Source organism: Halomonas salipaludis, assembly GCF_002286975.1.
GTDB classification, from domain to species: domain Bacteria; phylum Pseudomonadota; class Gammaproteobacteria; order Pseudomonadales; family Halomonadaceae; genus Franzmannia; species Franzmannia salipaludis.
Window position 1 is genome coordinate 111,933 of sequence record NZ_NSKB01000004.1, and the last position, 113,906, is coordinate 225,838.

105 protein-coding genes, 1 tRNA gene and 1 pseudogene (1 of these 107 only partly in view) are annotated in these 113,906 nt (G+C 65.4%); 42 read left to right on the forward strand and 65 right to left on the reverse strand.

The genetic code is table 11. From position 1 onward, the window contains the following. On the reverse strand, positions 1 to 666 hold the 5' portion of the coding sequence (locus CK498_RS11050; protein WP_095620928.1) for a carboxylate/amino acid/amine transporter. Its footprint begins 216 nt before the window's first position; the window shows 666 of its 882 coding nt (coding positions 1-666); the start codon lies at positions 664 to 666; its stop codon lies beyond the left edge, outside the window. A gap of 25 nt (positions 667 to 691) precedes the next feature. Between CK498_RS11050 and CK498_RS11055 the strand changes: the two genes are divergently transcribed. Continuing rightward, positions 692 to 1,150, forward strand: a complete 459-nt coding sequence (locus CK498_RS11055; RefSeq protein ID WP_095620929.1) for a DUF6314 family protein — start codon at positions 692 to 694, stop codon at positions 1,148 to 1,150. Between the two features lie 272 nt (positions 1,151 to 1,422). Here the strand turns inward: CK498_RS11055 and CK498_RS11065 are convergent, their stop codons facing one another. Continuing rightward, positions 1,423 to 2,628, reverse strand: a complete 1,206-nt coding sequence (locus CK498_RS11065; RefSeq protein ID WP_095620930.1) for an MFS transporter — start codon at positions 2,626 to 2,628, stop codon at positions 1,423 to 1,425. Between the two features lie 153 nt (positions 2,629 to 2,781). On the opposite strand from CK498_RS11065, the gene CK498_RS11070 reads away from it, so the two are divergent. Then, positions 2,782 to 3,669, forward strand: coding sequence for a LysR substrate-binding domain-containing protein (locus tag CK498_RS11070; protein ID WP_095620931.1), 888 nt, complete (start codon positions 2,782 to 2,784; stop codon positions 3,667 to 3,669). A 72-nt stretch (positions 3,670 to 3,741) separates the two neighbouring features. Here CK498_RS11070 and CK498_RS11075 read toward each other — a convergent pair whose 3' ends face one another. The 6 genes from CK498_RS11075 to CK498_RS11100 form a co-directional block, all read right to left on the reverse strand. Continuing rightward, a complete protein-coding gene (locus CK498_RS11075) occupies positions 3,742 to 5,481 on the reverse strand; it encodes an ABC transporter substrate-binding protein (RefSeq protein WP_095620932.1) in 1,740 nt (579 codons plus the stop codon). A 62-nt stretch (positions 5,482 to 5,543) separates the two neighbouring features. Further along, complete coding sequence (locus CK498_RS11080; RefSeq protein ID WP_076747192.1) at positions 5,544 to 5,816, reverse strand: DUF2160 domain-containing protein; 273 nt, start codon at positions 5,814 to 5,816, stop codon at positions 5,544 to 5,546. 12 nt (positions 5,817 to 5,828) lie between these two features. Next, complete coding sequence (locus CK498_RS11085; RefSeq protein WP_229359047.1) at positions 5,829 to 6,728, reverse strand: carbohydrate ABC transporter permease; 900 nt, start codon at positions 6,726 to 6,728, stop codon at positions 5,829 to 5,831. A gap of 1 nt (position 6,729) precedes the next feature. Beyond that, positions 6,730 to 7,617 (reverse strand): carbohydrate ABC transporter permease, encoded by an 888-nt coding sequence (locus CK498_RS11090; protein WP_095620933.1) that lies wholly within the window; start codon positions 7,615 to 7,617, stop codon positions 6,730 to 6,732. Beyond that, the gene (locus tag CK498_RS11095) at positions 7,610 to 8,710 is read right to left on the reverse strand and encodes an ABC transporter ATP-binding protein (RefSeq protein WP_095620934.1); all 1,101 of its coding nucleotides are present in this window, start codon (positions 8,708 to 8,710) and stop codon (positions 7,610 to 7,612) included. Before CK498_RS11095 ends, CK498_RS11090 begins: the two co-directional genes overlap by 8 nt. A 1-nt stretch (position 8,711) precedes the next feature. Further along, positions 8,712 to 9,800, reverse strand: coding sequence for an ABC transporter ATP-binding protein (locus CK498_RS11100; RefSeq protein ID WP_095620935.1), 1,089 nt, complete (start codon positions 9,798 to 9,800; stop codon positions 8,712 to 8,714). A gap of 503 nt (positions 9,801 to 10,303) precedes the next feature. Here CK498_RS11100 and glpD point away from each other — a divergent pair. Then, entirely contained in the window at positions 10,304 to 11,782 is a 1,479-nt protein-coding gene (glpD, locus tag CK498_RS11105; RefSeq protein ID WP_217987753.1) for a glycerol-3-phosphate dehydrogenase, read from the forward strand. 7 nt (positions 11,783 to 11,789) lie between these two features. Here the strand turns inward: glpD and CK498_RS11110 are convergent, their stop codons facing one another. Then, complete coding sequence (locus CK498_RS11110) at positions 11,790 to 12,095, reverse strand: hypothetical protein (protein WP_324615521.1); 306 nt, start codon at positions 12,093 to 12,095, stop codon at positions 11,790 to 11,792. 213 nt (positions 12,096 to 12,308) lie between these two features. Here CK498_RS11110 and CK498_RS11115 point away from each other — a divergent pair, with 213 nt between their 5' ends. The 5 genes from CK498_RS11115 (at position 12,309) to CK498_RS25765 (ending at position 15,979) form a co-directional block, all read left to right on the forward strand. Beyond that, positions 12,309 to 12,725 carry a CBS domain-containing protein gene (locus tag CK498_RS11115; RefSeq protein WP_095620937.1) on the forward strand — a complete coding sequence of 139 codons (417 nt, stop codon included), beginning with the start codon at positions 12,309 to 12,311 and terminating at the stop codon, positions 12,723 to 12,725. A 268-nt stretch (positions 12,726 to 12,993) separates the two neighbouring features. Further along, a tRNA-Gly gene (locus tag CK498_RS11120) sits at positions 12,994 to 13,067 on the forward strand. Positions 13,068 to 13,272: 205 nt separating this feature from the next. Beyond that, the gene (locus CK498_RS11125; protein ID WP_229359062.1) at positions 13,273 to 14,463 is read left to right on the forward strand and encodes a tyrosine-type recombinase/integrase; all 1,191 of its coding nucleotides are present in this window, start codon (positions 13,273 to 13,275) and stop codon (positions 14,461 to 14,463) included. An 85-nt stretch (positions 14,464 to 14,548) separates the two neighbouring features. After that, on the forward strand, positions 14,549 to 14,971 hold the full coding sequence (locus tag CK498_RS11130; protein WP_095620939.1) for a hypothetical protein: 423 nt from the start codon (positions 14,549 to 14,551) through the stop codon (positions 14,969 to 14,971). A gap of 570 nt (positions 14,972 to 15,541) precedes the next feature. Next, entirely contained in the window at positions 15,542 to 15,979 is a 438-nt protein-coding gene (locus CK498_RS25765) for a hypothetical protein (protein WP_141246941.1), read from the forward strand. Between the two features lie 180 nt (positions 15,980 to 16,159). Here the strand turns inward: CK498_RS25765 and CK498_RS11135 are convergent, their stop codons facing one another. After that, positions 16,160 to 16,495, reverse strand: coding sequence for a hypothetical protein (locus CK498_RS11135; protein WP_095620940.1), 336 nt, complete (start codon positions 16,493 to 16,495; stop codon positions 16,160 to 16,162). A 3-nt stretch (positions 16,496 to 16,498) separates the two neighbouring features. Further along, complete coding sequence (locus CK498_RS11140; protein WP_095620941.1) at positions 16,499 to 16,834, reverse strand: zinc ribbon domain-containing protein; 336 nt, start codon at positions 16,832 to 16,834, stop codon at positions 16,499 to 16,501. Positions 16,835 to 17,240: 406 nt separating this feature from the next. Between CK498_RS11140 and CK498_RS11145 the strand changes: the two genes are divergently transcribed. Then, positions 17,241 to 17,906 (forward strand): NYN domain-containing protein, encoded by a 666-nt coding sequence (locus CK498_RS11145; protein WP_095620942.1) that lies wholly within the window; start codon positions 17,241 to 17,243, stop codon positions 17,904 to 17,906. Positions 17,907 to 17,922: 16 nt separating this feature from the next. Here CK498_RS11145 and CK498_RS11150 read toward each other — a convergent pair whose 3' ends face one another. Then, positions 17,923 to 18,285, reverse strand: coding sequence for a hypothetical protein (locus CK498_RS11150; protein ID WP_176475776.1), 363 nt, complete (start codon positions 18,283 to 18,285; stop codon positions 17,923 to 17,925). A 375-nt stretch (positions 18,286 to 18,660) separates the two neighbouring features. On the opposite strand from CK498_RS11150, the gene katG reads away from it, so the two are divergent. From katG to putP, 6 genes are all read left to right on the forward strand, one after another. Continuing rightward, complete coding sequence (gene katG / locus CK498_RS11155) at positions 18,661 to 20,841, forward strand: catalase/peroxidase HPI (RefSeq protein WP_095620944.1); 2,181 nt, start codon at positions 18,661 to 18,663, stop codon at positions 20,839 to 20,841. Positions 20,842 to 20,979: 138 nt separating this feature from the next. Then, complete coding sequence (locus CK498_RS11160; RefSeq protein WP_095620945.1) at positions 20,980 to 21,354, forward strand: hypothetical protein; 375 nt, start codon at positions 20,980 to 20,982, stop codon at positions 21,352 to 21,354. A 75-nt stretch (positions 21,355 to 21,429) separates the two neighbouring features. Then, positions 21,430 to 22,248, forward strand: coding sequence for an AraC family transcriptional regulator (locus tag CK498_RS11165; RefSeq protein WP_095620946.1), 819 nt, complete (start codon positions 21,430 to 21,432; stop codon positions 22,246 to 22,248). Positions 22,249 to 22,448: 200 nt separating this feature from the next. Beyond that, complete coding sequence (gene putA, locus CK498_RS11170; protein ID WP_095620947.1) at positions 22,449 to 25,640, forward strand: bifunctional proline dehydrogenase/L-glutamate gamma-semialdehyde dehydrogenase PutA; 3,192 nt, start codon at positions 22,449 to 22,451, stop codon at positions 25,638 to 25,640. Between the two features lie 45 nt (positions 25,641 to 25,685). Continuing rightward, positions 25,686 to 26,507 (forward strand): pyrroline-5-carboxylate reductase, encoded by an 822-nt coding sequence (gene proC / locus CK498_RS11175; protein ID WP_095620948.1) that lies wholly within the window; start codon positions 25,686 to 25,688, stop codon positions 26,505 to 26,507. Between the two features lie 50 nt (positions 26,508 to 26,557). Next, the gene (putP, locus tag CK498_RS11180) at positions 26,558 to 28,036 is read left to right on the forward strand and encodes a sodium/proline symporter PutP (protein WP_095620949.1); all 1,479 of its coding nucleotides are present in this window, start codon (positions 26,558 to 26,560) and stop codon (positions 28,034 to 28,036) included. 68 nt (positions 28,037 to 28,104) lie between these two features. On the opposite strand, the gene CK498_RS11185 is transcribed toward putP, so the two are convergent. After that, a complete protein-coding gene (locus tag CK498_RS11185) occupies positions 28,105 to 28,407 on the reverse strand; it encodes a cyd operon YbgE family protein (protein WP_176475777.1) in 303 nt (100 codons plus the stop codon). A gap of 333 nt (positions 28,408 to 28,740) precedes the next feature. On the opposite strand from CK498_RS11185, the gene CK498_RS11190 reads away from it, so the two are divergent. Further along, complete coding sequence (locus CK498_RS11190) at positions 28,741 to 29,352, forward strand: OmpW/AlkL family protein (RefSeq protein ID WP_095620951.1); 612 nt, start codon at positions 28,741 to 28,743, stop codon at positions 29,350 to 29,352. Positions 29,353 to 29,478: 126 nt separating this feature from the next. Here CK498_RS11190 and CK498_RS11195 read toward each other — a convergent pair whose 3' ends face one another. Both CK498_RS11195 and CK498_RS11200 read right to left on the reverse strand, forming a co-directional pair. Next, positions 29,479 to 29,979: a gamma-glutamylcyclotransferase family protein gene (locus tag CK498_RS11195; protein ID WP_095620952.1), complete on the reverse strand. Its 501-nt coding sequence runs from the start codon at positions 29,977 to 29,979 to the stop codon at positions 29,479 to 29,481. A gap of 1 nt (position 29,980) precedes the next feature. After that, the gene (locus CK498_RS11200) at positions 29,981 to 30,313 is read right to left on the reverse strand and encodes a YqcC family protein (RefSeq protein WP_095620953.1); all 333 of its coding nucleotides are present in this window, start codon (positions 30,311 to 30,313) and stop codon (positions 29,981 to 29,983) included. 268 nt (positions 30,314 to 30,581) lie between these two features. Here CK498_RS11200 and CK498_RS11205 point away from each other — a divergent pair, with 268 nt between their 5' ends. From CK498_RS11205 to CK498_RS11220, 4 genes are all read left to right on the forward strand, one after another. Next, positions 30,582 to 31,613: a DUF3549 family protein gene (locus CK498_RS11205; RefSeq protein ID WP_095620954.1), complete on the forward strand. Its 1,032-nt coding sequence runs from the start codon at positions 30,582 to 30,584 to the stop codon at positions 31,611 to 31,613. 14 nt (positions 31,614 to 31,627) lie between these two features. Next, positions 31,628 to 32,065, forward strand: coding sequence for an ATP-dependent zinc protease family protein (locus tag CK498_RS11210; protein ID WP_095620955.1), 438 nt, complete (start codon positions 31,628 to 31,630; stop codon positions 32,063 to 32,065). A gap of 52 nt (positions 32,066 to 32,117) precedes the next feature. Then, on the forward strand, positions 32,118 to 33,026 hold the full coding sequence (rimK, locus tag CK498_RS11215; protein ID WP_095620956.1) for a 30S ribosomal protein S6--L-glutamate ligase: 909 nt from the start codon (positions 32,118 to 32,120) through the stop codon (positions 33,024 to 33,026). 124 nt (positions 33,027 to 33,150) lie between these two features. Continuing rightward, positions 33,151 to 33,591, forward strand: a complete 441-nt coding sequence (locus tag CK498_RS11220) for a hypothetical protein (protein WP_095620957.1) — start codon at positions 33,151 to 33,153, stop codon at positions 33,589 to 33,591. Here CK498_RS11220 and CK498_RS11225 read toward each other — a convergent pair. From CK498_RS11225 to CK498_RS11255, 7 genes are all read right to left on the reverse strand, one after another. Continuing rightward, complete coding sequence (locus tag CK498_RS11225; protein WP_229359063.1) at positions 33,588 to 34,259, reverse strand: SanA/YdcF family protein; 672 nt, start codon at positions 34,257 to 34,259, stop codon at positions 33,588 to 33,590. The two genes, CK498_RS11220 and CK498_RS11225, sit on opposite strands and share 4 nt — an antisense overlap. A gap of 72 nt (positions 34,260 to 34,331) precedes the next feature. Beyond that, complete coding sequence (sufT, locus tag CK498_RS11230) at positions 34,332 to 34,904, reverse strand: putative Fe-S cluster assembly protein SufT (RefSeq protein WP_095620958.1); 573 nt, start codon at positions 34,902 to 34,904, stop codon at positions 34,332 to 34,334. Positions 34,905 to 34,912: 8 nt separating this feature from the next. Then, positions 34,913 to 36,166, reverse strand: a complete 1,254-nt coding sequence (locus tag CK498_RS11235) for a cysteine desulfurase (protein ID WP_095620959.1) — start codon at positions 36,164 to 36,166, stop codon at positions 34,913 to 34,915. A 25-nt stretch (positions 36,167 to 36,191) separates the two neighbouring features. Then, positions 36,192 to 37,544: a Fe-S cluster assembly protein SufD gene (sufD, locus tag CK498_RS11240; protein WP_095620960.1), complete on the reverse strand. Its 1,353-nt coding sequence runs from the start codon at positions 37,542 to 37,544 to the stop codon at positions 36,192 to 36,194. After that, positions 37,541 to 38,293 (reverse strand): Fe-S cluster assembly ATPase SufC, encoded by a 753-nt coding sequence (sufC, locus tag CK498_RS11245; protein WP_095620961.1) that lies wholly within the window; start codon positions 38,291 to 38,293, stop codon positions 37,541 to 37,543. The genes sufD and sufC overlap by 4 nt, the downstream gene beginning before the upstream one ends. A 231-nt stretch (positions 38,294 to 38,524) precedes the next feature. Further along, positions 38,525 to 39,967, reverse strand: a complete 1,443-nt coding sequence (gene sufB / locus CK498_RS11250; protein ID WP_095620962.1) for a Fe-S cluster assembly protein SufB — start codon at positions 39,965 to 39,967, stop codon at positions 38,525 to 38,527. Positions 39,968 to 40,027: 60 nt separating this feature from the next. Next, on the reverse strand, positions 40,028 to 40,495 hold the full coding sequence (locus CK498_RS11255) for an SUF system Fe-S cluster assembly regulator (protein ID WP_095620963.1): 468 nt from the start codon (positions 40,493 to 40,495) through the stop codon (positions 40,028 to 40,030). Between the two features lie 546 nt (positions 40,496 to 41,041). Here CK498_RS11255 and CK498_RS11260 point away from each other — a divergent pair. Genes CK498_RS11260 through CK498_RS11285 form a run of 6 tightly spaced genes read left to right on the forward strand, consistent with a single transcriptional unit; the run spans position 41,042 to position 50,314 of the window. Further along, positions 41,042 to 42,388 (forward strand): UDP-glucose dehydrogenase family protein, encoded by a 1,347-nt coding sequence (locus CK498_RS11260; RefSeq protein ID WP_095620964.1) that lies wholly within the window; start codon positions 41,042 to 41,044, stop codon positions 42,386 to 42,388. Positions 42,389 to 42,396: 8 nt separating this feature from the next. Next, on the forward strand, positions 42,397 to 43,968 hold the full coding sequence (locus CK498_RS11265) for a glycosyltransferase (protein WP_229359048.1): 1,572 nt from the start codon (positions 42,397 to 42,399) through the stop codon (positions 43,966 to 43,968). A 37-nt stretch (positions 43,969 to 44,005) separates the two neighbouring features. Further along, entirely contained in the window at positions 44,006 to 45,607 is a 1,602-nt protein-coding gene (locus tag CK498_RS11270) for an HlyD family efflux transporter periplasmic adaptor subunit (RefSeq protein ID WP_095620965.1), read from the forward strand. Further along, positions 45,607 to 46,503: a polysaccharide lyase gene (locus tag CK498_RS11275; protein WP_229359049.1), complete on the forward strand. Its 897-nt coding sequence runs from the start codon at positions 45,607 to 45,609 to the stop codon at positions 46,501 to 46,503. Before CK498_RS11270 ends, CK498_RS11275 begins: the two co-directional genes overlap by 1 nt. Positions 46,504 to 46,508: 5 nt before the next feature. Further along, positions 46,509 to 47,756 (forward strand): alginate lyase family protein, encoded by a 1,248-nt coding sequence (locus CK498_RS11280; RefSeq protein WP_095621307.1) that lies wholly within the window; start codon positions 46,509 to 46,511, stop codon positions 47,754 to 47,756. Between the two features lie 32 nt (positions 47,757 to 47,788). Further along, complete coding sequence (locus CK498_RS11285; protein ID WP_095620966.1) at positions 47,789 to 50,314, forward strand: tetratricopeptide repeat protein; 2,526 nt, start codon at positions 47,789 to 47,791, stop codon at positions 50,312 to 50,314. An 85-nt stretch (positions 50,315 to 50,399) separates the two neighbouring features. Here CK498_RS11285 and CK498_RS11290 read toward each other — a convergent pair whose 3' ends face one another. The 11 genes from CK498_RS11290 to CK498_RS11340 all read right to left on the reverse strand — a co-directional run bounded on the left by CK498_RS11290 (position 50,400) and on the right by CK498_RS11340 (position 63,584). Continuing rightward, positions 50,400 to 51,695, reverse strand: a complete 1,296-nt coding sequence (locus CK498_RS11290) for an adenylosuccinate synthase (protein WP_095620967.1) — start codon at positions 51,693 to 51,695, stop codon at positions 50,400 to 50,402. Positions 51,696 to 51,742: 47 nt separating this feature from the next. After that, positions 51,743 to 52,924, reverse strand: coding sequence for an ATP phosphoribosyltransferase regulatory subunit (locus CK498_RS11295; protein ID WP_095620968.1), 1,182 nt, complete (start codon positions 52,922 to 52,924; stop codon positions 51,743 to 51,745). Between the two features lie 99 nt (positions 52,925 to 53,023). Beyond that, complete coding sequence (hflC, locus tag CK498_RS11300) at positions 53,024 to 53,914, reverse strand: protease modulator HflC (protein ID WP_095620969.1); 891 nt, start codon at positions 53,912 to 53,914, stop codon at positions 53,024 to 53,026. Then, positions 53,911 to 55,140 (reverse strand): FtsH protease activity modulator HflK, encoded by a 1,230-nt coding sequence (gene hflK, locus CK498_RS11305; protein ID WP_095620970.1) that lies wholly within the window; start codon positions 55,138 to 55,140, stop codon positions 53,911 to 53,913. The genes hflC and hflK overlap by 4 nt, the downstream gene beginning before the upstream one ends. Before the next feature lie 130 nt (positions 55,141 to 55,270). Continuing rightward, the gene (hflX, locus tag CK498_RS11310; protein ID WP_095620971.1) at positions 55,271 to 56,587 is read right to left on the reverse strand and encodes a ribosome rescue GTPase HflX; all 1,317 of its coding nucleotides are present in this window, start codon (positions 56,585 to 56,587) and stop codon (positions 55,271 to 55,273) included. A 14-nt stretch (positions 56,588 to 56,601) separates the two neighbouring features. Next, positions 56,602 to 56,850 carry an RNA chaperone Hfq gene (gene hfq, locus CK498_RS11315; RefSeq protein WP_095620972.1) on the reverse strand — a complete coding sequence of 83 codons (249 nt, stop codon included), beginning with the start codon at positions 56,848 to 56,850 and terminating at the stop codon, positions 56,602 to 56,604. A 123-nt stretch (positions 56,851 to 56,973) separates the two neighbouring features. Beyond that, a complete protein-coding gene (gene miaA / locus CK498_RS11320) occupies positions 56,974 to 57,912 on the reverse strand; it encodes a tRNA (adenosine(37)-N6)-dimethylallyltransferase MiaA (RefSeq protein WP_095620973.1) in 939 nt (312 codons plus the stop codon). A 174-nt stretch (positions 57,913 to 58,086) separates the two neighbouring features. After that, positions 58,087 to 60,030: a DNA mismatch repair endonuclease MutL gene (mutL, locus tag CK498_RS11325; RefSeq protein WP_095620974.1), complete on the reverse strand. Its 1,944-nt coding sequence runs from the start codon at positions 60,028 to 60,030 to the stop codon at positions 58,087 to 58,089. A 17-nt stretch (positions 60,031 to 60,047) separates the two neighbouring features. Then, positions 60,048 to 61,562 carry an N-acetylmuramoyl-L-alanine amidase gene (locus CK498_RS11330; protein ID WP_095620975.1) on the reverse strand — a complete coding sequence of 505 codons (1,515 nt, stop codon included), beginning with the start codon at positions 61,560 to 61,562 and terminating at the stop codon, positions 60,048 to 60,050. Positions 61,563 to 61,603: 41 nt separating this feature from the next. Continuing rightward, a complete protein-coding gene (gene tsaE / locus CK498_RS11335; RefSeq protein WP_095620976.1) occupies positions 61,604 to 62,086 on the reverse strand; it encodes a tRNA (adenosine(37)-N6)-threonylcarbamoyltransferase complex ATPase subunit type 1 TsaE in 483 nt (160 codons plus the stop codon). Then, on the reverse strand, positions 62,064 to 63,584 hold the full coding sequence (locus CK498_RS11340) for an NAD(P)H-hydrate dehydratase (RefSeq protein WP_095620977.1): 1,521 nt from the start codon (positions 63,582 to 63,584) through the stop codon (positions 62,064 to 62,066). Before CK498_RS11340 ends, tsaE begins: the two co-directional genes overlap by 23 nt. Positions 63,585 to 63,842: 258 nt before the next feature. Here CK498_RS11340 and queG point away from each other — a divergent pair, with 258 nt between their 5' ends. Further along, a complete protein-coding gene (gene queG / locus CK498_RS11345) occupies positions 63,843 to 64,946 on the forward strand; it encodes a tRNA epoxyqueuosine(34) reductase QueG (protein WP_095620978.1) in 1,104 nt (367 codons plus the stop codon). Between the two features lie 25 nt (positions 64,947 to 64,971). Here the strand turns inward: queG and orn are convergent, their stop codons facing one another. After that, positions 64,972 to 65,541, reverse strand: a complete 570-nt coding sequence (gene orn, locus CK498_RS11350) for an oligoribonuclease (RefSeq protein ID WP_176475779.1) — start codon at positions 65,539 to 65,541, stop codon at positions 64,972 to 64,974. A 53-nt stretch (positions 65,542 to 65,594) separates the two neighbouring features. Between orn and rsgA the strand changes: the two genes are divergently transcribed. From rsgA to asd, 3 genes are all read left to right on the forward strand, one after another. Further along, entirely contained in the window at positions 65,595 to 66,623 is a 1,029-nt protein-coding gene (gene rsgA / locus CK498_RS11355; protein WP_095621310.1) for a small ribosomal subunit biogenesis GTPase RsgA, read from the forward strand. Positions 66,624 to 66,695: 72 nt separating this feature from the next. Further along, complete coding sequence (locus tag CK498_RS11360) at positions 66,696 to 67,526, forward strand: sulfurtransferase (RefSeq protein ID WP_095620979.1); 831 nt, start codon at positions 66,696 to 66,698, stop codon at positions 67,524 to 67,526. A gap of 93 nt (positions 67,527 to 67,619) precedes the next feature. Then, a complete protein-coding gene (gene asd / locus CK498_RS11365; protein ID WP_095620980.1) occupies positions 67,620 to 68,465 on the forward strand; it encodes an archaetidylserine decarboxylase in 846 nt (281 codons plus the stop codon). Between the two features lie 102 nt (positions 68,466 to 68,567). Here asd and epmA read toward each other — a convergent pair whose 3' ends face one another. Together epmA and efp are read right to left on the reverse strand one after the other, a co-directional pair. After that, positions 68,568 to 69,542 carry an EF-P lysine aminoacylase EpmA gene (epmA, locus tag CK498_RS11370; RefSeq protein ID WP_095620981.1) on the reverse strand — a complete coding sequence of 325 codons (975 nt, stop codon included), beginning with the start codon at positions 69,540 to 69,542 and terminating at the stop codon, positions 68,568 to 68,570. Positions 69,543 to 69,808: 266 nt separating this feature from the next. Continuing rightward, positions 69,809 to 70,375, reverse strand: coding sequence for an elongation factor P (gene efp / locus CK498_RS11375; protein WP_076747105.1), 567 nt, complete (start codon positions 70,373 to 70,375; stop codon positions 69,809 to 69,811). 106 nt (positions 70,376 to 70,481) lie between these two features. On the opposite strand from efp, the gene epmB reads away from it, so the two are divergent. Further along, positions 70,482 to 71,510, forward strand: a complete 1,029-nt coding sequence (epmB, locus tag CK498_RS11380; RefSeq protein WP_095620982.1) for an EF-P beta-lysylation protein EpmB — start codon at positions 70,482 to 70,484, stop codon at positions 71,508 to 71,510. A 12-nt stretch (positions 71,511 to 71,522) separates the two neighbouring features. Here epmB and CK498_RS11385 read toward each other — a convergent pair whose 3' ends face one another. The 13 genes from CK498_RS11385 to pgi form a co-directional block, all read right to left on the reverse strand. Further along, complete coding sequence (locus CK498_RS11385; RefSeq protein ID WP_095620983.1) at positions 71,523 to 72,638, reverse strand: hypothetical protein; 1,116 nt, start codon at positions 72,636 to 72,638, stop codon at positions 71,523 to 71,525. Between the two features lie 30 nt (positions 72,639 to 72,668). Next, positions 72,669 to 74,375, reverse strand: coding sequence for a 2-isopropylmalate synthase (gene leuA, locus CK498_RS11390; protein ID WP_095620984.1), 1,707 nt, complete (start codon positions 74,373 to 74,375; stop codon positions 72,669 to 72,671). Continuing rightward, positions 74,372 to 74,566, reverse strand: coding sequence for a hypothetical protein (locus tag CK498_RS25770; protein ID WP_141246943.1), 195 nt, complete (start codon positions 74,564 to 74,566; stop codon positions 74,372 to 74,374). Before CK498_RS25770 ends, leuA begins: the two co-directional genes overlap by 4 nt. Before the next feature lie 173 nt (positions 74,567 to 74,739). Further along, positions 74,740 to 75,087, reverse strand: a complete 348-nt coding sequence (locus tag CK498_RS11395) for a protealysin inhibitor emfourin (protein ID WP_095620985.1) — start codon at positions 75,085 to 75,087, stop codon at positions 74,740 to 74,742. Between the two features lie 25 nt (positions 75,088 to 75,112). Then, positions 75,113 to 76,159 carry a M4 family metallopeptidase gene (locus tag CK498_RS11400; protein ID WP_095620986.1) on the reverse strand — a complete coding sequence of 349 codons (1,047 nt, stop codon included), beginning with the start codon at positions 76,157 to 76,159 and terminating at the stop codon, positions 75,113 to 75,115. A 96-nt stretch (positions 76,160 to 76,255) separates the two neighbouring features. Continuing rightward, on the reverse strand, positions 76,256 to 77,086 hold the full coding sequence (locus CK498_RS11405; RefSeq protein WP_095620987.1) for an ion transporter: 831 nt from the start codon (positions 77,084 to 77,086) through the stop codon (positions 76,256 to 76,258). A gap of 90 nt (positions 77,087 to 77,176) precedes the next feature. Continuing rightward, positions 77,177 to 78,898: an HD domain-containing phosphohydrolase gene (locus CK498_RS11410; RefSeq protein WP_095620988.1), complete on the reverse strand. Its 1,722-nt coding sequence runs from the start codon at positions 78,896 to 78,898 to the stop codon at positions 77,177 to 77,179. A gap of 110 nt (positions 78,899 to 79,008) precedes the next feature. Beyond that, complete coding sequence (locus tag CK498_RS11415; protein WP_095620989.1) at positions 79,009 to 79,257, reverse strand: TIGR02647 family protein; 249 nt, start codon at positions 79,255 to 79,257, stop codon at positions 79,009 to 79,011. A gap of 50 nt (positions 79,258 to 79,307) precedes the next feature. Beyond that, a complete protein-coding gene (gene serB, locus CK498_RS11420) occupies positions 79,308 to 80,537 on the reverse strand; it encodes a phosphoserine phosphatase SerB (protein ID WP_095620990.1) in 1,230 nt (409 codons plus the stop codon). Further along, positions 80,534 to 82,786 (reverse strand): DNA topoisomerase IV subunit A, encoded by a 2,253-nt coding sequence (gene parC / locus CK498_RS11425; protein WP_095620991.1) that lies wholly within the window; start codon positions 82,784 to 82,786, stop codon positions 80,534 to 80,536. The genes serB and parC overlap by 4 nt, the downstream gene beginning before the upstream one ends. Before the next feature lie 244 nt (positions 82,787 to 83,030). Continuing rightward, positions 83,031 to 84,911, reverse strand: coding sequence for a DNA topoisomerase IV subunit B (parE, locus tag CK498_RS11430; protein WP_095620992.1), 1,881 nt, complete (start codon positions 84,909 to 84,911; stop codon positions 83,031 to 83,033). Positions 84,912 to 84,923: 12 nt separating this feature from the next. Continuing rightward, positions 84,924 to 85,580, reverse strand: coding sequence for a YqiA/YcfP family alpha/beta fold hydrolase (locus CK498_RS11435; RefSeq protein ID WP_095620993.1), 657 nt, complete (start codon positions 85,578 to 85,580; stop codon positions 84,924 to 84,926). A 28-nt stretch (positions 85,581 to 85,608) separates the two neighbouring features. Continuing rightward, on the reverse strand, positions 85,609 to 87,312 hold the full coding sequence (gene pgi, locus CK498_RS11440) for a glucose-6-phosphate isomerase (protein ID WP_095620994.1): 1,704 nt from the start codon (positions 87,310 to 87,312) through the stop codon (positions 85,609 to 85,611). 105 nt (positions 87,313 to 87,417) lie between these two features. Here pgi and cmoA point away from each other — a divergent pair, with 105 nt between their 5' ends. Genes cmoA through cmoB form a run of 3 tightly spaced genes read left to right on the forward strand, consistent with a single transcriptional unit; the run spans position 87,418 to position 90,598 of the window. Beyond that, positions 87,418 to 88,158, forward strand: coding sequence for a carboxy-S-adenosyl-L-methionine synthase CmoA (gene cmoA / locus CK498_RS11445; protein ID WP_095620995.1), 741 nt, complete (start codon positions 87,418 to 87,420; stop codon positions 88,156 to 88,158). 24 nt (positions 88,159 to 88,182) lie between these two features. Further along, complete coding sequence (locus tag CK498_RS11450) at positions 88,183 to 89,586, forward strand: phospholipase D-like domain-containing protein (protein WP_095620996.1); 1,404 nt, start codon at positions 88,183 to 88,185, stop codon at positions 89,584 to 89,586. 25 nt (positions 89,587 to 89,611) lie between these two features. Further along, the gene (cmoB, locus tag CK498_RS11455) at positions 89,612 to 90,598 is read left to right on the forward strand and encodes a tRNA 5-methoxyuridine(34)/uridine 5-oxyacetic acid(34) synthase CmoB (RefSeq protein WP_095620997.1); all 987 of its coding nucleotides are present in this window, start codon (positions 89,612 to 89,614) and stop codon (positions 90,596 to 90,598) included. A gap of 35 nt (positions 90,599 to 90,633) precedes the next feature. Here cmoB and CK498_RS11460 read toward each other — a convergent pair whose 3' ends face one another. From CK498_RS11460 to CK498_RS11475, 4 genes are all read right to left on the reverse strand, one after another. Beyond that, complete coding sequence (locus tag CK498_RS11460) at positions 90,634 to 91,395, reverse strand: ABC transporter ATP-binding protein (RefSeq protein WP_095620998.1); 762 nt, start codon at positions 91,393 to 91,395, stop codon at positions 90,634 to 90,636. Beyond that, a complete protein-coding gene (locus CK498_RS11465; RefSeq protein WP_217987754.1) occupies positions 91,392 to 92,450 on the reverse strand; it encodes a FecCD family ABC transporter permease in 1,059 nt (352 codons plus the stop codon). Before CK498_RS11465 ends, CK498_RS11460 begins: the two co-directional genes overlap by 4 nt. Then, complete coding sequence (locus CK498_RS11470) at positions 92,447 to 93,466, reverse strand: ABC transporter substrate-binding protein (RefSeq protein ID WP_095620999.1); 1,020 nt, start codon at positions 93,464 to 93,466, stop codon at positions 92,447 to 92,449. Before CK498_RS11470 ends, CK498_RS11465 begins: the two co-directional genes overlap by 4 nt. Positions 93,467 to 93,734: 268 nt before the next feature. Then, positions 93,735 to 94,409: a zinc metallopeptidase gene (locus CK498_RS11475; RefSeq protein ID WP_095621000.1), complete on the reverse strand. Its 675-nt coding sequence runs from the start codon at positions 94,407 to 94,409 to the stop codon at positions 93,735 to 93,737. A 180-nt stretch (positions 94,410 to 94,589) separates the two neighbouring features. Here CK498_RS11475 and hemP point away from each other — a divergent pair, with 180 nt between their 5' ends. The 7 genes and pseudogenes from hemP to CK498_RS11505 all read left to right on the forward strand — a co-directional run bounded on the left by hemP (position 94,590) and on the right by CK498_RS11505 (position 100,340). Then, positions 94,590 to 94,715 carry a hemin uptake protein HemP gene (gene hemP, locus CK498_RS11480; protein WP_217987755.1) on the forward strand — a complete coding sequence of 42 codons (126 nt, stop codon included), beginning with the start codon at positions 94,590 to 94,592 and terminating at the stop codon, positions 94,713 to 94,715. A 90-nt stretch (positions 94,716 to 94,805) separates the two neighbouring features. Beyond that, on the forward strand, positions 94,806 to 96,785 hold the full coding sequence (locus CK498_RS11485) for a TonB-dependent receptor domain-containing protein (RefSeq protein ID WP_095621002.1): 1,980 nt from the start codon (positions 94,806 to 94,808) through the stop codon (positions 96,783 to 96,785). A 16-nt stretch (positions 96,786 to 96,801) separates the two neighbouring features. Next, positions 96,802 to 97,842 (forward strand): ChuX/HutX family heme-like substrate-binding protein, encoded by a 1,041-nt coding sequence (locus tag CK498_RS11490; protein WP_324615524.1) that lies wholly within the window; start codon positions 96,802 to 96,804, stop codon positions 97,840 to 97,842. Continuing rightward, positions 97,839 to 98,705: a heme/hemin ABC transporter substrate-binding protein gene (locus tag CK498_RS11495; protein WP_095621004.1), complete on the forward strand. Its 867-nt coding sequence runs from the start codon at positions 97,839 to 97,841 to the stop codon at positions 98,703 to 98,705. Before CK498_RS11490 ends, CK498_RS11495 begins: the two co-directional genes overlap by 4 nt. 110 nt (positions 98,706 to 98,815) lie before the next feature. Further along, a pseudogene (locus CK498_RS26535) lies at positions 98,816 to 99,347 on the forward strand (FecCD family ABC transporter permease); the annotation flags it as partial. 84 nt (positions 99,348 to 99,431) lie between these two features. Beyond that, entirely contained in the window at positions 99,432 to 99,572 is a 141-nt protein-coding gene (locus CK498_RS26540) for an iron chelate uptake ABC transporter family permease subunit (protein ID WP_229359064.1), read from the forward strand. 9 nt (positions 99,573 to 99,581) lie between these two features. Continuing rightward, entirely contained in the window at positions 99,582 to 100,340 is a 759-nt protein-coding gene (locus CK498_RS11505) for an ATP-binding cassette domain-containing protein (protein WP_095621005.1), read from the forward strand. Here the strand turns inward: CK498_RS11505 and CK498_RS11510 are convergent. The 7 genes from CK498_RS11510 to CK498_RS11540 form a co-directional block, all read right to left on the reverse strand. Continuing rightward, complete coding sequence (locus tag CK498_RS11510) at positions 100,335 to 101,378, reverse strand: App1 family protein (protein WP_095621312.1); 1,044 nt, start codon at positions 101,376 to 101,378, stop codon at positions 100,335 to 100,337. The genes CK498_RS11505 and CK498_RS11510 overlap by 6 nt on opposite strands. A gap of 165 nt (positions 101,379 to 101,543) precedes the next feature. Next, entirely contained in the window at positions 101,544 to 102,989 is a 1,446-nt protein-coding gene (cysN, locus tag CK498_RS11515; RefSeq protein WP_095621006.1) for a sulfate adenylyltransferase subunit CysN, read from the reverse strand. Between the two features lie 125 nt (positions 102,990 to 103,114). Next, positions 103,115 to 104,026, reverse strand: a complete 912-nt coding sequence (gene cysD / locus CK498_RS11520) for a sulfate adenylyltransferase subunit CysD (protein WP_095621007.1) — start codon at positions 104,024 to 104,026, stop codon at positions 103,115 to 103,117. A 170-nt stretch (positions 104,027 to 104,196) separates the two neighbouring features. Next, entirely contained in the window at positions 104,197 to 104,946 is a 750-nt protein-coding gene (locus CK498_RS11525; RefSeq protein ID WP_324615525.1) for a phosphodiesterase, read from the reverse strand. 23 nt (positions 104,947 to 104,969) lie between these two features. Beyond that, positions 104,970 to 105,416, reverse strand: a complete 447-nt coding sequence (locus CK498_RS11530; RefSeq protein WP_095621008.1) for a DUF1249 domain-containing protein — start codon at positions 105,414 to 105,416, stop codon at positions 104,970 to 104,972. Between the two features lie 4 nt (positions 105,417 to 105,420). Beyond that, entirely contained in the window at positions 105,421 to 106,083 is a 663-nt protein-coding gene (locus CK498_RS11535; protein WP_095621009.1) for an NUDIX domain-containing protein, read from the reverse strand. A gap of 78 nt (positions 106,084 to 106,161) precedes the next feature. Further along, on the reverse strand, positions 106,162 to 106,803 hold the full coding sequence (locus CK498_RS11540) for a TRAP transporter TatT component family protein (RefSeq protein ID WP_095621010.1): 642 nt from the start codon (positions 106,801 to 106,803) through the stop codon (positions 106,162 to 106,164). 186 nt (positions 106,804 to 106,989) lie between these two features. Here CK498_RS11540 and greB point away from each other — a divergent pair, with 186 nt between their 5' ends. Then, on the forward strand, positions 106,990 to 107,532 hold the full coding sequence (gene greB, locus CK498_RS11545; protein WP_095621011.1) for a transcription elongation factor GreB: 543 nt from the start codon (positions 106,990 to 106,992) through the stop codon (positions 107,530 to 107,532). Between the two features lie 187 nt (positions 107,533 to 107,719). On the opposite strand, the gene CK498_RS11550 is transcribed toward greB, so the two are convergent. The 5 genes from CK498_RS11550 to CK498_RS11570 are packed head-to-tail and all read right to left on the reverse strand — an operon-like array spanning position 107,720 to position 113,799. Continuing rightward, positions 107,720 to 108,112: a hypothetical protein gene (locus CK498_RS11550; RefSeq protein WP_095621012.1), complete on the reverse strand. Its 393-nt coding sequence runs from the start codon at positions 108,110 to 108,112 to the stop codon at positions 107,720 to 107,722. 23 nt (positions 108,113 to 108,135) lie between these two features. Beyond that, positions 108,136 to 109,686 carry a c-type cytochrome gene (locus tag CK498_RS26175; RefSeq protein WP_095621013.1) on the reverse strand — a complete coding sequence of 517 codons (1,551 nt, stop codon included), beginning with the start codon at positions 109,684 to 109,686 and terminating at the stop codon, positions 108,136 to 108,138. 7 nt (positions 109,687 to 109,693) lie between these two features. Further along, positions 109,694 to 111,049, reverse strand: coding sequence for an NADH:flavin oxidoreductase (locus tag CK498_RS11560; RefSeq protein ID WP_095621014.1), 1,356 nt, complete (start codon positions 111,047 to 111,049; stop codon positions 109,694 to 109,696). Beyond that, the gene (locus tag CK498_RS11565; protein WP_141246944.1) at positions 111,046 to 111,954 is read right to left on the reverse strand and encodes a hypothetical protein; all 909 of its coding nucleotides are present in this window, start codon (positions 111,952 to 111,954) and stop codon (positions 111,046 to 111,048) included. Before CK498_RS11565 ends, CK498_RS11560 begins: the two co-directional genes overlap by 4 nt. 36 nt (positions 111,955 to 111,990) lie before the next feature. After that, positions 111,991 to 113,799: a peroxidase family protein gene (locus CK498_RS11570; protein ID WP_217987756.1), complete on the reverse strand. Its 1,809-nt coding sequence runs from the start codon at positions 113,797 to 113,799 to the stop codon at positions 111,991 to 111,993. Between the last annotated feature and the right edge of the window lie 107 nt (positions 113,800 to 113,906).

Genomic DNA, 113,906 nt, shown 5'->3' on the forward strand with positions numbered 1-113,906 from the left:
CAGGAAGTACCCCACTCCCGAGGCCGCCAGGCCCAACCACAGCAGCACGCCCCACTGCAGCCCCGTGGTGGGCAGCATACTGCGGTTGCCAAGCAGCAGATAGGCCACCGCCGCCAGGCACAGCGCGCCCAGGTAGAACCAGCCGAACACGCCCAGCTGCGGCAACTCCGCCGGCAGTCGCGCGGCCAGATGCCGGTAGGCGACCTGGCCGAAGGCGAAGCACAGGTTGGCGCCCTGCACGACCAGGAAACCCTGCCAGAAGCCGCTGTCGATGCCATCGTAGCGAATCACCGCCGCGCCGAGCACGGCAAGCAGCGCGGTCAGCAGGTAGAATGGCGAGAAGCGCCGCGCCATGGCGTCGTCGAGCAGGGTCACGTAGAGCGGTGTGAAGATGGTGAACAGCAGCACCTCGGGTACCGACAGCAACAGAAAGGACTGGTAGAAGAACACGTACATCAGCCCCAGCTGTATCGCCCCGATGCCCATCAGCGCCAGCTTGTGGCCATGTGCCAGCAGCCGCGGCTTGAGAAACGGCACGAACAGCAGCGCCGCCAGGGCGATCCGGGTCAATACCGCAAAGTAGCTGTCGACCTGGCCCGACAGGTAGACGCCGATCAGTGAGAACGAGAAGGCCCACAGCGCCGTGATGCCGATCAGATAACCCATTAGTGAACCCTTGAGAATTGAAAAGTTGACGGACATTATACGCATCACTCAGCGACTGGCCAGCATCGCACGGATCAGCTTCACTTCCTGTTCCGGCGAGCGCTCGCAGTGCGCCTGGAGCGGCAGCGGCCAGGGTAGCGTGGAGGTCGGCCGCGACCCCGACGGCCTGCGTTTCCACGAACAGGGCCACTTCAGGCTCGACCGCGGCGACGCCGAGGTAGCCTTTCGCAACGTCTATCGCTGGGCGCTTCACGACGAGCATATCGGGCTCTATCACGAGCGCCGCGGCAAGGCGCATGCGGTATGGCTGTTCGACCTGGTGACCAGCGCCGAGGAGGGCGTCCTGGTCGCCCGCGACGCCCACCTGTGCGGCGACGATCGGTACAGCGCGCGGCTGAGCCTGCGCGACGATGGCGTCGACCTCGACTGGCGGATCAGTGGCCCACGCAAGGACGAGCGGCTCTACTACCGCTATCGGCAGTAACATTACCTACCCTCTGCAACTCAAGCATCACATAGCGGATCAGCAGCGATGGCGTCTTGGTGAACTCCTGCGCAAGCTGGATGTGCCGCGCCATCACTTCAGTGATGCCAATCAGCGGACGCGGCGATGCGGGCACTTTGCCACCACCATCGGTGCAGGCCGCCACGTCATCTCTCAGCAGTGACCGCAGGCTTCCCATGTCGCCATTACGAGAAGCGGAGAAGAAGGCCGCAGCAATTCAAGTGAGACATGACAACAAGGGCACCGGCCAATTACCCTTCCGCATCCGGAAACCCATGCTGCCTGGCGGCCCACACGACGATTAGCGTTCCCGCTAGCAGCACCAGCAGAACGGGCGAGAATGCGGTGACGCCGATGCGATCCAGCAGGATACCGCCGACAATTCCGCCACCTGCTATCGCCATGTTCCAGGCCGTGACCAGCATCGACTGCGCAACATCAGCCGCATTACCGGCCGTCTTGGCGACGGCGGTCTGGAACAGCGTCGCCGCGCCGCCAAAGGCCAGCCCCCAGGCAGCCACTGCGGCATACACCACGCCAGGAGCATCGCCCGCCACACCGAGCGCCAGCGCAGAAAGGCCGAACAAGAGCGTGCTGGCAAGCGTCAGCGCACGCAGATGGCGGTCGATCAGCACACCGATGATCCAGATACCCAACAATGCCGTGATACCAAACACCAGTAACACCAGATCGGTACGCTCGGCCATTCCCGCCATCGCCAGAAACGGCGCGATGTAGGTATAGAGGATGTTGTGCGCGAGGACGAAGGCCAATACCACGAACAGTACCGGGCGGATACCCGGCAGGGTGAACACCTGACCGAGTGACAACCGCTTGCCCATGGCCTGACCCGCGAAGTCCGGCAGCTTGACGTGCACCCAAGCCATCAGTATCAGCGCCAGTAGGCTCATGAGGCCAAAGCACATCCGCCAGCCCACCAGATTGCCCAGAAATGTGCCCGCCGGCACCCCGAGTGACAGCGCCAATGGCGTACCCACCATCGCAATGGCGATGGCCCGACCCTTTTGGTGATCGGGCACCATGCGTGCGGCATAGCCTGCCAGTAGTGCCCAAAGTAGCCCTGCCGACACACCCGCCAGGAAGCGCGCCACCATCGTTAGGAGATAGCTGCTGGAAAACGTCGTGACAGTATTGGCGACGACAAAGCCCGTCAGGGCTGCCAGCAGCAACGGGCGACGGCGCATGCCTTGCGTGGCGGCAGTCAGAGGTATCGCGGCGACCAGCGAGCCGATGGCGTAGAGGGTGACGAACTGTCCGGCCAGCGCTTCGGAAATCCCCAGGCCAGCGCTAATGTGCGGCAGCAAGCCCGCCGGTAAGGCTTCCGTGAGGATAGTGACGAAACCCGCTAACGCCAGGGCCAGCAGCGATGCGATAGGAAGGCGTGCGACACCTTGATCTGTGCCACCACCAAGAGCCGTTGTGGTTGAACTTGCCATAACGTTGCCTTTTCGAGTGCCGATCTCCCGCGCAAATGCCACGGAATCGGCATGAATGGAATGTAGGCAGCGATATTGAGAGAACCCTCAACGCAAGACAATAATGCTAATATTCCGAATATACCGGACAAATATTCTCAAATGGATGTAACGATGGAGTCGCTCAACGGCATCGCATTCTTCGTACAAGCGGCGGAAGCCCGTAGCTTTTCCGAGGCCGGGCGCATCCTCGGCGTGTCCTCATCAGCGGTGGGCAAAAGCGTGTCCAGGATGGAAGAGCGCTTGGGAGTGCGCCTGCTCCATCGCAGCACGCGCAGCATCACCTTGACCAATGAAGGCGCGCTGTTTCTGGAACGCTGTCGGCGCATCCTGTGCGAAATCGAAGCGGCCGAACTGGAGCTGTCCGAGACCCGGCAGGCGCCACGGGGTCGGCTGCGTATCAGTCTCCCCCTGGTCGGCATGCTGGTCATGCCCGCCCTGACCGCGTTCATGCGACGTTATCCAGACATCGAACTGGACGTGGATTTCTCGGATCGCTTGGTGAACGTGATCGAGGAGGGCTTCGATGTGGTGATGCGCACCGGCGAACCCAACGACTCGCGTTTGATGGCCCGTCAAGTCGGTAGCTACCGGCTGCAACTGGTCGCCTCCCCCGGCTATCTGGCCGACCACGGAACACCTAAGATTCCTGAAGATCTCGCCGATCACGCTTGCCTGCAGCACAAGTTTCCTTCCACGGGAAAGTTTGAGCCATGGCCGTTGAAGCGCATCGAAGGGGCGCCGGAATGGGAGGTCCCGGCCAGTATGGCGTGTAACACGTCTGCCGCCTTAATGGACGTGGCCGTGGCAGGTCTTGGCATTGCGTGCCTGCCAGACTTCATGGTGCGGCAGGCCATCGAGCGGGGAGAGTTGGTGTCGGTGCTGGATGCGCATGTCGAGCACCAGGGCACCTTCCGGCTGCTGTGGCCATCGAGCAAACACCTGGCGCCGAAGCTGCGCGTCTTCATCGACTTCATGGTCGAGACACTGTTCAAGCACTAACTGCATGCATAGTGACGTTAAAAAAGCCCCGCCGGTGCTGAGCCGTGCGGGGCAATGGAGGCTAGTTGCCGATCAACGGGTACCGGCGGCCATCCACTCTTCCATCATCTGGTCGTAGGGGATCGTGGTGCCCTGCGGCATCTCGTCGTCGAGCTTGGGCTTGGGTGCGCCGGGCTGCTCGAACCAGTACTCCGCGTCCTGCTCGTCGTTGAGCACCGGCGCATAGGTCTCGAAGACGTTGGCCCGCGCCAGGCGCGCCATGATGTCGTCCATCGCCCCCGCCAGGTTGTCGAGGCCTTCCTGGGGCGTGACTTCACCGCTCATCACCGGCGCCAGGTTCTGCCACCACAGCGGTGCCATGCGCGGATAGTCGGGCACGTTAGTGCCGGTCGGCGTCCAGTTGGACTCGTTGGGGCTGCGATAGAACTCCACCAGGCCGCCCAGCTTGGGCGCCAGCTCGGTCATCTGATCGGAGAAGATGTCCGACTCGCGGATCGGGGTCAGGCCGTGCATCAGCTTCTCAAGCGACACCGACTTGGCGGTGGTGAACTGGCCGAACAGCCAGGCCGCGGTACGCCGGTCCTCCGGGGTGGAGTCGAAGAAGGTCCAGGAGCCCACGTCCTGATAGCCGACCTTCATGCCCTCTTCCCAGTACGGCCCCACCGGTGACGGCGCCATGCGCCACTTGGGATTCCCCTCGTCGTCGGTGACCGGCACGCTGGGATCGGTCATGTCGGCGGTGAAGGCGGTGTACCAGAAGATCTGCTGGGCGATCTGGCCCTGGGCCGGCACCGGGCCGGCTTCACCGAAGGTCATGCCCTGGGCCTCTTCCGGGGCGTAGGCGTTGAGCCAGTCCACGGCTTTCTGCATGGCGAACACCGAGGCTGGGGCATTGGTGCCGCCGCCGCGGGTCACGCTGGCGCCCACCGGGCGACTCTCTTCGTCGACGCGAATGCCCCAGTCATCCACCGGGTTGCCGAACGGAACCCCGGGGCTGCCCATGCCGGCCATGGAGAGCCAGGAGTCGTGGAAACGCCAGCCCAGCGACGGGTCGCGGCGACCGTAGTCCATGTGGCCGTAGACGCGCTGACCGTCGATCTCACCGACGTGCTCGGTGAAGAACTCGGCGATCTCCTCGTAGGCCGTCCAGTTGGTGGGCACGCCCAGGTCGTAGCCGTAGATGTCGCGGAACTGCTCCTGCAGGTCTTCGCGTTCGAACCAGTCGTAGCGGAACCAGTAGAGATTGGCGAACTGCTGGGTGGGGAGCTGGTAGATACTGCCATCCGGGCCGGTGGTGTACTGGATGCCGATGAAGTCGTCGAGATCCAGGCTTGGCAGTGTAAAGTCGGCCCACTCGTTCTCCATGGCCTCGGAAAGGTTGATGGTGGTGCCGTAGCGGATATGCGTGCCGATGGCGTCGGAATCATTGACGTAGCCGTCGTAGATGCTGTTGCCGGACTGCATCTGAGTCTGCATGTTATCAACCACATCACCTTCACCGATGATGTTGTGGGTGACCTCGATACCGGTCAGCTCTTCAAAGGCCGGGGCTAGTACATCACGTTCCCACACATGCGTGGTCAAGCCTTCCGCTACCGTGCTGATCTGCATGCCGCGGAACGGCTCCGCCGCTTCGGCGAACCACAGCAGCTCCTCGATCTGCTCCTCACGGGACAGCGTCGAGTTCTGGAAGTGTTCATCCACCAGCCTTTCGGCGATGGCCCTGGCATCGTGGTTGTCAGCGTGGAGCGCCGCCGAGGCGAGCATCAGGCTGCTGGCGAGCACCGTCAGTTTCATCCTGGTATGTTTCATGATGACCTCGTTATTGCTTATTGTTGTCTTCCGTGACGCGAAATCCATCCGTGTACTTCGTCTCACCCCCAGCGCATCAGTATCAGAAGCCAAACCACTGACACAGCCAGGGCGAACCAGATCGTGATATCGGTAAAACCCACCACGATCAGGTGAATGTAGGCCGCGCTGAGCAGCCCGATGAACAGGCGATCACCGCGGGTGGTAGCGATAGGCAAGAATCCCTTGCGCTCCACCGTGGGTGAGATCACCTCCCAGGCGGTCATGCCGGCGAGAATCGCGGCAATCGTCGAGAAGAACACCGCCGTGGGTAGGGTCCAGACCATCCAAGCCATCTGTGTATCCCCTCAGGTACGGCCCAGGGCAAAGCCCTTGGCGATATGATTGCGAACGAAATAGACCACCACGATACCGGGCAGAATGGTCAGCACCCCTGCCGCGGCCAGCGTGCCCCAGTCGATCCCCGAGGCAGTTGAGGTACGCGTCATTATCGATGCGATGGGCTGTGCACTAGTGGCCGTTAGCGTCCGAGACAGCAGCAGCTCGACCCACGAGAACATGAACAGGAAGAACAGCGTCACGCCGATCCCCGAGCGGATCATTGGAATGAAGATCTTGACGAAGAAACGCGGGAAGCTGTAGCCGTCGATATAGGCGGTCTCATCCACTTCTTTGGGCACGCTGCTCATGAAACCCTCGAGAATCCAGATCGCCAGCGGGATGTTGAACAGGCAGTGCGCCAGGGCCACGGCGATATGGGTATCGAAGAGTCCCACCGAGTAGTAGAGCTGGAAGTAGGGCAGCAGGAATACCGCCGGCGGCGCCATCAGGTTGGTCAGCAGCCAGAAGAACAGGTGCTTGTCGCCGATGAAGCGAAAGCGACTGAAAGCGTAGGCCGCCGGCAAGGCCACCGAGATACTGATCAGCATGTTCATCAGCACGTAGCCGATGGAGTTGACGTAGCCCATATACCAGGAGGAGTCAGTGAAAATCCCCATATAGTTAGCCGCAGTAAAGTTCTGCGGCCACAGCGAGAAGGAGCCGAGAATCTCGCTGTTGGTCTGGAAGGACATATTCAGCAGCCAATAGATCGGCAGCAGAATGAATATCAAGTAGAGCGCCAGCAGGGTCCGCGGGCGCAGCCGTGAGCGGCCACGCTTTTTCGCCTCGGCGCGCTGGAATGTTTCACTTTCCGTCCCTTGCGAGGCGCTCGCCTGCTCGACGTGGGTGTCGATTCGCTGGTTCATATCAGACGCCTCCCCGCTCGGCCTTGTCTTTCTGCATGTTCATGATCGCGGTATAGAACACCCAGCAGACCAGCAGGATGATCAGGAAATAGATCAGCGAGAATGCCGCCGATGGACCCAGGTCCTGCTGGCCGATGGCCATGGTGGTCAGCGACTGGCTGAGGAAGGTGGTACTGCTGCCCGGCCCGCCGCCGGTCAACACGAAGGGCTCGGCGTAGATCATGAAGGAGTGCATGAAGCGCAGCAGCACGCCGATGACCAGCACGTTGGTCAGCTTGGGTAGCTGAATGTAGCGGAACACCGCCCACTTGGAGGCCCGATCGATGCGCGCCGCCTGATAGTAGGCCTCGGGGATCGAGCGCAGGCCGCTGTAGCAGAGCAGCGCAATCAGCGGCGTCCAGTGCCAGACGTCCATCAAGATGATCGTCGCCCAGGCATCCACCGGATTGCCGGTGATGTTGTAGCCGTAGCCCAGCCCGCGCAGCCCGGCCCCCATCAGGCCGATATCGCCGCGAGTGAATATCTGCCAGATACTACCCACCACATTCCATGGAATCAGCAGCGGTAGGGTGATCAGGATCAACACCGCCGAGGCCTGCCAGCCGCGCTTGGGCATCAGCAACGCGATACCGATGCCCAGTGGTACCTGTATCGCCAGCACAGTGAACGAGAAGGCGAACTGACGCAGCAGCGCCGCCTGCAGTCCGGCATCGTTGAGGGTGCGCTCGAACCACTCTACGCCGGTGAAGAAGCGGGTGTTGGCGTCGAACACGTCCTGCACCGAGTAGTTGACCACCGTCATCAGCGGAATGATCGCCGAGAATGCCACCAGCACCAGCATCGGCAGCACCAGCAGCCAGGCTCTGTTGTTATATACCTTATTAACCATGCTCCATCTCCACTCGGTATTCGTCGGCGTAGAGCCCCAGCCAGCGCTCGGGGAAACGCAGGTGGGCCGTCCCGTGCGGCACCGCCTGATCTTCGTTCAAGCGCACCTTGAACAGCTCGTCTCCCAGGTAGCAGGACATGATGCGGTAGGTGCCCAGGTCCTGGACGTCCTTGACGCTGACCGCGAGCGTCTGATCACCGGGCGCATCGGCCAGCTCGATGAACTCGGGGCGAATCCCCAGCTTGAGGTTGTCGGTGCGACAGCCCCGCGCGCAGTCGGCCAGACGCTGGCTCACCGGGATCGCGAGATCGCCGTACATTAGCGAGCCTGAGGTGATGCTGACGGGAATGAAGTTCATGCCGGGGCTACCGATGAAGTAGCCGACGAAGGTATGCGCGGGCGCTTCGAACAGCTCGGTAGGTGTACCGAACTGCACCACCTGCCCTGCGTACATCACCGCGATCTTGTCAGCGAAGGTCGAGGCCTCGAGCTGATCGTGGGTGACATAGATCATGGTGATATTGAACTGCTCGTGGATCTCCTTGAGCTTGCGGCGCAATTTCCACTTGAGCTGGGGGTCGATCACCGTCAGCGGCTCATCGAACAGGATCGCCGAGACATCGTCGCGCACCAGGCCGCGCCCCATGGAAACCTTCTGCTTCTCATCGGCGGTAAGATTCTTGGCCTTGCGGGTGAGCTGGGCCGTTAGGTCGAGGATATCGGCGATCTCCCTGACCCGCGGCTCCACCTTGCTCTCCGGCGTACCGATATTGCGCAGCGGAAATGCCAGATTGTCGAACACCGTCATGGTGTCGTAGACCACCGGAAACTGGAACACCTGGGCGATGTTGCGCTCCTCTGGAGGGAGGTCGTTGACGATCTGCTTGTCGAAGACCACTTCGCCTTCGGATGGGGTGAGGAGTCCGGAGATGATATTGAGCAGCGTCGACTTGCCGCAGCCGGACGGCCCCAGCAGCGCATAGGCGCCGCCCTGGTGCCAGGTATGGCTCATCTCGCGGATGGCATAGTCCTCGGGCGTGCTTGGGCTCGCCGAGTAACTGTGGGCCAGCGACTTGAGGATGATCTCGGCCATGTCAGCGCTCTCCCCGGTGGCTTGGCACATGCACGATGGCGCCATGCTGGTCGAAGGCGTACATCTTGTGAGTAGGCAGGTAAACCTTGATGCGCTGGTCGGTGTCGAAGCGATGTACACCGCCCAGGTGCAACACCAGGGAGAAGATGTCGTTGCGCACGTGCAGGAAGGTTTCCGACCCGCTGATCTCGGCCAGTTCGACGCTCACCTCGACTTCCAGGTCGCTAGGATGGTGGCGCGACAGGCTGATATGCGAGGCGCGCACGCCGAAGTGGTAGCTACCCGGGTCCAGCCGCGAGAACACCTCATCGGCGGAGAAATAGAGCGTCTCGTCGAACGACACCTCGCTACCGGAGACCAGCCCGGGCACCACGTTGATGGGCGGTTCGGAAAACATTTCGGCGGTGAGAATATCGCGCGGACGATGGTAGACGTCCTCGGTACGCCCATACTGCAGCAACCGCCCCTCATGCAGTACCGCGGTGTGGCCACCGAGCGCCAGCGCTTCGTTGGGTTCGGTGGTGGCATAGACGGCAATGCAGTTCTTGGCCTTGAACAGCTCGCGCAGCTCATCGCGAAACTCTTCACGCAGCTTGTAATCGAGGTTGACCAGCGGCTCGTCGAACAGGATCAGGTCGGCATCCTTGACCAGGGCCCGCCCCATCGCCGTACGCTGCTGCTGCCCCCCGGAGAGCTCGAGCGGATAGCGGTCGAGGAGATGCTCGATGTGCAGCATCTCGGCGGTCTCGTAAACCCGGCGATGAATCTCCTGCTTGTCGACCCGCGCCAGTTGCAGCGGCGAGGCGATATTGTCGAAGACATTGAGGGTGGGATAGTTGATGAACTGCTGGTAGACCATCGATACGTTGCGCTTACGCACCGGCACCCCGGTGACATCGCGACCATGCATCTTGACCTTGCCCCGGGTTGGCGCTTCGAGCCCCGCCATCAAGCGCATCAACGTCGTCTTGCCGGCCAAGGTGCGCCCCAGCAGTACGTTGAACGAACCGGGCGCCAGCTCCAGGCTGACGTCCTCGATGTGGGTGCTGGCGCCGACTACATGATCGATATTTTCTAATATCAAAGACATGCCGAACTCATCATGTTTGTTGTATGGGTGACGACGTCACTCGTGTTCTCGAACCCTAGTGCACTTTCGTTCGAACATACAATCATGAAATTCCGAACACCCTGCAAAGCGCCTCCCCTGCGCTGAATTTTACGATTAACCCACTGTTATTAATGATTATTTCATCGCGTTATACTTTTGACTAAGCCGCTATCGCTTGTGGCGACCGCTTCCGTGATGCCTTGCAGCGACCTCAAAACCATTTAATGCCTTGATAAGTATTATTTTTTCCGAAACCACAAGCCCAGCAGAATACCTTCCAATCTCGCCAAAAATGCAATTTTTTACTTCAATATCAATATATTGGCGCCATTACATGGATGATTCACGACCGCGCTTGATGTTCGTTAGAATTTATTCTATGTTCGTTTTCAAACACACATCTCCTGACCCGTCACCATGTGGCAACCCAGCGACGACACAGATGGAATAGCGCCATGCCCTCACCTTCAGCGACACCGTGTATGGACCTCTTCGTGATTGGCGGGGGGATCAATGGCACCGGCATCGCCAACGATGCCGCAGGACGCGGCCTTACGGTCGGCCTGTGCGAACAGGCCGACCTGGCCAGCGCCACTTCATCGGCCAGCAGCAAACTGATACATGGCGGGCTGCGCTATCTGGAGCACCGCGAATTTCGTCTGGTGCGAGAGGCGCTCAAGGAGCGTGAAGTACTGTTGCGAAAAGCGCCTCACATCGTCTGGCCGCTGCGGTTCATCCTCCCTCACCAGCCCCACCTGCGGCCGGCCTGGATGATCCGCGCTGGGCTGTTCCTGTATGACCACCTCGGCAAGCGCGACAGCCTGCCCGGCTCGCGGCGGGTACGCTTCGATGCCGAGAGTCCACTGCACCCCGACATCGTGCAGGGCTTCGAATATTCCGATTGCTGGGTCGATGATGCGCGACTGGTGGTGCTCAATGCACTCCAGGCTCAGCACAACGGCGCCGAGATCATGGTGCGCACGCGCTGTATCGATGCGCGAGAGGAGCAGGGGCGTTGGGTCATCAGCCTGGAGAACACCCTGACCGGTGAGCGGTTGACGCGACACGCCAAGGTGCTGGTCAACGCCGCGGGGCCCTGGGTCGAGAGCTTCATTCGCCACAGCGCTCACCGCCAGTCGCGCTACGGCATTCGCATGATCCAAGGGAGCCACCTGGTGGTACCGCGCCTCAACCATGATGACCGCGCCTATATCCTGCAGAACAAGGATGGTCGCATCGTCTTCGTGCTGCCCTATCACCAGGACTTCAGCCTGATCGGCACCACCGACCGCCGCTATGAAGGGGATCCAGCGCGCGTTTCGGTCAGCGACGAGGAGACCGACTATATCCTCGAGGTGGTCAACGCCCACTTCAAGCAGCAGTTGGGGCGCGACGACGTGCTGAGCAGTTTCTCTGGGGTACGGCCGCTATGCGACGACGAGTCTACCGATCCTTCGGCGATGACCCGCGACTACACCCTCGATCTGGACAGTCACGGCGCGCCAATGTTGTCGATCTTCGGCGGTAAGATCACCACCTACCGCAAGCTGTCCGAGGCGGCATTGCGTGAGGTCGAAGAGCTATTGCCGCAGATGGGTCGCAGCTGGACGGCCGACGCGCTGCTGCCGGGTGGCGATATTCGCTCGCAGAGCGAGTTCAGCGCGCGCTTGATGCGTGACTACCCATTCCTCGGCGAGGCCAGGGCAAGGCGCTTTGCCTCGAGCTACGGCAGCCTGTGCCTGGGATTTCTCGCCGAGTGTAGCCGCGAGGAAGATCTTGGCGAGCATTTTGGCGCTGGCCTCAGCCAGCGCGAGGTGGATTACTTGATAGATCACGAATGGGCGCACTGCGTGGACGACATTCTATGGCGGCGTACCAAGCTCGGCTTGTTGATCGACGCCGAGCAGCGACGCAGTCTCGAGGCCTATCTTGCCTCCCGACTGATGGTGAACTCGGCCTGAGGCACCCTCAGTCGTCTTGCGGAGCGGGCCTGGGCTGTAACAGCGGCGAGCGCTGACGCTCCTCTGCCTGTTCTTTTTTTACAAAGTGAAGATGCGCCTGGGGATTGATCTTCTGCCCCAACTCATCGGCGCCTTCCGCCAGCGTATCGTGATAGCGCTCCCAATCCTCCCAATCATGCGGCGTGCCACTTTTCGGGCGATGCTGGCCAGCCTCACGCGCCCGTGACCAGGCCAGTTCCTCAAGGGTATTGGGCTTGTCGTCGTCCTTGTCGAGTATCACGCCCTTCTTGGCCAGGTACTGACGTGCATCCATGATACTTCCCCTGCAACGATACATGTGGGGGCAGCCCATAATGGGCCTGCCGCTAACTGTTCGAGTCGTGAGTCCCGCCCCGGGTTCCTCCCGACAGCGTTGGCAAGGCGTGTTAATACCCGCCACGCGGCACCCTGGCGGACTCGGCTATGCTGATAGCGCGAGACACGCTTGCCCTCGAGGCAGCTCGTACCGGCACAAGGAGGATCGCTCATGCCCAACAAGGCCCCTACTACCGTTCGCGAGATCATGTCACGTGATTGCTATCGGGTCAGCGCCACCACCTCGGTGAACACCCTGGTCGAAGGCTTGGCCCTGCACCGCTTGCCCGGGGTGCCGGTGGTCGATCAGCGCGATCATCTGATCGGCTTCATTTCCGAGCAGGACGTGCTCGGCAAGGTACTCGAGAGTGCCTACCTCGATGACGAGCCGCCGCTGGTCAGAGAGCTGATGCGCCACGAGGTGCTCTCGGTCACGCCCAACAAGAGCATCACGGACCTCGCCCAGGAGATGCTCGGCACCAAGCCCAAGGTGTTTCCGGTGGTTGAGCAGGAGCGGCTGGTGGGCATCGTCACTCGTCGCGACGTGCTGATGGCGATCCTGCGCATGCGCGGCAAGAACAAGCACTGACCGTGCATTTCGGCTGGCAGACGCCGCCCGCGGGCGGCGCTTTTCTTCTGCCCCTGCAGTGGCACACAAAGAAAAGCCGCCACGCGTGAACGTGGCGGCAAGATCGAAAGTAAGCATAAGCACGAGGTTCGCGACTGCTATCAACGAATTGTGCTCATACTACTGCGACCACCGCCCAGCGAAATGATTCACCTCGAAGAGAATTTTTTTGCAACCCGCCCCACGCCTTGCATGGCTAAGCACTTGGATTTACTATCCGAAGCGCCCTGCGGGTGTAGCTCAATGGTAGAGCAGAAGCTTCCCAAGCTTAAGACGAGGGTTCGATTCCCTTCACCCGCTCCAATATACTGTACGAATATCCACGATCATACTTCACCACCCCGCTAGAACCCGCTATCTGCCTGACTTCCTTGTCCATACTTGCCCGGACATTACCAGGCATAGCACAAGGCACCGTGTATGGCCTATTGTATGGTGACCTTCCCAGCCATACACGAGCACCATAAAGCGATCCGCCATAAAACGCCGCCCGCTTGCCGATACCGTCCTGCAGACCCTTGAAGCCGAGGCCAAGGAATACCGCGAGAGCTACGGGGCAGACCGCCTGTATTTCATTGTCGCATCGTCAGGCCGCAAGCGCTGGGAGGTACGCTACAAGAAACCCAGCACCGGCAAGTGGGCGTGGATGGGCATTGGCGGCTACCCCGACAGGTCGGCCAAGTTCGCGCGCCAGGAGGCCCAGCGCATCGCTCAGCTGGTAGCCGATGGCATCGACCCGGTGCAGCAGCGGCGTGGCGACGAGGCGCATCCTTTCTCCGAGGCTGCCGAGGCGTGGTACCGCGACAAGCAGGACCGGGGCCGTGCAGAGAAGACCCTCCGGGGCATTCGCTACTGGCTCGACAACGATGCTCTACCCGCCCTGGGGGCCCAGCCAGTCGACAAGATCAGCCGCGGCGACTGTGCACGGCTGCAGGAGGCAATCGAGAAACGCGGCGCCTTCAACACCGCCGAGAAGTCGCGCACCTGGCTTAACCAGGTCTTCGGCCGCGCGATCGCCATGGGCCACACAGAGAACAACCCAGCCAGTAACCTGGCCGACATCGCCGCCCAGCCGCCCCAGGAGCAGCGCTACCCGCACCTGATGGAGCCAGAGCTACCCGACTTCCTGCGAGCCCTAGAGCAGTCCCCTAGCAAGCTGGTGGTGCGCACCGCCGCCTGGATGGTGGTACGCACGGCATCCCGGCCTGGCATGGTGCGCTGGGCAGAGTGGAGCGAGATCGACGGCAACGTCTGGCGCGTGCCGGCGGCCAAGATGAAGATGCGCCGGGACCACGTGGTGCCACTACCCGACCAGGTGGTGGCAGATCTCGAGGCGCTCAGGCCGATGACTGGCCGCTCACGCTACCTGTTCCCGGGTGAAGGTGCTGTCACGCCGGTGATCTCCGACATGGCCATCAACACCGCCTTCGCAAGGATCGGCTACCGGCGACGGATGACCGGCCATGGCTCGCGCCACACGGCCAGCACGCTGCTACGTGAGCACGGCTGGCCCAAGGACCACGTCGAGGCGCAGCTCGCTCACAAGGAGGCGGGGGTGGCCGGCGTCTACAACCAGGCGAACTACCTGGAGCACCGCCGGCGGATGATGCAATGGTACAGCGACTACCTCGACGCCCTGGCTCGCGGTATCTCAGACGAAGACAAGGCGGTGTTCAAACAGCGTATTGAGCAGGGCTAACCCGTAATACACCACACCGCTGACGTGACGTGCCATGATACTGCTTTTATGATGCACCCCTTATAGTCTCACTGGAGATATGCCCATGCTCGACACCGCTTACCTTAAACAGCTCTTGGAGTTGGTTGGCGATAAAGGCTACCTGGGAATCGATAACGGTGATTTGATGAATCACTTGGCTCCCGATGAAGGGCAGCCGGTCGAGTTCACAGAAATGGGTCAGCAGTTTAAATACCACATGGATGAGGCCTGGATGGCTGGACTCATCCGTGATCGCGATGATGTGACTGCCAAGGATTGGGGCCTGGTGGTCGGAGTGAGCGGGCACTGGGCTTATCGAGGGAAGCAATTGGTGCTGAGCCCGATAGGCGGAGAGCTACTTGAGGAGCTTGGCAAACCGAAAGGCCTGGAGCGCTTGAAGCAGGCTGTGAGGAGTGCCGGTGCAGCTGCTGGCACCGAAGCCCTACGTGCAGGTGTGGCAGAGCTTCTGAAGGGTGCGATCTTCTAGGGCCGACACCCAACATTCATGCCGCTGGCCTCAACACTGCCAGTGTTGCATAGCCGTTCGTCTAAGGGATTGCTACCAAAGTTTCTACTGGAAACATGCACAGAAGATACGCTCCGCGTGGTTGCTAGCGCCCTGGCGGGGTTTTACGGCTACAGTTACCACTCAACGATCAGATCGAGTACGCTAGACATGCTGGGCAGCGTAACGCTGAGGTCTCGTTATGCAGTCGGGTGCTGCCGCCAACATCGACTGCATTTAAACTGCAACAGGCAGCAAGTCTGGCCCCCCGTTCCCGGCTCAATATGAGACTGGGGGATTGTTGAAGAGGGCTTTGCATGGTCAAACCTGAATCAACGTGCTCAGCAGGCCTTATTGCCAAAGCATGTTCGTACGCGACCGTATACACCGCTCTGGCCGCATCTTTCCCTGCTTGGGGCACGGTGTTAGTCAGTGGTGTGGTTGTGTATTTCTTGCTGAGGCTTTAATGCCATCGCCCTGGGTCAGCTATGCTGACCTAGGGCAACCTTACACTCGCGACCAAAACCTCTTTCCTTTACTTAGGTTACATAGATGGCTTACAAGCAATGCGCATGGCTTGTTCGATGGCAATGGATTGGTGAACATGCATCCGTAAAGCGTCCCGTGGTAGCTCTTCTCCAGCCAAGGCTGGGGCAGAAAAAAGTCGCTGAGATCGTTAGAACGCTGTACTCGGCTGCGGGCAATTATTCACTCGCCGAGCAAGCCGAGTATACAAAGCATCCTGATGCTGCGCCGTATCAGGCTGAAATCTCAACACGAGGCATCACCTACGGCCACCACCCTTGGCTTGAAGCGATATACGTGCGCGATCTCACCATCACGACGGACCCAAGCACGGGCGGAGAAAGTCTTAGTTTCCTACACCCCGACCGATTCGAGTTCGACCAAGGCACAGGCGTACGGACCGTGGCACGGAAAAGCTTCTCGGAGACCATCTGTCAGCCTTTACCCGGTCACAGCCAATACTGAATGAATAGTTACAACTCAATGGTAGAGCCGCACCCTGCCAGATTCCCCCGCTAGATCAATGCACTGCCCTGCCTGCCGTCTCAGCTTTCGCGATCTGTCTCACGCTAGGCAGAGGCGACCTTCTGTTGCTGTCACAAAAAAGGCGCCACGCGGGCGCCCTGTCCTACCCACCTTCGAGCTTCAGTCGAAGCTGAACGAATCGCGGTTCTCGCCTGCTGACACTTCCATCTGCACGCAGCCCTGCAGCGTGCTGTAGCTGCCGGCACCGCCGAAAGAAGCTACGTCATTACAGTGCTGGCGGATCGATGCAGGGAGCTGCTGCCACTGGTCTCGCAGGCCGTTATAGGCCGACTGCTCCATCTGAATGCAGCCATTGTAGGTGCTGTTGCTGAATGATCCGCCAAAGCCTGCGACCTGCTCGCAGTGGTCCTCGACGTCATATCGCGGGATGTCCTGGGCATGAGCCATAGCAGGCAATGCCAGCGCCGCTGCTACCGCCAAAATCAGTCGCTTCATGGGTCAGGCTCCTTTGGGGCGAGTGAATAGCACGAACATGCCGAGGATGATGTCGACCAGGACCCAGAAGACCAGCAGCATGCCCACCCCCAGGGTGCCGCCTATCGCCGTGCCGGCCTGCTCGTACTCATTCTGCGAGGTATTCATCGACTCGCCGATCACCCCAATGTAGGAGAACAGCCAGAAGACCATCGCGGCGTTGAAGAGGATGAAGGACCACTTGAACAGCTTGCCGAAGAAGCCTCGCTTGGGCTTGCGCAGCTGGTGGCCACATTGATTGCACTTGAAAGCGGAGTCGCTGACCTGATGCGTACACTCCGGGCATGCTACGAGTGCCATTGTTCCCTACTCTCTGCTGAATTTTTCTTAGTTGCCCGGTAAGCATATTCGCTGGCTTGGCCAGCTACCACCCTCGGCGCCGCACCCCAGCGATCTCTTACAAGGTGATAGCCGATCTCTTACAAAATACTGGCTATTCATACACACATATCTCTAGACCACCTTTCAGGCAAGCCTATCGACTAGGCAACTGGCCAGTTCGCTTGCTGAATACACGAAACCTAAAGCCTAAACTGTATGGCGCGAGCCTACGCTGCAGCGTACTCGCTAGATTTGCGTTAGAGGGATTGACAGTCTAACGTTTAGGCGTTAGATTTTGAGGCATCTTCGCCCCTGGCAGTACGCCGTCCCCCACATCTCGGGACGTGCCGAGCCCAGGGGCGTTCTACGTTCTAGGGAGAGACAGTTGTCTACCGCGATACTCGTAGATGGTGGCTACTTCATTAAGCGTTACCGCAGGATCGAACCCGACAACGCCTACAACGGAAAGAGAGCTGCCGAATGCCTACACCGCTGGGCGGTCAGCCACCTGAATGAAAGGCATGGTAAACGTCGAGAACTCTACCGGATTTTCGTCTACGACTGCCCACCCCTCCAGAAGAAAGCGCATAACCCCATCTCGGGGCGCTCCATCGACTTTTCCAAAACCGACGAAGCCAGCTTCCGAGACGACTTCCATGAAGCGCTACGCGGCAAAAGGAAGCTCGCATTGCGCCTCGGGCACCTCTCTGATGATACGCAATGGACTATAAAGCCTTACCTGATCAAGAAGCTCCTCAAGAAGGAGATCAGCATCGATGACCTGGGGCCGGACGACGTCAAAATGGACACCCGCCAGAAAGGTGTCGACATGAGAGTTGGTGTAGACGTCACCTCGCTGACACTCAAGAAGCAGGTTGACCAGATCGTGCTCATTGCCGGCGACGCCGACTTCGTTCCTGTTGCCAAAATCGCCCGGCGCGAGGGCATTGACTTCGTTCTCGACCCCATGCGCAGAGATATTCCAGCGGGGCTACACGAGCATATCGATGGCTTGCGTTCCACGTGTCCTAAGCCCCAGCCAAGGCCTTGACTGGCACCAGAAGTAATCATTCCCCCGGTAACTCGGCCTTCACCCGGCAGCGGTACCCGGCCTCGCTGAGGGTGTGCTCGACCTGCTCGATCAGCCACTCGCCGTCGGCGTCTTCGCGGAAGCCCTCGAGCTGCAGGCGGCCCTCGGCCATCAGTTGAGGGTCGCCGGGCAGGGTAAGGTCGAGCCGCTGTTCTCCGCGCTGGCCGCGGCGTAGCTCGGCGCTGGCGGCGGCGCGGGCGCTCTGTGCATCCGGGTAGGTGGTCAAGAGCCGGTTGACCGGCTCGCCCTCGCCCACCTCCGCGTCTACCGTTTCGCCGCTATCCACGTCTCGCCAGTGGGCTACCACGGTGCCAGATGCCTGGTGCTTGGTGAGCTGCATGCGGCCGCTGGTGACCATGCCGGGGGTGATGGTGAGGGGCTGCAGATTCTGCCAGCACCGGTACCGCCATCCTCAACATCCTGCGTTCACGCAACGGCCAGCCGTGACCGGCTATTGAGCTGCGCTATCGAAGTGGTGCAAAAAATCAAATCCATACTATCAGTGTGTCTGTTATACCTTACTTATGAAACGCAGCGGACGAAAAATCCCACGCGTACAGCCCTACGACCTTGGTCTCGCCACCGGTGACACAGCACCTTGGTTCAGGCGTACAGTGAGAATGGCGAGCATGACACCTTGTGACGGGTGTCTACCCTGCTGAGTGGCCGATCGATTTCAGCAACGCAGTACCATCAAAACGATGTGGAGAGTGATATGGGCGGAAACGACAGCAACACCGCGGGCAAGTGCCCGGTCATGCACGGTGGCAACACCAGTGCCACCACCGGCACCACCAATACGGATTGGTGGCCGGAAGCCCTGAACCTGGACATCCTCCATCAACACGACAGCAAGTCCGACCCGATGGGTGAGGATTTCGATTACCGGGAAGAGGTCAAGAAGCTCGACCATGAGGCACTCGAGGCCGACATGCGCGCGCTGATGACCGACAGCCAGGATTGGTGGCCGGCGGACTGGGGGCACTACGGTGGCCTGATGATCCGCATGGCGTGGCACGCCGCGGGCACCTATCGCCTCGCCGACGGCCGTGGCGGTGGCGGCACCGGCAACCAGCGCTTCGCACCGCTGAACTCCTGGCCGGATAATGGCAACCTGGACAAGGCACGCCGCCTGCTTTGGCCGATCAAGAAGAAGTATGGCAACAAGATCAGCTGGGCTGACCTGTTCATCCTGGCCGGTAACGTTGCTTACGAAACCATGGGCTTGAAGACCTTCGGTTTCTCCTATGGCCGGGCGGACATCTGGCACCCCGAGAAGGATATCTACTGGGGCGCTGAGAAGGAGTGGCTGGAGCCGTCCGATAGCCGCTACGAGGACGTCGAGACCCCCAGCACCATGGAGAACCCGCTGGCCGCGGTACAAATGGGCCTGATCTACGTGAATCCGGAAGGCGTCAACGGCCAGCCCGATCCTCTGAAAACCGCCGAGCAGGTACGCGAGACCTTCGCTCGCATGGCGATGAATGACGAAGAAACCGCTGCCTTGACCGCCGGTGGCCACACCGTAGGCAAGACCCACGGCAATGGCGATGCCGAGGCGCTTGGGCCGGAACCTGAAGCAGCCGACGTCGAGTCGCAGGGCTTTGGCTGGATCAACCCCAACCTGCAGGGCAAGGCCGCCAACGCGGTGACGTCTGGCCTGGAAGGGGCCTGGACCACCAACCCCACCCAGTTCGATATGGGATACTTCGAGCTGCTGTTCGGCTACGAATGGGAGCTGAAGAAGAGCCCGGCCGGCGCCAATCAGTGGGAGCCCGTCGACATCAAGGAAGAGCACAAGCCGGTCGATGCCAGCGACCCGTCCGTGCGCCGCAACCCGATGATGACCGATGCCGACATGGCCATGAAGATGGATCCGACATACCGGGCGATCTGCGAAAAGTTCATGGCAGACCCCGAGTACTTCAAGGACTGCTTCGCGCGCGCCTGGTTCAAGCTGACCCACCGTGATATGGGCCCCAAGTCACGCTATATCGGCCCGGAAGTACCGGACGAAGATCTGATCTGGCAGGACCCGGTACCGCAGGGTGAGACCAACTACATCGAAGAGGTGGTCAAGGAGAAGATCGCCGCGAGTGGTTTGAGCCTCAACGAGCTGGTCTGCACCGCCTGGGATAGCGCCCGCACCTACCGCAGCTCCGACATGCGCGGCGGTGCCAACGGTGCGCGTATCCGCCTGGCGCCGCAGAAGGATTGGGAAGGCAACGAGCCGGAGCGTCTGGCCAAGGTGCTGAAGGTCTATGAGCAGATCTCCGCCGAGACCGGTGCCAGCATCGCCGACGTGATCGTGCTGGGCGGCAACCTGGGCATCGAGAAAGCCGCCAAGGCAGCCGGTTACGAGGTCCACGTGCCATTCCACAAGGGGCGTGGAGACGCCACCGACGACATGACCGACGCCGAGTCCTTCGAGCCGCTGGAGCCGCTGGCCGATGGCTTCCGCAACTGGCAGAAGAAGGAGTACGTGGTCAAGCCGGAAGAGATGCTTCTCGACCGCGCTCAGCTGATGGGTCTGACCGCGCCTGAAATGACCGTCCTGCTGGGGGGCATGCGGGTGCTGGGCACCAACTACGGCGGGACTCAGCACGGCGTGTTCACCAACCGCGTCGGCCAGCTGACCAACGACTTCTTCGTCAACCTGACCGACATGGGCAATCGCTGGGAGCCCAAGGGCAAGAACGCCTACGATATCGTGGATCGCAAGAGCGGCAATACCAAGTTTACCGCGACGCGCGTTGACCTGGTGTTCGGCTCCAACTCCATCCTGCGCGCCTACGCAGAGCTGTACGCCCAGGACGACAATGGCGAGAAGTTCGTCAAAGACTTCGTGGCCGCCTGGACCAAGGTGATGAACGCCGATCGCTTCGATCTGGCCTGATAGCCGCGGCACGTCCCTCGAACGCCCCCTCACGGGGGCGTTCGTATATCTGCAAGGTGATTCCCCCTCAAATGCTGCCCTACAGCAGCGTGCCACGAGCATGTAAGATGTTGGGCAGGCAACACTAAGGAGCCGCCCATGGCCCTCTATCTGCTCGTCCTCGGCGTCTGCACGCTGGTCTTCGGCAGCATGATCGGCATTCTGCTGATGTCGCGCACGCCGCGCTATCGCACCGAGCCCGAGCATCTGCTGGAAATATTCGACAAGACCCTCGACGGCAAGGCCAGCGAGACGGAGTGGAACGTCGTGGTCGGCTATCCGGTGCGCCATGACGACTACCTCGAGGGTGTCCGCCGCCGTGCCCAGCGGCTGATGGAGGAGCACGGTCGGCCATGGCAGGCCGCCCGAGGCCAACCGCTGTTGTCCAAGGATGGCTGCGAGGAACTTGCCGCACTGCGTGAGCACCTTGCCTCACACACCGCGCTACGCGACAAGCAGCACTTCGACGCCTGAAGTGCCTGAAAACGCCCCCGCGCGGGGTACAATGGGCGCCGTGCGACGCGCAGTCCCACACTCGGAGGTGACGCCATGCCCAGCGCCATCCGCTTGATGCCGCTAGACAACACCATCAAGCACCACGCCCACGACTACCATCAGATGGTGATTGGTCTATCGGGCCATGCCGAATTCGAGATCGAGGGCATGGGCGGCTCGATTGCCGCGCTTTCTGGCTGCATCGTGCCAGCCAACCATGTCCACTATTACGAAGGCGTCGGCCACAACCAGCAGCTGATTCTCGACCTGCCGCTGGATGCGCCGTCGCTGAGCGGACCACACCGCGAACTGATGCGACTGTTCGACGCGCCGCGTTTCTTCGCCCTCGACGAGCCGCTGCGCCAATACCTGGCCTTTCTCACCCAGGAGCTCTCCCAGCCCTATCAGCGCCAGCAGCCTCAGGGCAGCCCCCAGGGCGACCTATTGGCCGCCACCCTGCTGGGTTGCCTGTATGCCCGCCTACACCCCGAGTTGCCCGGCCGGCAGCAGCCCCAGCGCATCGATATTCAACTGATCGACCGCTTCATCCAGCACCACCTCAGCGAGCGTCTCACAGTCGCCGACATGGCCGCCGAAGCCTGCCTCAGCGAGGCGCACTTCAGTGCCTGCTTTCGCGAGCAGACCGGGCTGACCCCCTACCAGTATTTGCTTCGTCAGCGCTTGGGGGCGGCTCGCCAGCTGCTCACCTCGACCCGACTGCCTCTGTCGCATATCGCCGAGCGTACCGGCTTCGCCAATCAGAGCGCACTATCCCATGCCTTCCGTCGCGCCTTCGGCCACCCTCCCAGCCAGCTGCGTCAACGTGGCGCCGCCGAAGTCATCCGCCGCGACAGCCATACGACCAAGGTCTAAATTGTTCACTTCTGTCGCCCAGCTTCCCTGTTTTTGACAAATCCTGCCGGGAAATTGGCAATACGCTGACCACTGCCCCGCCCTACATTGACGGCATACCGTTAACGTCGGGGTACACCCCTGGTCGAAACAGGCGGCCACGCCCGCCGGTTCTCGTCGGTGCCAGGCCCTGCCCGACCACCAACCGCAGGGAGTTCGTCATGCTCAACGCCAACAATATGCTGGATGCCTCGACCTGGCAGCAGGATCTCGAGGTACTGTTCACGCGTATCAGTGACCACTATATCGTCGACGAAAATGCCTTCGTCGACGAGCTGGTCAAGCGCCTCAGCGCTGACAAGGACGACTTCCGCCGTATCGCCGACAAGACCGCCGAGCTGGTGCGTGAAGTGCGCGAAATGGATACCGCCGTGGACTCCATCGACGAGCTGCTCCAGCAATATAGCCTCGACACCCACGAAGGGCTGATGCTGATGTGCCTGGCCGAGGCGATGCTACGCATTCCCGACAAGGCCACCGCCGATGCACTGATCGAAGACAAACTGGGACCCGCCGACTGGAAGTCGCACCTCGGCCAGAGCGAGTCATGGTTCGTCAATGCCTCGACCTGGGGCCTGCTGATGACCGGCCGGGTAATCAATCTCGACCACCCCCGCGACGGCAAACCGGCCAACTTCATCAACAAGCTGGTCAACCGCATGGGTGAGCCGGTGATCCGCAGCGCCATGTACCAGGCGATGAAGATCATGGGTAAGCAGTTCGTCCTGGGTCGCGATATCGACGAGGCGCTCAAGCGCTCCAAGCCGCTGTTCGACAAGGGCTACACCTACTCCTACGACATGCTCGGCGAAGCCGCGCGCACGCGTCGCGATGCCGCCAAATACTTCGACGACTACGCCCGCGCCATAAAGCAGGTCGGCAAGACCAGCAAGGCGCTGCCGAGCAAGACACCGGCGCCGTCGATCTCGATCAAGCTCTCGGCGCTACATCCGCGCTACGAGTTCGGGCGTCGCCAGCAGGTGCTCGATGAACTGGTCGGTAGTGTCCGCGAGCTCGCCGCCATGGCCCGCGAGCGCGACGTGGCGATCACCATCGACGCCGAAGAGGTGGATCGCCTGGAGCTCTCCCTGGAGGTGTTCCGCAGCGTCTACGAGAGCGACACCTGCCGCAGCTGGGGGCACTTCGGGCTGGTGGTCCAGGCCTACTCCAAGCGCGCCCTGCCCACCCTGCACTACCTCAACCGCCTGGCCGACCGGCAGGGCGATGAGATCCCCATTCGCCTGGTCAAGGGCGCCTACTGGGACAGCGAGATCAAGGAGTCCCAGCAGCTCGGTGTCGATGGCTACCCGGTCTTCACCCGCAAGGCGTCTACCGATGTCGCCTACTTGGTGTGCGCGCAGTTCCTGCTCTCCGACCATACCCGAGGGCGCATCTTCCCGCAGTTTGCCACCCACAATGCCCACACCATCAGCGCCATCCTCGAGCAGGCCAACGACGTCAACCGCGCGTTCGAATTCCAGCGCCTGCACGGTATGGGCGAGGCGCTCTACGACGCCGCCCTGAACCGCGCCCCCAAGGGCACCTACTGCCGCATCTATGCCCCGGTGGGCGCCCACAAGGATCTGCTGCCCTACCTGGTGCGTCGGCTACTGGAGAACGGCGCCAACTCGTCGTTCGTCCACCAGCTGGTCGACCCCAAGGTGCCGGTGGAGTCGCTGTGCGTGCACCCGGTGGAGACCCTCGAGCAGTACTCGAGCTACGCCAACCCCAGGATCGTGCTGCCCCGGGATATCTTCGGCGCCGGTCGCAAGAATTCGCAGGGAGTGAACTTGAACATACGCAGTCAGTATCAGCCGCTCATGGATCAGATGGCCGGCTTCATGGACAAACGGCATGACGTCAAACCGCTGCTGGCGGTCGAGGTCGCCGACGACCCGGCCAACACCCATGTCGTCTACTCGCCCTATGACCGCCGCCAGACGGTCGGCAGCGTACAGTGGACCAGCGCTGAGCAGGCCCGCCAGGCCGTCGATGCCGCCTGGGCCGCCTTTCCGCGCTGGGAGGCCACCCCGGTTGCCGAGCGCGCCGCGATCATTCGCCGCCTCGCCGATCTGATGGAAACCCATATGGCCGAGCTGATGACGCTGTGCTCGCGGGAGGGCGGCAAGCTGCTCACCGACGGCGTCGACGAGATCAAGGAGGCAGTGGATTTCTGTCGCTACTATGCGATGCGCGCGGAGGAACTGTTCGCCGAGCCCACCGCCCTGCCCGGCCCCACCGGCGAGTCCAACCACCTGCAACTGGGCGGCAAGGGCGTGTTTGCCGCCATCAGCCCGTGGAATTTTCCGGTAGCGATCTTCTGCGGCCAGGTCGTGGCCGCCGCAGTGGCCGGCAACACCGTGCTGGCCAAGCCCGCCGAGCAGACCTCGATCGTCGCCCACCGCGTCATCGAGCTGCTGCACGAGGCCGGCATGCCCCGCGACGTGGTACAGCTGCTGCCCGGCGACGGCCCCACCGTGGGCAGCGTGCTGTCCAGCGATCCACGCATCACCGGCGTGGTGTTCACCGGCGGCACCGACACCGCCCAGATCATCAACCGCGCCCTGGCGGCCCGCGAGGGCGCCCCGCTGCCGACCCTGATCGCCGAGACCGGCGGCATGAACGCCATGATCGTCGACTCTACCGCACTGCCCGAGCAGGTGGTCGCCGACGTGATCCAGTCGGCCTTCCAGAGTGCCGGCCAGCGCTGCAGCGCACTGCGCGTGCTCTACCTGCAGGACGACGTGGCCGACCGCGTGCTGGAGATCCTCGATGGCGCTATGGCCGAGCTGCGCGTCGGCGACCCCCGCGACCTGGGTACCGACGTCGGCCCAGTGATCGACGAGGATGCACGCCAGGGGCTGAATGCGCATATCGAGCGCCTCAAGGGCGAGAAGCGCCTGCTCGCCGAGACGCCGCTGGACCCCGCACATACCGCCGAGGGCACCTTCGTGGCCCCCATGGCGTTCCAGATCGACGGCATCGAGGCCCTGGAGCGCGAGCAGTTCGGACCGCTCCTGCACGTGGTGCGCTACAAGGCCAATGAGTTGGAGCGCGTGATCGAGTCGATCAATGGTCGCGGCTACGGCCTGACCTTCGGCGTGCATAGCCGTAATGAATCCTTCGCCAACGCCATCGCGGAGAAAATTCGGGTTGGCAATGTTTACATCAACCGCAATATCATCGGCGCCGTGGTCGGCGTACAGCCGTTTGGCGGCCAGGGCCTCTCCGGCACCGGCCCCAAGGCGGGTGGGCCTCACTACCTGCTGCGCTTCGCCACCGAAAAGACCGTCACGGTGAATACCGCCGCCCTGGGCGGCAATGCGTCACTGCTGGCTCTCGGCGACGAGTAGTGCTCTGCTGCGCCCCAGCCTGCTGATACTAGGAGCGAGTTAATAATGCACAAGACGATTGCTTTCATCGGCGCTGGCAACATGGCTAGCGCGATTTTCGGCGGCATGCTCGACGGCGGCTATCCGGCCGAGTCGATCATCGCCACCTCCCCCGACGACACGCTGCTGGCGACGCTGCGCGAGCGCCACGGCATCCGTACCCACACCGACAACGCCACCGCCGTCAACGAAGCAGACGTGGTGGTGCTGGCGGTCAAGCCGCAGATCATGCGTCAGGTTTGCGAGCCGCTGCGCGAGGCGGTGCAAGCGCGCAAGCCGCTGATCGTGTCGGTCGCCGCCGGCCTCGAGGCCACCACCCTGGAGGGTTGGCTGGGCGGCGAGCTGGCACTGATTCGCTGCATGCCCAACACCCCGTCGCTGGTCGGCGCCGGCGCCGCGGGGCTGTATGCCAACCCGCGGGTCGATGCCGAGCAGCGCGAGCTGGCCGGCGAGCTGCTGAGCGCGGTAGGGCTGGTCGAGTGGGTCGCTGAAGAAGCACTGCTGGATGCCGTCACCGCAGTCTCCGGCAGCGGCCCAGCCTACTTCTTCCTGTTCTTCGAGGCCATGGAAGAGGCCGGCGTCAACCTTGGCCTGCCCCGCGAGACGGCCCGCCGCCTGGCGCTGCAGACCGGTTTCGGCGCCGCCAGCATGGCACTCAGAAGCGAGCATGACCCCGCCCAGCTGAAGCGCAACGTAATGTCGCCGCAGGGATCCACCGAGCGCGCCATTCAGTATTTCGAAGACGCCGAGCTCCGCCATATCGTCGACGGTGCCATGCAGGCCTGTGCCGCCCGCGCCCGCGAGATGGCCAAGGATTTCGGCAAGTAAGCACCCAACGTCGCGCGCAGGCGCGCCACACGCCCCAAGAGGACAAACCCATGGTCCAAAACAACATCACCATTGGCCTGACGTTCGGCGTCTACCTACTGGTCATGCTCGGTATCGGCATCATCGCCTACCGGCGCACCACCAACCTCTCCGACTATATCCTCGGCGGCCGTTCGCTGGGCCCATGGACCTCGGCGATCTCCGCCGGCGCGTCGGACATGTCCGGCTGGCTGCTGCTGGGCCTGCCCGGCGCGGCCTACGTCAGCGGCATCTCGGCCAGCTGGATCGCCATTGGCCTGCTGATCGGCACCTGGCTCAACTGGCTGATCGTCGCACGCCGCCTGCGCATCTATAGCTTCCGTGCCAGCGACTCGCTGACGCTACCCGATTTCTTCGCCAACCGCTTCAACGACAACACCCAACTGCTGCGGGTAATCTCGGCGATCTTCATCCTGGTGTTCTTCCTGTTCTACACCAGCTCCGGACTGGTCGCCGGCGGGCGACTGTTCGAGACGGTGTTCGGCTTCGACTACACCATCGCCGTCACCGTCGGCACCCTGGCGATCATCTTCTATACCTTCTTCGGCGGTTTCCTGGCGGTGTCATGGACCGATCTTATCCAGGGCCTGATGATGGCAGCAGCCCTGGCCATCGTGCCGATCATCGCCTTCAGCGACCTGGGCGGGGCAAGCGGTGCCGGCGCGGCGCTGGCCGCCGAGAGCGAGCACATGCTGTCGTGGTTCCGCGATGCCTCCACCGGCGAGGCGCTGACCGCCATGGGCATCATCAGCTCACTGGCCTGGGGCCTGGGCTACTTCGGCCAGCCGCACATCCTGGCGCGCTTCGCCGCCATCCGCAGCGAAGACGACATTCCCACAGCGCGGCGCATCGCCGTCAGCTGGTCGGCGCTGTGCCTGGTAGCCGCCGTGGCCGTGGGCCTGCTCGGGGTCGGTTTCGTGTCGCGTGAGCTGGGCGACGGCGAGACGGTATTCATGGTCATGGTCAACCTGATCTTCCATCCGGTGATTGCCGGCATCCTGCTCGCCGCCATCCTGGCCGCGGTGATGTCCACCGCCGACTCCCAACTGCTGGTCTCCTCTTCGGCACTCACCGACGACTTCTACAAGGCGCTCTTCCGCAAGGATGCCTCACAGTCGGAGCTGGTGTGGGTCGGTCGCTTCGCGGTGATCGGCATCGCCGTCCTTGCCTATCTGCTGGCACTCAACCCTGACGCCACCGTGCTCGACCTGGTCTCCTACGCCTGGGCCGGCTTCGGAGCCGCCTTCGGCCCGGCGCTGATCATGTCGCTGTTCTGGCGGCGCATGAACCAGTGGGGCGCACTGGCCGGGATCATCGTCGGTGGCGTTACCGTGGTACTCTGGGCCGAACTCTCCGGCGGCCTGTTCGACCTCTACGAGATCGTCCCCGGAGTGATTTTCGCCTATCTCGCCATCGTCGCCGTCAGCCTGGCGACCGACGAGCCGGCTTCCAGCGTGACCGCCGAGTTCGACGCCATCAACCGCGGCTAATCACCACCCGGAGCCGCCCACTGGGCGGCTCCTGGCGTTTCGGCTCGCATATCACGGTACACAGCGCTTCAGCCGCCCCATAGCCCCCGCGCCAGTACCACCAGCGAAAAGCCACCCAGCAGCCACCAGCATAGTGGCGGCCCCAACAGCCGGCGCAGAGGCCCCCGCTCGGGTACCAGGCCAGCCCCTAGACTGAAGCCTGCACCCAGCGCCCAGATACCCAGCACGATCAGCGGCAGCCGCCAGGCCATCGCCAGCGCGCTCAGCAGCTCCGGGCGCCACAGCAGCCACAGCGCCAACAGTGTCGAGATCCCCATCGCCACCAGCGGCGCCTGGGGCAGTCCGGCGAGACGTGTCGCGAAACTCGGCATGCGCTTCTCCCAGCGATCCATTCCGTTTCAGTTAAGATGATAATCGCCGTCATGGCGAGGTCTCCAGACGCCCAGGCAATGGTGATCGTACAGCGCAGCCAAGACCAAACAAAAGTGATACATGAATTGTTTTACGTATAAGTTACCCTCCGCTATACTCTTAGTAGAAAAGCGCCATACCTTGGTTTTATCGGCCCTATTGCGCTGATTACAATTTTCAACCAGACTTAGGAAACAGCGTTTCTTATACTAGGTTGCCTGACACGGTTTGGAACGCCGTTGCCATCCGGCAAGGCATTGATGTGACGAAGCAAGGCTTCAAGGAGAACTCTCATGAAAACCACCAAACTGATCACCGCCGCCGCCATCGCTGGTTGCAGCCTGTTTGCCGCCCAGTCCGCCCTGGCCTATAGCGCCGGCGACTTCTTCGTGCGCGGTGGCGTGGCCAAGACCGATACCCGCTCCGACAATGGCAACGTGGGTGACGGCGACCTGAGCATCAGCAGCGCTGAGCGTGGCTTCTCCTACGGCCTCGGCTACCTGTTCCACGACAATATCGGCGTCGAGCTCTCTGGTACCGAGAAAGTCGAACACGATCTTGCCGTCGATGGCGCGGGTGTCGGCACTCTGGATCGCATGCCGATCAATCTGATGGTCAACTACTACCCGCTGGGCGGTCTCGACTCGCGCATCCAACCCTACGTCGGTGCCGGCCTCAATTACACTCGCTTTTCTGGCGAGGAACTGCCTGGGCTGAACGTTCGCCGCTCCTATGGCGCCATCGGCCAGGTGGGTATCGATCTGGCGGTCACCGACAACGTGATGCTCAACGGCTTCGCCAACTATGCCGACGTCGAAGGTGACATCCGCATCGATGGCACCGAAGTGGGCACCGCCAAGGTCGATCCGCTGACCATCGGCGGCGGTGTAACCTTCCGCTTCTGATCGGTTGATACGGCGACGTTGTTCGCTGCATCGATAACCAAACGCCGGGGCCATGGCCCCGGCGTTTTCGTGTTCGCGTACAGGGTTAGAGAGGCGCTCGCGCAAGCGTGCGCCTACAAGACAGCATCAGCCTGCGGTGGTGGCATGCAGCCCCAACACCGCCAGGGTCGCGGCGTCGAGCCCCTCTACGGCTTCCACCTCGCGCAGACGAGCATGGTAGTCGGCGCTCAGGAAGGCCTCGCCGGCCAGCAGATGGGTGAGGTACTCCCGGGCCGGCTTGAGTGCACCGCGAGTCCGCTCAGGCACCGCGATATACACCCAGGCCTCGATCACGCCCTGGTGGGTAATGATCTCGCGGCGCTGGCGCTGGTAGTCGTGGGGCACGCCCTCGAACGGATCCATCAGCGCAATCTGCTGCGGCGTCATCAGCTCGAACAGCGCACCCTCGACCCGAGCTCCGGGCTGGCTGGCGACATTGGCGTGGGCAATCCCCGGAATGCGCGAGGCCTTGTCGAAGCGCAGCGCGTGGTCGGCCAGGGTACCCGGTAGCGCACGCCGGGTGGCGCCGATACGCGCCTCGACGCGAGCCGGGTTCATATTGCTGCCATAGGCAAAGTAGTACGCCATGTCAGTTCTCCGTGACCACGAGATCGACGCGCTCGATCGCCTTGACCACCAGCAGCAGATGATGGGCCGGCACCTGGGCCTGGCGCAGGTAGACCTCGGCGGCCGGCGCCACGCTACAGCTGGCCGGCAGCGGTGCCTGGGCCTCGACCAGCGCATCGAGCCGGGCGACGAAGACGTAGCGCAACCACTGCGGTAGTTCCATGCTGTCAACGCAGAACGGCTGTTGACTGGCCAACGCCTTGGCCGAGGGCTGCTCGACCCGCCACAGGTCGGCCGCCTTGAGGGTGGCTTCCAGTTCACGCAGGGCCTGGTCGAGTCGTTGATGCGGATTCATGATTTCTCCCTTGGACATGCCGCCATTATCCCGTGCCGATCCGAGCCTGGCCACCCCGATGCTGTGAGGGAATTCACAGATTCACTGCAAGAGCCTGTGGATAACCCTTTGACAACTGTCGCATGTCCATCCCTCATGGGCACTAGCGCAAACTGATCAATTTATGACCAGCGAGCCGACTGGCATGCTACGACCAAGCGTTGTTGCTGCTGCTGACAAGCAGCCCGGCCTCGCGGTACAGTGCGCGGCTCGACCCAGAGAAAGTGCCATGCAGCCGATTGCCACACTAAGCGACTTCTTCGACCGCAGCGGGGCCGAGGTGCGGCTCTATCATATGGGCCGTCGCGTCAGCCCCTGCCCGCCCGCCATCCTCGCCGAATTCGAGCAGGGCACTCAGCCCTGGCCGGCGCACTGGCAGGGCGAGGCGCGCCTGGCCTGCGTGTTTCGCCTGCGCCCCGAACAGGAGCCGATGATCTGGTTTCTGGCCCTGCCGCTGGACGAACAGGCCCGGCTCAGCGCCGCGCCGCGTGACGCTTTCATCCAGCGTCTGCTGGAGACCCTGGGGCGCAGCGCCGAGCACCTCGAGTCACCGTCCCAGGCCAGCCACATCGATAACCTGATGAAGGATAACCCGCTGGCCTTCACGCCGACGCTGCCGCTGCAGGCCATGCTCCACGCCCGCGCCAGTGCCGACCTCGACGCTCCTGCCAGTCAGCATCACGAGCTCGCCGAGGAGTACCTCACCGGCGAACAGAACCATGAGTGGCAGGCGCTGGGGCTACAGGGCCTGGCCGACGTCGCGGTGCGCCACGACGCCGCCCAGGCCGAGCGTATCGCCGCCCGCCTCGACGCACTACCCGACGAGGTGCTGCAGCCGCTGTGCTACTGCCTCGAGCACCTGCCACTGGCGCCACGCCTGGCGGCCGCACTACGCCAGCGCGGTGAGCGCGCCGCCCGCGAGGGCGACCTCGAGACCCTGTGCGCCTGCGTGCGCGGAGTGGGCGCCAGCCACACGGTGGCCACGGCCTGGTACGGCGAGCTGCTCGGCGACCCGGCCGCCTGCGGCCCCGACCTGCTGGCTGCCATGGCCGCACGCGGCTGGGAGCACCTCGAGGACGACGAACGCCTGCCGCGCTTCCTGACCCGCCTGGCCGAGCATCCCCAGGCGGAGTTCAGCGCCTTGGCCCGCGACCTGGCATTGATTCCCCGGCTGCGGCTGCCGGTGCTGATGACCCTACGCCAGGCCACCCCGGACTCGGCCATTGGCCAGCGCCTAAGCGGCCTGACACCCACGCGTTGAGCGAGGTACACCCCATGAAGTCGCTGCCCTACCATGCCCAGGCGGTCATCGGTCGCCGCGAAATGGTCACCCTGCCCGAACTCGGCCTGAGCCTGTGTGCCAAGGCCGATACCGGCGCGCGTACCTCGTCGCTGCACGCCGAGGATATCGAATCCTTCGAGGAGCACGGCCATGTCTGGGTGAGCTTCGTCACTCGCGCTGGCGGGCCAGGCAGCCCAGCTCATCCGTTCAAGCTGCACCTCTACGATCGCCGCCGCGTCACCAGCTCCAACGGCCACGCCGAGTGGCGCTACGTGATCCGCACTCGCCTCGAACTCGGCAGCTTGCACTTCGACACCGAACTGTCCCTGGCCGACCGCAGCAACCTGCGCCACCCGATGCTGCTCGGCCGGCGCACCATGCGACGCTTGCTGATTGCGCCCGGGGAAACCTTCCTGCACGGTGAGCCCTGAGACGCGGCCAGCATGCCGCCTATACCGATGACATTCGCTAAGGGATTGATCCATGCACATTGCCCTGCTGTCGCGTAACCGTAACCTGTATTCAACGCGTCGGCTGATCGAAGCCGCCGAGGCGCGCGGCCATGGCGTACGCGTGGTCGACACCCTGCGCTGCTACATGAACATTGCCTCCCACCGCCCTTCGATCCACTACAAGGGCGCGGAGATCGAGCACTTCGACGCGGTGGTCCCACGCATCGGCGCCTCGGTGACCTTCTACGGCTGTGCGGTATTGCGTCAGTTCGAGATGATGGGCACCTATGTGCTCAACGACTCGGTGGCCATCACGCGCTCCCGCGACAAGCTGCGCTCGCTGCAGCTGCTGTCGCGCAAGGGTCTGGGCTTGCCGATCACCGGCTTCGCCCACTCCCCGGATGACATCCCCGACCTGATCACCATGGTCAAGGGCGCCCCCCTGGTGATCAAGCTACTCGAGGGTACCCAGGGCATCGGCGTGGTGCTGGCCGAGACCAATCAGGCCGCCGAGAGCGTGATCCAGGCGTTCATGGGCATGAAGGCCAATATCATGGTTCAGGAGTACATCAAGGAGGCCAAGGGCGCCGACATCCGCTGCTTCGTGATCGGCGATAAGGTGGTGGCGTCGATGAAGCGCCAGGCCGCCGATGGCGAATTCCGCTCCAACCTGCATCGCGGCGGCAGCGCCAGCGTGATCCGCATCACCCCGGAGGAGCGCTCAACGGCGATTCGTGCCGCCAAGGCCATGGGCCTGCGGGTGGCCGGCGTCGACCTGCTGCGCTCCAATCACGGGCCGGTGATCATGGAGGTCAACTCCTCCCCCGGCCTGCAAGGTATCGAGACCGCGACCGGCAAGGACATCGCCGGGCTGATCATCGAGCATATCGAGAAGCACGCCGCCCCCACGCGCAAGACGCCCCCCAAGCCCAAGGGCTGAGCAGCGGCCGGCTAAGCCCCGAATAACGGCAAAAAGTGCGCAAGCGCGAAAATTATTCGCAACGGGGCTAGCAAAACACTGTTTCCACCCGCACAATTTGGGTCACCGGAGGAGGTGACCGCTCATGTTTCTCGACAATCGCCAGGTGGCAATGGATAGCCTGCTGGAAGCGCTGGCCGACAGTCTCGATTATTTTCAGGACAATCTCGAACGCCTGCGCCCTTCCCTGCGCGAAACGTTGAAACCTCACTATGACGAGCGTGATGCAGCCATGCATGAGCTGCAGACGCTGGCCAAGAAGCACCTGCGCCTGTTGCCGCGCGACGCCGACGTCGAGCGCGACGACTACCTGTGGCTATGGAGTCGTCTCAAGAGCTTCGTCGGCAACGACAGCCAGGTACTGATCGGCGAGCTGCTGGAGCAGGAGCGCGTGCTGATGCAGGCGCTGGCCACGGTCCATACCCACCCCCTGCCGGATGCCATCGAGCCGGTCATCGAGCGCTGCTGGAAGAACTGCCGGGCACTGATCCGCGAGCTCTATCGCATCCAGAAACAGCGCCGCTAAGCCCGAGGCGCGATCTCCAACGGCTCCAATGGCCCCAGGAAATAGGGCCGCCGCTCCCACAGATAGAGATCGCCCAGGGTCGCCACTCGCGCCACCCACTCGCGCATCTGTAGTCGCCACACACCGGCCACCGGCTGCGCCGGCGCCGCACAACCGGTGGCCTCGAGCCCCAGCGCATCGGCGATGAACAGCGCCCGTGGCAGGTGCCACGACTGAGTGACCAACAGCGCCCGCTCGACGCCGAACACGTCGCGCGCTCGGGATAGAGTATCGAAGGTACTGAAGCCGGCGTAGTCGAGAGTCATGTCGACGTCGCGTACCTGGCGGGCGCGCAGGTCGCGCCACATGGTCACCGGCTCATTGTAGAAACGCGTGCGGTTATCGCCGGAGAGCAGTAGATGCTGGACTCGACGCATGCGCATCAGCCGCGAGGCGGCGCTCATGCGCGCCTCGAAGTGAGGGTTGCGGCTACCGGCGCGGGTCCAGTGGGAAGTACCGAAGACGATCGCCACCGGCTGCGCACTGCAGATTGGCAGGTCGTGCTCGATGCGCGCCTGAGTCTTGGCCAGCACCCAGGCATTGGCGGCAACGAACAACAGCGCCGCCACCAGCAGCGAGGCACCAAGCACCATCAGCACAGCCCTGAAAGGCTTCCACAGCGACATCATTATCGGCATCGAGCTCCCCGGTTGGCGGCAACCGCGCCCCGTTGACGCGGCAAGCCGCGGCCGGGCGCCGGCTCAGAACATGCCCAGTTCCAGCTTGGCCTCGTCGCTCATCATCTCACGACTCCAGGGCGGATCGAAAACGATCTCGGTATGCACCTGGCTGATCTGCGGCGCACCGAGGATCTTGTTGCGCGCGTCGGCGGCAATCACGTCGCCCATGCCGCAGCCGGGTGCCGTCAGCGTCATGCGAATGGTGACGATGCGCTCACCGCTCAGCAATCGCTCGATACGACAGCCGTAGACCAGCCCCAGCTCGACGATATCCACCGGAATCTCCGGGTCGAAGCAGGTACGCAACTGGTCCCACACGAACTGTTCGATCTCCTCGTCGCTGGCATCCTCGTGCAGCGTCGGGCGCGGCAGCGCCTCCAGGCCCAGGGCGTCGAGATTGGCGCCCTCGACCAGGTACAGGCGGCCTTCGAAGGCGACGCTGACGCTGCTGCCCTTGGCCTGCATCACCGACACCACGCTGTCCTCGGGCAGGGTGATGGTCTTGCCGAAGGGGATCGAGATCACCTCCACGTCACGCTGCAGCGGTAGGCTCTGGCCCTTCTGGAGGCTGGCAATCTGCTCGATATCGCTCATTCGACTCCTTATCTCACCATACCGATGACCCGCTCCAGGGCGGCAGCGAAGATCTCGACTTCCTCGAGGGTGTTATAGGCCGCAAAGGAGGCACGGCAGGTAGCATCGACGCCAAACTGCGCCAGCAGCGGCTGGGCACAGTGGTGCCCGGTACGAATCGCCACGCCGAGCTGGTCGATCAGCAGACCGATATCCTGGGCATGCGCGCCGTCGACCACGAACGACAGCACGCTGGCCTTGTGCGGCGCGGTGCCGAGGATGCGCAGGCCGTCGATACGCAGCACCCGCTGCGTGGCGGCCTCGAGCAGCTGGGCTTCCCAGGCACCGATGGCCTCGACGCCAACCCCCTCGAGCCAGCGCAGCGCCTCGCCGAGGGCGATGACCTCGGCGATCGCCGGAGTGCCGGCCTCGAACTTATGAGGGATCGCGGCGAAGGTGGTAGGCGCCTCGAACGACACCGTCTGGATCATCTCGCCGCCACCTTGCCACGGCGGCATGGCCTCGAGTAGCGCCGCCTTGCCATACAGCACGCCGACCCCTGTGGGACCGTAGACCTTGTGCCCCGAGAAGGCGTAGAAATCGGCATCGATATCGCGCACGTCCACCACCTGATGCGGCGCCGCCTGGGCGCCATCGATCAGGATCAACGCGCCGTGGGCGTGGGCGATGCTCGCCATCTGCTTGACCGGGTTGACGGTACCGAAGGCGTTGGAGACGTGGTTGACCGCCACCAGCCGGGTGCGCTCGCTGAATAGCTCGCGATAGGCGTCGAGATCGAGCACCCCGCGAGCGTCCACCGGGATCACCTTGACCACGATGCCCAACTGGCTGGCCAGCAGCTGCCAGGGCACGATGTTGGAGTGGTGCTCGAGGCGCGACACCAGCACTTCGTCGCCGGGGCGAAGATTGTCGCGTCCCCAGGCGTTGGCGACCAAGTTGATCGCCTCGGTGGTACCGCGGGTGAAGATGATCTCGCGGCTGTCGCCGGCATTGAGGAAGCCGCGCACCGTTTCACGGGTACCCTCGAAGGCCGCCGTGGCTTCGTCGGCCAGGGTATGCAGGCCACGATGGATATTGGCGTTATAGCCCGCGTAGTAGTTGCTGAACGCTTCGATCACCCGCCGCGGCGTCTGGCTGGTGGCGGCGTTATCGAGGTAGACCAGCGGCTTGCCGTGCACCTCGCGGGCCAGGATCGGAAACTCCTCGCGCAGCGCGGCGATATCCAGCGCTGGCGTTTCGAGTCGGGTGGCAAGATCGGTCATGTCACACTCCTGAGGGCCGCGCCGCTCATTGCTCGTCCAGCGCCGCGGCGGCCTCGACCAGTCCGGCCAGGTTGAAGCGCTCGGGCAGCTTGCCGGCCACCGCCAGCTCGACGCGTTCGGCGATGGCGTCGAGTTTGACCTGATCGAGCACCTCGCCGGCGAAGGCCAGGGTCAGCAGCCCGCGCGCGGTCTGCTGATCGATGCCCCGCGTGCGCAGGGTGAAGATCGCCTCTTCGTCGAGCTGGCCGGTGGTGGTGCCGTGGGAGCACTTGACGTCATCGGCGTAGATCTCGAGCTCCGGCTTGGCGTCGATCTCGGCGCGATCCGAGAGCAGCAGGTTGGCGTTGCTCTGGAAGCCCTCGATCTTCTGGCTGTCGCGCTTGACCACCACCCGGCCGTTGAACACGCCGCGGGCACGGTCGTCGAGGATGCCCTTGTAGTTCTCGTTGGAGAAGGTCAGCGGCGCATTGTGGTTGGCAACGGTGTGGTTATCGATGTGCTGGCGGCCCTGGCCATAGAACAGTCCATAGAAATTGGCCACCGCCCCCTGACCGTTGAGGTCGCTGATCAGGTCGTTGCGCACCAGGCCACCGCCCAGGTTCAGGTTGTAGGAGGTATAGCGGCTGTCGCGGGCCTGCTCGACGTGGATGCTGGCCACGTGCAGGTCGCCCAGCGGCGCTTCCTGCAGCTTGTAGTGATCGAGGATCGCCCCGCGTTCGAGGATCAGCTCGGCGACCAGGTTGGTGAAGTTGGCCGCCGCCTCTTCGCCGATATGATGCTCGATCAGCGTCGCCTGGCTGCGCGCACCGGCCTCGACCAGCAGGCGCGGATGGCTCATCACCGGCTGTGCGCCATTTCTGGAGAGAAACTGCACCACCAGCGGCTTGTCGACCACGCAGCCCGGCGCCAGGCGCAGCACCGCGCCCTCCTCCATGAAGGCGGTGTTGAGTGCCGAAAACGGCGAGAACTCAACGCCGGTCAAGCGGCCCAGCGGCCCACCCACGGCCTCGTGATTGTCGGCCAGCGCCCGGGACAGCGGCACCAGTTGCACGCCCTGGGGCAATCCCTCGAGCTGCGACAGCGCCGGGGCATAGACGCCGTCGACGAAGGTCAGCCGGTAGGCGTCGATGGGCAGCGTCAGCGTCGCGGCAACGGTCTGCGAGAAATCGGCGTCCTCGGCCAGTGCGAACTCGCCGTTGGCGATGGCGCGCACGTCGGTGTACTTCCAGGCTTCATCGCGGCGGGTCGGGAAGCCCAGCGCCTCGAAGCGTGCCGCACCGGCCTGGCGGCGTGCGGCGATCCAGGTCGGCTCGGGGCCGTGCCGGTCGCGCTTGGCGCTGCGCTGTGCGAGGCTGTCGAGAAAGGTCTGTTCGCTCATGCCGCCGACTCCTCGACCACCCAGTCGTAGCCACGCGATTCGAGCTGCTTGGCGAGATCGGCATCGCCGCTCTTGGCGATGCGGCCGTCGACCAGCACGTGGACCCGGTCCGGCACGATATAGTCGAGCAGGCGCTGGTAGTGGGTCACCAGCAGGATGCCGCGATCGTCGGCACGCAGACTATTGACGCCGTCGGCAACGATTCTCATGGCATCGATATCGAGGCCCGAGTCGATCTCGTCGAGCATCGCCAGCCTGGGCTGCAACACCAGCATTTGCAGGATCTCGTTGCGCTTCTTCTCACCGCCGGAGAAGCCCTCGTTGACCGCGCGCTGCAGGAAGCTGGCGTCCATCTTCATTTCGCCGAGCTTGTCCTTGACCAGCTTCATGAACTCCGGCGCCGGCACCTCATCCTGGCCGCGCGCGGCACGCTGGGCGTTGAGGGCCGCCTTGAGCAGATAGATGTTCTTGACCCCCGGGATCTCCACCGGGTACTGGAAGCCCAGCAGCAGGCCGGCCTGGGCGCGCTCCTCGATCTCCATCTCGAGCACGTCCTGGCCCTGGAAGGTGATCGAGCCCTGGGTGACCTCGTAGCCATCCTTGCCGGCGATCACCGCCGACAGCGTCGACTTGCCGGCCCCGTTGGGGCCCATGATGGCGTGAACTTCACCGGCGTTGATGGTCAGGCTGAGGCCCTTGAGGATGGTCTGGCCTTCCACCGTAACGTGCAGATCCTTGACTTCGAGCATTGCGATTACCTTTTTCGATTCTGACGAGCCGCCGCGGCGACTTGTTAAATGGATTCGTTATTGAGTCGCCGGGGCATGCTATATACCTAACCAGGATGAGCTCCTCCGGCGCCAAGGCTCAGCGAGGGCGCTGTAAACCCCTCCCTGGGCGCTACTTTTGCCATCCCTGGCAAAAGACCCTCGCTTTGCCTTGTCCCCGGCGCTCATCTCTCCAGCCACTTGAAAACGGCTTCAACCCACGGCGCCTTCCAGGGTCACACTCAACAGCGCCTCGGCCTCGACGGCGAACTCCATTGGCAGCTCCTGGAAGACGTCCTTACAGAAGCCGTTGACGATCATGCTCACCGCGTCCTCCTCGGAGATGCCGCGGCTCTGGCAGTAGAACAGCTGGTCCTCGCCGATCTTGGAGGTGGTCGCCTCGTGCTCGATGGTGGCGGTGCTGTTACCGATCTCCTGGTAGGGGAAGGTGTGGGCGCCACACTGGTCGCCGATCAGCAGCGAGTCGCACTGGGTGAAGTTGCGCGCCCCCTTGGCCCTGGGCCCGATCTTGACCAGCCCACGGTAGGACTGGTTGCTGCGCCCGGCGGAGATGCCCTTGGAGACGATGTAGGAGCGGGTGCCCTCACCGATATGGATCATCTTGGTCCCGGTATCGGCCTGCTGGCGGCCGTTGGTCACCGCCACCGAGTAGAACTCGCCGATGCTGTCCTTGCCGCGCAGTACACAGGAGGGATACTTCCAGGTGATCGCCGAACCGGTCTCGACCTGGGTCCAGCTGATCCGCGAGCGGGCACCGCGGCAGTCGCCGCGCTTGGTGACGAAGTTGTAGATGCCACCCTTGCCGTCCTCGTCGCCGGGGTACCAGTTCTGCACCGTGGAGTACTTGATGTAAGCGTCGTCCAGCGCCACCAGCTCGACCACCGCGGCGTGCAGCTGGTTCTCGTCACGCTGCGGCGCGGTGCAGCCCTCCAGGTAGGAGACCTGGGCGCGGCTCTCGCAGATGATCAGGGTGCGCTCGAACTGGCCGGTATTGGCGGCATTGATGCGGAAGTAGGTGGACAGCTCCATCGGGCAGGTCACGCCTTCCGGCACGAACACGAAGGAGCCGTCGGTGAACACCGCCGAGTTGAGCGCGGCGAAGTAGTTGTCGGCCACCGGTACCACCGTGCCCAGGTACTGCTTGATCAGCTCCGGGTAGTCGCGGATCGCCTCGGAGATCGAGCAGAAAATCACGCCCGCCTCGCCCAGCTTCTCCTTGAAGGTGGTGGTCACCGACACCGAGTCGAACACCGCATCCACCGCCACGCCGGCCAGCGCCGCGCGCTCGTGGAGCGGGATGCCCAGCTTCTCATAGGTCTCGAGCAGCTTGGGGTCGACCTCATCGAGGCTCTGGGGGCGATCCTCGTCGCGCTTGGGGGCGCTGAAGTAGGAGATCGCCTGATAGTCGATGGGCGGATAGTCGAGATGCGCCCAGGAGGGCGGTGTCATCTTCAGCCACTGGCGGTAGGCGTCGAGACGCCATTCAAGCATCCACTGCGGCTCGCCCTTCTTGTTGGAGATGAACGCAATGGTGTTCTCGTCCAGGCCGGGCGGTATGGTATCGCTCTCGATATCGGTCACGAAGCCTTCTTTGTAGTCGCGACGAACGAGCTGTTCCATTTCCTCGGTTGCCATGTTCAATCCCCTCCCGGGCGTTACCGTCGAGCGCCGGGCCCGACATGAGCATAATTGGGTTTAGCGGCTGGCACCGGCGGCCAGCGTGACGGTCTGAATCGGCAGCTGCACCGGCAGCTTGATCGGCGTGGTCTGGGCCAGGTGCGCCAGGGTCACGCTGTCGAGCAGGGTGCGCACGGCCAATGAGACGCGCTGCCAGTTGTCGGCCACCCCGCAGGTGGCGACCAAGTCGCAGTCACCGTCGGCATGGCTGCATTCGGTCATCGCCACCGGACCTTCGATGGCCGCGATGATATCGCTGGCGGAGATCTCGCTCGCCTCCCTCGCCAGCCGGTAACCGCCCTGGGCACCGCGCTGCGAGACCAGCAGTCCGGCGCGAACCAGCGACTTGAGCGTTTTGCTAACCGTCGGATGCGGCAGGTGAACGGCATCGGCTAGCTCTGCCGCCGCATGCGGCTGCTGCGGGTGGCGCGCAATGTGCGCCATCACCACGGCGGCATAGTCGGTCATGCGTGAGAGCTTGAGCATGCGGCACATCCTCGCGGGTCGTGGCCAGGTAGTGGCTCGTATTGGGGACCATTTTAGTCCTGTATAACCCCGATGTGAAGCGTGCGCGGCATTTCTCGCTCTTCTGCCGCAACATGGCGGCACGATCGCCACAGATGGCATCAATAATGACAATTATTCCCATTGCCTATTGCTATCGCATCAGCCCCCACTAGCCATCGCGACACTCGGGTGTTCCTGCGTAGAGACAGCGCCAATCGCCTGTTTTAGGCGTTATTTTCCTACCCGCATCGGCTCGGCGTTGCCAGGCAACGACAGTCAGCGCCTGATCTGGCCGATACCAGTACGCTCGAGCGGCGACACGAATTCCAATAAATTACTGTTATAAAAGAGATAAAAAAATACCTGGCACGGTTTACGCAGGACCAGAGGTGTTTCGCACAGATCTCGGCAGTCGCGACCTCCCCATGGATGAGAGGGAGAGCGGCCGCCCAGATGGTTGTATCACTACGTCTTCCGCTCACAGCACGCACGCCATGGAAGCATCACCAGCAAGGAGCGTCACTCATGCGGATCACCATCTTTGGCTCGGGTTACGTGGGCCTGGTCACCGGGGCCTGCCTGGCCGACGTTGGCCACGACGTCATCTGCGTCGATATCGACAGCGACAAGGTTGCCGCCCTCAATGACGGCCAGGTACCGATTCACGAGCCGGGCCTGGAAACCATCATTCGTCATAACCTCGACACCGGCCGACTGCGCTTCACCACCGACGCCGCCCGCGCGGTGGAGTTCGGCCTGCTGCAGTTCATCGCCGTGGGCACGCCCCCCGACGAAGACGGCAGCGCCGACCTGCAGTACGTGCTGCAGGTGGCCCGCACCATCGCCACCCATATGCGCGAGTACAAGATCATCGTCGACAAGTCGACGGTACCGGTGGGCACCGCCGAGAAGGTCAGCGCCTGCGTCGCCGAGACCCTTGCCGAGCGCGGTGCAACGCTGGCCTTCGATGTCTGCTCGAATCCGGAGTTTCTCAAGGAAGGCGCGGCCATCGAGGACTTCTCGCGCGGCGCGCGGATCGTCGTCGGCACCGACAGCGACCGCGTGCGCCAGGCCATCCGCGAATGCTACGCCCCCTACAGCCGGCTCCACGACAAGCTGATCTTCATGGACGTTCGCAGCGCCGAGCTGACCAAGTACGCCGCCAACGCGATGCTCGCCACCAAGATCAGCTTCATCAACGAGATCGCCAACCTGGCCGAGAAGCTGGGGGCCGACATCGAGCATGTACGCCATGGCATCGGCAGCGATCCGCGCATCGGCCACCACTTCATCTATCCCGGCTGCGGCTACGGCGGTTCGTGTTTTCCCAAGGACGTCCAGGCGCTGGCGCGCACCGCCCATCAGGTCGGCCACCCGCCGCAACTCCTCGAGGCGGTGGAGTCGATCAACCTGCGCCAGAAGGATCAGCTGTTCGCCAAGCTGGAAGGCGCCTTTAACGGCGACCTGGCGGGCAAGACCATTGCCCTGTGGGGGCTGGCCTTCAAGCCCAATACCGACGACATGCGCGAAGCCCCGAGCCGCACGCTGATGGAGTCGCTATGGGCCGCCGGCGCCCGGGTCCAGGCGTTCGATCCGGAGGCCCAGGACGAGTGCCGACGCATCTACGGCGAGCGTGCCGACCTGTCGCTGTGTAAGCGCCGCGACGAGGCATTGGAGGGTGCCGACGCGCTGGTCATCTGCACCGAGTGGAAGGCCTTCCGTAGCGTCGACTTCGCCATGCTCAAGCAGGCGCTGGCCAGCCCCATCGTCATCGATGGCCGCAACCTGTTCGAACCGGCCAGCGTCAAGCAGGCCGGCCTCGATTACTACGCCATCGGGCGCGGCGACTCACTGCAGGCCGCCCTGGCCTAGGAGTCGGTATGCAACCCTCTACCCCGCAACCCTCCGTCGCCAGCTGGGCGACGGAGGTCACCGTGCTGCTGTTCGGGCTGGCACTGCTGGTGGTGCTGATCAGCGAGCTGCCCCGCGACATCTTCTCGCCGGAGTCGCAGAGCTTCTTCTTCGTGATCGGTGCCATCGGCATGTGGCGCTACTCGTGGTGGTTCGTCCAGGCCGCGCGTTCGGTGTGGTACAACCGCCAGGTCTTTCCCCAGCTGCGCGCCGAGGCCGACGCCCTGGGCGACGCCGCCAAGCCCAGCGAGCTGTACGTGCTGTGCACCTCCTACCGCATCGAGCCGGAGGTCAACTTCGCGGTCTACGACGCGCTGATCGGCGAGGCCCGCGACTACGGGGTGCCGACGCTGGTCTTCGCGGCGATCTCCGACCGCAGCGATGTCGACGTGATCGAGCATGTGCTCGACGAGCACGGCTGGCCGGCCAATATCGAGGTGCGCTACATGTTCCAGAAGGGCGATGGCAAGCGCTCGGCGATGGCCGAGGTGCTGCGTGCCATCTCGCGCTGCTCGCCGGCGCCGGACGCCCTGCTGGTGTCGATGGACGGCGATATCCGCCTCGAGCCCGGCACCCTGTCACGCTCGCTGTCGTTCTTCGCCCTGCAGGACGACCTCGGCGCCTTGACCACCAACAACAACGCCATCGTCACCGGCGACGACGCCACCAAGGAGTGGTACGACCTGCGCTACGCCCAGCGCCATCTGGTGATGAGCTCGATGTCGCTATCCCAGCGCCTGCTGGTACTGACCGGCCGCTACAGCGCCTTTCGCGCCGAGCTGGCGACCCAGCCCAGCTTCATCGAGCTGGTCGAGAACGACCACGTCGAGCACTGGCGCTTCGGTAACTTCAAGTTCCTCTCCGGCGACGACAAGTCGACCTGGTACTGGCTGCTGCAGCGTGGCTGGAAGATGCGCTATCTGCCCGACGTCTACGTCTCGGGGTTCGAGGAACTGCCCGATCGCCGACGCTTCTTCGCCTCGACCCTCGACCTGATGCGTCGCTGGTACGGCAATATGCTGCGCACCAGCGACCGCGCCATCGCCCTGGGACCACGCCCGATGGGACTGTTCACCTGGTGGAGCCTGGTCGACCAGCGCTTGTCGATGTGGACCACCCTGGTGGGTCCCACGGTAGCCATCCTGGTCACCGCCTTCGTGCGTCCGTCGTTCATCTTCGCCTATCTGCTGTGGATCCTGTTCACGCGCAGCATCGCAGCGCTGATCCTGGCCTGGCAGCGCGGCCGCTTCAGCCTGCTGTGGGTGCCGCTGCTCTACTACAACCAGATCGGCGGGGCACTGCTCAAGACCTACGTCAGCTTCCGCTTCAATCGTCAGAAATGGTCACGCCAGGGCATCTCTGCCGGCGAGCCGACGAACCAGCGCGCGGTGCGCCGCCAGCGCCGCATGGGCCACTTCATGCACGGCGTCTACCTGGCCAGCCTGCTGTTCGTACTGGTGCTGGCCACCGGCGTACTGGCCCCGCCGGATAGCGTGTCGCTGAACATCTTCCACGACGGCGGTGGCCTCAACGGCCGCTGATGTCTGCCCCGATTCGCGTTTGCAAGGAGCCTGTCACATGGACCCACGATATCCCGGTCGCCATGATCGAAGTGAACCCACCCTCGGCGCTCGACGTCGCTACCTGGACGAAGGCCCGACCAGGCGCAATGGCTACCATGCCGCCGAGCATCACGCTCCGCCCCAGGAGACGCACGACTACCGCGAGGCGCCGCGCGCCGCGGACAGGCTGCGCCACGAGCGCCGCGACGAGCGCCAGCACGTGCGCATCTCGCCGCCGTTTCGCGTCGAGCTGGCCGACGGCCGGCGCCTCAACGGGCTGGACCTGTCGCTGGGCGGTTTCGCCGCCCATGCCGACACTACCCTGGCCATCGACAGCCTGGTCGACGCCAGCCTGCTGGTCGAGGCCGGCGGCGCCGAGCTGATCATTCCGCTGCAGGCGCGCTGCCTGCGCTGCCACCCGTTCGAGGCTCACGGCGACCATAAGCTGGCGTTCCAGATCACCGCCATCGACCCGCCCCACCTCGAGTTGCTGCGTCAGGTGGTGCGCGCCTACCTCAGCGGCCGGCATGCCAGCATCGAGCGGCTGGTCAGCGAGGAGGATCCACAAACGCCGCGCAAGCGCAAGCAGACCAGCGGCCCCACCCCGCCGGGGCGAACGCCCAAGCCGTGGGGACGCTACGCGCTGCTGTTTGCCGCCGCTGGGGTGCTGGTGGTAGCCGCTGCCGCCACCGCCTACCGCAACTTCATGCTCATCGAACCGAGCTTCGCTGCGGTCACCGCGCCGCGTATCGACATCCGCGCCCCCGGGGCGGGGATCCTGCGCGAGCACCAGTGGGAGGCCGGCGACCGCGTCGAGCGCGACGAATACCTGACCGGGGTCAACAACAGCGACCTCGAGTCCGACCTGATCCTGGCCCAGGCCTCGCACCGCTACAACTCGCAGCTGATCGACAATCTCCAGGCCAGCCTCGACGACCCCAACGCCCAGCAGGTCAGTCTGGTCAACTCGACCCAGCCAGCCAGCGGCGACACCGTCAACTACGAGACCGCCTCGCCGGAGATCGCCCAGGCGCGGGTCGAGCAATTCGAGACCACCCGCGACTACGAGAGCTCGCGGATCAGCGCCCTGCAGTCACGCATGTCGATGAACGAGATCACCAGCCCCTGCGACTGCCTGGTGGCCTGGGCGCTTTCCAGCGCCGACGGCACCTACATCAACGAGAGCGAGCGCATCATGACGCTGATTCGCACCGGCGAGGACGACGTGATGGTCGAAGCGCTGGTGCACATGAGCGATATCGTGCGCATCGAGCCCGAGCAGGTCGCCTATGTCGCCCTGCCCTACGCCTCGGAACCGATTCGCGCCCAGGTACGCAGCGTGGCGCTCGACGTCGAGCGCCAGCCGCGCGCCGGCTTCCCGGACTGGGTGCGTCAGCAGCAGAACGTGGCCAGCGTGCTGCTGGTGCCCGAGACCGACCTGCCGGCGGATGCCGTAGGCCAGCCGGTCGACGTGCGCTTCGCCGAGCAGCCGATGCTGGCCGCCGGCGCCGAATGGGTGTGGCAGGGCGGCCGCGCCATGGCGCAGTTCGTCGAGCGCCTTTATCAGGCGGCGCGGGGCGGCGCCGACGCCCCTCCCGAGCAAGCCCAGGAGAGCTAATGATGCCAAGGTTTCCGATCCATCCAAGCCCCAGCTGCGCGGCGCTGGCCATGAGCGCTCTACTCGCGACGCTGCCACTGGCCGCCGACGACAGCGACGCCGCCCTGACCACCCCCGAGCCACAGGGTTGCTCGGCACGCTACAGCGAGGTCGTCCATCACCGTCCGGCAAGCGATGCGACTACCCCCCAGCAGGCGGTGCGCCGCGGCTTCGACACCCAACGCGACTGGGGCACCGAGCACAACGTCGAGGTGCTGGCCGCACACGACGGTGGCCTCGAGCAGCCGGTACTGCGCGTGCACTACCCGGCCGGCACCTCCTCCCCCGGCGACGACGGCAACGGCCGTGGCCGGGGCGGCGCCGGCTTTTATACCGAGGACGCCGCCCTGGCCGGCGCCGACCGCGTCTGCCTGCGCTACCAGGTACGCTTCGCCGAGGATTTCGACTTCGTGCGCGGCGGCAAGCTGCCGGGACTCTACGGCGGCGAGGGGCCCAGTGGCGGCGAAGCCGCCGACGGCGACAACGGCTTCTCGATGCGCTTCATGTGGCGCGAACAGGGCCAGGGCGAGCTCTATGAGTACGTCGTCAACCAGGACGAGGACCACGGCGCCTCGGTGGGCCGAGGCCTGTGGCACTTCCCCACCGGCCGCTGGGTCAGCGTCGAGCAGGAGGTGGTGCTCAATCACCCCGACCGCGACGACGGCGTCGCCCGGGTATGGATCGACGGCGAGCCAGTGCTCGAACAGCACGGCATCGTCTATCGCACCAGCCAGGATGTCGGCATCGAGGGGGTGATGTTCTCCACCTTCTTCGGCGGCCACGGCGAAGGCTGGCGCACGCCACGCGACCAGCACGCCGACTTCGGCGACTTCCGGCTCTACACCCCAGGATCATGATGCCCATGCCGTCGACACACGCCCTATCAACCTCCTGCCGGCGCCCGGCCCTGCTTGGGCCGGTTGCCGCGCTGCTGCTCGGCGTCGCCTCCAGCGCCACCGCCTTGACCACCGCCGAGCGCGAGGCACTGGATCTATCCGACTACACCGTCACCGCCCCCGACGCCGGCTACTTCGACGTCGAGGCGCGCATGGCACTGCTCGATGACACCTCCAACGCGCTGCTGCTGCAGGAGCTCGACGAACTCGCCACCGGTACCAGCTGCCGGCAGCTGCTGAGCATTCCGCCGATCACCACCCGGCTGCGGGTCCCGGGCTACTACCCCAACCCCGAAGAGTGGCAACTCGCCTCGGAGCCACTGTTCCAGTTCGAGGACAGCGTGTCGCAGCTGGCCGGCAGCTTCGTCGCCACTGGCGACGACTACTACGCCGACTGCTTGGTGCGCTTCCTCGAGCGCTGGGCGCTCAACGATGCGCTGCTGGACTTCCACTACGAATCGATGGAACCCCAGGCGTGGTTCGCCACCGAGTCGATGATCTTCGCCGCGGCCATGGCCTACTCGGTGGTGCGCCCATACATCGACGAGCTCGAACAGCAGCGAGCCACTGTCGAGGGCTGGCTCGAACGGCTCAGCGAGCGTCACATCAGCATCCCCGGCGAGGAGGGCAACAGCTGCTGTAACAACCACTTTTACCGCCGTGCGCTCTACGCGGCGATGGTCGGCGTGCTGCTGGAGGACGACGCGCTATTCCAGATCGGCGTCAGCGCCGTCTACTCGGCGCTCCACGACCTCACCGAGGAGGGCGCGCTGCCGCTGGAAGTGGCCCGCGGCCGCCGCGCCACCCACTACCAGAACTACGCCCTGCTCTACCTGATTCCGATCATGGAGATCGTCGCCCGCCAGGGCTATGACATCCATGACCTCGAGATCGACGGCCGCAGTATCCACGACGCCGTGGACTTCGCCATGCAGGCCATCGCCGACCCGGCCAACCTCGGCGAGGACGTGCCCCTCGAGCAGTACGGCGGTTTTCTCCAGGATCCACAGTACTTCGCCTGGATGGAGCTCTACCAGACGCGCTTCGATGACCCGCGTATCGCCGACTTCCTGCCCCGCCTGCGTCCCATCTACAACCGTAGTGCCGGCGGCTATATGACCCTCTACGTGATGCCGCCCGAGACGCAGCAGCAGATCATCCTCGACGACGACGCGCCGACCACCCAAGGCTTCGATGGCCTCGCGGCAAACTGAGCGTCGCGCACTCCCACGGCAAGGAAAACACCATGCAACGACCACACCACCTACGCCCCCTCGTCACTCCCTGGCGCCAACTGCCCGCTTGTGCCGGGCTGGCCCTGCTGGTCGGATGCGCCAGCTCCGGCGGCACACCGCCGGGGGAGAACCACGCCACCGCCCTGCCCGCGCAGTACAGCCACTGGTTCGAAGGTAACGTCGAGGCTGACATGAGCGGCGACGATTGGAGCCGCGTCAACTACGCCCAGCAGCTCATCGAAGAGGGCAACTATACCCGCGCCCAGGATCAGCTGCGCCAGATGATCAACCTCGGCTTTCCGCCGGCGTCCTACCACATGGGGCGGATGTACGAGAACGGCCTCGGCGTCGAACGCGACCCCGCCGAGGCAGCACGCCACTACGCCGAGGCGCTGGCGCTGCCGTCCTCCTCCCGCGGCCACGCCTCGCTCAACCTGGCCAAGCTCTATCTCGAGGGCGACGGCGTGGCGCGCAACGACGCCCTGGCCTACTACCTGCTGTGGCAGGCCATCGACGAAGAGGTCGAACGCGATGCCGAGATCACCCTGGCGGAACTGATGGTCGAGGGCGGTGACGGCGTCCAGGCCGACCCACGCCTGGCACACCGCCTCTATCGGCGCGCTGCCGAGCGCGGCGACTCACGCGCCCAGCTGGCCCTGGCCGAGGCCTATCGCGCCGACGGCTGGCTGGTCGACGACCCCGAGCGCTCCCGGCAGTACGCCGAGCAGGCCGCCGCCGGGCTGCAGGCCGAGGCCGAAGCCGGCGACACCGGCGCCATGCAGCGCCTGGCACGCCTCTACGGCGACGATGGCCTGCTCGACGGAGACCCGCAGCAGCGCCTCGACTGGCTGCTGGCGGCGGCGGAATCCGGCGAACCCGGCGCCCAGACCCAGGCCGCACGCCTGCTGCTGGAAAGCGGCGATGAGGCCCAGGCCATCAGCCTGCTGGAGACCGCCGCCGGCCACGGTGACATCGACGCCATGGCGCTGCTTGGCGACCACCTGCTGCAGCGCTCTGCCCATGACGGCCAGGGCATCGCCTGGCTCGAGCGCGCCGCCGAGCGGGGCTCGGCCGATGCCGCGATCAGCCTGGCCCGCGCCTACCTCGACGGCAACGGCATCGCCGGTGACCCGCAGCAGGCCATCGCTCTGCTCGAACAGGCCGCCGAGCAGGACGACGGCTTCGCCCTGGCGCTGCTCGGCGAGCTTTACCTCAGCGACGAGCACCTGCCCTCGCAGCCACTGCAGGCCGTCGACTACCTGCAGCGCGGCCACGAACTCGGCCACCCCTACGCCACCATGCAGCTCGGCGAGGTCTATCTCGAGGGCCGCGGCATGGCCGGCAACCCGCGTCAGGCCGAGACCCTGCTACGCGAAGCGGCACGCCAGGGACAGGCCAGCGCCAAGCGCCTGCTCGGCGAGGCCTACCTGGAGGGCGAGACCCTCGACTATCACCCGTCGCGCGGCGAGCGCCTGCTGCGCGAGGCCATCGAGGCCGGCGACACCACCGCCATGACGGTGCTCGGCGAGGCCTATCTGGAAGGCATCGAAGGCGAGCTGCAGCCCGAGTGGGGCATCGACCTGCTCGAGGATGCCGCCCGCCAGGGCGACGACTATGCGATGGTGGTGATGGGCCGCGCCTACCGCCACGGCGACGGCGTCGAACGCGACCTACAGCAATCCGCCTACTGGCTGCGCCAGGCCGAGGATGCCGGTCACGAGTCGGCCGGCGATGCGCTGATGTACACCCAGCGCGATCTCGGCGCGGCGGGGAATATCGAAGCGCTGGTCAGCGCCGCCGAAGATGGCCACCCCGGCGCCATGGCCGATCTGGGTCGCGCCTATCTCGAGGGCCAGGGGGTCGCCGCCAACGCCGACCAGGCCCGCGCCTGGCTGCAACGCGCCGATCGCGCCGGTCATCCTGGTGCCGCGGCGAGTCTCGGCCGCCTGCAGCTCGAGGCCGGCGATGAAGCCGCCGCCCGCGACTACCTGGAGCGTGCCGTGGCCGGTGGCCATGGCGGTGCCCAGGCCGACCTCGGCGAGCTGCTGATCGACTCGGGCGACGACCCCGAGCGTGGCATGCAGCTGCTTACGCAAGCGGCCGACGCCGGCCATAGCGGCGCGCGCCTGCAGCTCGGCCAGGCCTACCTGCACGGCGACGAGGGCCTGCCCCAGGACACCCAGCGCGGCCTCGACTACCTGCAGGAGGCGGTGGACAACGGCCACCCCGGCGCCCAGGCGGTGCTGGGCCGCGAGTACCTGCGCGGTGAGGTGCTGGAGTACGACGCCACGCGCGGCAGCGACCTGCTGCTGGCCGCCGCCGAGCAGGGCCATGCAAGCGCACGCCTGGCGCTGGCCGAGGCCTACCTGGCGGCCAACGGCCTGGAGAGCGCCAACAACGAGCAGGCGCTGATCTGGCTGGAGGGCGTGATCGAGGGCGACAGCCAGCTGGCCTCACAGACCCTGCGCCAGTTGCTCACCGAAGATAGCGCCCGCGACGCCATCGGCAGTCGCGATCTCTCGGCGGCCATCCGCTGAGTCCCGCCAAGGCGCCCTGGCAAACCGCAACGAGCCGCCCCAAGGGGCGGCTCGTTGCGTGTCAGACGGCGTTCAAACTGCGGCATCAGCCGTCGAAGGGATTGCGCAGTACGATGGTCTCGTTGCGGTCCGGCCCGGTGGAGATGATATCGATGCTGGTGCCGACCTGCTCCTCGAGGAAGCTGATATAGGCGCGGGCGTTGGCCGGCAGCTCCTCGACCCGTTTGACGCCCAGGGTCGATTCGCTCCAGCCCGGCAGGTCATGATATAGCGGCTCGATGGCCTCATAGCCTTCGGAATCCACCGGCGTATCGAGCACGTCACCGTCCTTGCTGCGATAGCCGATGCAGACGCGGATGTTCTCCAGCCCGTCGAGCACATCGAGCTTGGTCAGGCAGATGCCCGACACCGAGTTGATCTGCACCGCATGGCGCAGCGCCACGGCGTCGAACCAGCCACAGCGACGTGCGCGGCCAGTGGTGGCGCCGAACTCGTGGCCGCGCTCGGCCAGGTGGCGGCCGTGGGCATCGAACAGCTCGGTGGGGAAGGGCCCCGAGCCGACCCGCGTAGTGTAGGCCTTGGTGATGCCCAGCACGTAGTCGAGATATAGCGGCCCCACGCCGGAACCGGTGGCGGTGCCGCCAGCGGTGGTGTTGGAGCTGGTGACGAACGGATAGGTGCCGTGGTCGATGTCGAGCAGCGAGCCCTGGGCGCCCTCGAACAGGATGTTCTCGCCGGCCTTGCGCAGGTCGTGGACCAGGCCCACGGTATCGCAGACCATCGGACGCAGCTCCTCGGCCATCTCCATGGCCTCATCGAGCACCTGCTGGAAGTCCACCGCCGGCTCGCCGTGGTACTGGGTCAGCACGAAGTTGTGGTAGTCGAGCACCTCGCCGAGCTTGGAGGCGAACCGCTCGCGGTGCAGCATGTCGCCCAGGCGCAGGCCGCGACGCGCCACCTTGTCTTCATAGGCAGGGCCGATGCCGCGTCCGGTGGTGCCGATCTTAGCCACACCGCGGGCCTTCTCACGCGCCTGGTCGAGGCGCACGTGGTAGGAGAGGATCAGCGGGCAGGCCGGCGACAGCCGCAGGCGCTCACGTACCGGTACGCCCTTGGCCTCGAGCTCGCGGATCTCCTTGATCAGCGCCTCCGGCGACAGCACCACGCCATTGCCGATCACGCAGGTCTTGTCGTCGCGCAGCACGCCGGAGGGGATCAGGTGCAGGACGGTCTTCTCGCCGTCGATGACCAGCGTATGGCCGGCGTTGTGCCCGCCCTGGAAGCGCACCACGGCGCTCGCCGATTCGGTCAGCAGGTCGACGACCTTGCCCTTGCCTTCGTCACCCCACTGGGTGCCCAGTACGACTACGTTCTTGCCCATTGCTTTGGTCTCTTGATCGAAGAATCCGCGCGATGCCGCCCCGGCCATCAGCCCAGGGGGGACACCAGCCAGTCGTCGCCGCTGCGGGTCAGCTGACGGTTGCAGCGATGCGCCTCGGGGCCGGTGCGCTGCCCCGGCAGCGCCACCACTACCCGCTCGCCGGCGTCGCGCAACGCAGCGATGGTCGCCGCCTGCTGCTCGGCGGCGTCGGCCGCCACCCAGATGCCGTCACAGGCCGGCGGCTGCAGCGCCAGCGAGGCCAGCAGCTTGAGGTCCATGGAGAACCCGGTGGCCGGCCGCGCGCGCCCGAAGGCGCGCCCGGTATCGTCGTAGCGCCCGCCCTTGGCCAGCGCCTGGCCGTAGCCCGGCACGTAGGCGGCAAACATCATGCCGGTGTGGTACTGATAGCCACGCAGCTCGGCGAGGTCGAAGTAGAGCTCGACCTCGGGATACTCGGCGCGCACCCCGGCGCTCAGCGCCAGCAGCTGGTCGAGGGCCGCATTGACCGCGGCCGGCGCCTCGGCAAAGGCGCCGCGCGCCGCCTCGAGCACCTCGTCGCCGCCGTGCAGCTCGGCCAGGGCCAGGAACATCTCGGCCAGGGTCGGGTCGCTGACGCACTCCGCCACCCGCGCGGCGAGATCCCCCGGCGACTTGAGATCCAGCGCCTCATACAGCGCACGCTCCTGGGTCGCATCGAGTTCGGCGGCCTGCACCAGACTACGGTAGATGCCGATATGTCCGAGTGCCAGGTGGATTTCACCGGCGCCGGCCACGGACAGGCTCGACAGCGCCAGGCGCAGGATCTCCAGGTCGGCCTCCAGCCCGGCATGGCCGAACAGCTCGACGCCGACCTGCACCGGGCTGCGCCCGCCTTGATGCTGGTCGGCCTTGGCGCGCAGCACATTGGTGCAGTAGCACAGCCTTACTGGCCCCTGGCGACGCAGCGAGTGGGCGTCCATGCGCGCCACCTGGGGGGTGACGTCGGCGCTGACGCCCATCATCCGCCCGGTCAGCTGGTCGGTGAGCTTGAAGGTCTGCAGGTCGAGATCGGTGCCGGTACCGGTCAGCAGCGAATCGAGAAACTCCACCGGCGGCGGCATCACCTGGTCGTACCCCCAGCGGTAATAGAGGTCGAGCAGCGCGCGGCGCAGCTCTTCCATGCGCGCCGCCTGGGGCGGCAGCACCTCGTCCATGCCGTCGGGAAGCAGCCAGCGGTCAGCGATGGTCATGTGTCCTGTCCTGCCAGAAATGCACAAAAAAACCGGGCCACGCCCGGTTCGAGGATTCTACCACGTTTGGCCCCGGGGTGAACCCCGGGGCCGTGCCGCTTACTCCTCGTCGGCGCCCATCGGATTGGGGCTGTTGAGGTAGCGGAAGAAGTCGCTGGTCGGCTCCAGCACCAGCATGTTGCCGTCACCCTCGAAGCTCTCGCGATAGGCGTTGAGACTGCGATAGAAGGTGAAGAACTCGATATCCTGCTCGTAGGCCTCGGAGAAGATCGCCGCGGCCTCGGCATCACCCTCACCGCGCAGCGTCTCGGCGCGCTCGGTGGCCTGGGCCAGCAGCACCTGACGGCGACGGTCGGCGTTGGCGCGAATCCGCTCGGCCTCCTCCTGACCCTGGGCACGCCACTCACGGGCCTCGCGCTCACGCTCGGAGCGCATGCGGTCGAAGACCGCCGCCGAGACGTCTTCGGGCAGGTCGATACGCTTGATGCGGATATCACGGATCGATACCCCCAGCTCTTCGCGCATCAGCGCGTCGAGGTCCTCGGCGGGCCCGATCATCAGGTCATCGCGGCGCTCGGCGATGATCTCCTGCAGATCGAGACGCCCGAACTCGTTACGCAGGCTCTCGTCGACCCGCGGCTGAATCAGGCGTACCGCCTGCATCTCGTCGCCGGACGTCGCCTCGTAGTAGCGGGTCGGATTGACCACCTGCCACTTGACGTAGGAGTCGACGATCACCGCCTTCTGCTCGAGGGTCAGGTAGCGGCTGGTATCGGTATCCAGCGTCAGCACCCGGGTGTCGAACTTGCGGATCGTCTGGGTGATGGGGATCTTGACGTGCAGCCCCGGCTGGATGTTCTCTTCGATGACCTCACCGAAGCGCAGCTTGACCGCGCGCTCGGTCTCGTCGACCACGTAGAGGCTGTTGCTGGCCAGCCAGGCGGCGGCCGCCAGGCCACCCACGATGAGCAATGACTTGTTGTTGATCATTGGCGGCCCTCCCGACGGATACCACTGTTGCCGCTACCGCTGCCGCTCTGCTGCTGGCGGAGACGCTCTATGACCTGCGGGTCGACGTTATCACCGCTCGACTCACCGGAACGTTGACCGCCCTGGCCACTGCTGCCTGAGCGCAGCTGGTCGAGCGGCAGGTACATCAGCGGACTGCTGTCGCTGACATCGATCAGCACTTTGTTGGTCTGGCCAAACACTTCGCTGATGGCATCCAGGTAGAGACGCTCACGCATGATCTGCGGCGAGGTCTGGTATTCGCCAAGCAGCGAGTTGAAGCGGTTGGCCTGACCCTGGGCCTCGGCCACCACCGACTCGCGATAGCCCTGGCCCTGCTCGATCAGGCGCTGGGCCTGGCCTTGGGCGGCCGGGATGATGGCGTTGGCATAGGCCATGCCTTCGTTGATCGTACGCTGACGATCCTCGCGGGCGCGGATCACGTCATCGAAGGCGTCGATGACCGGCTGCGGCGCCGAGGTCGACTCGATGTTGATGGTCTGCAGACTGATACCGGTGCCGTAGCTGTCGAGATAGGACTGCAGACGGCTGGACACTGAGCTGCCGAGGATCTCACGACCCGAGGTCAGGATATCGATCATGTCGGTACCGCCGACCACGTGACGCAGCGCCGAGTCCAGGGCGTTCTCGATGGACAGTTCCGGGCTGCGCACGTTGAGTACGAAGTCGCGCGGGCTGGCAACCTGGTACTGCGCCGATATCTCGACCTCGACGATGTTCTCATCGCGGGTCAGCATCGACTGGGTCTGGGTCAGCGAGCGCACGCGGGTCACGTTGACCATGCGTACATCGTCGATCAGCGGCGGATTCCAGTGCAGGCCCGGCGTGACCACTTCCTGGTATTCGCCGAAGCGCAGCACCACGCCACGCTCTGACTGGTCGACCAGGTAGAACCCCGAGGCGGCCCAGATCGCCAGCGCCACCACTATCAGCAGGCCCGGCAGGGCGAAGGTGTTGCGCGGCTTGCCGCCACCCTTCTTGCCCCCACCGTCACCGCCGCGCTTGCCGCGGCCACCGCCGAGCATACCGTTGAGTTTATCCTGAAACTTCTTCAGCGCTTCATCGAGGTCGGGCGGCCCCTGATTGTTGCCGCCACCACCCCCGCCGCTGCCACCGCCGCTACCGCGTCGGCCACCGCCGCTCCAAGGGTCGTGCTGGTTGCCACCACCAGGCTCATTCCAAGCCATACGTCTTCTCCACTATGCGTTAATCACTCATGCGGCACCGGACACCACACCCGTCCGATACGGCAACAGCATTGGTTGCGCGATCGTTGCGTCGCTAATGCAACGCCTTGGCCCACCGAAACAGCAGCCGTCAGGCCTCCCAGACCGGACGACTGCGCTCTTCGACGGGCAGGTAATCGTCGGCGCGCTCACCCAGCCGCGCCATCAGCTGCAGGAAGTCGCGGCGCGGCAGGCGCACCTCGAGCTGGCTGCAGCCGCCTTCATCGAAGCGTTCGTCACGCACCGCGCCCAGCTCATGCAGGCCGGCGCGCAGCTTGCCCTGCTCTGGCGTCAGCGTCAGGGCAAAGTCGATGACGTCATCGGCCAGGCACTCGGAGAGCGCCTCGGCCAGCAGCTCGAGCCCCAGGCCCTGCTGCGCCGACAGCCACACCGCCTCGGGGCGCCCCTCGCCGTCGCGTTCGATGCGCGGCGCGCTATCGAGCAGGTCGATCTTGTTCATCACCAACAGGCAGGGTACCTCATCGGCACCGATCTCCTGCAACACCCGCTGCACCTGCTCGACGTTGAGCTCACGGTCAGGGTCGGCGGCGTCGATCACGTGCACCAGCAGGCTGGCCTCGGCGGCCTCCTGCAGGGTGGCGCGAAATGCCTCGACCAGCTTGTGCGGCAGGTGGCGGATGAAGCCCACAGTGTCGGCCAGCACCACCGGCCCGACGTCTTCGACCTCGAGACGACGCAGGGTCGGGTCGAGGGTCGCGAACAGCTGATCCGCGGCGTAGACCGAGGCTTCGGTCACGGCGTTGAACAGCGTCGACTTGCCGGCGTTGGTATAGCCTACCAGTGAGACGCTGGGAATTTCGGCGCGAGCACGGGCACGACGGTTCTGCTCGCGCTGGCTGCGCACCTTGTCGAGGCGCCGATGGATCGACTTGATGCGCCCACGCAGCAGGCGGCGGTCGGTCTCGAGCTGGGTTTCACCCGGGCCGCGCAGGCCGATACCGCCCTTCTGGCGCTCGAGGTGGGTCCAGCCGCGCACCAGGCGCGTCGACATGTATTCGAGTTGGGCCAGCTCGACCTGCAGCTTGCCCTCGTGAGTCCGCGCCCGCTGGGCGAAGATATCCAGAATCAGGCCGGTGCGGTCGAGCACCCGGCACTTCAGCGTCCGCTCCAGGTTACGCTCCTGGGAGGGGCTCAGCGAGTGGTTGAAGATCACCAGCTCGGCTTGGTGGATCGGCATCAGTGCCTTGAGCTCGTCGAGCTTGCCGCTGCCGATGAAAGTTCGAGAATCGGGCCGATGCCGGCTACCCGTCAGCAGGGTAGCCGGATCGGCGCCGGCGGAGCGCACCAGTTCCAGAAATTCGCCGGAATCTTCGCGCTCCTGTTCGTCCTGGAAATCGATATGGACGAGTATCGCCGTTTCACCGGCGTCGGGACGTTCAAAAAACAATCACTACCTCGCGTTCAACTCTCTTCTTGCGCCGCCGCAGGATCCTGGGCCGGCAGTCGCACGTTACGCGACGGTACTACTGTCGAGATAGCGTGCTTGTAAACCATCTGGCTAACGGTATTGCGCAGCAGAATCACGAACTGATCGAAGGACTCGATCTGGCCCTGCAGCTTGATCCCGTTGACCAGGAAAATCGATACCGGAATGCGCTCCTTGCGCAGAATGTTCAGGTACGGGTCTTGGAGGGACTGCCCTTTGGACATTTTGCTCTCCCTAACTGTCTCTTTGAGTGATGTCATTTTTTTATGACACCGGCGGTGACACGGCCGGCGCATGGTTCATCAACGGTGCCAAGTCAGGCAGCCAATCGAAACACGTATCTTACGCTAACTGCTTAGATGGCGCACGAGTTTCAGGACACGATCCAGGCAATCCGGGGCCAGGCTATCGACCCACTCGAGATCATCCCAGCTGCGCATCCAGGTCAGCTGGCGCTTGGCCAGCTGGCGCGTCGCGACCACCCCCTTGTGGTGCAGCCACTCCTCATCGTATCCCGCTTCCAGCGCCTCCCAGGCCTGCCGGTAGCCAACGCTCTTGATCGACGGCAGCCCTGGGTGCAGGTCGCGCCGCTGGCGCAGCCTCACCACCTCGTCGATGAAACCGCCGGCCAGCATAGCCTCGAAGCGCGCCTCGATGCGCCGATGCAGTACGCTGCGCTCTAGCGGTGCCAACCCTATCGACAGCGTTCGCCAGGGGAAGGTTTCCGTGGGCTGCGATTGCCAGTGTTCGGTGAGCGAGCGGCCGCTGAGCCGATAAACCTCGAGCGCGCGCATCAGCCGCTGTGGATCGTTGCGATGAATGCGCCGTGCAGCGTCGGGATCGACCCGCGCCAGCTCGTCGTGCAACGCGCCGAGCCCCTGCTCATCGGCCTGCCGCGCCAGCTCGGCACGCACGTCGGGGGCCGCGGCGGGTAGCTCGGCGACCCCGGCCAGCAGTCGTTTGTAGTACATCATGGTGCCGCCAACCAGCAGCGGAATGGCGCCGGCTGTGCTGATTTGTCGCATCTCGCGCAGGGCATCGTCGCGAAACTCCGCCGCCGAATAGGGCTCCGCGGGGTCGCGAATATCGATCAGCCGATGTGGGGCTCGGGCCTGCTCCTCGACGGAGGGCTTGGCGGTGCCAATATCCATGCCGCGATAGACCATCGCCGAGTCGACGCTGATCAGCTCGCAGCCGAGGCGCTCGTGGAGCGCGATGGCCAGGTCGGTCTTGCCGGCGGCGGTGGGGCCGACCAGGAGGATGGCGGGGGGGCGCGTATCGGGCATGGGCTTGTCGGTCTTTCTCTCGGCTTGGCGTAGAGGAGCTGACCTGGGGGTAGGCTTGCGCGAGGGCGCTGTAAACCCTTCCCTGGGCGCTACTTTTTCCTTCCCTGGAAAAAGACCCTCGCTACACCCTGCCCCCAGGGCTCCTCGCAAGGCTGGTAGCCAGCATTAAAGTGGTTATTGACCGCGCAGGAACAGCTTGTCGAGATCGTGCATGCTCATCTCGGTCCAGGTCGGGCGGCCGTGGTTGCACTGGCCGCTGCGCTCGGTGCGTTCCATGTCGCGCAGCAGGGCATTCATCTCGGCCACGCTGAGCTTGCGGTTGGCGCGCACGCTGCCGTGGCAGGCCATGGTCGAGAGCAGCTCGTTGATGCGCGCTTCGAGGCGGTCCGAGCGGCCGTAGCGCTCCAGGTCGGCGAGCATGTCGCGCACCAGCGGCTCGACGTCGGCGTCACCCAGCAGCGCCGGCACCTGACGCACCAGCAGCGTCTCCGGCCCCGCCACGTCGAGCTCGACGCCGAGCCGGGTGAAGGCCTCGCGCTCGGCTTCGGCGGTGGCCACCTCGGCGGGGCTGGCGGCCAGCGACACCGGCACCAGCAGCGGCTGGGCGTCGAGCGCCCCGCCGTGGACCTGGGTCTTCATGCGCTCGTAGACGATGCGCTCGTGGGCAGCATGCATGTCGACCATCACCAGGCCGCGCTGCGACTGGGAGAGGATATAGACGCCGTGCAGCTGGGCGATGGCGTAGCCCAGCGGTGGCGCCTGAGTCGGGTCATCCTGGCCAAGCGGCGGGGCGGGTGTCATTCGCGCCCCAGGCTCCTCACTCGTCCCTGCCACCGCTGTGTCGTGGCGCTCGGCCAGTGCGACCTCGGCGGCACTCCCGCCCGGCGGCGCCGGCTGCGGGGTCAACAGGCTCTCCTCGTGCTCGGGATGCAGCGCCCGATAGCCGGCCATGAACTGGCGCACGCGGTCGGCACCGGGGCGCGGCTCGGCAACGCCCTCGCGCAGCGCCATCGGCTGCTGCTGCCAGGCGGTGGCGTCGCTCCCAGCCACTGCTTGTGCTTGTGCCTGTGGCTCGTCGGTGGCGGTGTCGGACACATCATTGGGCCGCGCCTCGCCCAGCGCGCGATGCAGGCTCGAGAACAGGAAGTCGTGGACCAGGCGACCGTCGCGGAAGCGCACCTCGTGCTTGGTGGGGTGCACGTTGACGTCGACCACGCTGGGGTCGAGCTCGAGATACAGCACGAACACCGGATGGCGACCGTGGAACAGCACGTCGCGGTAGGCCTGACGAATGGCGTGGGCCACCAGCCGGTCGCGCACCACCCGGCCATTGACGAAGAAGTACTGCTGGTCGGCCTGGGCGCGGGCATGAGTGGGCAGGCCCACCCAGCCCCACAGCCGCAGACCGCCGCTGTCGAGATCGAGATGCAGAGCGTTGTCGATGAACTTGCTGCCGAGCAGCGCGGCGATGCGCCGCTCTCGCGCCGCGGCGTCGCTGGCCGGACGCAGCTGGTGCAGCGTCTTGTGATTGTGGCGCAGGGTCCAGCCGATGTCGTAGCGCGACAGCGCCAGGCGCCGGAAGGCCTCCTCGACGTGGCCGAACTCAGTCTTCTCGGTGCGCAGGAACTTGCGCCGCGCCGGCGTATTGAAGAACAGGTCGCGGACCCCGACGCTGGTGCCGCGGGGGTGCGGGGCCGGGGTCACCCGCGGCTGCATCTCGCGGCCCTCGGCGACCACCCGCCAGCCGGCCTGGGGGTCGTCGTCAGCATTGGAGATCAGCTCCAACCGCGACACCGAGCTGATCGAAGCCAGTGCCTCACCGCGAAAGCCGAGGCTGGCCACGCCTTCGAGATCCTCGAGGCTGTCGATCTTGCTGGTGGCGTGGCGCGACAGCGCCAGCGGCAGGTCATCCTCGGCGATGCCGCTGCCGTCGTCGCGGACCCGGATCAGCTTGGCACCGCCGGCTTCGAGCTCGACCTCGATGCGCGCGCTGCCGGCATCGATGGCGTTCTCGATCAGCTCCTTGACCACCGACGAGGGCCGCTCGACCACCTCACCGGCGGCGATCTGGTTGGCCAGGCGCGGATTGAGTATCTGGATGCGGCGCGGCTGTGTCATATCACCTCGCAAGCGGCTCAGGAACGCGGGATCTGCAGCACCTGCCCGACCCGGATCACATCACCGTTGATGTTGTTGGCCTGCTTGAGCTGGCTCAGCGACACCTGGTGACGCGAGGCGATCTCAGACAGGGTATCGCCGGGCTGGATGCGGTACTCGTTGCTGCCGCCACCGCGGCCCTGGTCGCGCTGCCAGGCCAGCAGGCTGGCCGGCGGCGGGTTGCGCTGAAAGTGCTCATCGAGCCCGCCCATGATCGCCTCGGCGAGCTGGCGCTGATGGCCCGGATCGTTGAGCCGTCGCTCTTCGTCAGGGTTGGAAATGAAGCCGGTTTCGATCAGCAACGAGGGTATGTCAGGCGACGTCAGCACCCGGAAGCCGGCCTGCTCGACCCGCGACTTGTGCAGGCGGTTGACCCGGCCCAGCTGGTCGAGCACCTGACCGCCGATGGACAGCGAGTCGTTGAGTGTGGCCGTCATGGTCAGGTCGAGCAGCACGCCGCGCAGCACTTCATCCTTGTCGCGCAGCGACAGGTTGCCGTCGACGCCGCCGATCAGGTCAGCGCGGTTCTCGCTCTCGGCCAGCCACTGGGCGGTCTCGGAGGTGGCGCCGCGCTGCGACAGGGCATACACCGAGCTGCCCTGGGGCCGCGCGCTGGTAAAGGCGTCGGCATGGATCGAGACGAAGAAGTCGGCCTTCTGCTCGCGGGCGATCTGGGTGCGCTGGCGCAGGCCGACATAGTAGTCGCCGTCGCGGATCATCACCGCGCGGAAGCCTTCGCGGCCATCCACCAGCGACTGCAGCCGCCGACTGATGTCCATCACCACATCCTTCTCACGGGTTCCGCCGGGGCCGATGGCGCCGGGGTCTTCGCCGCCGTGCCCGGGGTCGATGGCGATGATGATGTCGCGCCGCGGATGCGGCTGCGCCTGCTGCAGCGCAGTGGCGGCATCGGCGGCCACCTCCGGTGATCCGCCACCACTATCGACGCTGGCCCGCCCAGCGGCGATCTCCTGCTCGCGGATCATCGCCTCAATGGGGTCGATGGGGTTCTCCACTGCGCTCTCGCCGGGGTACTCCAGGTCTACCACCAGGCGGTGGCCGTACTGGTCGTTGGGTGGCAGCGTGAAGTGACGCGGCTCGACGCGGCGCTCCAGATCGAGGACCACACGCAGGCCGCTGCCGTCGCGCACTCCGGTGCGCAGCGAGCTGATTGCGCTGCCATCGAGATCGAGGCGCGAGGTATCCGCCTGCATGCGGCTATTGTCGAGGTCGATCACCAACCGGTCGGGATTGTCGAGGGTGAACACCGAGGCTTCGGCGGGATCGGACAGGTCAAACACCAGGCGCGAGTGGTCCGGCGCCGCCCATAGCCGGACATTGTCGATGTCGGCGGCCTGGCTGGGCGGCGCCAGCAGCAGCCCGAGGCAGATGGCGAACAGTAGCGTCAGCGCCACTCCTCCCGGGCGGGAGGAAGAAGTAGCGGCCGGATTGTTCCCTGGCCACGGGGTCGTTCGGGTGTCACGGGGACTCATCGACGGGTCTCGGCTCCGATCCAGGAAAACGCTGTTCATTTTCATTCAGGCTGACTATCCGCCAGCCCAGCGGGAGTTTCAAGGCGCGCCAGCACCGCCTCGCCATAGGCGCTGCGCGCACTCAGCGTCACCCCGCGGCCGGCATCCAGCACCTCGAGCTCGAGCGCCAGGTCCGGCGCGGGCAGCCAGCCGGCACCGCGACTCGGCCACTCCACCAGGCTCAGGGTGTCGTCATCCAGCAGGTCGCGAGCGCCGATGAACTCGAGCTCCTCCGGGTCACCGAGGCGATAGAGGTCGAAATGATTCACCTCCACATCGCCCAGGCGGTAGGGCTCGACAAGGGTATAGGTCGGGCTCTTGACCGCGCCCTGATGGCCATAGGCGCGCAGGATACCGCGGGTAAGAGTGGTCTTGCCGGCCCCCAGCTCCCCCTCGAGATGCACCTGGCCGCGCCCCGCCAGCGCGCTTCCCAGCGCCGCACCAAAGGCGACCTGGGCGTCTTCATCGGGCAGTATCACGTACATCGCTCGTCCGCGGGTTAGCCAATCGTCGCGCATAGGATGCCAGATCGCCGGCCAGCAGACCACGCTCGCCGGCGTCCGCGGCGGCCAGATCGGCGGCGCGGGCGTGCAGCACTACCCCGCTACGGGCAATCTTACCCAGCACGCCGCCACCGCGGCCGAACTGCGCCACCAAGGCGCCAAGCATCCCGCTCAGCGCATCGCCCATGCCGCCGCTGGCCATGCCGGGGTTGCCGAACGAGCACACCGCCAGGTCCGCCTCATCGCCAACCAGGGTGCCGGCGCCCTTGAGCACCCACTGGCCACCGTAGCGGCGCGCCAGGGCGGCCACTGCGCCAGGCCGGTCGTGCTGTACCTCGCGACTCGAGCAGCCGAGCAGCCGCGCCGCCTCGCCGGGATGCGGCGTGAGTATCCAGTCATCCCGACGGGGTGGCGATGCCATCCCGGCCAGCAGATTGAGGGCATCGGCGTCGACCACCAGCGGCTTGCCCGCCGCCAGTGCCGCCTGCCACATGCCCTGCCCCCAGGCGCCCTGGCCAAGCCCCGGCCCCACCACTATCGCATCGGCGCCGTCGAGCAGCGATGCAAGGTCGGCGGGGCCGCGCAGGCCGTGAACCATCACTTCCGGGCAGCGGACGAGGCTCGCCGTGACATGCTCCGGTGCAGTGGCCAGGCTGACCCGGCCGGCCCCCAGCCGCGCCGCCACCTCGCTGGCCAACAGCGCCGCACCGCCGAACCCCGGCGCTCCGCCGAGCACCAGCAGGTGGCCGTGATCGCCCTTGTGGCTGTCGCGGCGCCTTGGCGCCAGCAGCGGATCCGGCGCGTCATCCAGCAGCCAGGCCGCCGCGGCAAGATCGCCGTGCTGCGCTGCGTCCACCCCCAGCGTCAGCAGGCGATGCTCGCCGACGTGGGCCACGGCGGCGCCGGTATGCAGGCCCAGCTTGTCGGCGATGAAGGTGGTGGTCAGGGTTGCCTCGACGGCGCAGCCGAGCACCGCGCCGCTGTCGGCCGAGAGCCCCGAGGGGATGTCAACGGCCAGCACCGGCAACTCGCTGGCGTTGATGGCCGCGATGGCCGCGGCGAATGGCTCACGCACCTCACCGCTCAGCCCTGTGCCCAGCAGCGCATCCACCACTACTTCGCCCATGATGCTCATATCGGCAGACCAGGCCTGCGGCTTAAGGCCGACGCGACGGGCCATGGCCACGGCGCGGCCAGCATCACCCTCGAGGCTATCGGGATCGCGCAGGGCGATCAGCTGCACGTCGAACCCGTCGCACACTGCCAGCGCCGCCAGCACATAGCCGTCGCCGGCGTTATTGCCGGCGCCGCACACTACGCTCAACCGGCGCGCCTGCGGCCAGCGCTGGCGCAGGGCGTCGAAGGCGGCGCTGGCGGCCTGCTGCATCAGGCTAAAGCCGTCGATGCCCGCAGCGATGGTGCGGCGGTCGAGTTCGCGCACCTGCTCGGCGCGGTACAGGGGGCGCAGGGCCTGCTGCATGGACTGCTCCTAAACCAGGGCTATGGATACCACCGCTCGGGACTGATCCGCCGGCAGGCCTATGAGGAGGCGCTGTGAACCCATCCCTGGGCGCTACCTACGCCATCCCTGGCGTAGAACCTCCTCTGCGACCTGCCGCCAGCGCCCCTCGCTAGTAGCAACTGCGTTAGACTTAGCTCTTAAATGACGTGTTATTGAGACTAGTATAAGGTGGTGCGCCCTTGGGCCCATCCACTCAGCCTTCATCGTCTTTCCATCATGTCCGAGACATCTACCGCGCTCACCGCCAGCGAGCTGCATACGCTGGCCGCCGAGATCAAGACCTGGGGCCGTGAGCTGGGCTTTCAGCAGGTCGGCATCACCGATACCGATCTGGAAAACCACGAACGCTATCTCGAGCGCTGGCTGGCGGCAGGCCACCACGGCGAGATGGGCTTCATGGCCAAACACGGCACCAAGCGCACCCGTCCCGCCGAGCTGGTGCCCGGCACTCTGCGGGTGATCAGCGTGCGCATGGACTATCTGCCGCCGGAGGTGGAGACCACCAAGACGCTGGGACAACCGCAGATCGCCTATGTCTCGCGCTACGCCCTGGGCCGCGACTACCACAAGCTGATCCGCAAGCGCCTGGCGCAGCTCGCCCAGCAGATCGAGCAGCGCGTCGGCGCCTTCGGCTACCGCGCCTTCGTCGACTCGGCGCCGGTGATGGAGCGTGCCCTGGCGCAGAAGGCGGGGCTCGGCTGGTTCGGCAAGAACTCGATGCTGCTCAACCCCCAGGCCGGCTCGCTGTTCTTCCTCGGCGAACTCTATACCGACCTGCCGCTGCCGGTGGACGAATCCTTCACCAGCGAGCACTGCGGCAAGTGCGACGCCTGCCAGGTGGCCTGCCCCACCGGCGCCATCGTCGATGACAAGGTGGTCGACTCGCGGCGCTGCATCTCCTACCTGACCATCGAGCTGCACGGCGCGATCCCCGAGCAGTATCGCCGCGCCATGGGCAACCGGGTCTACGGCTGCGACGACTGCCAGCTGGTATGCCCCTTCACGCGCTTTACGCGGCTCAGCGCCGAGGCCGACTTCGCGCCGCGCCACGACCTCGACCGCGCCTCGCTGGTGCGACTATTCGGCTGGAGCGAAGAGGAGTTTCTGAGCAGGACCAAGGGCAGCGCGATCCGCCGCATCGGCTACCCGCGCTGGCTACGCAACCTGGCGGTGGGCCTGGGCAACGCCCCGCCCAGCGAGACGGTGCGCACCGCGCTGCGGGCACGGCTCGCCTACCCCTCCGACCTGGTTCGCGAGCACGTGCGCTGGGCGCTGGCCGAGCAGCGCGACAAGCAGGCCGCGCTGATCGCCAGCAGCTGAGAGGGTGCCTACAAAAGGGCTGCGCTCACTGCGGCAGCTTGATAAAGGTCTCGCGGTAGTGGGCCAGCTCGGCGACCGACTCCTTGATATCGTCCATCGCCAGGTGCACGTTGCGCTTCTCGAAGCCCTTGGTCGCCTCTGGATGCCAGCGCTTGGCCAGCTCCTTGAGGGTCGAGACGTCGAGGTTGCGGTAGTGGAAGAAGGCCAGCAGCTCGGGCATCTCGCGCTCCAGGAAGCGTCGATCCTGATGCACGCTGTTGCCACACATCGGCGAACTGCCGGGCTTGACGTAGCGGCGCAGGAACTCGAGCGTCTGGCGCTGGGCCTCGTCGGTGCCGATCTGGCTCTCCTGGACCCGCTTGACCAGCCCCGACTCGCCGTGGGTCTTCTGGTTCCAGGCGTCCATGCCCTCCAGCAGGCTGGCGTTCTGGTGCACCGCGATCACCGGGCCTTCGGCAATGACCTCGAGCCGGTTATCGGTGATCAGCGTCGCCACTTCGATGATGCGCTCACGAACCGGGTCGAGCCCGGTCATCTCCAGGTCGATCCACACCAGCAGGTCGTCACGGGGGGCCTGGCCTTGATCATCCGCCATCAGGGGTCTCTCCTTGAGGTACAATGCCCCATTGTACCCGTCACAAGGCCGTCATGAGCAAACGTAAGCTGACCCGCCAGCAGCGCTGGCGCATCGAGAAGATCCAGGCCGAACGCGCCAAGCGCGCCGAGCGTGTCGACGCCCGCGATGGCGAACGCCTCGAGGCGGGCGAATTCGGCCCCGAGCGCCCCGGCCGGGTAACCGCTCACTTCGGCCGCAGCCTCGACGTCGAGGCCGTCGATGACAGCGGCCAGCGTCACCGCCACCGCTGCCATATGCGCGCCAACATGGATGGGCTGGTGACCGGTGACCGGGTGGTGTGGCGCCAGGCCAATGACGACAGCGGCGTGGTGGTAGCCCGCGGCGAGCGCGACAGCGTCCTGGAGCGCCCCGACGCCCGCGGCCAGCTCAAGCCGGTAGCCGCCAATCTCGACCAGATCCTGATCGTGTTCGCCGCCGAACCCGAGCCCCATGCCAACCTGATCGACCGCTACCTGGTCGCCGCCGAGGCCACCGGCATCACCCCGGTGCTGGTGCTCAACAAGGTCGACCTGCTGCCAGAGCACGGCGGCGAGCTGCGCGATCTGCTCGACCGCTACGAAGCGCTGGGCTACCCGGTGGTACTGGCCAGCGTCAAGCAGCAGGACGGCCTGGATGCCCTGCACCAGCGCCTGACCGGACGCACCTCGGTGTTCGTCGGCCAGAGCGGTGTCGGCAAGTCGTCGCTGATCGACCGCCTGCTGCCCGACCACGCACTGCGCATCGGGGCACTCTCCGAGGACTCGCGCAAGGGCACCCATACCACCACCACGGCGATGCTCTACCACTTGCCCGCAGGCGGCGAGCTGATCGACTCGCCGGGCATCCGCGAGTTCGGCCTCACCCACCTCGACGCCGAGCAGGTCACCGTCGGCTTTATCGAGTTTCACGACTATCTCGGCCGCTGCCGCTTTCGCGACTGCCGCCACCGCGAGGAGCCGGGCTGCGCCCTGCTGGCCGCCGTGGAGCGCGGCGACATCCATCCACAGCGCTTCGCCAGCTACCGGCGCATCCTCGCCTCGCTGGAGTCAGACGGCGAGTGAGGCCGCTCGCCGCATCCGTGCGGAGTGTGCCATCATCGCCTCAACGCCATTGCAGACCGCAAGGAGTCACCGATGAGCTCTGAAGCCAATCTACTGCCGTTGATCGTCGAGCCGGACCAACTGGCCGAGCATCTCGACGCCTCCGAGCTGCTGATCGTCGACGTGCCGCTCAAGGCCGAAAGCTATGCCGAGGGTCATGTCCCCGGCGCGCTGTTCCTCGACCACCGCCGGCTGGTGCGCGGCAGCGGCGAGGTGCCCAACGACGTGCCCGACGTCGAGGCGCTGTCGGCGCTATTCTCGTCCCTGGGGCTGACCCGTGACACCCATGTGGTGGCCTACGATGACGAGGGCGGCGGCTGGGCCGGGCGCCTGTTGTGGACCCTGGAGCTGATCGGCCATAGCCGCTACTCCTACCTCAACGGCGGCATTCACGCCTGGCGCCAGGAGGGACACGAGGTCTCGCAGCAGGCCACCGACCCGACACCCAGCGACTACCAGGCGGAGATCCTCAACCCCGAGGTCAATATCGACGTCGAGACGATCAAGGAACGCATCGGTGATCGCCAGTTCGCGGTGTGGGACGCCCGCTCCCCCGAAGAGTACGCCGGCGAGAAAGGCCAGAACAAACACCTCGGCCATATTCCCGGCGCGGTGAACATGGAGTGGACTCGCGCCATGGACGCCGAGCGCGGCCTACGCATCCGCGACTACGCCGAGCTGATCACCGAGCTCGAGGCACTGGGCCTGACGCCGGAGAAGGAAGTGATCACTCACTGCCAGAGCCACCACCGCAGCGGCCTGACCTGGCTGGTGGGCAAGGCGCTGGGCTTCGAGAAGATCCGCGCCTATGCCGGCTCCTGGAAGGAGTGGGGCAACCGCGACGATACGCCGATAGAGAAGTGAGCTGGAAGCGGCGCGCTGCCAGCTTCAGGCTCACGGGCACTTAGCCCGCCCTAGCGATCATCTATTCAAAGACCCTGAAGAGACTTAACGTACGTGTCACCATCCAAGCTATTCGCCCTGATTCAGTACCCGCTGCCCCATCACCTTATCTCGCGGCTGGTTGGCCTGCTCGCCGAGACACGAATCGGCTGGCTCAAGAACCTGCTGATCAAGGCCTTTATCCGTCGCTTCAAGGTCGACATGAGCCAGGCCGCCGAGCCCGATCCCACCGCCTACGCCTGCTTCAACGCCTTTTTTACCCGCGCCCTCAAGGCCGACGCCCGCCCGCTCGGTGAAGGGCTACTGTGCCCCGCCGACGGTACCCTGTCACAGTTCGGCGTGACCCGCCACGGCACCCTGGTGCAGGCCAAGGGCCAGGCCTACTCGGTCACCAGCCTGCTGGGTGGCGACATGCAGCGCGCCGAGCCCTTCCGCCAGGGCAGCTTCGCCACCGTCTACCTCTCCCCCCGCGACTACCACCGCGTGCACATGCCGCTGACCGGCACCCTGCGCGAGATGGTCTATGTACCGGGGCGGATTTTTTCCGTCAACCAGGCCACCGCCGACCATGTGCCAGCGCTGTTTGCCCGCAACGAGCGGCTGGTGTGCATCTTCGATACCGAGCATGGCCCCATGGCCATGGTGCTGGTGGGGGCGATGATCGTCGCCGCCATCGAGACGGTGTGGGCCGGGCAGATCACGCCGCTGGGCAACGAGGTGCAGTCGATTCGCTTCGACACCCCCATCACCCTGGAGCGCGGCGCCGAGATGGGCCGCTTCAAGCTCGGCTCCACGGTGGTGATGTGCTTCTCGGAGGAGATGCCCTTCGATGAGGACGCCCTCGCGTTTGGCGACAGCGTTCAGATGGGGCAGTCATTAGGCGACCTTAGCACCCCATAGTGAGGGGCGCCGGGGGACAGGTCGAAACGGGGGGCTTTAGGCCTGTCGACGGATCAGCCCTGAGCGGTGAAAACTGTCTTCCCCCCGGCACCCTGAGGCGGCCTAGCAACGCGGCGTGGCGAAGGCCATCACCTCCGCCACGCTCTGCTTGCCAAGCGCCAGTTGCAGCAGCCGATCGAGGCCCAGCGCCACGCCACAGGCCGGCGGCATGCCGGCCGCCAGCGCCGCCAGCAGCCGCTCGTCGATGTCGACCTCGGACCGCCCCAGCGCGCGGCGCTGGGTATTGTCGGCGTTAAAGCGGGCGCGCTGCTCAGCGGCGTCGGTGAGCTCGTCGTAGCCGTTGGCGAGCTCCAGCCCGGCCAGATAGATCTCGAAGCGTGCCGCCACCCACTCGCCATCCTGCGGATCGCGCTGTCGCCGCGCCAGCGCCGCCTGGCTAGCCGGATAGTCGACCACTGCGTCAATGCCCTCCCTGCCCAGCGTCGGCTCGATCACCAGGCTCATCAGCAGGTCAAGGCAATCGTCGCGGGGGCTGTCGGCCATATCCAACCCGCTATGCCTGGAGGCGAGCCGCTGCAGTTCATCCAGCGCCACGCTAAACGGGTCGATTTCAAGCGCTTCACGAAACAGCTCACGATAGCGGCGCTGGCGCAGCGGGCCGGGGTCCTGCGGCAGCAGGTGGCGGACCAGGGCCTCGCACTCGGCGATCAGTTCAGCCAGCGAAAAGCCCGGGCGGTACCACTCGAGCATGGTGAATTCGATATTGTGGCGCCGCCCCACCTCGCCGTCGCGGAAGCTGCGCGCCAGCTGAAAGATAGGCCCTGAGCCTGCGGCCAGCAGCCGCTTCATATGGAATTCCGGCGAAGTCTGCAGCCATAGCGTCTCGCGGCCGTCCGGGGTGGTCGCCTGGGTCGACAGCGAGGCCAGGTGCACGTCGCTGCTGCCGCCGTGGCCCAGCACCGGGGTCTCGACCTCGAACACATCGCGCTCGGCAAAAAACGCCCGCAGCGCGGCGATCAGCCGCGCCCGCTCGCGCAGCGTCGTGATCTCCGCCGTGGGCTGCCAGTCGGTCGCCATGACGAACTCCTCAAGAAACGGCGAAGGCCACGCCGAGAAACAGCATGGCCTTCGTGTGGGGGCTATACCGCGGCTAGTCGGCGACAGAGCTACGCGGACACACTGTGAACCCATCCCTGGGCGCTCACTTTTTCATCCCTGAAAAAGAGTTCCGCTACGCCCTGTCCCCTGCGCCGCTCGACCTTCCGATCCAGTATCTTTTTCGCCCTCTCCGAGCGATGGAAGCCACACCCGAGACCGCCTGCCCCGGGCGCCGCTCTCAGCCGTTATGCCCTGGAGACATACTCGCCGCTGCGCGTATCGATCTTCAACACTTCGCCCTGGTTGATAAACAGCGGCACGCGCACCACGGCCCCCGACGACAGCGTCGCCGGCTTGGAGCCGCCCTGGGCGGTATCGCCCTTGAGGCCGGGGTCGGTCTCGACGACCTCCAGCTCGATGAAGTTAGGCGGGTTGACGTTGATCACCTTGTCGTCCCACAGGGTGATGGTGTAGGCCACCTGCTCCTTGAGCCACTTCTCGGTATCGCCCAGGGCGCGCTTTTCCGCGGCATACTGCTCGAAGGAGCCATCGGTCATCATGAAGTACCACATCTCGCCGTCAGAGTAGAGGTACTCCATCTCCAGCTCGAGGACGTCGGCCCCTTCCAGCGATTCGCCGGACTTGAAGGTGCGCTCCCAGACCCGGCCAGTCATCAGGTTGCGTAGTTTGACACGACTGAAGGCCTGGCCCTTGCCCGGCTTGACGAATTCGTTCTCCACAATCGAGCAGGGGTCGCCGTCGAGCATGACCTTCAGACCGCCCTTGAATTCGTTGGTAGAATAGTTCGCCATGATGCCTCGCTAATGATGCTGACGCCGTAAACCGGTGGCCCGGCTCACGCGCAGAGAATGTCGACGACGAGCCTCGCCCACCGCCTTGCCATGTTGAGTGTGCCGCATGATAACCCGAAGCCCCGCCAAAGTGCAGACCGCAACCCCGCTGCTGGCCACCGACGGCAGCTGGCAACGCCAGCTCTCCCAGGCCATCCGCGACCCGGAGGCGCTGTGCCGGCGACTGGGGCTCGACCCCGCCTGGCTGCCCGGCGCCGCGACCGGACATGCGCTGTTCGAGGTGTGCGTGCCCGAGGCGTATCTGGCCCGCATCGTGCCCGGCGATCCCCACGATCCGCTGCTGCGCCAGGTGCTGCCGCTGGCCGCCGAAGCCGAGACCCCCGCAGGGTTCGTCAACGACCCGCTGGCCGAGGCGGCGCATACCCCGCGTCGCGGGCTGATCCACAAGTACGCCGGCCGGGTGCTGCTGATCGCCAGCCCGACCTGCGCCATCAACTGCCGCTACTGCTTCCGCCGCCACTTCCCCTACGACGCCAACGCGCCATCCCGGGCGCAGTGGCAGGAGAGCCTCGACTACCTGCGCAACGACAGCAGCATTCACGAAGCGATCCTCTCCGGCGGCGACCCGCTGGCCGCCAGCGACCGCCAGCTTGCCTGGCTGGTGGGCGAACTCGAGGCGATCCCGCATCTCAGGCGGCTGCGCATCCACACCCGCCTCCCGGTAGTGATCCCCGACCGGATAGACGACGCCCTGCTCGACTGGCTGGCGGCCTCGCGGCTACAGAAGGTGGTGGTGCTGCATATCAATCACGCCAACGAGATCGACGACGCGGTGGAGGCAGCCTGCGAGCGGCTGACGCGCGCTGGCGTGACCCTGCTCAATCAGAGCGTGCTGCTGCGCGGCGTCAACGACAGCGTCGATGCCCTGGCCGCGCTCTCCGAGCGGCTGTTCGAAGCCGGTGTGCTGCCCTACTACCTCCACGTGCTCGACCCAGTGTCAGGGGCGGCGCACTTCGACGTGTCCGATGCAGAGGCCCGCACGCTGGTCGCGGAGCTGCGCAAGGCGCTGCCGGGCTTTCTGATGCCGCGCCTGGTGCGCGAGATACCTGGCGAAGCGAGCAAGACGCCGCTGTAGCTAATTCGCATGTCATTCAGCTCGGCCCGCGGCGCGTTCGGATAACGCCGCGTTCATGGCGCTGAACCCCGCGCGCAGGAGCGGCATCAGCAGCCATAGCAGCGGCGCAAGTAGCCAACGATATACCCAGCGCGCAATGACCAAGAGAGGGAAGAGCACAGCAAACCAGATCAGGAACTGGCCCAGCCAGGCCGGCCAGCCGAGCCAGCGTGCGAGATTGGCACCAAGCGCACTGACCAAGCTGGGGTGGCGAACGACCACATAGGCGGTACCGGCCACCGCGGCCACCTTGGCCATGCGCGGCAGGGCCGCGAAGCGCCCGCCGGTGGCGACCATGCCTTGGCGCATCCCTTGCCGGACACCCCGGGCCTCAATGCTACCCACCCGCGCACCACGCGCCGTACGGCCGGCCTTCAGCACCTTGACGGTACTCGCCATGACCAACAGATCGACACCAGCCCAGCCCAGATCGCTTGCGCCTATTGCCTCGCCCTGTCGCCACTGGCTCTCCAGGTCGCGCAGTCCACGGGTGAAGAAGTCTCCCACGCCCGCTACCATGCGTTCGCCCTGTAGCCACTCCACGCTGCCCTCGTCGCTGACCACGAACTGGTTAAGCAGCCCGTGGCCGTGTGACGCCAGCAGCGCAATACCCATCTGGCCGCGGCGGTAGGGCGTCAACTCCGCCATCCCGGGTGCATGCTCGCTCTCATCGCTCCACCAGTCGCTGACTTGCTGATAGCGCTCACCAATCCAGTGCCTTGCTCGCAGGGTGGCGATGTCGTGATCGCGGAAGTAACTCACCGGCAGTACCGCATCCGCGCCGTAGCGCACCAGCAGATCCTGAAATTGCGGAGACAGCCCGTAATCGAGCAGCGTGCTGCGCGCGATATCGCCGTGGCGCATGATCGCCAAGGAGGCGCTCATCCACAGCGCCTGATCCGCGGCGAAGCTGAGAAAGAGCACGTTGATCTCCGGTGACTCCTCGCGCAGTGATGGCTCAAGCGCGGGAAGGGACCGCTCGACCTCCAAGCGCACCAGCCTGGCCTCGAATGGCTCATGAGAGGCCGCCGCGGACAGCATCCCAGCGACCAGCACGGCGACCAACGCCATGACCCGCCAAGACCGCATGACCTCCCCCTCCCTGCTCCACGAACTTGCTTATGCCAGGCTAGCGGCCGTCACGTTGGCCGCCGGCGCCTGGGTCGAGCGGTGGCGATTGACGGCGCTGATCACCGCCTTCATCGAGGCGCTGGTGATGCTTTCGTCGATTCCGACGCCAAACACCGCCTCCTCACCGAGACGCACCTCGACGTAGGCCACCGCCTCGGCATCCGAGCCCTGGCCGCGGGAGTGCTCGTGGTAGTCGATGATCTCAGCGTCGACGCCGTGGGCCGCCAGGGCCTTGATAAAGGCCGCCAGCGGACCGTTGCCGGCACCGGCGATGGTGTGGCGCTGGCCGTCCTGGTCGATGGCGGCTTCCAGCGTCACCCTCGGGCTGTCCGCCTCGGAGGAGAGCCGATGGTTGATCAGCGCCAGCGGCGAGGTCTGCTCGAGGTACTCGTCGGCGAAGGCCTGGAAGATCATCTGCGAGGTGATCTCCTTGCCGGTGCGTTCGGCGACGTCCTGTACCACGTGGCTGAACTCGATGGAGAGCCGGCGCGGCAGCTCGATGCCGTGCTCCTCCTCGAGCAGGTAGGAGACCCCGCCCTTGCCCGACTGGCTATTGACCCGGATCACCGCCTCGTAGCTACGGCCCACGTCGAGCGGGTCGATGGGCAGGTAAGGTACGTCCCACACCGCCTCAGGGTGGTTGCGGCGCTCGGACATGCCCTTCTTGATGGCATCCTGGTGGGAGCCGGAAAAGGCGGTGAACACCAGGTCGCCGACGTAGGGATGCCGCGGGTGGACCGGCAGCTGATTGCAGTACTCCACCTCACGCATGATCGGCGTGATATTGGAGAAATCGAGGCCCGGGTGCACTCCCTGGGTATACAGGTTCATGGCCAGTGTCACGATATCCACGTTGCCGGTGCGCTCGCCGTTGCCGAACAGCGTGCCCTCGACACGGTCGGCGCCGGCCATCACCGCCAGCTCGGCGGCGGCGACGCCGGTGCCACGGTCGTTGTGCGGGTGGACGCTGACGATCAGCCGGTCGCGGTGATTGATATTGCGGCAGAACCACTCGATCTGGTCGGCGTAGTTATTGGGTGTGGCAACCTCCACCGTAGCCGGCAGATTGACGATCATCGGCTTCTCGGCGGTGGCGCCATAGGTCGCCATCACCGCCTCGACGATCTCCACGGCGAAGTCCATCTCGGTGGAGGTGAACAGCTCCGGCGAGTACTGGAAGGTCCAGTGGGTCTCGGGGCGCGCCGCCATCAGATCGCGAATCTGTGCGGTGGCATCGGTGGCGATCTTGATGCACTCGGGCTTGTCAACGTTGAACACCACGCGGCGGAACATCGGGTCGGTGGCATTGTAGACGTGCACGATGGCGTTCTTGGCGCCCTGCAGCGCCTCGAAGGTGCGCTCGATGAGATGCGGCCGCGCCTGGGTCAGCACCTGAATGGTCACATCGTCCGGCACCAGGTCCTGTTCGATCAGCTCACGCACATAGTCGAAGTCGATCTGCGATGCCGACGGAAACCCGACCTCGATCTGCTTGAAACCCAGCTCCACCAGCATCGCGAAGAAGCGCCGCTTGCGCTCCATGTCCATGGGGTCGATCAGCGCCTGGTTGCCGTCGCGCATGTCGACGCTGCACCAGATCGGCGGCGACTCGATGCGCTGGCTGGGCCACTGCCGGTCGGGCAGGTCGACGGCAACGAAAGGGCGGTACTTGACGGACGGGTCGGTGAGCATCATGGCGTGATCTCCAGGGCATGGGAACGAGGCATCGAGAAACGAAAACGCCCCGAGCGCAGCGGGCGCGTCGGGGCGTAGACAGCTGGGTCGCTGCAGCACTGGGTGGCGGCAACGACATGACGGCGAATGGCACGGCACTCGGCGTATGCGGTAACGGTGGCTGCATCAGCAGTAAAGCGGTAGTGAGACATTTCGACCCTCGGCGTAGCGTGACTAGAAGATGCGATGCGCAGCATCGCCCGGCGCGATCAGCGGCCGGCTAGTAGTCGTAGGGCTAGGCGTAGGCGAAGAAATGTCGTGTTCATGCGCATAGCAAATCAGTCTGCTGCCAAGGTGTCAAGCCTCATCGCCATTGGTAGGCGAATTATCCCCGGCTCAGGGGCTTATGGTCACGCCATAGACGCAGCAATGCCCCGGGCATTTGCTGCTCGTCGAGCTCCACGGACCATTGGCACCGCCCCTCGGCATCTTCGATGGCGAGATGAAAGCGGCGTCGGTCGACGGCGTCGGTGGCCATCGGCGCTGCTGCGCAGCGCGCGGCCTCCGCCAACAATTGCCACAGCCGCTCGCGTTGGGCCTCACCAAGCCGATCGCAGCATACCAAGCGCGGCTGCGCCAACCCGGGGAAGTGTGCAATACCGCCTTCGCGACGCAGGCTGAGGCGGCTGGAGATGCCCAGTGGCGGTGGTTGGCACTCGGTACCGGCATTCATTAGGTATCGCCTCGCTACGTCTTCGCTACCTCACTGCCACACCGACATCCCGCCAGGCATCACGGGTCGCCGTCCACTCGCGACTGCCCTGCCCGTAGCGCTGCCCGGCGTTGTCCAATGTCAATTCCGCGAAGGCCGTGAAATCACTCTCACGCCCGAGACGCTCATCCAGCAAGGTGGCATACCACAACGGGCCAGCGACATCCCAGGCATGGCCGCCCAGCGCCATGGCCAGGCGATGGAAGGCACGATTGGGAATCCCGGAGTTGATATGCACGCCACCGTTGTCATCCTCGGTCTCGACGAAATCACGCATATGCCCTGGCTGAGGGTCACGCCCCAGCAGCGGGTCATCATAGGCACTGCCAGGGTCGGCCATGGAGCGCAGGGCGCGCCCCGCCACACGCTCGGTGAACAGCCCAGCACCGATCAGCCAGTCGGCTTCCTCGACACGCTGCCCCAGCCGGTACTGCTTGACCAGGCTACCGAACACATCCGACAGCGACTCGTTGAGTGCGCCGGCCTGGTGGGCGTAGACCAGATCCGCCTCATGCTGGATCACACCATGGGTCAGCTCGTGGGCGATGATGTCCAAGGCGATGGTGAAGCGATTGAACAGCTCACCGTCGCCATCGCCAAAGACCATCTGGGTGCCGTCCCAGAAGGCGTTCTCGTAGTCGCGACCGAAATGTACCGTGGCCTGTAACGCCATCCCTCGATCGTCGATGGAGTGGCGCTGGTGCTTCTCCCAGAAATAGCGATAGGTCGCTCCAAGGCCGTGGTAGGCCTCGTCGATGGCCGCATCGCCACTCTCGGCTTCGTCGCCCTCGCGCCTCACCAGCCGCCCCGGCAGCTCTTGCCGCTGCCCGGCAGAATATATGTAGCGCACCACCTGGCCGCGCGCCGAACTCCCCTGCGGCAAGTGCGCCGCGCCCTCACGCGCCCGGAACTGCCGGTCGGCAAGCAACGTATGCCGGGCACACTCACGCAATCGCTGGCTACCACCGGAAGCAATTCGTTCAAGCAGATAAGGCGGCACGAACGGCCGCGAAACGTGCTGGATGTCGGTCATACCTCACGTCCCAGTCGGTATATGACGGTGGCACATCGCTGGGTCAACCAGCGATGTCTCTTCCTCATGAGGCTCACATCCTTGACGAAGGTTCCGTCATCGATCCCGCTGCTGCAGCAGGGCTTCCATGCGCGTGAGCTGGTCGCGCAGCTCGCGCACGTCGCTACGCAGGCCGTGGAGCTCGGCGGCCTCGCCCTCACCACTCTCGAGCTCCATCAGGGTATTCTCCTTCTGCATCACATCGAGCACGATGCCGATCATCATGTTGAGAAAGATGAAGGCGTTGAGGAAGATGAACGACAGGAAGTAGATCCAGCTGTAGCCGTAATGCTCCATGGTCGGATAGAGCACTGCCGTGGCCCAGCTCTCGAAAGTCGCTACCTGGAACAGCGTCAGCATCGCCAGCGAGATATTGCCCCATAAGCTCTCGTCGACGTCGTGGAACAGGAAACTGCCGATGGCGGCATAGATGTAGAAGATGATGAACATCAACAGCGCCACATAGCCCATCCGCGGAATCGACTTGAACAGCGCCGAGACCAGCATGCGCAGCTCGGGGATCATCGACACCAGGCGCAGCACGCGGAAGATCCGCAGCAGACGTGCCAGCAGCACCATCTCCGAATCCTCCAGCGGGATCATGCTGGCAGTGACGATCAGGAAGTCGAAGATGTTCCAGCCTTTCTTGAAGAAGTCGCGCAGGCGCTTCTCCGCCGCCATGCGAATCAGTATCTCGACCAGGAAGAAGCCGGTCACCGCCATGTCGAAGACACGCATCACCTGCTCGAAGCGGCTGGTCTCTTCGTAGGTCTTGGCCCCCACCAGCAGCGCCGAGATGATGATGATGGCGATGACGCAGGTCTCGAAAATCTTGTTGCTGCGCAGACGCTCGAAGCGCGCCTGCCAGGTATCGAAGGGTTGATTCATGGGGTCACACCGGGGTCGCTCACTGACGCCGAAACGGCGCGCCATGGTAGCACATTCGTCGTTTCGCCACGTCAGCGAGCAGTCGCCCGGTCAGCCTCGGGTCACCTGGCTGGCCGGGCGTGCCACCACCAACGCCTCGGGTTTGCCGAGCCTCGCCAGTTGGGCGTCACGCAGCACCTCGCCGAGTTCGCTGCCGGGCTGCACCGGGCGCGGCGTGAGCTGCACCTGGCGCAGCGCGCCATGCCGGTCGAGACGCTGCACCCAGCCCAGTTCACCGCTGGCAAAGCGCGCCAGGCTGCCCACCGGGGTGATCCCGAAGCGGCGGATGTAGCGCTGCACCCACTCGCGGTCGAAGGCGCCAGGCTGACCCAGCAAGTGGCGATAGATCTCGCTCGGGCTACGCGCCGGGCGATCCGCCCGCGGCCGCCCCATGGCGTCGGCCACATCGACCACTGCCGCCATGCGCGATAGCGACTCGAGCTGCTCGCCCCGGCGCCCGGCGGGATAGCCGCTGCCGTCGAGACGCTCATTGATGCCACTCACCACGGCGCTGCGAATTGCCGGCGACAGCCAACGACAAGCGTCGAGACGCGACTCGAGCAGCGCGACGTGCTGGTGCATCTCGCTGCGCTGGGCATCGTCCAGGGCGGTCGCACGGCGCAATACGTGACGCAGGGGTGACGGCAGCAGTGCCTTGCCCAGGTCGTGGAGCATGGCGCTGGCCACCAGCGCCTTGCACACATCCCGAGGCAGCCCCTGAGCCACGGCCAGGTCGCCCAGCCTCACCGCCACGCCGATGCCGTGCTGAATCAGCAGCGGATCGTCGACCAGGCACACACTGGCAAACAGCAGCGCCTCGCGATCCTCCTCGAGCAGGCCCAGCAACGTATCGCTATGTCTAGAGAGCAGCCCGGCATCGACCTGCTGGCCCTCCATCAGCTGCAGCAGCTGGCGGTCCAGATAAGCGGCGACCTTGGCCAGCCGCCGCGCCATGGGCGTGGCGTAGTCGGCGCCGTGGTTGCGGGCAGGCACGGACGCCGGCGTATTCTCGTCAGCGGCGAACAGCGCCGAGGGCGACAGGTCACGATTGCCCTCCAACCCATTGCGCGCCCCTTCCCGCTCGATCTCACGCACGAAGTACCACAGCCGTCGCTCCAGCTCGGCGTTTACATCGGCAAACTCACAGCCGAGGCGCACCTGCTGCTCGCCATCGGCTTGAATGTGTCGTACGAAAGCGCTGGTGGTGAGCTGCTGCCGGTTGGGAAAACGCAGCGTCAGTGCCTCGAGGTGCTGCCCAGACCGCAGGTGCACCGCGGCGCTCATTGGGACTTCGAGCAGGCAGCCCCCCAGCGATAGGTTACTCAGCTGGCCAGCCAATTCCACGCGCTCCTGGCCATCGTCGAAGCCCAGCGTGGCGGCGACCGACATGCCCGGCCCCAGCTCGGCGCGAAATACCTCGCGGCGATGCATGACCCACAGCTGCTCGGGGTAATCGCAGCGGAATTGCAACCGCCCAGGGGCCTCTACCCAGCCCTGAAACACCAGCGGCGGCGTGGTCAGCATCGCCCCGCGGGCCTGGCCCATCAACCGCAGCGGTTTGACACCGCCGATCTCATTGGCGATCTCGCGCACTGCGGTGATATCGACCAGCAGCGAGCTCCCCTCTTCCACCGCCATCAGCAGCGCCGGAATGGGCTCCCCGGGCGGCTCGCCAATGGCCAGCGAGGCACCGCCGGGCTCACTGAGCCCATCCAATAAGGCATTGATTTCACCAGTATTATCAACCACTACGTGGCTGTCGCTAGGCTCCATGCGGGCCCTCGTCTGTCATCCTGCGGATATCGCCAACGCTACGGCGCCGGCCCGATACAGGGGTATCGGCCGGCGCCGCGGTTACTTTAGGGTTACATATCGCACAGCTGTCAGCCTACCATGATCGGGCCATTGAGGATGGTCAGCAGATCCTGGGCGTGATGGGCTGCATCGTGGCCCAGGGTGGTCAGATAGCCACCGTCCTCCTGGGTCACCAGCCCCTTCTCGTAGAGCCGCCGGGTGGCGGCGATGGCCTCGGCTTCTGCACTCGAGTGCACCTTGATGCCCTCTTGGGTGGTGGCCAGGTTGAACAGGCGTAGAATCTTCAGCTCTTCGAGCAGCTCGGCTGTGTAGGTCATGGCGGCCTCGTATTGTGTTTGTCGTGCAGACGTGCGCTGGGCGTTAACACTTAGGAGTGTCCGTCTTCCAGGTCGATCTGTCGATAGCCGATCAGGTAGAGCACCGCATCCAGCCCCAGGGTCGAAATCGACTGGCGCGCCTGGCGGCGCACCAGCGGCTTGGCGCGAAAAGCGATCCCAAGCCCGGCGGCGGCGAGCATCTTGAGATCATTGGCCCCATCGCCGACGGCAATGGTCTGCTCCATGGCCAGCCCCTCGCGGGCAGCGATCTCGCGCAGCAGCTCGACCTTGCGATCGGCATCCAGGATCGGCTCGCGCACCTCGCCGGTGACCTTGCCGTCCTCGATCACCAGCTGGTTGGCATGTACCTCATCGAAGCCCAGGCGCTGCTGCAGATGATCGGCAAAATAGGTAAAGCCGCCGGAGAGGATCGCGGTGCGGTAGCCGAGGCGTTTGAGCTGGGCCATCAGGCGCTCGACACCATCCATTAGCGGCAGCGATTCGGCGATCTCGGCCAGCACCGACTCGTCGAGCCCCTTGAGCTTGGCCATGCGCTGGCGGAAGCTCTGCTGGAAGTCGAGCTCACCACGCATGGCCCGCTCGGTGATCTCGGCAACCTCGTCGCCGACGCCGTGGCGACGGGCGAGTTCGTCAATCACCTCAGTCTGGATTAGCGTCGAGTCCATGTCGAAGCACACCAGGCGACGATGGCGGCGCCAGATCGAGTCCTCCTGAATGGCGATATCGACGCCGTGCATGGCGCCCAGCGCCAGTGCTTTCTCGCGCAGGGCGTCGAGGTCGACCTCCTCGCCGCGCAGCCAACACTCCACGCAGGCGCCCTGGATGCTGTGGTGGTCGCGGGGCACGCCGCCGTCCAGCGGCTCGCGGCCGGAGAGGCGGTGGATCAGCTCCACGGTGAGGCCGTGCTCGGCGGTGAGCGCCCCCACCTCGGCGAGGATTCCCGCCGGCAGGTGCGGCGCCAGCAACGTCAGGATCAGCCGTGGCTGGCTGGCCTCGCTGCTCCAGCGCTGATAGTCCTCGGCCGATACCTGGATGGCCTGGACATCAAGACCGAGCGCCGCACCGCTCTCGGCCAGCAGCGCCTCGAGATCCTCGTCGCGCTCGATGCCGACCAGCGCCTCCAGCGACAGAATCCCGAAGGTCACGCTCTGGTTGATGTCGAGCAGCCGTGCGCCACCCTTGGCCAGCGCCTTGCCGAGGCCGGCCAGCTGGCCGGGACACGCCGTGCCGGTGGCGCGAATCAAGAGTCGTCGCGTCATGCCGAGACCTCCAGGGCATCGACCTTCTGGAAGCCGCGCGGCAACTTGCTGCCGCGCCGGCCACGTTCGCCGCGATAGTAGGCCAGGTCGTCGAGTTTGAGGGTCAGCTTGCGCTTGCCGGCATGAATCACTAGCGCATCGCCCGCGCCGAGTACCACCAGGTCGCGTACGAACTCCTCGCGTCGCGCAGCGCGCAAGCCGGGAATGTCGATCATCTTGTTACCCTTGCCCTTGGCCATCTGCGGCAGGCTGTCGAGGTCGAACACCAGCAGCCGGCCTTCGTTGGACACCGCTGCCACCAGGCAGCCCTCGGTGGCCGGCAGCAGCTGCGGCGGCAGCACGTTGCAGCCCTTGGGCAGGCTGAGCACCGCCTTGCCGGCCTTGTTCTTGCCGGTGAGGTCCTCCAGGCAGGCAATGAACCCGTAGCCGCCGTCGGAGGCCAGCAGGTAGCGCGTGTCGGGCGGCGCCAGCATCAGCCCTGCCATATGCGCCCCGGCCACCACGTTGACCCGGCCGGTGACCGGTTCACCCTGGCTGCGGGCGCTGGGCAGATTGTGGGCGGCCAGGGTGTAGGCGCGCCCGGTATCGTCGAGCAGCACCAGCGGCTGATTGGTCTTGCCGCGGGCGGCCAGGGCGAAGCGATCGCCGGACTTGTAGGAGAGTCCCTCGGGATCGATCTCATGCCCCTTGGCACTGCGGATCCAGCCCTTCTCGGAGAGCACCACGGTGATCGGGTCGGCGCCTAGCAGTTCGACTTCGGAGAGCGCCTTGGCGTCCTCGCGCTCAACCAGCGGCGCACGCCGCGCATCGCCGTGCTCGCGCCCCGCCTCGCGAATTTCCTCCTCGATCAGGTCGGTCAGGGCGGCATCGTTGCCGAGCAGCTCCTGCAGACGGTCGCGCTCGGCCAGCAGCTCATCCTGCTCGCCGCGGATCTTGAACTCTTCGAGCTTGGCCAAGTGGCGCAGCCGCAGTTCGAGGATCGCCTCGGCCTGGCGATCGCTGAGCCCGAAGGCTTCCATCAGCGCCGGCTTGGGGGCGTCTTCCTCGCGGATGATACGGATCACCTCGTCGATATTGAGGTAGGCGACGAGCAGGCCCTCAAGGAGGTGCAGGCGATCCTCGACCTTGCCCAGGCGGTGCTCGAGGCGGCGACGCACCGTGCTACGCCGGAAGCGCAGCCACTCGCCAAGCAGCGCGGGCAGCGCCAGCACCCGCGGCCGGCCGTCGAGGCCGATCACGTTCATGTTGACGCGAATGTTCTTCTCGAGGTCGGTGGTGGCAAACAGGTGCGCCATCAACGACTCGATGTCGACCCGGTTGGAGCGCGGTTCGATCACCAGCCGGGTCGGCTCCTCGTGGGTCGACTCGTCGCGCAGGTCAGCGACCATCGGCAGTTTCTTGGCCTGCATCTGAGCGGCGATCTGCTCCAGCACCTTGGAACCGCTGACCTGGTAGGGCAGTGCAGTGATCACGATGCTGCTCTCTTCCATCGCGTAGCGGGCGCGCAGCTTGACCGAGCCGCGGCCGCTCTCGTAGAGCTTGGCCAGGTCGTCGCGGGGGGTGATGATCTCCGCCGCTGAGGGGAAGTCCGGCGCCGGCAGATACTGCATCAGCTCAGCCGTGGTGGCCTCGGGATGGCGCAGCAGATGGCAGGTGGCCTCGACCACCTCATTGACGTTGTGCGGCGGTATATCGGTGGCCATGCCCACCGCGATGCCGGTACCGCCGTTGAGCAGTACATGAGGCAGGCGCGCGGGTAGCACCACCGGCTCGTTCATGGTGCCGTCGAAGTTGGGCGTCCAGTCGACGGTGCCCTGGCCGAGCTCGGCGAGCAGCACTTCGGCGAACTTCGACAGCCGCGCCTCGGTGTAGCGCATGGCGGCGAACGACTTGGGATCGTCGGGGCTACCCCAATTGCCCTGGCCGTCGACCAGCGGATAGCGATAGCTGAACGACTGGGCCATCAGCACCATCGCTTCGTAGCAGGCGCTGTCGCCGTGCGGGTGGAACTTGCCGAGCACGTCGCCGACGGTACGCGCCGACTTCTTGTATTTGGCACTGGCGTTGAGCGAAAGCTCGCGCATGGCGTAGATGATGCGCCGCTGCACGGGTTTCATGCCGTCGCCGATATGCGGCAAGGCGCGGTCGAGAATCACGTACATCGAGTAGTCGAGGTAGGCTTTCTCAGTGTATTCGCGCAGTGAGAGACGTTCGACGTCGCCCTCCGCCACGTGGATATCCATGGTCATTCGATAAGCCCCTGGTCAGGGTTCAAGAATCATCTTCTGCTCAACCCGCGGCTTTACCGGCGACAGCTCGTCGAGGAGGCGCTGTAAACCCATCCCTGGGCGCTACCTGCGCCATCCATGGCGCAGAACCTCCTCTTTGAGCTGTCCCCGGTGCCGCTAGCCTCGGTATCTTCCAGCTTACGGCTCCCAGCAAAGTCGGGACAGATTACCCTTTGAGCTGCCCCCGGCGCCGCTAAGTTTGGCGCTACACCTCGATATCGGCCAAGTTGCCGTAGTCTTCCAGCCAGTTCTTACGGTCGCCGGCACGCTTCTTGGCCAGCAGCATGTCCATCATCTCCATGGTGCCATCGCCAACCTCGCGGGTGAGCTGCACCAGGCGCCGGGTATCGCGGGCCATGGTGGTCTCGCGCAGCTGCAGCGGGCTCATCTCGCCGAGGCCCTTGAAGCGCTGCACGTTGGGCGTACCGCGCTTGCCCTCGAGACGCTTGAGGGTGGCGGTCTTCTCGCTCTCGTCGAGGGCGTAGAAGACCTCCTTGCCGAGGTCGATGCGGTACAGCGGCGGCATGGCGACGAACACATGGCCGGCATCCACCAGCGCCGGGAAGTGGCGCACGAACAGCGCACACAGCAGGGTGGCGATGTGCAGCCCGTCGGAGTCGGCGTCGGCGAGGATGCAGATCTTGTGGTAGCGCAGCTTGGAAAGATCCTCGCTGACCGGATCGATGCCGATGGCCACGGCAATGTCGTGGACTTCCTGGGAGCCGTAGATGTCGTGGGACTCGACCTCCCAGGTGTTGAGGATCTTGCCGCGCAGCGGCAGGATCGCCTGGGTCTCGCGGTCGCGGGCCTGCTTGGCGCTGCCGCCAGCGGAGTCGCCCTCGACCAGAAACAGCTCACTGGCCACCGGGTCCTGGCCGGAGCAGTCGGCCAGCTTGCCGGGCAGCGCCGGGCCTGAGGTGACCTTCTTGCGCGCCACCTTCTTGGCGCTCTTCTGGCGGCGCTGGGCGGCGCTGATCACCAGCTCGGCCAGCGCTTCGGCCTGGTCGACGTGGTGGTTGAGCCATAGCGAGAAGGCGTCCTTGACCACCCCGGCGACGAATGCCGCCACGGTGCGCGACGACAGCCGCTCCTTGGTCTGGCCGGCGAACTGCGGGTCGAGCATCTTGACCGAGAGCACGTAGGAGACCCGCTCCCAGAGGTCGTCGGCGGTCAGCTTGACACCGCGCGGCAGCAGGCTGCGGTAGTCGCAGAACTCGCGCAGCGCCTCGAGCAGCCCCGAACGCAGGCCGTTGACGTGGGTGCCACCGAGCGGCGTGGGGATCAGGTTGACGTAGCTCTCGGTGAGCGGCTCACCGCCCTCGGGCAGCCATTGTATGGCCCAGTCGACGCCCTGTTCGTCATCGCTGTAGTGGCCAACGAAGGGCGAGCTCGGCAGCACCTCATAGCCATCGGTGGCCTGGGCCAGGTAGTCACGCAGGCCGTCCTCGTACTGCCATTCGCTTTCGCTGCCGTCGGCCTCGACCAGGGTAACCTTGAGCCCCGGGCAGAGCACTGCCTTGGCGCGCAGCAGGTGCTGCAAGCGCGGCAGCGACAGCTTGGGACTATCGAAATAGCTCACATCGGGCCAGAAGCGCACCAGGGTGCCGGTAAGGCGCTTGGCACAGCTGCCGACCACCTCGAGTTCGGCGACCTTGTCGCCATGCTCGAAGGCCATGAAGTGACGATTGCCGTCGCGCATCACCTCGACCTCGAGGCGTGTCGACAGCGCATTGACCACCGATACCCCGACCCCATGCAGCCCCCCGGAGAAGCGGTAGCTGGACGCTGAGAACTTCCCGCCGGAATGCAGCTTGGTGAGGATCAGTTCGATACCGGTGACGCCGTACTCCGGGTGCACGTCGATGGGCATGCCACGGCCGTCGTCGCTGACCTCGATGCCGCCATCGTCGAGCAGCCGCACGCGGATCTCGCGGGCGTGTTCGGCAAGCGCCTCGTCGACGCTGTTGTCGATGACTTCCTGGGCCAGGTGATTGGGCCGGCTGGTATCGGTATACATGCCGGGGCGCTTGCGCACCGGTTCGAGGCCAGAGAGTACCTCGATCGAACTTGCACTGTATTGCGTCATGCGTCGTCCAGGCTATGGGTGAAAGTCGTCGTCCAGGCGTGGTCGCGCCATGCCCCCGGGTGCCAGGCGGTGGCCCCCGTGGGCGAACAGCGCCGGCAAAAATTCGCCCAGGGCGCTGAAGCCGTGATCGCCCCCCGGCTGCAGGATCATCGCTGCACCGCGGTAGGCGGCGGCCGCATCGCGTGGATCCAGGGTCTCGTCGGCCGTGCCCAGCAGCACCAGGTAGCGGCGCGGATCGAGCCGTGCCGGGGTCAGCTCGGCCAGCTCGTCGCGATGCGCGCCTTCGATGGTAAAGCGCTCGCCGGTGTACTCATTGACGAAGGCCTCGCCCAGCCAGCCCTCGACCAGCCCAGCCGGGCGCACCGCGGGATTGATCACCACCGCACGCAGGTCATGCCGCTCGGCCAGGCAGCTGGCCAGGAAACCGCCCATCGAACTGCCCACCAGCAGCGGCTGCGAGCCAAGCGTCGCGAGCTGCGACTCGGCCAGCGCCAAGGCCTGGTTGGGGCGATGCGGCAGCTGCGGCGTGGCACAGGGCAGCGGCCCGGCGTCGAGCGCATCACAGCCACTCGCCACCAGTCTCGCCTTGGGCGAGCCGCTGCCGCTGTTAAAGCCGTGCAGGTAGAGTACGCCTGTCGCCGCCGGTATGGCAGCGGCAGTCGTCAGCATAGCGCAACTCCTGTACAAATCAACAGCATCATGATTCCGCCTTGCGCTCCGCCGCCCACAGCGCCTCGATCAGCCCGCGGCTGGAGTCGTCCATGCGCTCGAGGCCCACATGGCTCGACAGGATCTGCTCGGTCTCGCCGGCGATCTGCTTGCCGAGTTCCACACCCCACTGGTCGAAGGGATTGATACCCCAGATCGTCGCCTGGACGAAGACCTTATGCTCATAGAGGGCGATCAGCGCCCCCAGCGTCGCCGGCGACAGCCGCTCGAGCAGCAGGGTGGTCGACGGCTGGTTGCCGCGGTAACGCTTGTGGCTAGGTCGCGGGCCGTCCTCGTCGATGGCGTCGTCGCCCAGCATCAGCAGCCGCGACTGGGCGAAGCAGTTGGCCAGGGTCAGGCGGTGCTGAGCCTTGAGGTGGGCTCGGGTGGCGTCGTCCTCGACCCGATCGTAGCGGCGCATCGGTGCGATGAAGTCGCACTCCACCGGCTGGGTCCCCTGGTGCAACAGCTGGTAGAAGGCGTGCTGGGCGTTGGGCCCCAGCTGGCCCCACAGCACCGGGCAGGTGGAATAGGGCGTGACCTGGCCGTCGTTGGTTACCGACTTGCCGTTGGACTCCATCTCCAGCTGCTCGAGATAGGCGGCGAAGTACTCCAGGCGGCCGTCGTAGGGCAGGATCGAGTGGGCGCGGATATCCAGGAAATTGACGTTCCAGATTCCCGCCAACCCCAGCAACACCGGCAGGTTGTCCTCCAGCGGCGCCTCACGGAAATGCCGATCCATGGCGTGGGCGCCATCCAGCAGTGCGCGGAAATTGTCCATGCCCACCACCAGCGCGATGGGCAGGCCGATCGCCCCCCACAGCGAGTAGCGTCCGCCGACCCACTCCCAGAACTCCAGCTGGTTGGCCGCGGCGATGCCCCATTCGCTCATCTTGTCGGGGCTCGCCGAGACGCCGATGAAGTGCTGGCGCATCACCAGCGCGCGGTCGATCTCGGCCGCCGCGCCGTTGCCGGCGTCACTGCGGCTGCATACCAGCCGGGCGTAGAGCCAGTCGCGGGCAGTGCGCGCGTTGGACAGCGTATCGATGGTGGTAAACGACTTGGACGACAGCACGAACAGCGTGGTCTCGGGGTTGAGCCGCGACAGATAGTCGGCCAACTGGGAGCCGTCCATGGTCGAGGCGAAGTGCACCTGCACCTCGTGCACGCCCTCGGGGTGGTAGTCGGCCAGCGCGTGGGTGACCATCAGCGGCCCCAGATCGGAGCCACCCACGCCGAGATTGACCACATCGCTGATCGCCTTGCCGGTGGCGCCACGCCACTGGCCGGCATGCAGCTTGTCGACCATGCGCTGCATCTGCGCCAGGGTGGCGTGCACCGCCGGCACCAGGTCTTCGCCTTCGACCTCGAGTCGCGCACTCTCCGGCAGGCGCAGTGCGGTGTGCAGCGCCGGGCGATCCTCGGAGCGGTTGACGCGCTCGCCGTCGAGCAGCCGGGTAATCGCTTGGGGCACCTCAGCCTCGCGGGCCAGCGCCAGCAGCAGCGCAAAGGTCTCGTCGCTCCAGCGCTGCTTGGAAAGATCCAGCATCAGCCCCGCGGCCTCGCGACTGAAGCGCGCAAAGCGCCCTTGAGTGGCAAACAGCTCGCGCAGATGCACGTCTCGCATCTGGCCGGCGTGGCGCTCCAGCGCCTGCCAGGCGCCGCTCTGATCGATGCGATCTTCCTGATTCATCGTCTCTCTCCCTGATCGGTGCCGCGCACGGCGCCGTGGATTCGTGCAGCCTGGCGTCGCGGCGCGTAAAATGCTCGAACCTTGGTCCGGACCCGCAGCAACGCCATGAGTGATGCATCTTACCGTGACGCCATCTTTTCGACACCCCTGGATCGGCTGGCGCGCTTCTCCTTCGATGAACGGGTGGTAGCCTGCTTTCCCGACATGATCCGCCGCTCGGTGCCGGGCTACGGCCAGATCCTCGGCATGCTGGGCGTGATCGCCGAGCGCCACCTGCGCCACGGCGCCCACGTCTACGACCTGGGCTGCTCGCTGGGCGCAGTGGGTTTGGCCCTGGCCGGCCGTCTGCCCCCCGAAGCCTTCAGCCTGACCGGCGTCGACCTGTCGCCGGCCATGGTGGCCCGTGCCCGGGAGACGTTTGCCAGCGAGTCTCCCGAGCACTGCATCGAGGTCGTCGAGGGCGATATCCGCCACCTCGACTACCGGCCGTCAGGCATGGTGGTGCTCAACTTCACCTTGCAGTTCCTGCCCCCCACCGACCGCGATGCGGTGATCGCAGCACTATACTCGGCCCTCGAGCCCGGCGGCGTGCTGGTGCTATCCGAGAAGATCGTCGCCGAGGACGAGCAGGACAACGCCTGGCTGGTGGAGCGCTATCACGACTTCAAGCGCGCCAACGGCTACAGCGACCTGGAGATCAGCCAGAAGCGCAATGCGCTGGAGAACGTGCTGGTGCCCGACACGCTGGCGGCCCATCAGGCACGCCTGGCGCGTGCCGGCTTCGCGCGCAGCCAGGTGTGGTTCCAGTATCTCAATTTCGCCTCGCTGATCGCCTTCAAGCCGTGAGGAGCTGGCCATGAGAGGGATGCCATGAGCGCCTGGGCCTGGCTGGGCGCTGTCGCGCTGACGTTCTATCTGGCCACGGCCTGGTGGCACTCGCGCAAGCCGCTGCCCCCCGGCCTCGGCGTCGAGGCGCCATGGCGTGAACCGATCGCCCCACAGCTACTGCTCGACGAGACCTTTGTCGACGCCGACGGCCAGCGCCACTGCCGCCAGCAGATCTTCGACGAGATATTTCGCCTGATCGGCCAGGCCGAGACGCTGGTGGTGCTGGATATCTTCCAGTTCAACGACCCCGCCGATGACTGCCGCGACTGCCATCGGCGGGTATCGGTGGCGCTACGCGATGCCCTGCTGGCACGCAAGCGCCAGCGCCCCGAGGTCGAGATGGTGGTCATCACCGACCCCATCAACAGCGTCTACGGCGGGCGCGAGCTGAGTCACCACCGCCAGCTCGAAGCGGCCGGCATCCGCGTGGCGACGACCGACCTGACCATCGGCCGCGATCCCAACCCGAGTTGGACCGCGCTATGGCGACTCTGCTTGCGCTGGCTGCCCAACCCGCTGGGGCCCGGCAAGGTCGGCCTGCGCAGCTACCTGACGCTACTCAACCTCAACGCCAACCACCGCAAGACGCTGGTGGTCGATGAGGGCGAGCACTGGACCGCCGTGGTCAGCTCGGCCAACGCCGACGACGACAGCAGCGACTACCGTGACGTGGCGCTGCGCGTCTCCGGCGACGTGGCCCTCGATCTGCTCGCCTCAGAGCGCGAGATCGCCGCGCGCAGCGGCGTCACCATCGACCACGCCCAGCCGAGAGTCGCCGACACCAACGCAAGCGGCCGTAACCCGCGCCTACGGCTGCTCAGCGAAGGCGCCATCAAGCGCGCCCTGCTGGCGATCATCAGTGACGCCCGTGCCGGCGAGCGGCTCGATATCGAGGTGCTCTACCTCTCCCACCGCGGCGTGATCGCTGCGCTGGCCAGGGCCGTGGCGCGGGGTGTTGGGGTACGCGTACTGCTCGACCCCAACCACCACGCTTTTGGCGTCTCGGGCAGCGGCATTCCCAATCGCCAGGCGGCCAGCGACCTACTGGCCGCCGGCATCCAGCTGCGCTGGAGCGACACCCACGGCGAGCAGGCCCATAGCAAAGTGCTGCTGCGCCACGCCGACGAGCGCCCCGCCCACCTGCTACTGGGCTCGGCCAACTACACCCGGCGCAGCCTCGACGACCTCAACTTCGAGGCCGATCTCGAACTGGTCGCCAATGCCGACGATCCGATAATCGCAGCGGCCCGCGACGCCTTCGAACGCCACTGGCACAACACCGCCGCCGAGCACTACAGTCTCGGCGTCGAGGCATACCTCGACGCCTCACGGCGCCGCTACTGGCAGTATCGGCTGATGGAAGCCAGTGGCTGGTGCACCTTCTAGTCACGCGCAAGACAGCGAGAACCCCATGCCCCACCCCCACCGCGAGCTCTACCACGCCTTCGTCGACCAGGGCCTGGATACCTGGCTGGCGCGCCTGCCCGAGCAGCTGGCGCGCGGCCTCGACCGCCAGCGCTACGGCGACCTGCCGGCCTGGGACAAGGCCGTCGCCAAGCTGCCGGTACTGCCCGAGGCGCGCGAGGTGACGCTGGATGCCGATACCGTCAGCGTCGAGCTCGCTCTCAGCGACAGCCAGCGCCGCCAGTGCGAGAACCTGCTGCGCAAGCTGATGCCGTGGCGCAAGGGCCCCTATCGGCTGGGCGGCATTCACATCGATACCGAGTGGCGCTCGGACTGGAAATGGCAGCGCCTCGCCCCACACCTCGCCGACCTCCGCGGGCGCCGCGTGCTCGATGTCGGCGGCGGCAGCGGCTATCACGCCTGGCGCATGGCCGGCGCCGGCGCTGATTTCGTGCTGGTGATCGACCCCTCGCCGCGCTTCTTCTACCAGTTCCAGGCGGTGCGTCACTTCGTCGGCGACGCCGACGGCGGGCGCACCCACTTCCTGCCGGTAGGCATCGAGGAGGTACCTGAGAGGCTGGCGTTCTTCGATACGCTGTTTTCGATGGGCGTGCTCTACCATCGCCCCGCACCGCTGGAGCATCTAGAGCAGTTGAAGGAGGCCCTGCGCCCCGGCGGCGAGCTGGTGCTGGAGACCCTGGTGGTGGAGGGCGACGCAACCACCGTGCTGCTGCCCGGCGAGCGCTACGCGGCGATGCCCAACGTCTACTTCTTGCCCTCTTCGGCGGCGCTGTGCCAGTGGCTCGAGCGCTGCGGCTTCAGCAACGTACGCGTGGTCGACGAAGCCGTCACCACCCTCGACGAGCAGCGCTCAACCGACTGGATGACCTTCCAGTCGCTGGCCGACTTCCTCGACCCCGACGACCCGACCCGCACCCGTGAGGGCTATCCTGCGCCGCGACGCGCAGTGGTAATCGCCAACCGGCCGGGCTAGGCGTGTCACCGCGGGCTCACTCGCCGAGGGACGCCCTAGCGCTGGAAGTGAATATGCGGCCGCGCATGGTGGGGCGAGGTCTCCACATGGGCATCCACCGAGAAGACATCACGCAACAGGCGCTGGGTCAGCACCTCTTCAGGAGCACCGGAGGCCACGATCCGACCTGCCTGCATGACAAGCAGTCGATCACAATACATAGCGGCGTGGTTGAGGTCATGGAGCGCAATGATGCTGGTCATCGGCAGGCTGGAGACTAGCCGCAGTAGGTTGATCTGGTGCTGCACATCGAGATGGTTGGTCGGCTCATCGAGAATCAACTCTCTAGGGGATTGAGCCAGGGCCCGTGCCACATGGGTACGCTGTTTCTCCCCACCAGATAGGCTATGCCAGGCATCATCACGCTTTGCGCTCATCCCGGTACGCTCGAGAGCCTCGTTGACCGACCTATCGTCCTCGCGCGTCCAGCCCGATAGCATCGAACGGTGCGGGAAGCGGCCAAGCTTGACCACATCGATCACCTTGAGGCTGGCATTGGTCGTGGCGTGCTGTTCGATAAAGGCGACTCGCTGGGCAATGGCCCGGCGGCGAAAGGTCGAGAGTTCTTGCCCATCCAGCATGACCTGTCCGGCATGCGGTCGCTTCAGCCCGGCCAGCAGCCGTAGCAGCGAGGTTTTGCCACAGCCATTGGGGCCCAGCACCCCCAGTAGCTTACCCGGTTCGGCTTCGAAGGAGACACCATCGATCACCCTCTTGGTGCCGATTTTCCAGAATAGATTGTCGGCCTTGATACTCATGATGCGCGCTGTAACCGATAAAGAATGACAGAGAAGAACGGAACACCCACCAGCGCCGTGACCACGCCGATTGGCAGGGATTGCTGCGGAATCAGCACGCGAGAGGCAATATCTGCTACCACCATGAAGATCGCCCCCACGATGGCACAGGCAGGCAGCAGGACGGCGTGGCGTGGGCCGACCACGAAACGCGCCGCGTGGGGAACCACCAGGCCAACGAAGCCAATGGTGCCGACCATGCTGACGATGGTGGCGGTTATGACGGCCGTCAGCGCAAACAGGACGATCCGCGTTTGACCGACATTGACCCCCAAAGAAGCCGCGGCTTCGTCACCAAAGGCGAACGCATCCAGTACCCGTGCGTAGCACAGGCACGCCACCAGCCCCAACCCAACCACGACCGAGACCAGGAAAAAATCAGGCCAGCGCACGCCACCGAAGCTGCCGAGCAGCCAGAACATCACGTCGCGCGCCTGCTGCGCATTGCCGGCAGTGGTGACGAAATAGGAGGTCACCGCGTTGAACAGCTGCGATGCCGCGACACCGGCCAATATCGTGCGGTCGGCCCCGCCGCGAGCACCGTTCGAGAGAAGCGCCACGAACAGGAAGGCGGCAAAGGCTCCCATGAACGCTCCCATCGACAGCGACACCGCGCCAGCGCCCAGCCCCAGCATGACGATCAGTACGGCGCCGGTCGATGCCCCGGCGGAGATGCCCAGCACATAGGGCTCTGCCAGCGGATTGCGCAGCATCGATTGCATGATGGCGCCAGCCAGTGCCAGTCCAGCACCGCAGAAGGCAGCCACCAATGCCCGGCTCAAGCGGTAATCCCAGACGATGGCTTCGTGGATACGATTGAGTTCGAACGACGTCCAACCCAGCTTGTTGGTGATCACCGCATAGGTGGTGGACAGCGGGATCGGCATATCGCCGATCCCGACGCTAATGCCTACCACCAGCCCAATCGCCACCAACGAGCCGAGCAGCAGCCCTGCCACCCACACTAGGCGTGGCAGGCGCTCAGCCGCTTGCGGCATGTCGATTGTGGCGCTCATCTCAGACCAAGCACCTTCAGCTGTTCTGCCACCTCTTCGGCACCAAAGATCGTCCTCACCGTCGGATCCATGGCATGGCCGTCCATGACAACGATCGCCCCGTTCTTGACCGCTTTCATTTCGCGGGTCGCGGGATCCGAGTTGAGAAACTCGATCTTGGCGTCTGAGTTGTCCAAATCCCAACGGTTACGGTCGACGCGGGCTACCACGATGACATCTGGGTCAGCCGCGATGATGCTTTCCCATCCAAGTGCTGGCCATTCAGCGTCAGAGTCAATGGCATTGGTGCCGCCCAACACGTCGGCGATAAAGCCGGACGCGCCGTTCTTACCGCCAAGATAAGCATCCGCAGACGGCGACGGGCTGGAGAACCAGAAGACAAAGGAGAGCGGCTCGTCACCTTCGGGAGTCGCTGCCCGCAGTGCGGCTTCACGCTGCTCAAGATCCTCGATCAGTGCCTGCCCCCTATCGTTGACGTCGAAGATCTGAGCGATCTCATCGATCTCTTGATATAGGCCGTCCATGCTCCAGAGTTGGTCGCGACTGCCGTAGCCGAACTTATCCTTGGCCGCCCCCTCAGCAACGCAGGTGTTGGGGGACAAGTAGGTCGCCACCCCCACGCTGTCGAAGTCCTCCCGTGTCGCCACTCTGCTGGATGGGCCTATCAGGCTAGGCAGAGCAGCCGTCACGAGATCCGGCTCTTTTGCCAGAATAGACTCGAAAGTAGGAAACTCGACTGTTAATACCTCCACCTTGGCATTGGCCTCAGCCAACTGCGGCAAGACTTGGTTCGGCCAGAAGGCGGTGCCCACCATCTGGTCTTCGAGGCCGAGCAGCAGCATGATCTCCGCACTGGCCTGACCTATGCCGACAGCCCGTTCGGGCGCCTTGTCGAAGGTGACGTCTACCCCGCAGTTGTTCAGCGTCAATGGGTATTGCGTGTCGCTCGCAAAGGCGGGGCTAATCGCCAGCCCCAGCACGGCGAAGATCCCCGTAAAGGTAACAAGACGTTTCATCTAGCATCCATCTTTATGTCGTTGAGGTCTCTGGCTATGCGGCTGCCAGGTATAGAATTGCACAGCACCTCAGCGTTCGGTTGTCTCCACCAGGCACGCCACGCTCAGGACTAGCCAGCAAGACAAAAGAGACTGATACGCATTTGCGTGCGAGCGCAATATAATCCCAAATCCTTCGCTACGCAATATGCTGCCACCACCCAACCGAACGGCCTCCCTTGCCGTGCGGCGGCCATCGGTACCGGAGTAGCGAAAGGTGGAAAACGACTCAGCGGCGCAGAATCACCAGCCATCTGCCCAGATTGAGGATGCTGGCCAATGAGGCCGCGACGTAGGTGAAGGCGCAGGCGGTCAGCACGTGGCGAGCGGCAGGCATGTCGTAAGGCGGGATATACTGCTTGAGTAGCGGCAGCGCGCGCTGGAAGCTGGCGTCGAACTCCACCGGCAAGGTGATCAGGTGCACCAGCGCCGCGGTGCCGAAACTGATCAGCGCCGCCAGCACCACGATCAGCATGCCGCCGGGCAGGCGGGTGAGGATGAACAGGAAAGGTGCGGCCATCATCAGTACCGCACCGAGTTTCTCGGCCTGCTGGGCCACGCCCACCAGCCGTGTGCGCGCCAGCAGTGGCGTATAGCCGCGGGCGTGCTGGATGGCATGCCCCACCTCATGGGCGGCCACCGTCACCGCGGTCAGCGAGCGCCCCTCATAGTGTTCCGGCGACAGCCGCACCCGCCGCGCGGCAGGGTCGTAGTGATCGCCATACTCGGTGACCTCCACCTCCACTCCCTCGATGCCCAGCCGATCGAGCAGATGCCTGGCCAGCTCACCGCCACTGCCGGGATAATCGCTGCGCTGCCGGGCGTGGCGATTCAGCACCCATTTGGCCCAGTAGTTGGGCAGGATGAACACAGCCGCCACCAGTACCAGTGCAATGATCAGCATAGCGCTATTACTCCTCTGTCCTCGATCGACACTCGAGGCTCGGCGGCCCCAGGCTTGACGCGCGCCACAAAACAAACAATAATTATTCGCGTTTAAAAGACAGCCACATACCGGGCCATGCTCATGACCTCACCGCCACCACACTCGCCAACCTCGGACGCCGACCCCAGGCGCAGCGCTATGCGTCAGGGTCGCATCGCCAGCGAGCAACTGCTCGACACACGCGGCGTGCTGATCATCGAGCATCGCGGCCGCGAGTACCAGCTGCGCGAGACGCGCAACGGCAAACTGATTCTGACCTCGTAATTCGACCATACAACCGATACTGCCAGCCAGGTAGCTACTCGCCACCCAGCCAGCCGCCTCTCCTGATACACGCAAGGGAACCTCAGGAACATGAAGCGAACACTGAGCTGCAGCGGCGCCCTGGCGCTACTCTGTTTGTCACCAATGGCCAGCAGCGTTGCCAACGCAACCGGCCAGGACGAGCTGGCCCCGCTGGTGGTCACCGGCACCCGCACGCCCACCGACACCTTTCGTGCACCGCTGATCATCGACACCCTCGATCGCCACGACCCAACGCTGTCGACCGCCATGCGTCTCGAGGATGCGCTGGGCAGCCAACCCGGGCTGAGCGTCGCCGGACAGGGGCGACGCAACGGCCAGACCATCGGCATGCGCGGCTTCGACCGCAACGGCGTGCTGGTGCGTCTCGACGGCATACGCCAGGACATCGATACCGGCCACCTGGGTAATGTCTTCGTAGACCCGGGGCTGCTGCGCGAGGTTCAGATCGCCCGCGGCGCCCTCTCCAGCCTGTATGGCAGCAATGCCATGGGTGGCGTCATCAGTCTCGACACGGTAGGCGCCGACGACTTGCTGCGTGCGGGGGAAACCCGCGGCGGGCGGCTGTCACTGCGCGGCGCTACGGCAAGCGACGAGCTGGGTGCCAGCCTAAGTCTGTTCGGCAAGGCCAATACGGCCCACGGCCCGGTCGACGGTCTGCTGGCCCTGGGGCGCAGCGAATCCGGCGACATTCGCCGGGCCGGCGGCCACACCGCGCCGGATGATGCCAACCTCAACAGCCTGCTGGCCAAGGGCAGCTGGCAGCTGGCTGACCACCATCGGCTGTTCGCCCAGTGGCAGAACTACCGCGAGGATGCGCGTCAGCCCGGCAACCCCCAGTCCCTCGAACCCAGCGACGGCAGTCTGCGCGACCGCACGACGACCAGCGACAACCTGCAACTCGGCCATCGCTGGAGCCCGGCGGCGGCGACCCAGCTCGACAGCCGCCTCAGCCTGAGTCGACAGAACATCGACGAGCCTGACGCCCAGCGCACCCAGCAGCGCCTGGGCGTGCAGAGCGACGGCTACCACCGCCTCGAGCACGGCTGGCTGAGCCAGACCCTGGCCTTTGGCGCCGAAGCCACCACCGCCACCCAGCGCCCGGGCAAGCAGGCCAGCGGCTTCCCGCGGGCCGATATCGATACCGCGGCACTCTATGTCGACGACAGCCTGACAGTGGGCCGCTATCTCGACGACGGCGGTGCCGGACGCTTCGAGCTGGGCCTCGGCGCCCGCTACGACCACTATCGCGCCGAAGATGCCGAAGGGCGCGACAGCGATGAGGGCCGCCTTTCGCCGCGCCTGCGCCTGAGCTGGTCGCCCAGCGACACCCTGATGTTCTACAGCGGCTACGCCGAGGCCTTCCGCGCGCCGACACTCTCCGAGCTCTACGCTGACCAGCGTCACTTCGCCGGCTTCTGTGAGGGGCCGTTCTTCTGCGTCCCCGATAACTACTGGGTGCCCAACCCCGACCTCGGCCCCGAGACCAGCAAGACCTGGGAGAGCGGGCTCGCCTGGCGCGTCGGCGACTGGGGACTGCGCGCCAGCTACTTCGACACCCGAGCCGATGACTTCATCGATACCGAGGTCGACATCATGGCCGGCACCACCCGCGCCACCAACGTCAACCGCGCCCACCTGTGGGGGTTCGATGCGCGCCTGCAGTACCGCCCCGACGGCCTGCCCTTCGACGCCTTCGTCGCCCTCGCCGAGGTCAGCGGCCACGACCGCGACAGCGGTGAGGCGCTGGGCACGCTCACGCCGCTGGAGGCACTGGCCGGCGTCGACTACCAGCTCGCCGATGGCGACCTGACGCTGGGCTGGCGCGGCCGCTTTGCCCGCGCCTACGACAAGGGCGACGAGCCGCAGCCCGGCTACGGCCTCCACGACCTGCAGTTGGCCTGGCAGTTCACGCCCGCCGTATCGACCTCGCTCAGCCTGCGCAACGTCGCCGACAAGACCTGGTACCGCCCCGACGGCAACCTCGGCGACGGGCGCAGCCTGCTCGCCAACCTGAGCCTGCAATGGTGAACCACAGGAGATGCCCATGAACACGCAACAGCACGCCATTCTCGAGGCCTTCGATGCCGCCCGCGCCGCTTCGCCACGGCTGCCGGCGATCAGCATCGCCGAGCGCCTGGCGATCAGCGAGGGCGAGCTGCAGGCGGCCCGGATAGGGCGCGATGTCACCACCATTACCCTGGCACCGGCGGACCTCGCCGCCGAACTCTGCCGGCTCGGTCTGGTCAAGGCGCTGACCCGCTCTAGCGCCGCGGTGCTCGAGCAGCAGGGCTACTATCCACCGCTCACCAGCGCCGGCCTGCTGCTGGCCCCGGGTGGGCTCGACATGCGCCTGCACCTGCAGCGCTGGCACTGGGCCTGCCTGGTTCGCGACAGCCTGACCGATGCCAATGGCAGCACGTCACTGCGCCACAGCCTGCAGGTCTTCGACGGCCACGGCCGGGCACTGCACAAGGCCTTTTCGCTGAAAACCACGCCACCTGCTGCCTGGCAGCGGCTGGCGGCAAGCGGCAACGACAGCGAGCCGGTCTTCACCCGCCTGGCGCTGCCGGCACCGCGCCCCCTGCCCCAGGCTCCAGGGCTCGAGGAGGACTGGGCGCGCCTGCGCGATGTCCACCAGTTCTTCGCCCTGCTGCGCCGCCATGGCCTGCAGCGCCACGAAGCCAATACCCTGATGGAGGGACGCTTCACCCGGCGCCTGACCCCAGACAGCGTGGCGCAGGTACTCGAGAGCGCCGCCGAGAGCGCCCTGCCAGTGATGCTGTTCGTCGCCAATCCCGGCGGCGTGCAGATCCGCAGCGGCAGCATTCCTCAGCCCCAACGCCGGGGCGGCTGGCTCAACCTATTCGGCGACGACTTCACCCTCCACCTCGATGATGCACGCATCGCCCAGGTATGGCAGGTGCACAAGCCCAACCGCGATGGCGGTGTCACCAGCCTTGAAGCCTTCTCCAGCGACGGCGAGCTACTGCTGCAACTCTACGCCGAGCGCAGCGAAGGCAATGCCGAACGGCCGGCATGGCGCACGTTGCTGGCCCGCCAGGCCGATCTGGAGGTGGCCGCATGAGAGTCCTCCTGCTGGTGCTGCTGATCGGCTGGTCGCTGGGCACCCAGGCCCAGAGCCCGCGCACGGTGGTGATCGGTGGCGACGTCGCCGAAATCATCGCTGCCCTGGACGCCGAGGAGAGCCTGGTAGGACGCGACGACACCAGCCAGTACCCGCCGCATCTGAGCGCACTGCCATCGGTGGGCTACCTGCGCCAGCTCGCCGCCGAGGGGGTATTGTCGCTGCGCCCCGAGCGGCTGGTGGTGAGCGCCCAGGCTAGGCCGCGCGAGACGCTTCGCCAGCTCGAGGCCAGCGGTGTCGAGGTGATCACCATCAGCGCCGAGCAGCGCCTCGAGGAGATACCGCAAAAGGTGACCCGCATCGGCGAGAGCCTGGGCCGCGAGGCCGCCGCCGAGGCGCTCAATCGGTCGCTCGCCGCGCAACTGGCCGAGGTGGCAGAGCTGCCGCGTCTCGACCAGGGGCCGGCGATGTTTCTGCTTAGCCACACCGGCACCTCGCCGATGGCCGCCGGGCACGGTACCGCAGCCGATAGCGCCCTGCGCGCCGCCGGCATCGACAACGCCTTCGCCGCGATGCCGGGCTACAAGGTGGTCAGCGCCGAGGGCCTGATCGCCGAGGCGCCCAGCAGCGTGATCGTCACCCACACGGGCCTCGACGCCCTGGGCGGCAGCGAAGCACTCTGGCGCCTGCCCGGCCTGGCCATGACACCGGCCGGCACCTCACGCCGGCTGGTGGTGTGCGACGACCAGGCACTACTCGGCTTCGGACCGCGTACGCCAGAGGCCATCCTGGCCCTGCATCGCGCGCTCGCCTCCCAGCACTCCACCGATGACGACGCACTGTGCCGAGCCCACGCCTCATGAGTCACAGCCTGCGTCTCCCCCTGCCTCGCCGCACAGGACGGCCAGCGACGGCCAGGCGCACCCTCGGTCTGCTGGGGCTGGCCGTCGCTATCGCCCTGCTGGCGAGTGCCATGAGCGGGCAGATCGGCCTCTCGCCGCGGGTGCTGCTGGGTACCTGGCCAACACCGCTGGAGTGGCAGATCTGGTGGCAGCTGCGACTGCCTCGGCTGCTGCTCGCCGCCCTGGTCGGCGCCATGCTGGCGGGCAGCGGCGCGGCGATGCAGGGGATGTTCCGCAACCCGCTGGCCGATCCGACGCTACTGGGCCTGGCCAGCGGTGCCGGCCTCGCCGTGGCGATCTGGATCGTGCTGTTCGACGCCGCCGGCCCCTGGGGACTCTACGGCCAGTTCGTCGCCGGTTTTCTCGGCGCGCTCGGCGTCTGCGTGCTGGTATTCGCACTGGGTGAGCGCCAGCGCGGCGACAACATGCTGTTTACCCTGCTGCTGGCCGGATTGGCCATCAACACCCTGGCCGGTGCGCTGGGCGGGGTGCTGGCCTTCGTCGCCAGCGACGAGCAGCTGCGCCAGCTCAGCCTGTGGGGCATGGGTAGCCTATCCCACGCGCTGTGGAGCGCGGCGTTGGGCGCGCTACTGGGGATCCCCCCAGCGCTGCTGTGGCTGCTGCGCAGCGCACGAGACCTCGACCTGCTGCAGCTCGGCGAGCTCACCGCCCACGCCGCCGGCCTCGATGCTGGGCGGTGCGCTGCTGCTGATCGTCGCCGATGCCCTGGCCCGCAGCCTGGCCAGCCCCGCCGAGATTCCGGTCGGCTTGCTGACCAGCCTGCTCGGTGGCCCCTACTTTCTGTGGTTACTACTCAAGCGCTCCTGAGGTACCAGCATGCTCGAACTTCGTTGCGCCGGCTTTACCTCCGTGCCTCGACTGACGCCTTTCAGCGACCGCCTGGAAGCCGGTGAGCTGCTGGCCATCGTCGGCCCCAACGGCGCCGGCAAGAGCACCCTGCTGAGCCTGCTTTCCGGATTTCGTCGTGCCGAGCGCGGCTGCGTGCGTCTCGACGGCCGGCCGCTGGCCGACTGGTCGCCCGCCAGGCTGGCGCGGCGCCGCGCGCTGGTGGCACAGGGTATCTCGCTGGGCTTCGACTGGCCGTTGCAGGATCTGGTCGCACTCGGCAGCGATGCCGACCCAGGCGCCGTACAGCGCGCCCTGGCAGCCCTTGACCTGCTGCCACTCGCCGAGCGCGGCGTGCTGTCGCTCTCCGGCGGCGAGCGCCAGCGGGCGATGATCGCCCGGGCGCTCTGCCAGTTGGGGAGCCTCGAGCCAACGACCCAGGACGCTGGAGTGCTACTGCTCGACGAGCCCACCAGCGCCCTCGACATAGGCCAGCAGCAGCGCCTGATGCGACTGCTAAGAGGCCTCGCCGAGACCCGCCATATGGCGATCTGCTGTGTGCTTCACGACCTCAACCTGGCCGCACGTTTCGCCCACCGCGTCTGGCTGCTGCAGCATGGCGAGCGCATTGCCAGCGGAACGCCCGGCGAGGTACTGCGCGCCCGGCGGCTGGAAGCGATATTCGATGCCCAGCTCGACCAGCTCCACAGCACGCATTTCACCACACCGGTACTGGCGCTGCGCCTATAGCGCAGCGTCGCGGGAGGCTTCACGCACTGCCACCAGGTCGGCCTGGGAGATCAGGCCATGCTGGTGGGCGTGGACGGCGATGGTGGCGCTGTCGGCGGCCAGCACCAGCTGGCAGTCGCTGTCGGCGATCTCGTCACGCAGCCGCTGGATGGCCCGCTCGCGGTCGGGTTTGCGGTCGACGCGACGGATATAGATCGCCTTCACCCGGCCGGGGTACTGCTTGACGATGCGCGTATAGACTTCGGGGTCGTGCTGGCCACTGTCGCCGATCAGCACGCAGGGCATGTCCTCCATCAGCGTTAGCATGCGGGTAATCAGGTCGTGCTTGTGGTCCTCGGCGCGGCGCGGCCAGGGCCGCCGCCAGCTGATGCCCCACTCGCGCAGGAACAGGATCGGCCCCACCGGAATGCGATTGAGCTGAAAGAACGCCTCGAGCATCTCGTAGATGCACCAGGGGCCACGCGACACGTAGAGGATGGGCCGCTTGGCGCCGCCGCCGGCGCCGCGATGGAGTGCCTGATAGAGGCTGGCCACGCCGGGGAAGGCGGTACGCCGCTCGGCCTGCTGAACGAACAGCCGATGCAGCATGCGCAGCTTGTCGGCCACGCCGGTATACATCACGGTGTCGTCGATATCGCTGATCACCAGCAGGTCGGTATCCGGCGGCGGGATATAGACGCCGGTGCGGCAGTGGACCTGCTCACCGGCGTGGCTGACGCTAAGGTCGGCCACGTGCCACGACAGGCCCTGGGGCAGTGGCGACTTGAGCGGTAGATGAACATCGAAGTAACCATCGCGGTCGGTGGTCACCGTCAAGCGATTGGCGCCCAGTCTGATCTCCACTTCGGCGCCGGCCATGCCACGCCGCTCGATGCGGCGCACGATATCGGCGACGTCACGCAGCATGCCGTGGTGGGGAATCATCCGGCTCAGCGCCGACTGGCGAAACACCCGCCCCATCAGGAAGGCCTCGCGCTGCGAGCCGTAACCACGATAGGGATGCACCACTACCCCGCCACGACCGCGGTCGCGTTTCATCGGCTTGGCGAGGAGATGCAGCAGGCGGCGCACGACGTGTGGCGATGGTGACTGGCTCAGGAGACCTCCTTATCCCAGTACGCAGGACTCCGCCAGGCAGCCCAGCTGCCCGGCGGAGAGACGTCGCACCAGTGTGCGGCAACCAGTGCCGAGGTCAAGCGCCGATCAGCGGCCCAGCAGGTCGCGCACGTCCTTGGCTTCCCAGTGTGGGAAATGCTTGCGGATCAGTGCATTCAACTCAACCTCGAAGGCCGGCCAGTCGACTTGGCCGGCTCCTTGCGCCCCGCCCTCAACGGCGCCGCGGATCATTCCCGCACCGACGGTGACATTGTTCAGGCGGTCGATGACGATAAAGCTGCCGGTCCCCGGGCTGTTACGGTAGTCGTCCACCGGTACCGCGCTGGTCAGCTCCAGCTGGCAGCGCGCAATCGCGTTGAGCTCGAGCCGCTCGGCGGCGCGGTGCTCGAGGGTGTTGACGTCGATCTGGTAGTCGATGGAACTCACCGAACCTGACAGGTCGCGGGTCGCCAGCTTGAGATCATAGAGCTTGCCCGGAGCAAGGGCGTCTTCGTGCATCCACACGATATCCGCCTCGAAGGCGTTGGAGCGCGGCACCTCGGCGTCCTCGGCAACGATCCAGTCGCCGCGGGAGATATCGATTTCGTCTGCCAGAGTCACGGTGATCGCCTGGCCGGGATAGGCCGCCTCGAGATCGCCATCGAAGGTGACGATACGCTCGACCGCGCTGACCTTGCCCGAAGGCAGCGCCTTGACCCGCTGCCCGGGGCGCAGGATGCCGGCGGCCAGGGTGCCGCAGTAGCCGCGGAAGTCGAGGTTGGGGCGATTGACGTACTGCACCGGGAAGCGCAGATCGCTGAGGTTCTGGTCGTGGGTGATCTCGACGCTTTCCAGCAGCTCGAGCATGGCCGGCCCCGCGTTGCCACTTGCATCGCGGTACCAGGGCATGCGCTCGCTGCGGTTGACGACGTTGTCGCCCTCCAGCGCCGACATCGGCACGAAGCGAATGTCCGGCGCCTTCAGATTGGTGGCGAAGGCGCGATAGTCGGCGACGATCTCATTGAAGCGCGCCTCGGAGAACTCGACCAGGTCCATCTTGTTGACCGCGATCACCAGGTGCTGGATGCCCAGCAGGTCGGCGATGAAGCTGTGCCGGCGGGTCTGGGTCTGCACGCCGTAGCGGGCGTCGATCAGGATCACCGCCAGACTCGCCGTGGAGGCGCCGGTGGCCATGTTGCGGGTGTACTGCTCATGGCCCGGGGTGTCGGCGATGATGAACTTGCGCTTATCGGTGGAGAAGAAGCGGTAGGCGACATCGATGGTGATGCCCTGCTCGCGCTCCGACTGCAGGCCATCGACCAGCAGCGCCAGATCCACGGCGTCACCGGTGGTGCCGCTGGTCTTGGAGGCCTGGGTGATCGCCGCCAGCTGGTCCTCGTAGATCATCTTGGAGTCGTGAAGCAGCCGCCCGATCAGGGTCGACTTGCCGTCGTCGACGCTGCCGCAGGTGATAAAGCGCAGCAGGTCCTTGTTCTCGTGTTCCTTGAGGTAGGACTCGATGTCGTCGGCGATCAAGGGCGAAGAGTGAGACATAATCAATCCTGAAGAAATGGATATAGGTAAGGTGATTCGAGCGGACTATCGCGGCTGAAGCCGCTCCCACAACACCGGGTTATTTGCCCTGTAGGAGCGACGTCAGTCGCGATCAGCGGTGTCTACTAGAAGTACCCCTCACGCTTCTTCTTCTCCATGGAGCCGGCCTGGTCGTGGTCGATGGCCCGGCCGCTGCGTTCGCTGGTCTTGGTCAGCAGCATCTCCTGGATGATCTCGGGCAGGGTCGCGGCATGCGACTCCACCGCGCCGGTGAGCGGGTAGCAGCCCAGGGTGCGGAAGCGCACCCACTTCTCCTCGGGTACCTCGCCTTCCTCCAGCGGCAGGCGCTCGTCGTCGACCATGACCTGCATGCCGTCGCGCTCGACGATCGGCCGCGGCGCGGCGTAGTAGAGCGGCACGATGGGGATCTGCTCAAGGTAGATGTACTGCCAGATGTCCAGCTCGGTCCAGTTGGAGAGCGGGAAGACGCGGATCGATTCGCCCTTGTTGACCTTGGCGTTGTAGATGCTCCACAGCTCGGGACGCTGGTTCTTGGGGTCCCAGCGGTGGTACTTGTCGCGGAACGAGTAGACCCGCTCCTTGGCGCGGCTGGCCTCCTCGTCGCGGCGCGCGCCGCCGAAGGCGGCATCGAAGCCGTGCTCGGTGAGCGCCTGCTTGAGCGCCTGGGTCTTCATCACGTCGGTGTACTTGGCGCTGCCGTGGTCGAAGGGGTTGATGTTGGCCGCGCGCCCCTCCTCGTTGGTATGCACGATCAGCTCCATGCCCGCCTCCGCCGCCATGCGGTTGCGGAAGGCGATCATCTCCTTGAACTTCCAGGTGGTGTCGATATGCATCAAGGGAAACGGCGGCGTGCCCGGGTAGAAGGCCTTGCGCGCCAGGTGCAGCATCACCGAGGAGTCCTTGCCGATGGAGTACATCATCACCGGGTTGCGGAACTCGGCGGCCACCTCACGGATGATGTGGATCGATTCCGCCTCGAGCTGCTTGAGGTGGGTTTGACGTTCAGGGGACAGCATCGACTGGCAACCTCTTGGACCGGGGCGCCGCACGATGGCGACACCGAAGAAACAGCGTGCCGCTGAGGCGGCAGGATGCGGCTAGGGTACCGAGGGGTCGATCATAACGTCAAAGAATTAAGAAATATCTTTTTATCGCCAAATGGAATAACGCATGGAGGAATATAAGCTCAGAGCGTCACCCGCTCCACCCAGGTCGACAGGCCGTCGTGGGCGAGCTCGACGACACGATAGCCGGGCCGTGAGGCCTGATCGATGCTGAACGTCTCGGCACCGGGCAGGAACTGATCGGCCGTCGCCGGCGCACCGTAGACCGCCACCTCGCCGGCGTTCTCCAGCAGTTCATGACGCCCAGCAAAGGCCTGATGGATATGCCCGCAGAGGACCGCGCGAAGATGGGCATGGGGCGTCACCGCCGTCCAGAAGGCGTCACGGTCGTGCAGGCCGATGGCGTCCATCCAATCGGCCCCCACCGCCAGCGGCGGATGGTGCATCGCAATCAGGGTCGGCCGGGAATCTGCGGCCAGTTGCTCGTCCAACCACTGGCAGCAGGCCTCGCCTATCTCGCCGTGGGGCTCCCCCACTACCTGGGTATTCAGCAGCAGCAGCCGCCAGTCGCCGAGATCGACCTGGTCGTGGAGCGCCCGGGCATCGGCCATGTCCGCCAGGTGGTCATGGTTGCCGGGCAGCCAGTACCACGGGCAGTCGAGTTCGGCGAACACCTCCAGCGCGTGGCGATAGGACGCCGGCGTGCCGTCCTGACTGACATCGCCGCTGACCAACACGACATCGGGCCGCCGGCGCCGCGCGTGCTCTACCACCGCCTGCAGTTGGCGTAGCGGGAAGCCGGCACGGGAGGGCGCCAGCGGGTCGGCGAGGAGATGGCAATCGGTGATCTGGATCAGCCGCATCCGCAGCATTCCTTACTCTTGTAGTGGGTGGCTCAGCGGGCGATAGGCAGGTCGAGGGAGTGCCCGTGGGCCAGGCCATGCTCCAGCCATTCGCCGAGGAAGCGGTTGAGCTGCAGCTTCTCGTCGGGCTGATGCATGCGCGCATTGGGGTAGCGATAGCGGCCGCGGAAGTGGCGCTGGCGCTGAAAATCGGTCACTTCGGCCATGCGCACGTCGTGGTAGAGATGCACCTGCATGCGCGGCGGATCGATGAAGGCATCCAGTACCCCGCTCTGGGAGACGCGCAGGATAGTCGTATAGGGCGCACATTCGAGCACCTCGAGCCACAGCGAACCGAAGCGCGTATCGCGTCCGCGCAGGGCGATCTCGCGCACCTCGCCGGCGTCGAGTTCGCCCAGCAGCCGGGTCAGGCGCAGGTAGTTGGCTGTGCACTCCCCTTGCAGGGTCTTGAGATCGGTGACGTAGGCGGCTCTGGCCACAGGCTTACCTCCTTGCACGCAGTGAGGCCCGCTCGCGCGACAGCCAGTGGAAGGCAATCAGGCACATGGCATTGTCGAGTCGGCCGGCCTCGAGGAGTTCCCAGGCCTTGAGAAACGGCAGCACATGAACCTGGATATCCTCATGCTCCTCGTCCAGGCCGTGGACGCCGCCCACCCCGCGGCTGTCGACCAGCCCGCAGTAGAGCGTTACCCGCTCGCTGCAGGCGCCGGGGCTGGGGTAGTAGGTGTGCAGCTCGATCAGCTCGTCGATCTCGCAGCCAGCCTCCTCGATGGCCTCGCGCCGCGCCACTTCGGCAGGGTCCTCGCCGGTCTCGATCAGGCCGGCCACCGGCTCCAGCTTCCAGGGGCTCAGCGGATCGTCCAGCGCGCCGGCACGAATCTGCTCGACCAGTACCACCGTATCGCAACCAGGGTCGTAGAGCAGCACCCCCACCGCGTCGCGACGCACGTGAACCTCGCGAACGACCGCGTCGCTCCAGCCACCCTGAAACAGGCGATGGCGCAGGGTGCGCCGCTCCAGGCGGAAGAAGCCCTGGAACAGGCACTCGTCTTGCTGGCGCTCGACGTCCGCGGCAGCGAAACGCGGCGTGGCGACGCTTACGCGATCGGCGGCGCCATCGTGAGGCGCTGTGGGCGAATCTGACATCGTGCCTCCGGCTCGAGTGAATGAGCCATTATCACGACCTCGCCCCCCGCTGCCAACCGCCCGTGGCGCTGGCGCTTGTCAAGTCAGCCGCGACAGCAGCGTCCTGGCCTCGACTCTGAGCGCCTCGTCGGAGGCCTCGCGGTCGGCCCGCGCCTCGCCCTCGACGGCCCGCTGGGCGTGTTCGCGGGCCTCGTCGAGGCGTCCCTCCTCGTGCAGGAAAGCGGCATAGTAGAAGTTCACATCGATGCCGTCGGGGCGAATCTCCAGCGCACGCTGGAACATCTGCTCGGCGGTATTGCTGTTACCGAAGCCCAGCGGCCGCCCCGGCGCGCGATCGTAGAGCGCGCCCAGGGTCACGTAGGCCGAGCCGTTACCGCCCTGGGGGTCGAGCTCCACCGCCCGCTCCAGCGCATCGCGAGCGCTGCGCGCACTGCCCAGCGCGCCGAGCCCACTGCGCTCGCGGGCGTAGGAGGCCAGGATGATGCCCTGCCACACCAGCACCTCGGCCTGGTTGGCATGACGCCCGGCCAGCGCCTCGGCCTGGTCAGCAAGCCGCGACAGCGCGTCGCGGCGCTCGCTGCCACGCAGCTCGGTGGTGGCACTCTCCCACTCGCTCTTGAGCGACTCGACCTCGCTCTGATAGGCCAGCAGTGGCCCGCTCGACAGGGCCATCAGGCCCGCCAGCGCGGCAGCGGCCCACCACGGGGAACGACGGATCATGGCGAATACTCCTTGCACGTTGTTATTGAACTGGGTCACCCAAATAATGTAACGAACGTTTGAATTAACGCCTAGGCAGACTTCCGTCGCATATCCGCCTGACTGCCCAGCCTTCAAGGACTGCCGACGACTTGGCCACTTGGGCCGGCTTGCGTATGGTAGCGACAAGCCGCAGGAGGAGAGCCGATGAAAGGCCGCAACATGACCCGCTGGCGCGATCCCGCCAAGGATCCGCGCCAGGAACCCAAGAGCAACCTGATCACCGCCGAGGGCTTCGCCCGGCTGAAGGGCATCCATGAGCACCTGTCGCGGGTCAAGCGGCCGCAGCTCTCGACCAAGGTCGGCGAGGCGGCGGCACTCGGCGACCGCAGCGAGAACGCCGACTACACCTACAACAAGAAGGAGCTCAACCGCGTCATTGCGCGCATCCGCTACCTCGGCAAGCGCCTCGATGAGCTGCAGGTAGTCGATCGGCTGCCCGCCGATACCGGTCGGGTCTACTTCGGCGCCTTCGTTACCCTCGAGGACGAAGAGGGCGAGGAGCTTGGTATCCGCATCGTCGGCCACGACGAGACCGACACCGGCAAGCACTGGATCAGCGTCGATGCCCCGCTGGCCAAGGCACTGCTCGGCAAGGCGCTGGACGACGAGGTCACGGTAGCCGCGCCGGGCGGCGAGACGACCTATATCATCACCGATATCGCTTACCGCGACCCGAGCGCAAAATAGCCGCGTATCAGGTTTTGTACGAAAAGTCGGCGAGCGATGGCCAGGGCTAGGCCCGTTCCCGACGGGCCAACGCACTCCCCACATCCATGTGGGTCACAAAGCAAAAATCGACGAAAACGGACCGGACTCGCGCACGAGCCGATTTTTAACGCCGTATGGGCGAGCGCAGACAGTTTTCGTACAGAACCTAGGGTTTGGCCATCAGGTCTCCACGCCAGGCCCGCCAGAAGGTCACGCCCTGCAGCACCGCGAACAGCGCCTCGAACAGCGCCGGCAGCCATAGAAGGCCGGTGGCGAACAGGAAGAACAGTGCGAAAAGGCCACGAAACAGGATCGACAGCAGCGCCACCAGTCGATTGTGCAGCGGTGCCAGGGCGGCCGGCAGGTAGAGCAGTCCAACCACGATCATGGCCAGGCCGGCGTAGCGTACCCAGGTCAGCGGGTACGGCAGGTCGGCGCCCATCACGCCCAGCAGGCTGACCGGCCAGAGCCACAGCCACAGGCCCAGCAGCACATTGAGGGCGATCCCCACCGTCATCACCCGCCGATAGGTCGCGAACACATCGTTTGAGGTCTGCATATCAGTGCTCCCGGGCCGGTTGTCTAAAAGGTCAGTAGGTAATCGAGCAGATCCGAGCGCTCCTGCGCCGTCAGCTCGGTACCATAGGCATGCCCCTGGCGGCCGTTGCCGGGCTGGCTGGTATCGAAGCAGAAGCCTTCCGTCAGGGGCTCGCCAGGCGTGCAGTCGGGTGCCATGAAACCGCCCTTCTCCTCGTCCAGCACATCCAGCCCGCGCACGAAGGCCTGCGGACGTTCTGCCGGCGGCAGCAGCAGATCGTGCAGGGTCGGCACGGCGCCGTTGTGCAGATAGGGCGCGCGCAGCCAGAGGCCGTCGAGGGGCAAGTTGGCGTAGCCGTCGGTCTTACGGAAATGCCGGAAGCGGTAGCGCTCATCGTCCTCGAACAGGGTCAGCTGATAGCGCTGCAGGGTCTCGGTGTAGCTGTCGAGCCGAGCCGGATCGACGCCCAGCTGCTCGTTGGGCACCACCTGGCCGAGGCGCCCCCCTTCGAAGACGTAGCGCTCGCCCTGCTGGTAGCCGTGACAGTCGGCGCAGTGGCGCATGTAGAGCGGCTTGCCGGCGGCCACCGCGTCGGGATCGGGGCGATAGGGGCTGGGCGGTGGGGCGAGGTCCAGCAGCCAGTCGGCGACCCGCTCGATACCCGCGTGGTCGACGCTCTCCTCGGTCACCCCGGCGCCGATGGCGGCGCTCAGGTTGCGCTCCTGCAGCGAGGCGTTGTTGCCATCCCAGTGCAGATCCATGCCCTGCCGGGGGCGCTGGTGGAAGATCGCCGGGAAGTCGCTGGTGCCGATCCGCTCCGCCTCGGCCAGTTCATCCATATCCATGTCGAACTGCAGCAGCTTGTAGGGATTGAAGGTATCCACGCGCCCCGGCCCCCAGGGCGGCTGCTCAGCCAGCAGTGGCGCAAGCGTCGCGCGGGTCTCCAGCAGCCCCTCACGCACCCGGGGCAGCACCGCATAGCGCCATACCTGCCGCTCGATCATGCCCAGCGACTGGCCCTGCTCGTCCATGGCCGCCAGCACGCTATCCGGGGCCAGCCGCGGGTCATCGGCGATCTCCAGCAGAAAGCCGATAAAGGCATAGAGGTCCAGGTTGTTGGACGGCATGCCGGCGATCTGTCGCGGTGTGGCATCCGGCGACTCGCGGACCGTCCCCACGTGGCACAGCGCACAGTTGAACCAGGCGATCTCCACCCCGCGCACCTCGCGGGTCCCGACGCCGATGGGCAAGTCCCCACGGCTCGCCTCGTCGCCCGGCACGTAGAGAAAGCCGAACGCCTCATAGTGCTGGCCGTCGAAGACGTCCGGGAACAGGTCCGGCAGCACCCGCCACAGTCGCACCGGCAGCCCGCTGACCTCGCTGCCGATGGAGCCATGCCGAAAGTGGGTCTCCGGGTCGGCGTAGTGACGCAGCGACTCGCCGCTATAGCGCCACAGGGTCGGCACGCCAACCGCCAGAGCCAGCAGGCCGGCCAACACCACGGCCAGGACGAGCAGGGCCAGCGGCAGACGCCGCCAGCACCGGCGGCGGGCCTCCTGTTGTACGGCGGTGACGGGTGGCTCCTGTGATCTCATGGCAGCCTCACGGATTCTGCGCTGGCGGCACCGGGGGCAGGCGCAGCTCGGGTCGGGTGTCGTAGATGCTCATCAGGGTCGCGATCATGCGCTCGTGGTCGCCGTCGAAGCGCGACAGCTCGTAGCAGCCCAGCGGGTTCTTGGGCGCGTTGAGCAAACACTTGTTGCAGAAGGTACAGGGACGTGTCGGCGCGTCCTGCCCGGCCTGCCACTGCTTGAGTAGGTCGGGATTGGCGATCAGCGCGCGGGCGCTGGAGACCGCGTCGCAGGCCCCGCTGGCGATAGCCTCGCGCACCAGAGAGGCGCGCTGATAGCCACCGGTGCTGATCACCGGAATGCCCACCGCCTGGCGGACGGCGCGCGCCTCGTCCAGGCTCACCCCCTCTACGGCGTGGCCGCGCTGGTGACGGGACCACAGCCAGCGAAAGATCCAGCGCAGCGACCTGTAGCGGAACAATAGGTAGTTGCGAAAGGTGTTGGTGCCGGCGGAGAGCATAGCATCGTAGGTGCTGGCGATGGTCTCGAAGGCAAAGTCCCCCGGCGGGTTCAGGGGGTGGGGGAACAGGCTGCCGACCGACACGTGCAGAGCATCGGCCCCCGCCGTCTCGGCCCAGCGACACACCTGCAGGCTCTCCGCCAGGGTATTGCCCTTGCGCTCCCAGGGCAGGATGTCGTTGTGGTCCACGGCACTGATCTTGACCTGCAGGTGGAAGTCCGGCCCCACCCGCTGGCGAATGGCGCGGATCACCTCCAGCAGAAAGCGTGCGCGGTTGGCCAGCGAGCCGCCGTAGCGGTCGCGCCGGTCATTGATGGCGGAACTCAGAAACTGGGTGAACATGTAGCCGTTGGCGGCGTGCAGCTCCACTCCGTCGAGCCCGGCCTCACGGGCCCGCCAGGCCCCGTCGGCGAAGGCCTGGACGGTGCGTTCGATCTCGTGGCCGCTCATGGCCCGGCACAGGAAGCCGTGCAGGGGCTCCTGGTGGTCGGTTGAGCTGAGCGACCGGCGATGCTGGTTGTGAACCCCGGGGAGATCCATCTGCCGCCCGGAGTGACTGAGCTGCAGGATGTACTTGCAGTCGAAGCGGTGCACCGCCTCGCCGAGGCGCTGCCATAGCGGGATGAAGTCGTCGCGGTGAATGGTGGCATAGCCGGCGATGATGCGCCCCTCCATCTGCACCGGCACGAAGGAGGAGATGATCGCGCCCACTCCCCCACGGGCGAACTGACACTCCCAGTTGATGCGCGTCTGGGTCAGGCTGCCGTCCTCGTTGTCGAAGCGCCCGGAAATGTTCGAGCGGAACAGGCGATTCTTGACCGCCAGGTTGCGCCACGCCAGCGGCGAGAAGATCACATCCTCGCTCATCGCCCGCCCTCCCCTGAGCGGATTGCCACGGCCCGCGCCCAGGTATCGGCCAGCAGCGCCAGGATGAAACGTCGGGCCGGGCAGCGCGCCCAGCTATCGCTCATAAAGGCCAGCCCCGGGTCGCCGCTGCTGCGAACGCCCTCGGCGAGCCGCAGCAGTACCAGATCGCCGGGCACCAAGCGACGCGGGGAACACGGTGTCGACAGCGGCGCCAGCACCTGGCGCAGCAGCGTTTCCGGCACGCTGAGGCAGCGCCCCAGCACCGCCGCCTCGGGCAGCGCTGCGGCGCCCGGCGTGCCGGCCAGGGCACGCATCGCCTCCAGCGCCCCTACCAGATTGTGCACCGCCACGCTGGTGGCATGCAGGGTCATGGCGTCCCCCTCGGCTCGCTCTTGCAGCAGTTGGCGGTCGCGACGCAGTTGGCCGCTTAAGCGCTGAAGAAGGGCGCGTAACGCCTGGGTGCGCGGATAGTCATTGAGCCGACGGGCCGCGGCAAAACTCGCCTCGTCGGCCCGGTAGTCGTCGCGAAACCGCCGTCCCAGCAGCCCCTGGGCGGCAGGCCCCAGCGCCTCGATGTCGGCCTGGCCGGCGACCCCCTCCAGCAGGGTCTTGAAGGCCGGATCCTGGCGCCAGCTCGCTGCCTCGGCGCCCTCGTCCAGGCGCCGCCCCAGCTCGGCGTGGTGCGACTCGCGCCCCTCGGCCTCGCGGCCCAGCAGGGCCGGCAGCGGCTCACCATCGAAGACGAAAGCGCCGCGCAGGCGCGCCAGACGTAGGCGGTTGATCACCCCGCCGCTGGGAGCCAGGGAGCGGTCGAGGCGTGAGTCGCCGTCGAGCAGGCGAATCTCCCGAGGATCGCTGACCTCCAGAACACTGATCAGACCGGGCACATGTCGTCGTCTAGCCATGCCAGCCCCCTGTCCGCTATGCGAGATCTATCCGTATTAACCACGGTTCCACGGGAAGAAGGCATTGCGCACGCCCTCCAGCCGCGGCGCCAGGTCGGGAAAGTGACGGCCGATGACCGACGCCATGCCGTTGTCGTCGATCCACTCCATGCCTGCTTGGGTGTAGACCTCGGGGGTGTAGTCGTCGGTGAAGAAGCGGTCGCTCTTGAGGCGTCGCGAGGCCATCAGGATGAAGATCCGGAAGGCGGTATCGCTGAAGGCAAAGCCGGGTGGCGGGGTCTCGGCCAGGCAGCCGATCAGCAGGTCGACCTCCTCGACGTCGCCGTAGACCGCCTCCAGTTCGCGCTGCCACTCGGGGTTATCGGTCAGCTCGGCAAAGCTCGCGGGGGCCGGCATGTCGATCAAGCGGCGGAAGCGGCAGTAGCGCGGCACCCCGCGCTCGCGGTCACGCAGTACATCCACCGTGGCCAGGTCGATCATGCGGTGATGGGGCGCCTGCTTCTCGTGCTGCTGCAGGTGGCTCGGGAAATTGTGCAACACCAGGGCACCGGGGTGGCTGGTGCCCAGCGAGTAGAGCGCATCGCTCAGCGAGACTTCAGCATACAGCGCCTGGGTCAGGGAGCCGGCCACCTCGGTGAGGCCGCACTCCTTGATCAGGCTGTCGTCGTCCAGACGGCGGAAGCTGAAATCGTCGGGAATCAGCGGGTGCATGCGGTAGACCGCGCTGAACTCCTCGGTAATGGCGTAGGGTGCGGCGTGGTGATCCACCGGCGAGCCAACGATGCCGCTGAACAGTTCGCTGTCGCTGACACGCCCGCGGCTGCGGTAGAAGTGCTCGTCGAGCACGCCCCACCAGTTGGATCGCATGCCCAGGCGCAGCTCCGGGGTATCGAGCAGCGCCGGGGTCCACTCGACGGTATGGATCTTGGCGATCAGCGCCGCATTCACCAGCCGGGCCTTCTGGAACAGCCACTCGCCGTCGCGATCGGGATGCTCGATGCGCAGCCGGTCGACGATGGCGTTGTGCTCCATGGCGAACAGAGTGTGCATCAGCGATAGTCCTATCCACCAGTTGCCGTTGGTACCCGCCAGCTCGATGCCGTGCTCATCCAGCGGCAGGTGGCCATCGGGCTTGAGGTAGAGCTTGCCATTGGGCAGCAGTTCGCCGCTGTTGGGGTCGCTGCGCACCAGGCGCTGGCGGCGCAGATTGCTGCCGTAGATCTGCGAGGCGTCCCACCACTGGGTCTCGGTATTGAGGAAGGTGTCGGGATGGCCTTCATCGGCGGATGAGCGGGTGTTATCGCGGCGGCTGCGCAGCACCGTCATCTGTTCCCAGGGCCAGTCATCGTCCTCGTCCAGGGGCACCTGGTAGCGCTCGGCCTCGGTGTCGTTGCTGCCATGGCTGAACCAGTCGTGGACCATGAACTGCAGCCAGGCCGGCACCAGGACGTTGAGAGTCGTCGCCGGCACGAAGGGGTCGCGGGTCATCAGGCGCCGGCTGACCACCCGGGGACTGGGTGTCATCAGCCTATCGCCGGTCTCGCCGAAGGTCTCGGCAGGCGGCACGTTGCGCCCGAAGCGGGTATACGCCTTGCCCATGGCCGGCGCCGCCAGATCGTTGTAGCTGCCGTCGGCGGTACGGAATTGATGGACGTCGATCTCTTCCCGCTCGGGGTCTTGCGGGCGTTCACGCTCGGTGGAGTAGAGATTATGCCAGCGCAGGTTGCGGCGCAGGGCGACGAGATTGAGAACGGCGACGGGAAAGGGAAATCGATACCACTGGCGGCGGCGATTGATGCGCCGGAACATCCTACCGAGCAAACCGCTTCCACGCTGACCGAACATGGCACGCCTCCCCTGAACAATGCCGCCGTTGCCAACCCAACGAGTCGATGCTGCTCAACAGCCTCGAGCTCCCCTAAGCCCAGAGGCTCCGACACCGCGGGTACAGC

Bases quoted from the DNA above. Each gene is read 5' to 3' on its own strand.
- CK498_RS11090 (WP_095620933.1), bottom strand. From the start codon at position 7,617: ATGGTTAATAAGGTATATAACAACAGAGCCTGGCTGCTGGTGCTGCCG.
- parC (WP_095620991.1), bottom strand. From the start codon at position 82,786: ATGACCATGGATATCCACGTGGCGGAGGGCGACGTCGAACGTCTCTCA.
- CK498_RS11210 (WP_095620955.1), top strand. From the start codon at position 31,628: ATGAAGTCGCTGCCCTACCATGCCCAGGCGGTCATCGGTCGCCGCGAA.
- CK498_RS11415 (WP_095620989.1), bottom strand. From the start codon at position 79,257: ATGACCTACACAGCCGAGCTGCTCGAAGAGCTGAAGATTCTACGCCTG.
- CK498_RS25770 (WP_141246943.1), bottom strand. From the start codon at position 74,566: ATGTCTCACTACCGCTTTACTGCTGATGCAGCCACCGTTACCGCATAC.
- CK498_RS11475 (WP_095621000.1), bottom strand. From the start codon at position 94,409: ATGCTGATCATTGCACTGGTACTGGTGGCGGCTGTGTTCATCCTGCCC.
- CK498_RS11290 (WP_095620967.1), bottom strand. From the start codon at position 51,695: ATGGGCAAGAACGTAGTCGTACTGGGCACCCAGTGGGGTGACGAAGGC.
- putP (WP_095620949.1), top strand. From the start codon at position 26,558: ATGGTCCAAAACAACATCACCATTGGCCTGACGTTCGGCGTCTACCTA.
- sufC (WP_095620961.1), bottom strand. From the start codon at position 38,293: ATGCTCGAAGTCAAGGATCTGCACGTTACGGTGGAAGGCCAGACCATC.
- CK498_RS11140 (WP_095620941.1), bottom strand. From the start codon at position 16,834: ATGGCACTCGTAGCATGCCCGGAGTGTACGCATCAGGTCAGCGACTCC.
- CK498_RS11465 (WP_217987754.1), bottom strand. From the start codon at position 92,450: ATGAGCGCCACAATCGACATGCCGCAAGCGGCTGAGCGCCTGCCACGC.
- efp (WP_076747105.1), bottom strand. From the start codon at position 70,375: ATGGCGAACTATTCTACCAACGAATTCAAGGGCGGTCTGAAGGTCATG.
- CK498_RS11470 (WP_095620999.1), bottom strand. From the start codon at position 93,466: ATGAAACGTCTTGTTACCTTTACGGGGATCTTCGCCGTGCTGGGGCTG.
- cysD (WP_095621007.1), bottom strand. From the start codon at position 104,026: ATGCTGTCCCCTGAACGTCAAACCCACCTCAAGCAGCTCGAGGCGGAA.
- CK498_RS11495 (WP_095621004.1), top strand. From the start codon at position 97,839: ATGAGAGTCCTCCTGCTGGTGCTGCTGATCGGCTGGTCGCTGGGCACC.
- CK498_RS11185 (WP_176475777.1), bottom strand. From the start codon at position 28,407: ATGCCGAGTTTCGCGACACGTCTCGCCGGACTGCCCCAGGCGCCGCTG.
- CK498_RS11565 (WP_141246944.1), bottom strand. From the start codon at position 111,954: ATGGCTAGACGACGACATGTGCCCGGTCTGATCAGTGTTCTGGAGGTC.
- CK498_RS11395 (WP_095620985.1), bottom strand. From the start codon at position 75,087: ATGAATGCCGGTACCGAGTGCCAACCACCGCCACTGGGCATCTCCAGC.
- CK498_RS11225 (WP_229359063.1), bottom strand. From the start codon at position 34,259: ATGATGTCGCTGTGGAAGCCTTTCAGGGCTGTGCTGATGGTGCTTGGT.
- pgi (WP_095620994.1), bottom strand. From the start codon at position 87,312: ATGAATCAGGAAGATCGCATCGATCAGAGCGGCGCCTGGCAGGCGCTG.
- CK498_RS11560 (WP_095621014.1), bottom strand. From the start codon at position 111,049: ATGAGCGAGGATGTGATCTTCTCGCCGCTGGCGTGGCGCAACCTGGCG.
- CK498_RS11330 (WP_095620975.1), bottom strand. From the start codon at position 61,562: ATGAGTCCCCGTGACACCCGAACGACCCCGTGGCCAGGGAACAATCCG.
- CK498_RS25765 (WP_141246941.1), top strand. From the start codon at position 15,542: ATGGCTTACAAGCAATGCGCATGGCTTGTTCGATGGCAATGGATTGGT.
- CK498_RS11065 (WP_095620930.1), bottom strand. From the start codon at position 2,628: ATGGCAAGTTCAACCACAACGGCTCTTGGTGGTGGCACAGATCAAGGT.
- cysN (WP_095621006.1), bottom strand. From the start codon at position 102,989: ATGTCTCACTCTTCGCCCTTGATCGCCGACGACATCGAGTCCTACCTC.
- rsgA (WP_095621310.1), top strand. From the start codon at position 65,595: ATGAGCAAACGTAAGCTGACCCGCCAGCAGCGCTGGCGCATCGAGAAG.
- epmA (WP_095620981.1), bottom strand. From the start codon at position 69,542: ATGGCGACCGACTGGCAGCCCACGGCGGAGATCACGACGCTGCGCGAG.
- orn (WP_176475779.1), bottom strand. From the start codon at position 65,541: ATGGCGGATGATCAAGGCCAGGCCCCCCGTGACGACCTGCTGGTGTGG.
- CK498_RS11460 (WP_095620998.1), bottom strand. From the start codon at position 91,395: ATGAGTATCAAGGCCGACAATCTATTCTGGAAAATCGGCACCAAGAGG.
- hflK (WP_095620970.1), bottom strand. From the start codon at position 55,140: ATGGCTTGGAATGAGCCTGGTGGTGGCAACCAGCACGACCCTTGGAGC.
- CK498_RS11405 (WP_095620987.1), bottom strand. From the start codon at position 77,086: ATGAATCAACCCTTCGATACCTGGCAGGCGCGCTTCGAGCGTCTGCGC.
- proC (WP_095620948.1), top strand. From the start codon at position 25,686: ATGCACAAGACGATTGCTTTCATCGGCGCTGGCAACATGGCTAGCGCG.
- epmB (WP_095620982.1), top strand. From the start codon at position 70,482: ATGATAACCCGAAGCCCCGCCAAAGTGCAGACCGCAACCCCGCTGCTG.
- CK498_RS11150 (WP_176475776.1), bottom strand. From the start codon at position 18,285: ATGCAGCTCACCAAGCACCAGGCATCTGGCACCGTGGTAGCCCACTGG.
- tsaE (WP_095620976.1), bottom strand. From the start codon at position 62,086: ATGTACGTGATACTGCCCGATGAAGACGCCCAGGTCGCCTTTGGTGCG.
- queG (WP_095620978.1), top strand. From the start codon at position 63,843: ATGTCCGAGACATCTACCGCGCTCACCGCCAGCGAGCTGCATACGCTG.
- CK498_RS11485 (WP_095621002.1), top strand. From the start codon at position 94,806: ATGAAGCGAACACTGAGCTGCAGCGGCGCCCTGGCGCTACTCTGTTTG.
- leuA (WP_095620984.1), bottom strand. From the start codon at position 74,375: ATGATGCTCACCGACCCGTCCGTCAAGTACCGCCCTTTCGTTGCCGTC.
- CK498_RS11080 (WP_076747192.1), bottom strand. From the start codon at position 5,816: ATGGCTTGGATGGTCTGGACCCTACCCACGGCGGTGTTCTTCTCGACG.
- CK498_RS11095 (WP_095620934.1), bottom strand. From the start codon at position 8,710: ATGGCCGAGATCATCCTCAAGTCGCTGGCCCACAGTTACTCGGCGAGC.
- CK498_RS11070 (WP_095620931.1), top strand. From the start codon at position 2,782: ATGGAGTCGCTCAACGGCATCGCATTCTTCGTACAAGCGGCGGAAGCC.
- CK498_RS26175 (WP_095621013.1), bottom strand. From the start codon at position 109,686: ATGAGATCACAGGAGCCACCCGTCACCGCCGTACAACAGGAGGCCCGC.
- hfq (WP_095620972.1), bottom strand. From the start codon at position 56,850: ATGTCCAAAGGGCAGTCCCTCCAAGACCCGTACCTGAACATTCTGCGC.
- CK498_RS11285 (WP_095620966.1), top strand. From the start codon at position 47,789: ATGCAACGACCACACCACCTACGCCCCCTCGTCACTCCCTGGCGCCAA.
- CK498_RS11255 (WP_095620963.1), bottom strand. From the start codon at position 40,495: ATGCTCAAGCTCTCACGCATGACCGACTATGCCGCCGTGGTGATGGCG.
- CK498_RS11295 (WP_095620968.1), bottom strand. From the start codon at position 52,924: ATGACCATCGCTGACCGCTGGCTGCTTCCCGACGGCATGGACGAGGTG.
- CK498_RS11535 (WP_095621009.1), bottom strand. From the start codon at position 106,083: ATGTCAGATTCGCCCACAGCGCCTCACGATGGCGCCGCCGATCGCGTA.
- CK498_RS11235 (WP_095620959.1), bottom strand. From the start codon at position 36,166: ATGACCGATCTTGCCACCCGACTCGAAACGCCAGCGCTGGATATCGCC.
- hflC (WP_095620969.1), bottom strand. From the start codon at position 53,914: ATGATCAACAACAAGTCATTGCTCATCGTGGGTGGCCTGGCGGCCGCC.
- CK498_RS11570 (WP_217987756.1), bottom strand. From the start codon at position 113,799: ATGTTCGGTCAGCGTGGAAGCGGTTTGCTCGGTAGGATGTTCCGGCGC.
- cmoB (WP_095620997.1), top strand. From the start codon at position 89,612: ATGCCCCACCCCCACCGCGAGCTCTACCACGCCTTCGTCGACCAGGGC.
- greB (WP_095621011.1), top strand. From the start codon at position 106,990: ATGAAAGGCCGCAACATGACCCGCTGGCGCGATCCCGCCAAGGATCCG.
- CK498_RS11510 (WP_095621312.1), bottom strand. From the start codon at position 101,378: ATGAAACGCGACCGCGGTCGTGGCGGGGTAGTGGTGCATCCCTATCGT.
- CK498_RS11130 (WP_095620939.1), top strand. From the start codon at position 14,549: ATGCTCGACACCGCTTACCTTAAACAGCTCTTGGAGTTGGTTGGCGAT.
- CK498_RS11165 (WP_095620946.1), top strand. From the start codon at position 21,430: ATGCCCAGCGCCATCCGCTTGATGCCGCTAGACAACACCATCAAGCAC.
- miaA (WP_095620973.1), bottom strand. From the start codon at position 57,912: ATGCCCGATACGCGCCCCCCCGCCATCCTCCTGGTCGGCCCCACCGCC.
- parE (WP_095620992.1), bottom strand. From the start codon at position 84,911: ATGACGCAATACAGTGCAAGTTCGATCGAGGTACTCTCTGGCCTCGAA.
- CK498_RS11100 (WP_095620935.1), bottom strand. From the start codon at position 9,800: ATGTCTTTGATATTAGAAAATATCGATCATGTAGTCGGCGCCAGCACC.
- CK498_RS11540 (WP_095621010.1), bottom strand. From the start codon at position 106,803: ATGATCCGTCGTTCCCCGTGGTGGGCCGCTGCCGCGCTGGCGGGCCTG.
- cmoA (WP_095620995.1), top strand. From the start codon at position 87,418: ATGAGTGATGCATCTTACCGTGACGCCATCTTTTCGACACCCCTGGAT.
- rimK (WP_095620956.1), top strand. From the start codon at position 32,118: ATGCACATTGCCCTGCTGTCGCGTAACCGTAACCTGTATTCAACGCGT.
- CK498_RS11195 (WP_095620952.1), bottom strand. From the start codon at position 29,979: ATGGCGTACTACTTTGCCTATGGCAGCAATATGAACCCGGCTCGCGTC.
- CK498_RS11280 (WP_095621307.1), top strand. From the start codon at position 46,509: ATGCCGTCGACACACGCCCTATCAACCTCCTGCCGGCGCCCGGCCCTG.
- sufB (WP_095620962.1), bottom strand. From the start codon at position 39,967: ATGGCAACCGAGGAAATGGAACAGCTCGTTCGTCGCGACTACAAAGAA.
- mutL (WP_095620974.1), bottom strand. From the start codon at position 60,030: ATGACACAGCCGCGCCGCATCCAGATACTCAATCCGCGCCTGGCCAAC.
- sufT (WP_095620958.1), bottom strand. From the start codon at position 34,904: ATGAGCGATATCGAGCAGATTGCCAGCCTCCAGAAGGGCCAGAGCCTA.
- CK498_RS26540 (WP_229359064.1), top strand. From the start codon at position 99,432: ATGCTGGGCGGTGCGCTGCTGCTGATCGTCGCCGATGCCCTGGCCCGC.
- CK498_RS11360 (WP_095620979.1), top strand. From the start codon at position 66,696: ATGAGCTCTGAAGCCAATCTACTGCCGTTGATCGTCGAGCCGGACCAA.
- sufD (WP_095620960.1), bottom strand. From the start codon at position 37,544: ATGAGCGAACAGACCTTTCTCGACAGCCTCGCACAGCGCAGCGCCAAG.
- CK498_RS11340 (WP_095620977.1), bottom strand. From the start codon at position 63,584: ATGCAGCAGGCCCTGCGCCCCCTGTACCGCGCCGAGCAGGTGCGCGAA.
- CK498_RS11490 (WP_324615524.1), top strand. From the start codon at position 96,802: ATGAACACGCAACAGCACGCCATTCTCGAGGCCTTCGATGCCGCCCGC.
- putA (WP_095620947.1), top strand. From the start codon at position 22,449: ATGCTCAACGCCAACAATATGCTGGATGCCTCGACCTGGCAGCAGGAT.
- CK498_RS11220 (WP_095620957.1), top strand. From the start codon at position 33,151: ATGTTTCTCGACAATCGCCAGGTGGCAATGGATAGCCTGCTGGAAGCG.
- CK498_RS11410 (WP_095620988.1), bottom strand. From the start codon at position 78,898: ATGGAGCCTAGCGACAGCCACGTAGTGGTTGATAATACTGGTGAAATC.
- CK498_RS11260 (WP_095620964.1), top strand. From the start codon at position 41,042: ATGCGGATCACCATCTTTGGCTCGGGTTACGTGGGCCTGGTCACCGGG.
- CK498_RS11550 (WP_095621012.1), bottom strand. From the start codon at position 108,112: ATGCAGACCTCAAACGATGTGTTCGCGACCTATCGGCGGGTGATGACG.
- CK498_RS11085 (WP_229359047.1), bottom strand. From the start codon at position 6,728: ATGAACCAGCGAATCGACACCCACGTCGAGCAGGCGAGCGCCTCGCAA.
- CK498_RS11270 (WP_095620965.1), top strand. From the start codon at position 44,006: ATGGACCCACGATATCCCGGTCGCCATGATCGAAGTGAACCCACCCTC.
- CK498_RS11200 (WP_095620953.1), bottom strand. From the start codon at position 30,313: ATGAATCCGCATCAACGACTCGACCAGGCCCTGCGTGAACTGGAAGCC.
- CK498_RS11190 (WP_095620951.1), top strand. From the start codon at position 28,741: ATGAAAACCACCAAACTGATCACCGCCGCCGCCATCGCTGGTTGCAGC.
- CK498_RS11450 (WP_095620996.1), top strand. From the start codon at position 88,183: ATGAGCGCCTGGGCCTGGCTGGGCGCTGTCGCGCTGACGTTCTATCTG.
- CK498_RS11505 (WP_095621005.1), top strand. From the start codon at position 99,582: ATGCTCGAACTTCGTTGCGCCGGCTTTACCTCCGTGCCTCGACTGACG.
- CK498_RS11115 (WP_095620937.1), top strand. From the start codon at position 12,309: ATGCCCAACAAGGCCCCTACTACCGTTCGCGAGATCATGTCACGTGAT.
- hemP (WP_217987755.1), top strand. From the start codon at position 94,590: ATGCGTCAGGGTCGCATCGCCAGCGAGCAACTGCTCGACACACGCGGC.
- katG (WP_095620944.1), top strand. From the start codon at position 18,661: ATGGGCGGAAACGACAGCAACACCGCGGGCAAGTGCCCGGTCATGCAC.
- CK498_RS11400 (WP_095620986.1), bottom strand. From the start codon at position 76,159: ATGACCGACATCCAGCACGTTTCGCGGCCGTTCGTGCCGCCTTATCTG.
- CK498_RS11075 (WP_095620932.1), bottom strand. From the start codon at position 5,481: ATGAAACATACCAGGATGAAACTGACGGTGCTCGCCAGCAGCCTGATG.
- CK498_RS11435 (WP_095620993.1), bottom strand. From the start codon at position 85,580: ATGCTGACGACTGCCGCTGCCATACCGGCGGCGACAGGCGTACTCTAC.
- serB (WP_095620990.1), bottom strand. From the start codon at position 80,537: ATGACGCGACGACTCTTGATTCGCGCCACCGGCACGGCGTGTCCCGGC.
- CK498_RS11110 (WP_324615521.1), bottom strand. From the start codon at position 12,095: ATGGATGCACGTCAGTACCTGGCCAAGAAGGGCGTGATACTCGACAAG.
- CK498_RS11135 (WP_095620940.1), bottom strand. From the start codon at position 16,495: ATGAAGCGACTGATTTTGGCGGTAGCAGCGGCGCTGGCATTGCCTGCT.
- glpD (WP_217987753.1), top strand. From the start codon at position 10,304: ATGGACCTCTTCGTGATTGGCGGGGGGATCAATGGCACCGGCATCGCC.
- CK498_RS11385 (WP_095620983.1), bottom strand. From the start codon at position 72,638: ATGCGGTCTTGGCGGGTCATGGCGTTGGTCGCCGTGCTGGTCGCTGGG.
- CK498_RS11265 (WP_229359048.1), top strand. From the start codon at position 42,397: ATGCAACCCTCTACCCCGCAACCCTCCGTCGCCAGCTGGGCGACGGAG.
- CK498_RS11160 (WP_095620945.1), top strand. From the start codon at position 20,980: ATGGCCCTCTATCTGCTCGTCCTCGGCGTCTGCACGCTGGTCTTCGGC.
- CK498_RS11275 (WP_229359049.1), top strand. From the start codon at position 45,607: ATGATGCCAAGGTTTCCGATCCATCCAAGCCCCAGCTGCGCGGCGCTG.
- CK498_RS11525 (WP_324615525.1), bottom strand. From the start codon at position 104,946: ATGCTGCGGATGCGGCTGATCCAGATCACCGATTGCCATCTCCTCGCC.
- CK498_RS11205 (WP_095620954.1), top strand. From the start codon at position 30,582: ATGCAGCCGATTGCCACACTAAGCGACTTCTTCGACCGCAGCGGGGCC.